Source organism: Klebsiella sp. JB_Kp004 (assembly GCF_040065795.1).
In the GTDB taxonomy this organism is placed as follows: Bacteria; Pseudomonadota; Gammaproteobacteria; order Enterobacterales; family Enterobacteriaceae; genus Klebsiella; species Klebsiella quasipneumoniae.
The window spans coordinates 57,672-170,366 of record NZ_JBEAKW010000003.1 but is presented as its reverse complement, the minus strand read 5'-3'; the positions used below and the strand labels follow the sequence as shown (position 1 = coordinate 170,366).

The following is a 112,695-nucleotide window of genomic DNA, read 5'->3' as shown; positions in this document are numbered from 1 at the left end:
GGCTCAATACCTTCGGCATCGGCCGCGATTATATCGACCCGTATATGTACGGCAGCGTGGATATCCAGTCCGGCGCCACCTCGACGGAAACGGCCAACAGCGCCATCGGAGGGAATGTCTCCTTCCGCCCGAAATCGGCGGATGATTACCTGCGCCCGGGCAAAACCAGCGCCTTCGGCTATCGCAGCGGCTACGACTCCGCGGATCGCAGCTGGCACAACGGGGTGACCGTCGCCGGCGGCGATGAGTTCCTGCGCGGCATTTTGGTCTACAGCCGCCGCGACGGCCAGGAAACCGAAAACAACAGCGGCACCGTCGACGCCTACCCGGCGAACTGGCACTCCGATGCCTTTCTGGCCTCCGGGATCTGGCAGCCCAACGACGAGCACAAGCTAACCAGCACCTTCGACTATTACCATAAAACCAACCACACCCACTACGATACCTGGGATTCCAGCGGTAACAGCACCATCGGCACCGCCAACCAGACCAGCCAGACCCGACGCTGGGGCCTGAGCCTGAAGGATGACTGGACGCCGATGAATGACTACCTCGACAGCGTCTCCACGAAAATCTACTACCAGCATACCGAAGCCCATGACTGGACGTATATGCCGGACAGCATCACCCGCAGAATGCAGACGGTGAACTCCAACTACGACACCGACACCTGGGGCCTGCAGACCGCGCTGGCGAAAACCCTGGGCCGCCACGATCTGAGCGCCGGCTTTAACGCCAGCACCAGCAAAACCCAGCGGCCCTTCAGCCAGTCGCCGATCCCCAGCGTTTACAGCGAGATCATGCAGCCGGAGGCGGACAGCCGCAGCTACACTCTCGGCGGCTTTGTCCAGGATAAGATCAACTTCGACCTTGATAGCCACAACTTCGCCATCATTCCCGGCGTGCGCGTGGTGCATCAATCGACGAAGCCGGAAAATCTGTCCGACCTTGCCGCCAACAGCAGTGCGCTGACCGAATCGTCGGTGGCGAATCTGTACGGTAAAAACAGCGATACCCAGGTTCTGCCGTCGTTGACCTTCCAGTACGACCTCACCCCGCGCCTGATGACCTACCTGCAGTACCAGCGCGGCGCGCAGTTCCCCAACGCCAGCCAGCTGTATGGATCCTGGAACCTTGGGTCCAGCTACGCCGGCAGCCAGCAGTATGCCCTGATCGGCAATACCGATCTGAAGACGGAAACCAGCGATAATCTCGAGTGGGGGCTGAAGGGGGAAGTTACCGAAGGCATCACCCTGCGCACAGCGCTGTTCTACAACAGCTATAAGAACTTTATCGCCTATACCCGCTATACCCGGGCGAATAATCCGGGCCAGTTCACTAACGTGCCGTCGAACATCTACACCATTTATCAGGCGGAAAACCGCGATAAAGCCTATATCTACGGCGGTGAGATCAGCACCAAATTTAACTTTGGCACCTGGTATGAGCAGGTGGACGGCCTGAGCGCCACCCTCGCCCTCGGCTATAGCGAAGGGAAATCGAAATCCAGCTACAGCGGCGATAAATACGTCGACCTCGACAGCGTAGCGCCGATGAAAGCTATCGTCGGCGTGGCGTGGGACGATCCGGCGAAACGCTACGGCACCGCCCTGACGGCGACCTTCGTCAAGGGGAAACAGGCGACCGCCACCAACCGCGAAAGCTACAGCAACAGCGGGTCCGCCATCGCCGATGCCAGCAGCGACTATATGCGCGTGCCGGGCTACGGCATGCTGGACTGGACCGCGTACTGGCAGGTAGCGAAAAACGTGCGCCTCAATGGCGGGGTCTACAACCTCACCGATCGTAAATACTGGGATTACCTGAGCAGCCGCAATATCGAGACCGGCACCAACCAGGACGCCAATGATAAAGCGCTGGCGGTCATGCCGGGCCGCACCTGGCAGCTTGGGGTCAACGTCGACTTCTGATTGCCCGAATAACAACTCACCTGCCCCGGCCCGCCGGCCGGGGATATTGAACATTGAGAAGGATATGATTATGCCCAATGCCCACCCCGATCTGTGGCAGCGCTACCAGGCCACCAAAGCGTCCAGCACCGCGAAATATGCCCGCGATATCGCCGCGGAAATGGGGATCAGCGAAGCCGAGCTGACCGCCGCCCGCCTCGGTCACGATGCCGTGCGCCTGATCGATGACGCCCGGGCGCTGATTGCCGCCCTGGAGCGCGTCGGTGAAACCAAATGCATCTGTCGCAACGAGTATGCCGTCCATGAGCAGGTGGGCCAGTTCACGCACCAGCACCTCAGCGGCCACGCCGGGCTGGTGCTCAACCCGCGCGCGCTCGATCTGCGTCTGTTCCTCAGCCAGTGGGCCAGCGCCTTCCATTTGAACGATAACGGTCGCCAGAGCATTCAGTTTTTCGACCACCACGGCGACGCCCTGCTGAAAGTCTATGCGACCACGCAGACCGACATGACGGCCTGGGACACCCTGATCGCGGAACATCGGGTGGCGGCCCCGGCGCCGCTGGCCCTGCGCCCGCTGGAGCCGGTGAAATATGCCGAGAGCGCCGACGGCGCCGCCCTGGAGAACGACTGGCGCGCGATGACCGACGTACACCAGTTCTTCGGTCTGCTGCGTAAATATCAGCTTTCCCGCCAGCAGGCCTTCCGCCTGGTGAGCGACGACCTCGCCTGCCGCGTTGATCGCCATGCGCTGCCAGCGTTACTGGAGACGGTGCGCCAGGAGGGCAATGAAATCATGATCTTCGTCGGCAATCGCGGCTGCGTGCAGATCTTCACCGGCGCCCTGGAAAAGCTGGCTCCCATGCGCGGCTGGCTGAATATCTTCAATCCCACCTTTACCCTGCATCTGCGCGAAGAGAGCCTCGATGAAGTGTGGGTGACCCGTAAGCCGACCTCAGACGGACACGTCACCAGCGTCGAGCTGTTCGCCAAAGACGGCACCCAGATCGCCCAGCTCTATGGCCAGCGCAGCGAGGGCCACCCCGAGCAGGCGCAATGGCGCCAGCAGGTGGATCGTCTGACCCGCGAAGGACTGCCCGCATGATGCGCTGGTTACTGCTTCTCATCGCCTTCCCGTTGCTGAGCCACGCCGCCGTGGAGCGGCTCGTCACCCTCGGCGGCGATGTCACTGAGATCGTCTATGCCCTTGGCGCGCAACAGAGCCTGGTCGCCCGGGACAGCACCAGCAGCTGGCCCCCGGCGGCGCAAAAGCTGCCGGATGTCGGCTACCTGCGGCAGCTGAACGCCGAGGGGATTCTCGCATTACGTCCGCAGCTGGTGCTAGCGAGCGCCCAGGCGCAGCCCTCGCTGGTTTTACACAAGGTGCAGGCGAGCGGCGTGAAGGTGGTAAACGTGCCGGGCGGCGAAAGCCTGGCCGCGATCGATAACAAAGTGGCCGTCATTGCCGAAGCGTTAGGCAAAACCCCGGCAGGCGACGCGCTGCGCCAGCAGCTTCTGCAACAGATCGCCGCCATTCCAACGCAGCCGGTTGCCAGGCGGGTGCTGTTTATTCTCAGCCACGGCGGAATGAATACCCTGGTGGCCGGGCAACGCACCGCGGCCGATGGCGCCATTCGCGCCGCCGGTCTGCAGAACGCGATGCAGGGCTTCGACCACTATCGGGCGATGTCGCAGGAGGGGGTGGCCGCCAGCCAGGCGGATCTGGTGGTGATCTCCGCCGATGGTCTCAAAGGGATGGGCGGCGAAGCCGGGCTGTGGAAACTGCCCGGCCTGGCGCAGACCCCGGCGGGGCGTCATAAGCAGCTGCTGACGATCGACGATATGGCCCTGCTCGGTTTTGGGCCGCGCACCCCGCAGGCGATTATCGCGCTGCGTGAAAAAGCGGAGCATCTGCCCTGATGCGCCCTGCCCTCGCCCGCCGTTTGCTGTTGATGACGCTGCTGCTGGTCCTGCTGACGCTGTTCGCCACCACCCTTGGCGCGATGCGTTTGCCGCTGGCCAGCCTGCTGCCCGCCGGGGATGAGATGCTGCGCCACATCTGGCTGACCATCCGTCTGCCGCGGGTGCTGCTGGCCCTGCTGGTAGGCGCGGCGCTGGCCCTCTCCGGCTGCGTGATGCAGGGGTTGTTTCGCAACCCGCTTGCCGACCCGGGCCTGCTGGGCATCAGCAGCGGCGCCGCCCTGGCGGTGGCCTGCTGGCTGGTGCTCCCGCTCTCCGCAACGGGGCTGATCGCCTTGTATATGCCGATGCTGGCGGCGTTTATCGGTAGCCTGGCGGTGATGGTGGTGATTTTTATCCTCAGCCGGGCGGAGGAGGGGTCGCTGTCGCGCCTGCTGCTGGTGGGGATCGCCATCAACGCGCTGTGCGGGGCGCTGGTCGGCGTGCTGGCCTGGCTGAGCAACGACGCCCAGCTGCGCCAGCTGTCGCTGTGGGGCATGGGCAGTCTGGGCCAGGCCGAGTGGCCGACACTGTTGGTGGCTGCGACCCTGATCATCCCGGCGGCGCTGGCGGTGTGGTGGATGGCCTCCCGCCTGAATTTGCTGCAGCTCGGCGATGAAGAGGCGCACTATCTCGGGGTCAACGTGCGGGCGCTGCAGCGCTGGCTGCTGCTGTGCAGCGCGGTGCTGGTGGCCGCGGCGGTGGCCATCAGCGGCGTCATCGGCTTTATTGGCCTGGTGGTGCCGCACCTGATGCGCCTGTGGCTGGGGCCGGACCATCGCGGGCTGATCCCCGGCTCGCTGCTGGCCGGCGCGATCCTGCTTCTGCTGGCCGACACCCTGGCCCGCACCGTGGCGGCGCCGGCGGAGATGCCTGTCGGTCTGCTCACCAGTCTGCTGGGCGCCCCCTGGTTTCTGTGGCTGGTCTTTCGTCGGGAGAACCCCAAACATGGCTAATGAATATTGCGCGCAGGGGCTGGCGCTTCGCCTCGGCCAGCGGCAGATTATCGACAACATCTCCGTCGCGCTGCGCGGCGGCGAGATGACGGCGCTTATCGGGCCGAACGGCGCTGGCAAATCCACCCTGCTGCGGCTGCTGACCGGGTACCTGACCCCGGATAGCGGTACCCGCCATCTGGCGGGCACGCCGCTGGAGGCGTGGTCACCCGAGGCGCTGGCGCGCCGGCGGGCGGTCATGCTACAGCGTACGGCCCTGCAGGCCGACTGGACGGTGGAAACGGTCATCGCCATGGGGCGCTCGCCGTGGGGCCCGACCGCGGACCCGGCGGAGCTGGCGGCGGTAATGGCCGTCACCGGCTGCGATGACCTTGCCGGCCGCCGCTATCCCGCCCTTTCCGGCGGCGAGCAGCAGCGGGTGCAGCTCGCCCGCTGTCTGGCGCAGCTGTGGCGCGACGGCGCGCCGCAGGGCTGGCTGTTTCTCGATGAGCCCACCTCGGCGCTGGACCTTTACTATCAACAGCATCTGCTGCGCTTGCTCAAACGGCTCACCGCCGGCGGGCAACTGCACGTGTGCGTGGTGCTGCATGACCTTAACCTCGCCGCCCTGTGGGCCGACCGCATCCTGCTGCTTCACCAGGGCCGCCTGGTCGCCCAGGGGACGCCGCAGGAGGTGATCCAGCAGTCGGTTATCCATCGCTGGTACGGGGCGGATGTCCGCCTCGGCCAGCATCCGGACAACGCGGCCCCCCAGGTCTATCTGGCGCCGTAACCCCCGCGCGGCGCAACTGGAATCCGGATCGCGCCGCGCGCGTTCGTCAGTTTCCCTCGCCTGCCCATCTCCGTTATCATGTCTCATCCATGTGATAACGACGAAAACAACAAAATCGCAGCCATTTCAAATCAGGGATCTGGATAACACCCCATGAGCACAATTGACAATCTCGACGCCCATACGCCGATGATGCAGCAGTATCTCAAGCTGAAGGCGCAACATCCTGACATTCTGCTGTTTTACCGGATGGGGGATTTTTACGAGCTGTTTTATGACGATGCGAAACGCGCGTCGCAGCTGCTCGATATCTCGCTGACCAAACGCGGCGCCTCCGCGGGCGAACCCATTCCCATGGCCGGCATCCCCCACCACGCGGTGGAAAACTATCTTGCGAAACTGGTTAATCAGGGCGAGTCGGTAGCTATTTGCGAGCAGATAGGCGACCCGGCCACCACCAAAGGGCCGGTCGAGCGTAAAGTGGTGCGTATCGTCACGCCGGGCACCATCAGCGATGAAGCGCTGCTGCAGGAGCGTCAGGACAACCTGCTGGCCGCCATCTGGCAGGACAGCAAAGGCTTTGGCTACGCAACGCTGGACATCAGCTCCGGCCGCTTCCGCCTGAGCGAACCGGCCGACCGCGAAACCATGGCGGCAGAACTGCAGCGCACTAATCCGGCGGAGCTGCTGTATGCGGAAGATTTTGCCGAATCGTCGCTGATCGAAGGCCGCCGCGGCCTGCGCCGTCGCCCGCTGTGGGAATTTGAAATCGACACCGCGCGCCAGCAGCTTAACCTGCAGTTCGGCACCCGCGATCTGGTCGGCTTCGGCGTGGAAAACGCCCCCCGCGGCCTGTGCGCCGCCGGCTGCCTGCTGCAGTATGTCAAAGACACCCAGCGCACCTCGCTGCCGCATATTCGCTCCATCACCATGGAGCGCCAGCAGGACAGCATCATTATGGATGCCGCCACCCGCCGTAACCTCGAGATCACCCAGAATCTCGCCGGCGGCACCGATAACACTCTGGCCTCGGTACTCGACTGTACGGTGACGCCGATGGGCAGCCGGATGCTCAAGCGCTGGCTGCATATGCCGGTCCGCGATACCGCCGTGCTGGTGGAGCGCCAGCAGACCATCGGCGCGCTGCAGGAGCGCTATACCGAGCTGCAGCCGGTGCTGCGCCAGGTTGGCGATCTGGAACGTATTCTGGCGCGTCTGGCGCTGCGTACCGCCCGTCCTCGCGATTTAGCCCGCATGCGTCATGCCCTGCAGCAGTTGCCCCTGCTGCGCGAGCAGCTGGCTGACGTTGACAGTCAGCCGGTGCAAAAATTGCGCGAAAAAATGGGCGAGTTTAGCGAACTGCGCGAACTGCTGGAGCGCGCGGTGATCGACGCCCCGCCGGTGCTGGTCCGCGACGGCGGGGTCATCGCTCCAGGCTACAGCGAAGAGCTGGACGAGTGGCGGGCGCTGGCCGATGGCGCCACCGATTATCTCGATAAGCTGGAGATCCGCGAGCGCGAGCGGCTGGGCCTCGACACCCTGAAGGTCGGCTACAACGCCGTCCACGGCTACTACATCCAGATCAGCCGCGGCCAGAGCCACCTCGCGCCGATCCACTACGTGCGTCGCCAGACGCTGAAAAACGCCGAACGCTATATTATTCCTGAGCTGAAGGAATACGAAGATAAGGTGCTGACCTCCAAGGGCAAAGCGCTGGCGCTGGAAAAGCAGCTTTATGACGAACTGTTTGACCTGCTGCTGCCGCACCTTGCCGACCTGCAGGCGAGCGCCAGCGCGCTGGCCGAGCTGGACGTGCTGGTCAACCTGGCGGAACGCGCGGAAACCCTCAACTACTGCTGCCCGACCTTTAGCGATAAGCCGGGCATTCGCATCAGCGAAGGCCGCCATCCGGTGGTCGAGCAGGTGCTGAAAGAGCCGTTTATCGCCAACCCGCTGCAGCTGGCGCCGCAGCGGCGGATGCTGATCATCACCGGGCCGAACATGGGCGGTAAAAGTACCTATATGCGCCAGACCGCGCTGATTGCGCTGCTGGCCTATATCGGCAGCTACGTCCCGGCGCAGAAGGTGGAGATAGGCCCCATCGATCGCATCTTTACCCGCGTCGGCGCGGCGGATGACCTGGCCAGCGGCCGCTCGACCTTTATGGTGGAGATGACTGAAACCGCCAATATCCTGCACAACGCCACCGAACACAGCCTGGTGCTGATGGATGAGATTGGCCGCGGCACGTCCACCTACGACGGTCTGTCGCTGGCATGGGCCTGTGCGGAAAATCTCGCCAACAAAATCAAGGCGCTGACGCTGTTCGCCACCCACTACTTCGAGCTCACTCAGCTGCCGGAGAAAATGGAAGGCGTCGCCAACGTCCATCTCGACGCGCTGGAGCATGGCGACACCATCGCCTTTATGCACAGCGTGCAGGATGGCGCGGCCAGCAAGAGCTACGGCCTGGCGGTCGCCGCGCTGGCCGGGGTGCCGAAAGAGGTGATCAAGCGCGCGCGGCAGAAACTGCGCGAGCTGGAGAGTATCTCGCCCAACGCGGCGGCGACCCAGGTCGACGGCACGCAGATGTCGCTGCTCGCCGCTCCGGAAGAGACCTCGCCTGCGGTTGAGGCGCTGGAGAATCTTGATCCGGACTCCCTGACCCCGCGTCAGGCACTGGAGTGGATCTATCGCCTGAAGAGCCTGGTGTAGGTCTCTTTTAACGTGAAAAAACGGCAGCGCCCTGCGGTGCTGCCGTTTTAACAAATGCAAAATGGGTGCGAGAGGATGCGTCCTGACAACCAATACGCGGGGTTTCCCCCGCGCTGATGCTATTTCTTCGATTCGTAAGCGAGAACAGCTTTAAACTCCATACTACGCTCTTTAATACTGAGTTCGCACAGCGAGCTGCGCACCAAAAGCGTAAATCCCAGTACCGTAATACACAGTACGACGATTGCCACAAGGGCATATTTTGTTAGCATGTCTTGCCTCCCTGCAAAGAAGAGACTAACATCTGAATTGTTCAGGTTCATCCGTCAGCCTCAGTTGATAGAAATATCTCCTGGGGCTTTCGTCTGTCTGGGGTCCTGGTCTTGCTCAAGGCCAGACAGCCTCAAGCACCCGCCGCTATTCTATACTCGTCATGGCGTGAAATTTATCTGCAAGGAATTAATCAGACGGATTTTATATTAATCTGGAAGCCGACTCGCAAAGTCGCCCCATTATATTACCCCTTTACATAATTTCTGGATTTAATGAGTAAATAACTTTTATCATTTTGCGAAATATAAAAAAGCCGACGGAGAGATTATCCCAGTCGGCGTGATGGTCGCAGGCAGTTTGAGCACGACCCAGTTTTAAAATAGCAGGTAAAATAGCCCTAACAGGATAAGCCTTTAGCGGGCTCTTTTCATTAACGCTTATCTTCCGGCAATAGCGGCGGGACGTGCGGCACCTGCGGCGCCTCATCAATATCTTTCTGCGTCATCCGGAACGCTTCGGGATAGTGCTCACGGCTGGTGCGGCGCAGCGGCTCGGTATCCCGCCAGGTATACAGACAGTGCTGGCACTGATACACCGTCCAGACTCCTTTCACCGGCGATTTCGCCATGGCGTCAATCTTTTCATCGGCGCAACGTGGACAAATCATCTTCTTCTCCTTATTTACGGTTGGCCAGCATAGCGGTCAGTTTTTCAGCCCAGGCTTTGGTTTCCGGCAGATCCTGCACCGGCTGGCTGTAGTGGCCGCGAAGGTCCGGCGCAACCGGGGTGGTGGCGTCGATAATTAGCTTGTCGGTGATGCCCGCCGGGCTGGAGCCTGGGTCAAGTTCAAGGACCGACATGTTCGGCAACTGCACCAGGTCTCCCGCCGGGTTAACCTTCGAGGAGAGCGCCCACATCACCTGCGGCAGGTTGAACGGGTCAACGTCTTCATCAACCATGATCACCATCTTCACATAGCCGAGGCCGTGGGGAGTGGTCATCGCCCGCAAACCCACCGCGCGGGCAAAACCGCCGTAGCGTTTTTTGGTGGAGATAATCGCCAGCAGACCGTGGGTGTACATAGCGTTGACCGCCTGCACTTCCGGGAACTCTGCCTTCAGCTGCTGATACAGCGGCACGCAGGTGGCCGGGCCCATCAGATAGTCGATTTCGGTCCACGGCATACCGAGATAGAGCGATTCAAAAATCGGTTTGCTGCGATACGAGACTTTGTCGATGCGCACTACCGTCATGTTACGACCGCCGGAGTAGTGGCCGGTAAACTCACCGAACGGCCCCTCTATCTCACGCTTACGGCCTTCAATCACCCCTTCGAGGATCACTTCCGAACCCCAGGGCACGTCAAAGCCGGTCAGCGGCGCGGTGGCGATGGGATACGGGCTCTCGCGCAGCGCGCCGGCCATTTCATATTCTGACTGATCGTATTTCAGCGGCGTGGCGCCCATCAGGGTGATAATCGGGTCGTTACCGAGGGTAATGGCGATCGGCAGGTCTTCCCCGCGCTCTTCCGCTTTATGCAGATGCAGGGCGATATCGTGCATCGGCACCGGCTGCAGGCCGAGCTTACGCTTGCCTTTCACTTCCATACGGTAGATACCGACGTTTTGCTTACCGAAGTTGTCAGGGTCAAGCGGATCGCGCGAAACGACACAGGCTTTGTCGAGGTAGAACCCGCCGTCGCCATCGTTGAGGCGGAACAGCGGCAGAATATCGAACAGGTTGATATCATCGCCATCCACGGTGTTTTCCGCCCATGCCGGGTTGGCGCGGCGCTCTGGCGTCACCGGGAAGTTATCCCAACGGCGGATGAATTCATCAATCTGCTTTTTCACCGGCGTGTTGGGCGGCAGGCCCAGCGAGATGGCATGGTTCTGCCACGAGCCGATGGTGTTCATCGTCACCCGGGCGTCGGTAAAGCCGCGAATATTATCGAACCACAGCGCCGGGGCGCCGTCGCCGATGCGTCCGGTGGCATTGGCTGCCGCCGCCAGGTCTGGCTCAGCGTTCACCTCCTCACTGATTTTCAGCAGTTGTCCCTGGTCATCCAGCGCCTGCAAAAAGCTGCGCAAATCATCAAAAGCCATTATTCGATCTCCTGTGCTAATTGTTCTGCCGTGCGCAAGCCGTTCCAGCGGCGCGCTTTGTGATAGTCGAGGCCAAACTGATCCAGCACCCGGGTCACAATGTGGTTGGTGATATCGTCAACCGTCTCCGGGTGGTTATAGTAAGCCGGCATCGGCGGCACCATCGCCACGCCCATACGGGACAGCGCCAGCATGTTCTCCAGATGGATCGTGCTGAGCGGCATTTCCCGCGGGACCAGCACCAGCTTGCGCCCCTCTTTAAGCACCACGTCCGCCGCGCGTCCCACCAGCCCCTCGGCATAGCCTGCGCGAATACCTGCCAGCGTTTTCATACTGCAGGGAATCACGATCATGCCGTCGGTACGAAATGAACCTGATGAGATGGTGGCGGCCTGGTCGGCCGGGCTGTGGGAAAAGTCCGCCAGCGCGGCCACTTCCCGTGCCGTCCAGGGCGTTTCCAGCTCGATGGTGGTTTTGGCCCACTTCGACATCACCAGATGGGTTTCCACCTCCGGCATATCGCGCAGCGCCTGCAGTAATGCCACCCCAAGCGGAGCCCCGGTGGCCCCCGTCATCCCAACAATCAGTTTCATTCCAGACCTCACTCAATTTGTTCGTACACGAACTTTATGCTTAAATTACCCTCTCCTGAGTCGAATGACAAGATCGTTCGTATACGTGCGCATTTTTAATCAAACAGGGAAAAGGTATAAAAAGGCGTACGAACGGCTATCATAGAGGTGACAGTTTTGTTACGGAGTATCCATGGAGTTACGAAACGAAGCATTCCACCTGCTGCGCCAGCTTTTTCAACAACATACCGCCCGCTGGCAGCAGGCGTTACCGGACCTGACTAAGCCTCAGTATGCGGTGATGCGCTCGGTTGCGGAGCAGCCGGGGATCGAACAGGTGGTGCTGATTGAAGCGGCGGTCAGTACGAAGGCCACGCTGGCGGAGATGCTCAGCCGGATGGAAGCGCGCGGCCTGGTGCGCCGGGAGCACGATCCGGCCGATAAACGCCGCCGTTTTGTCTATCTGACCGACGAAGGCGAGGCGCTGCTTAACCGTTCCATTCCGCAAGGCAATGAGGTCGATGACGAGTTTCTTGGCCGCCTGAGCGATGATGAACGCGAACAGTTCTCCCGGCTGGTGCGTAAAATGATGGTTCCCTGAGCAAGCGCCTAGCCGAGCTGCTCGCGCAGGAAGTCGATAAACGTCCGCACCCGGGTCGGCATATGCTGCGCATCGGGATAAAGGGCATACACTCCCTGCGGCGGGAAATGGTATTCCGGCAGGACAGCCACCAGCTCCCGCTGCGCCAGTTTACCGGCCACCAGCCAGGCTGGCAGCAAAGCGATGCCGCATCCGGCCAGAGCAAAGCTCATCAGCGCCGTGGCGCTGTCGGCTGAAAACCGTGGCGCGTTGACTATCGTAAAATCCACCTCTGCCTGTTCATCCGTTCGCAGCTGCCAGCGCAGCGGGGCCGGCAGACGCTCGTGAATAATCCAGTCAGCTTGCGCCAGATCGGACAGCGTCAGCACCGGATGGCTCGCCAGCCAGGCCGGGGAGGCGACGGGCAGGATCGCGAAACTGGCTATCCGCGTCGCCCGATAGCGGGAATCGGCCAGCGTACCGAGGCGTATCGCCACGTCAAATCGTTCGGAGATAAGATCCGCATGATGGGAGGACGAGACGTGCCGCACCCGTAGCGCCGGATGATGACGGGAAAACGCCGCCAGCGCCGGGATGATGACCTGCGCGCCATACTCCGGCGTGGTGGTGATCCGCAGCTCTCCGCTTAAACCGCTATGGCTGGCCCGGACCTCATCCTGCAGATTTTCCGCCGCTTTGAGCAGCGCCACCCCACGCTGATAGAACAGCGCCCCGGCGTCAGTGAGCCGCAGACGGCGCGTCGAGCGCAGCAGCAGCGTCACCCCCAGCTCATTTTCCAGTTGCCGTACGTTAAAGCTGACCACCGCCTTGGTCTGCCCCAGCGCCGCGGCGGCCTGGGTAAAGCTGCCGGCGTCCACCACGGCGATAAACATGGTCACGCGCTGAAGGTTTAGCATCGTCGTCCGGATGATTGTCAAAAATATTCAGACAGTATATCCCGATTCGCCCCGTTTATCCCCCGCGGCGCCGGGTTTACAGTAGCCGCCTGTCTGAGGGAGTGAATCATGACCTATCGCCACCGCGTTGCCACCGTTTTTCTGTTCGGTTTTTTTCTCGACCTAATCAATATGTTTATCGCCAGCATTGCCTTCCCGGCTATCAGCCACGAGCTGGCGGTGTCCGTCTCGCAGCTGGCGTGGGTCAGCAATGCCTATATTCTTGGCCTGACGGCCGTCGTACCGTTCAGCGCCTGGCTCAGCCAGCGCTGTGGGCCAAAACGGCTGTTTTTACTCTCGCTGGGGCTATTCAGCCTCGGCGCGCTGGCATCGGGGCTGGCCCATAGCCTGGGTGAGCTGATTTTCTGGCGTACGCTGCAGGGGATGGGCGGCGGGCTGTTAATCCCCCTCGGCCAGGCGCTGACGTGGCCGCTGTTTCAGCCGCAGGAGCGGGCGAAGCTGTCGGCGGCGGTGATGCTGGTCGGGCTGCTGGCGCCCGCCTGCTCGCCAGCGATCGGTGGTCTGCTCGTCCAGGCGTTCAGCTGGCGCTGGGTCTTTTTCGCCAGCCTGCCTGTCGCCCTGCTTACCTTTATGCTGGCGGCGCGATGGTTAAACAACAGCCCCGCTCCCGTCCGGCCGACCCGCTTTCTCCCGCTGTCATTGCTGGCCGATCCTCTCCTGCGCTTCGCCATGCTGATCTATCTCTGCGTACCGGGGATGTTTATTGCCGTCAACGTGGTGGGAATGTTCTACCTGCAACGCGTCACCGGGATGGCGCCGGGGGCCACTGGCGCCCTGATGGTGCCGTGGTCGCTGGCCTCGTTCGCCGCCATCACCTTTACCGGCAGGTATTTCAACCGCTTCGGGCCGCGGCCGCTGGTGATGGTCGGCTGCCTGCTACAGGCGGCGGGGATCCTGCTGCTGCTGCTGGTCGATGCGCACAGCCCGCTGGCGCTGTTGATTCTGGCCTTTACGCTGATGGGCGGCGGAGGCAGCGTATGCAGCAGCACCGCGCAAAGCAGCGCTTTCCTGCATACGCCTGGCGAAGAGATGCCTGACGCCAGCGCGCTGTGGAACCTTAACCGCCAGCTCAGCTTCTTTGCCGGCAGCGCGCTGCTCGCCCTGCTGTTGAGGGTATTGCCGCCGGCCTACGCCTGGCAGGGCGCGTTTAGCTGCGCCGCCGCCATAACCCTGTTGCCGCTGCTGTTTTGCCTGCGGCTGAATAATCGGGCGATTATCCATCGCCTGCACACTACTCTGGAGAAGTCATGAACCCTTATCTGCAGGAAGTCGTCGACGCCCATATCCTTATCGAACGCTGGTTAAGCCACGGGGAAGGAAGCGCTGAGGCGCTGATGAGCCGTTTTGCCGCCGAATTCACCATGATCCCTCTGAGCGGCGAGAAGATGGACTACCCGACGGTGAGCCGTTTTTTCCACCAGGCGGGCGCAAGCCGTCCGGAATTACACATTGTGGTGGATCAGGCGAAAATCATCAGCGAGTGGCACGACGGCGCCGCCGTGCTGTACCGTGAACGCCAAACGCTGGCGGATGGCAGTGAGAACGTACGCTGGTCGACGGCGATTTTTCAGCAAGCGGAAGGGAAAATTGTCTGGCGCCATCTGCAGGAAACCCGCCTCGGCTAGCGCAAAGAAAAAGGCCCCGTCTTTCGAGGGGGCCTTTTTGAGAGAAAAGATCTTATTCGCGGAAGAGCGCTTCGATATTCAGTCCTTGCCCCTGCAGAATTTCCCGCAGGCGACGCAGACCTTCCACCTGGATCTGACGCACACGCTCGCGAGTGAGGCCAATTTCACGGCCCACATCTTCCAGGGTGGCGGCTTCATAACCCAGCAGACCGAAACGACGCGCCAGAACCTCACGCTGCTTGGCGTTCAGTTCGAACAGCCATTTAACGATGCTTTGTTTCATATCATCGTCCTGCGTGGTGTCTTCCGGGCCGTTCTCTTTCTCATCGGCCAGAATATCCAGCAGCGCTTTTTCTGAATCGCCACCCAGCGGGGTATCCACCGAGGTGATGCGCTCGTTCAGACGCAGCATACGGCTGACGTCATCGACCGGTTTGTCCAGCTGTTCGGCAATCTCTTCCGCGCTCGGCTCGTGGTCCAGCTTGTGGGACAACTCGCGCGCGGTACGCAGATAGACGTTCAGCTCTTTGACAATATGGATCGGCAAACGGATCGTACGGGTTTGGTTCATGATCGCCCGTTCAATGGTCTGGCGGATCCACCAGGTCGCATAGGTCGAAAAACGGAACCCACGTTCCGGGTCAAACTTCTCAACGGCGCGGATCAGGCCGAGGTTACCTTCTTCAATCAGATCCAGCAGCGCCAGACCACGATTGCTGTAACGACGGGCAATCTTCACCACCAGACGCAGGTTGCTTTCAATCATGCGACGGCGTGAAGCGACATCACCACGCAGTGCGCGACGCGCGAAATAGACTTCCTCTTCCGCGGTCAGCAGTGGGGAATAACCAATCTCTCCAAGATAAAGCTGAGTGGCGTCAAGCACGCGTTGCGTTGCGCCTTGCGACAGCAGCTCTTCCTCAGCCAGATCGCTATCACTGGGTTCCTCTTCTACTAAGGCCTTCTCGTCGAAAACCTCAATTCCGTTCTCATCAAATTCCGCGTCTTCATTTAAATCATGAACTTTCAGCGTATTCTGACTCATAAAGGTGGCTCCTACCCGTGATCCCTGAGCAAAGCACCTTCCACGGCGCATCAACAAAAGACGCCAGGACGATTTCCCCTACTCCTCTCAGCGAGAGGCGCATAGACACCGCCCTGGCGCCTGTTAGCTAATGCTTCGCTTATCCGTACTTTGCCAAATTATCGCTGCGGTAAGTACTGCAGCGGGTTGACGGATTTCCCCTTGTAACGAATTTCAAAATGTAATCTTGTTGAGCTGGTTCCGGTGCTACCCATGGTAGCGATTTTCTGCCCCGCTTTGACTTCCTGTTGCTCCCGAACCAGCATGGTATCGTTATGAGCGTAGGCACTCAGGTAATCATCGTTGTGTTTGATGATAATAAGATTACCGTAGCCGCGCAGTGCGTTACCGGCATAGACGACGCGCCCATCGGCGGTCGCGACAATAGCCTGTCCCTTACTGCCTGCAATGTCGATACCTTTATTGCCGCCTTCCGCGCCACTAAAGTTCTCGATAACTTTGCCATCAGTCGGCCAGCGCCATGATGAGATCGGCGAACTGGTTGACGTACTGCTTGCAGTCGGCTGGGTTGTGCTCACCGTTGTAGGTGCCGTCACCGGCGCGACAACCGTCGAGGTCGTGGTCGCTGGTTTATTATTAGGCAACATCTTGGTAGCACTTTGTTCACCTGAGGATTCAGAATACGTAATAGTCGGTTGTGAAGCAACCACCGCGGTCGATTTTTGTGCAGAAGTTGTGGTGGCCGTCGCACCGCCGCTCGCCCTTGCGCTGGCCTGAGAAACGGCGTTTTCACCGGTGATCGGCTGGCCTGAAGCGTTGCCGACCTGCAGCACCTGACCGACGTTCAGGGCGTACGGGGCCGGGACATTGTTGCGTTGCGCCAGGTCACGGAAATCGTTGCCGGTGACCCAGGCGATATAGAACAGGGTGTCGCCGCGTTTGACCGTATAGGTACTGCCGCCGGTATAGCTACCTTTCGGAATATCGCCATATTTGCGGTTGTAAACGATCTTGCCATTCACCGTCTGCACCGGCTCCTGCGCCATTGGCTGCGGCTGAATGGTCTGGGTCTGCACCGGCTGGATCGGCTGCGTCTGAGGAGCTGACTGGACGCCGGAGGATGGCGGCGTAATCAACATGCCGGAATTGGTGCTGGAAGAGGCGGCACCGCCGGCAGAGCTAACCGGCGCAGGCGGATTATTGGTGTTGGTACATCCGGCCAGCCAGAGTGAAACCAGTGAAAGAGCCGCAATACGGCTGACGGTAAATTTGGTGCTTCCCGCGCTCATTTATCCCCCAGGAATATGTTAACTGCCAATATCTTGCTTACCGGGCGACGCCCGGCCAGGACACTGAAAAATGTGTCCACCCTACGCCTAAAGTCAGGCAAAAAAAACCTGGAATAATCCGGGTCTCAGGCCAGCTCCCCTTTCACCAGGGGAACAAAGCGAACGGCCTCGACGGTATCAATGATAAATTCGTTGCCCCGGCGACGGATCCGTTTGAGAAACTGATGCTCCTCGCCAACCGGCAGTACCAGCACGCCGTCGTCATCCAGCTGCGCCAGCAGCGCGGTCGGTATTTCCGGCGGCGCCGCCGTCACAATAATGGCATCAAACGGCGCCCGCGCCTGCCAACCTTGCCACCCATCGCCATGACGGGTTGAAACATTATGTAAATCAAGTTGTTTCAGGCGACGACGCGCCTGCCACTGTAAACTCTTAATTCGCTCTACCGAGCAAACGTGATGCACCAGGTGCGCCAGGATGGCCGTCTGGTAACCGGAACCGGTGCCGATCTCCAGCACCCGCGACTCCGGCGTCAGCGCCAGCAGCTCGGTCATCCGCGCCACCATGTACGGCTGGGAGATGGTTTGCCCCTGGCCAATCGGCAGCGCGGTGTTTTCCCACGCTTTATGTTCAAAGGCTTCATCAACAAATTTTTCGCGCGGGACGCGCGCGATCGCCTCGAGGACACGTTCATCGACGATGCCCTGCGTGCGCAGTTGATTCAACAAACTTTCAACACGTTTACTTACCATTGCCTGTCAACCCCGACACGTTCCAGCCAATCGGTGACCACCTCATGCGCCTGGTGGGCGGTTAAATCGACGTGCAATGGCGTAACGGAAACATAGCCTTCATCCACTGCCGCAAAATCGGTGCCCGGCCCGGCGTCGCGCTTATCGCCCGGCGGGCCAATCCAGTAAAGGGTATTGCCGCGCGGATCCTTTTGCGGGATCACCTGGTCGGCAGGATGGCGATTGCCGCAGCGGGTCACGCGGATACCTTTGATCTGGTCAAGGGGCAGGTCCGGGACATTGACGTTGAGGATCCGCCCGGTGCGCAGCGGTTCACGGCTGAGGCCGCGCAGGAGAGTGCAGGTCACCGCTGCGGCGGTGTCGTAGTGTTGATAGCCATTGAGCGACACGGCCAGCGCGGGGAACCCCAGATGGCGGCCTTCCATCGCCGCCGCCACGGTGCCGGAGTAAATGACGTCATCGCCCAGGTTGGGCCCGGCGTTGATTCCGGAAACGACGATGTCCGGACGCGGGCGCATCAGCGCGTTCACGCCAAGGTAGACGCAGTCCGTCGGCGTCCCCATCTGGACGGCGATATCGCCATTTTCATAGGTAAAGGTGCGCAGTGACGATTCCAGCGTCAGCGAATTCGAAGCCCCGCTGCGGTTACGATCGGGTGCAACCACCTGGACCTCGGCAAACTCCCTTAAGGCCTTCGCCAGGGTCTGTATCCCCGGCGCATGGATCCCGTCATCGTTACTCAGCAATATTCGCATAGTCACCCGTTGTATTGATAAGCTCCCTGACCACGCTGGTGGCGAAGCTGCCCGCCGGCAGCCAGAAACGCAGTTCAACGGTTACATCATCCCACCAGTTCCAGCTCAGCTGCTGCGGATAGAGGAGCATCGCCCGGCGCGCCGCCTCGACTTTCTCCCGCACCAGCAGTGTCTGCAGCAAGGTTTCCTCGGCGATGGCGGCCTGCTCGGCGGCCAGAGCGTCGCGCTGGCTTCCCCAGTCGCCGCTGCCCGGCAGCGCAGCCGTGATCATCAGTTCGCGGTTATGCACCCGCGCCTGCGAAACCTTGAGTTCTTCCGGTGTGACGACAAACCAGCTCCCACGCCCCGCTAATTGTAGCGCATCGCCATCAACAACCTGATTAAATTCCGTTTTTTTTAATCTAATACTGACTTGCTGATTAAACAACGCGCTGCGGGCCGCCGACAACCAAAAACTGCGCTTATTGCGATCGCGCACCGGCGCGCCGCTCTCCGCCCAGCGCAGCGCGCCCTGCAGATTGCTGCCGCCGATGCCAAAGCGCTGAGCGCCGAAATAGTTCGGCACGCCCCGTTCAGCGATGGCCTGCAGACGCGTCTCCACCTCCTGGCGATCGCTTACCTCGCGCAGGATCAGGGTAAACTGGTTGCCCTTCAGCGCGCCTAATCGCAGCTTACGCTTATGGCGGGCATATTCCAGTACCTGGCAGCCCTCGAGCTGAAATTTGCTCAGATCCGGCATCTCTTTGCCGGGCACCCGGGCGCACAGCCACTGCTCGGTGACGGCGTGCTTATCTTTTTGCCCGGCGAAGCTCACTTCACGGGCATGGATTTTGAGGAATTTCGCCAGCGCATCGGCGACAAAGCGCGTATTACAGCCGTTTTTGAGGATCCGCACCAGCACGTGCTCGCCTTCGCCGTCCGGGGCGAAGCCCAGGTCTTCCACCACCAGGAAATCTTCCGGATTGGCTTTCAGCAGCCCGCTGCTCTGCGGCTTGCCGTGCAGCCAGGTCAGTTGGTCAAAGGCGATCATTTGTCGGCCTTACGCAGCAGCGCGACCGCTTCGCAGGCGATCCCTTCCCCGCGGCCGGTGAAGCCCAGCTTCTCGGTGGTGGTCGCTTTCACGTTGACGTCGTCCATATGGCAGCCGAGATCTTCAGCGATAAAAACGCGCATCTGCGGGATATGCGGCAGCATTTTCGGCGCCTGGGCGATAATGGTGACGTCGACGTTGCCGAGCGTATAGCCTTTGGCCTGGATGCGGCGCCACGCTTCGCGCAGCAGTTCGCGGCTGTCGGCGCCTTTAAACGCCGGATCGGTATCCGGGAACAGCTTGCCAATATCGCCGAGCGCCGCGGCGCCCAGCAGCGCATCGGTCAGCGCATGCAGCGCGACGTCGCCGTCGGAGTGGGCCAGCAGCCCTTTTTCATAAGGAATGCGTACCCCGCCAATGATTATTGGGCCTTCACCGCCAAAAGCGTGTACGTCAAAACCATGTCCAATTCGCATTAAGCTTTCTCCTGGTGTCGGGAACGGGTGAGGTAAAATTCCGCCAGCGCCAGATCTTCCGGGCGCGTCACTTTAATATTATCAGCGCGTCCGGCGACCAGCTGCGGGTGGAAGCCGCAGTACTCAAGCGCCGAGGCTTCATCGGTGATGGTGGCCCCCTCGTTCAGCGCCCGGGTGAGGCAATCCACCAGCAGCTCGCGAGGGAAAAATTGCGGGGTGAGCGCGTGCCACAGGTCATTACGATCGACGGTATGGGCGACGGCGGTTTTGCCCGGCTCGGCGCGCTTCATGGTGTCGCGCACCGGCGCTGCGAGGATCCCGCCGACGCGGCTGGTTTCACAGAGTGCCAGCAGGCGGCTGAGGTCATCCTGATGCAGGCAGGGGCGCGCGGCGTCATGCACCAGCACCCACTGCGCCTCCGGCAACGCCTGCAGGCCGGCGAGCACCGAATCGGCGCGCTCGGCGCCGCCATCCACGACGGTAATTTGCGGGTGCTGGGCCAGCGGCAGCTGGCTGAAGCGCCGATCGCCGGGGCTGACGGCAATCACCACGCGCTGGACGCGCGGATCCGCCAGCAGCGCGGCGACCGCATGTTCGAGAATCGTTTTGTTACCGATTGAGAGATATTGTTTCGGGCATTCCGTTTGCATGCGGCGGCCGAAACCGGCTGCCGGCACCACGGCGCAAATGCCCGGAAAAGTGGCTGCCATGTTGTAATCCTGGGCCTGGTTATCGATTGTTCTGCTGTTGCCCCGATGCCTGGTTGCGTTTAGACGCATCCGGTACCAGACGATAGAAGGTTTCGCCCGGGCGGGTCATGCTGAGTTCATTGCGCGCACGCTCCTCGATCGCTTCCTGACCGCCGTTGAGGTCGTCAATTTCGGCAAACAGCTGATCGTTGCGTGCTTTTAATTTGGCGTTAGTCGCCTGCTGGGCGGTGACGTCGTCGTTAACCCGCGTGTAGTCATGCAGGCCGTTTTTACCGAACCACAGCGAATACTGTAGCCAGACCAGCAAAGCTAATAATAGCAGCGTTAGTTTACCCATCCTGCCCCCTGAAAAACGGCATCATCATCCCAAAACTCGCCCGGGTACGCTACCGGGGCGCGCGGACGATGCCGCGTAACGCGGGGACTGTACCATATTTTTGCTGCTGATACCCATGCTTGATTCATACCAGAAACGGGTTATCCCAACAGCCAGAGGAAGAGGAGCGCAAACATCAGCCCGACGGTCAGGATGGTCGCGCTGGCGCTATAGAGCAGTTTGCCATTGAGCAGAGAGTGCAGCGCAATACCGACCACCACCGCCACCGGCATCAACGCAAGGAAGAATGGCCAGGTGTAGAGGAGGAAGAAAAGTGTATTACTGCCATAGAGAAGGAAGGGAATACCCAGCGCCAGCAGCCATGAAATAAAGCCCACGGCAGCGCCCGACAAAGACCAGGTGGTCTCGTCGCCGGTCGCCGGAGGCGGTTCTGAACGAATAATACTGAGGTTCTGGGTATTGCGCATATCGAATCCTGTAGACCGGGCAACCGGCACCCCTCGATGCCGCTGCCGTTTCAGGATCTGATAATATCGCTCTGTTGCAGCAGGTCTAATAGTTGGTGCACCAAATTTGTTACCAATTGTTCACCATCCAGATGAATTTCCGCCTTTTCCGGTGCCTCATAGACCGAGTCTATACCGGTGAAATTGCGTAATTCCCCTGCCCGCGCCTTCTTATACAATCCTTTCGGATCCCGCGCCTCGCAGATGGCCAGCGGGGTATCGACGAACACTTCGATAAAGCGTCCCTCCCCCAGGCGCTCGCGCACCATCTGTCGCTCCGCGCGGTGCGGAGATATAAATGCCGTCAATACAACCAGCCCGGCATCGACCATCAGCCTGGCCACTTCACCGACGCGGCGAATGTTCTCTTTGCGATCCTCATCACTGAATCCCAGGTCGCTGCACAAGCCATGACGTACGTTATCGCCGTCCAGCAGATAGGTGCTGACGCCGCGCTCATGCAAGGCTTCCTCCAGCGCCCCGGCGACAGTGGATTTACCCGACCCCGAAAGGCCGGTAAACCACAGCACCACGCCGCGATGGCCGTGATGCTGTTCCCGCTGCTGCTGGGTCACAGGATGGGCATGCCAGACGACGTTTTCGTCATGCTGGGCCATTATTTGCCTCCCAGCAGGTCGCGGGCGTCCCAGTGCGGGAAGTGTTTGCGGATCAGCTGGTTCAGTTCCAGCTCGAAAGCGCTGTACTGCGATGCCGACGTCGGCGCCTGCAGGTGCGGCTCGTTGACCATCCCGGCGCCGACGGTGACGTTGGTCAGACGATCGATAAAGATAAGCCCGCCGGTCACTGGGTTTTGCTGATAGGGATCCAGCACTAAAGGTTCGTCAAAGGTCAGCTCCACCAGCCCGATGCCGTTCAGCGGCAGAGACTCGACTTCACGCTGGGTCAGGTTGTTAATATCTACCTGGTAACGGATAGCATCCACGCGGGCGCGGGTCTTCTTACCGGCGATTTTGATGTCGTAGCTCTGCCCCGGGGTCAACGCCTGCTCGGCCATCCACACCACGTCGATGCTGGCGCTTTGCACCGCCGGCAGCGTGGCTTGCGCGTCAACCAGCAGGTCGCCGCGGCTGATGTCGATTTCATCTTTCAGCACAATGGTAATGGCTTCCCCGGCGGCGGCTTCCTGCAGATCGCCGTCGAAGGTGACGATACGCGCCACGCTCGACTCGACGCCCGACGGCAGCACCTTCAGACGCTGGCCGACCTGCACGGTACCGGAGGCGACCGTACCGGAGAAGCCGCGGAAATCGAGGTTCGGACGGTTAACATACTGCACCGGGAAGCGCAGCGGTTGGCTCTCCACTACCCGTTGGATCTCCACCGTTTCGAGGACTTCCAGCAGAGTCGGGCCGCTGTACCACGGCATGTTCGCGCTCTGGCTGGCGACATTATCGCCCTCCAGCGCCGACAGCGGCACAAAGCGAATATCGAGGTTGCCCGGCAGCTGCTCGGCAAAAGTCAGGTAAGCTTCACGGATCTCGTTGAAGCGCGCTTCGCTAAACTCGACGAGATCCATTTTGTTGACCGCCACCACCAGGTGTTTAATGCCCAGCAGGGTGGAGATAAAGCTGTGACGGCGGGTCTGGTCGAGCACGCCTTTACGCGCGTCGATCAGCAGGATCGCCAGATCGCAGGTGGACGCGCCGGTGGCCATATTGCGGGTGTACTGCTCGTGCCCCGGGGTGTCGGCGATGATAAATTTGCGTTTTTCCGTCGAGAAGTAGCGATAGGCCACGTCGATGGTGATGCCCTGCTCGCGCTCGGCCTGCAGGCCATCCACCAGCAGCGCCAGGTCCAGTTTTTCGCCCTGGGTGCCGTGACGCTTGCTGTCGTTGTGCAACGAAGAGAGCTGATCTTCATAGATCTGGCGGGTATCGTGCAGCAGACGGCCAATCAGGGTGCTTTTACCGTCATCGACGCTGCCGCAGGTCAGAAAACGCAGCAGGCTTTTGTGCTGTTGCGCGTGCAGATAAGCTTCTACGCCGCCTTCATTGGCAATTTGTTGGGCAATGGTCGTGTTCATGGCGGCTCCTTAGAAATAACCCTGACGTTTCTTCAGCTCCATCGAGCCGGCCTGGTCGCGATCGATGACGCGCCCCTGACGTTCGCTGGTGGTGGATACCAGCATCTCTTCAATAATTTCCGGCAGCGTCTGCGCTTCAGACTCCACCGCGCCGGTCAGCGGCCAGCAGCCGAGGGTACGGAAACGCACCATCCGTTTTTCAATCACTTCGCCCGGCTGCAGATCGATACGGTCGTCGTCGATCATCATCAGCATGCCGTCGCGCTCCAGCACCGGGCGCTCAGCGGCCAGATACAGCGGCACGATTTCGATGTTTTCCAGATAGATGTACTGCCAGATATCCAGCTCGGTCCAGTTGGAGAGCGGGAAGACGCGGATGCTTTCGCCTTTGTTAATCTGGCCGTTGTAGTTGTGCCACAGCTCCGGACGCTGGTTTTTCGGGTCCCAGCGGTGGAAGCGGTCGCGGAAGGAGTAGATGCGCTCTTTGGCGCGGGATTTTTCCTCATCACGCCGCGCGCCGCCGAATGCGGCGTCAAAGCCGTATTTGTTCAGCGCCTGCTTCAGCCCTTCGGTTTTCATGATATCGGTATGCTTGGCGCTGCCGTGGACGAACGGGTTGATGCCCATCGCCACCCCTTCCGGGTTTTTATGCACCAGCAGCTCGCAGCCATAGGCTTTGGCGGTACGGTCGCGGAACTCATACATCTCACGGAATTTCCAGCCGGTATCGACGTGCAGCAGCGGGAACGGCAGGGTTCCCGGATAAAACGCTTTGCGCGCCAGATGCAGCATTACGCTGGAATCTTTCCCGATGGAGTACATCATCACCGGGTTAGCAAATTCGGCGGCCACCTCACGAATAATATGGATGCTTTCCGCCTCCAGTTGCCGCAGGTGAGTGAGTCGTTTTTGGTCCATAACCGTTCCTTAAGCCAGATTGACCACCGAAGAGTTAAACCCCTCGGCGGATGATGTATGTTGAAACCAGGCGAGCTGCTGATGCAGCTGCACCACTTCGCCGACCACCAGCAGGGCGGGCATCGGGGCGTCTTTCGCCAGGTGTTCGAGTTGTTGCAATGTGCCGGTTATCGTCTGCTGATCGTCGCGGGTACCGCGGGAAATCACCGCTACCGGCGTATTGCTGTCGCGACCGTGGGCGATCAGCTGGGCGCTGATTTCCGCCGCCTTCATGGTGCCCATGTAAATGGCCAACGTCTGTTGGCTCTTCGCCAGCAGCGCCCAGTCGAAGGGAGCGCTGTCCGGCTTATAGTGCCCGGTGACAAAGACGGCGCTTTGCGCATAATCGCGATGGGTCAGTGGAATACCGGCGTAGGCCGTCGCGCCGGCGGCGGCAGTGACGCCAGGCACCACCTGGAACGGGATGCCCGCGGCGGCGGCAGCCTGCAGCTCTTCTGCGCCGCGGCCAAAAATAAACGGATCCCCGCCCTTCAGACGCACGACGGTTTTTCCCGCCTTCGCCGCCTCCACCAGCAGCTGATTGGTTTCATGCTGCGGCACCGAGTGCTCGCCGGCGCGCTTACCGACGCAAACCAGCTCGGCATCGCGGCGCACCAGTTCGAGAACCGGCTGGGTCACCAGATGGTCGTGGAAAACCACGTCCGCCTGCTGGATCGCCTGCAGGCCACGCAGGGTCAGCAGCCCGGCATCGCCCGGTCCGGCCCCCACCAGAATAATTTCACCTGTTTCGCGTTCAGGCTTATCCAGCTCATCCTGCAGCGCTTTTTCCGCCTCCGCAGCGTTGCCCGCCACCATCAGGCTGGCGAAGCGGCCGGTAAAGACCCGCTCCCAAAAGCGGCGACGCGCTTCGGTGGTCGTCAGACGGGTTTTCAGATGATTGCGCCAGTAGCTCGCCGATTCCGCCAGACGCCCGAGGTTCGTCGGCAGCAGCGCTTCGATTTTTTCGCGCAGAATACGCGACAGCACCGGCGCTTTCCCGCTGGAGGAAATCGCCACCAGCAGCGGCGAACGGTCGACGATAGAAGGGAAGACAAACGAGCAGAGCGCCTGGTTATCCACTACGTTGACCAGCCGGTAACGCGCGTTAGCCGCCGCAAACACCCGCTGGTTAAGCGCCTCGTCCTCCGTGGCGGCAATCACCAGAAAGACATCATCCACCAGAGCGTCGCTAAATTCCGTCGCCCGCCAGCTAAGCGCCTGGCGCGCCGCCAGATCGGCCAGCGCCGGAGACAGCGTCCCGGCGACCACCTGCACCTGCGCCTGGGCGCGCAGCAGAAACTTGATCTTGCGTTCGGCAATCTCTCCGCCGCCGATCACCAGCACGGGCCTTTGTTTCAGTTCGGCAAAAAGGGGCAAGTAATCCACGGGGTAACAACTCTCTTACAATCAGCGATACTGCGACTATAGGGTGCGCCTTAGAGCAAATGAAATTACGAAATGGAATGAGTTGTGACACAAAGGAATAACGCGGTGGAAATCTAAATATCAAAAAGTGCTTAACACGCTATTTTTCCGCTATTTAAGAGCAATTGAAATTGTTTAACCGCGGTCACAGTTTCATACTGTACGCGTCAAATTGTCTCGTTCGTGTAAGGACCCCTTATGTTTTCCGCGTTGTGCCGCCGTCTGCTTCCGCTGGCGCTCGGCACCGGTTTTGTTTTCGCCGCCGCCCCCGCATTCAGCGCGCTGGGCGACACCGCCAGTAGTCAGGCTCGCCATATCGCCACCGTCTTCCCGGGACGAATGACCGGAACGCCCCCGGAAATGCTCTCAGCTGACTATCTGCGCCAGCAGTTCGCCCGGATGGGCTATCAAAGCGACGTGCGGAGCTTCAATACCCGCTACATCTATACCGACAGCAACCAGCGTAAAAACTGGCATAACGCCACCGGCAGTACGGTGATCGCCGCCCATGAAGGCCAGTCTCGCCAGCAAATCATCATCATGGCGCACCTCGATACCTACGCGCCGCAGAGCGATAAAGACGTCGAAAACAACCTCGGCGGCCTGACGCTGCAGGGAATTGACGACAACGCGATGGGGCTCGGGGTGATGCTGGAGCTGGCGGAGCATTTAAAGAACGTCCCCACCCGCTATGGCATTCGCTTTATCGCCACCAGCGGCGAAGAGGAAGGTCGTCTCGGCGCGCAAAACCTGCTGCAGCGGATGAGCGAGGCGGAAAAGAAAAATACCCTGCTGGTGATCAATCTCGATAACCTGGTGGTGGGCGATAAGCTTTACTTCAACAGCGGCCGCCGCACGCCGGCCTCGGTGCGCAAGCTGACCCGCGATCGCGCGCTGGCTATCGCCCGCAGCAAAGGCATCGCCGCCTACACCAATCCGGGACTCAATCCGGCTTACCCGAAAGGCACCGGCTGCTGTAATGACGCCAGCGTCTTCGACAACGCGGGGATCCCGGTGCTGTCGGTCGAAGCGACCAACTGGTCATTAGGCAAGAAAGATGGCTATCAGCAGCGGAGCAAATCGCGCAGCTTCCCGCAGGGAATCAGCTGGCATGACGTTCAGCTGGATAATCAGCAATATATCGACAACGCGCTGCCGGGACGGATCGAGCATCGCGGGCGCGATGTCGTGAAAGTGATGCTGCCGCTGGTGAAAGAGCTGGCGAAGGTGGAGATGAAAAGCTGACGGGTGCAAATGAACACGCGGCATCACCCGCGTGTTCTCTTTCACACTATTCCCTGAGGAAGCGCTAATCAACCCTCGTGCAATCCGCACTCGCGTTTAAGCCCGAAGAACCGGGTCTCTTCTTCTGCCATGCCCGGCTCCCATTTGCGGGTGGTGTGGGTATCGCCTACCGACAGATACCCCTGATCCCACAGCGGATGGTATTTCAGCCCATGCTTTTGCAGATACTGATACACCGTCCGGTTATCCCAGTCGATAATCGGCAACACCTTGAACACCCCGCGCTGGACCGCCAGCACCGGAAGCGTCGCCCGACTGCCCGACTGCTCGCGGCGCAGACCGGCAAACCACGTCTGCGCGTTTAGCTCTTTCAGCGCCCGGTTCATCGGTTCAACCTTGTTGATCTCATTGTATTTCTCAATGCCCTCAACGCCCTGCTCCCACAGCTTGCCGTAGCGCGCCTCCTGCCAGGCCGCGCTTTCAGCCGCGCGGTAGACCTTCAGGTTCAGCTTGAGCTTGTCCGTCAGTTCGTCAATAAACTGGTAGGTTTCCGGGAACAGGTAACCGGTATCGGTGAGGATCACCGGAATGTCCGGGCGGATTTGATTTACCAGGTGCAAACTCACCGCCGCCTGAATACCAAAGCTTGACGACAGCACATAGTCTCCCGGCAGGTTTTCCAGCGCCCAGGCCACACGCCCTTCGGCGTCGAGCTTTTCCAGTTGGGCGTTGGTTTCCGCGAGAGCCAGAATACGTTCCACTTTCGGCAATGCATTAAGCGCGTTTAGATCGAGTACGGACATAAGAACCTCGTTTGCCTGTTTTGCCGGGCGGCACTGCGATTGCCCGGCCTACGGGTTTTACAGGCCCGGATCGCTACGCGCCACCGGGCACCAGGATGTTACTCCCAGAAATCGCGGGCTGGATCGAGCACCGGGCGAATGATGCCCGCACGCACCGTAAAGTCGCCGAAGCCTTCACCCGCTTCGCGCTCTTTCGCCCAGCGCCCTACCAGTTGGTCTAGCGAGTCGAGAATTTCCGACTCGGTAATGTTCTCACGGTACATCCGCGGGATGCGGGTGCCGCTGCGGTTACCGCCGATGTGCAGGTTATAGCGGCCTGGCGCTTTCCCCACCAGCCCCACTTCCGCCAGCATCGCGCGGCCGCAGCCGTTCGGACAGCCGGTGACGCGGGTGACGATATGCTCATCGCTCACGCCATGCTTGCTCATCACCCCTTCCACCTTGTCGATAAACGACGGCAGGAAACGCTCGGCTTCCGCCATCGCCAGCGGGCAGGTCGGGAAGGAGACGCAGGCCATTGAGTTTTCGCGCTGCGGGGTGACGGCATTCATCAGACCATGATCCCGCGCCAGCTTCTCGATCCGCGCCTTCTGATCTTCCGGTACGCTGGCGACGATCAGGTTCTGATTGGCGGTGATGCGGAATTCGCCCTGATGGATCTTAGCAATCTCCAGCAGACCGGTTTTCAGCGGGCGCCCCGGATAATCCAGAATGCGGCCGTTTTCAATAAACAGCGTCAGGTGCCATTTATCATCAATCCCCTTCACCCAGCCGATGCGGTCGCCGCGGCCGGTGAATTCGTACGGGCGGATCGGCTCAAACTTAATGCCTGCCCGGCGCTCCACTTCCGCCTTAAAGGTTTCGACGCCAACGCGCTCAAGGGTGTACTTGGTTTTCGCATTCTTACGGTCGGTACGGTTACCCCAGTCGCGCTGGGTAGTCACGACCGCTTCCGCCACCGCCAGAGTATGCTCCAGCGGCAGATAACCGAATTCGCTCGCCGTGCGGGCGTAGGTTTTTTTGTTACCGTGTTCGATAGAAAGACCGCCGCCCACCAGCAGGTTAAAGCCCACCAGCTTGCCGTTTTCGGCGATCGCCACAAAGTTCATGTCGTTGGCGTGCAGATCGATATCGTTCTGCGGCGGGATCACCACCGTGGTTTTAAACTTACGCGGCAGATAGGTCTGACCGAGGATCGGCTCTTCGTCAGTGGTGGCGACCTTTTTCTGATCCAGCCAGATCTCGGCATAGGCGCGGGTGCGCGGCAGCAAATGCTCGGAGATCTTTTTCGCCCACTCGTAGGCCTCAGCGTGCAGCTGCGATTCGTACGGGTTGGAGGTGCACAGCACGTTACGGTTCATATCGTTGGCGGTGGCCAGCGCGTCCAGCCCCACCGAGTGCAGCATCTGATGCACCGGCTTGACGTTCTTTTTCAGAATGCCGTGAAACTGGAAAGTCTGCCGGTTGGTCAGGCGAATACTGCCGTAAATGGTGTTCTCGGCGGCAAACTTATCGATCGCCTTCCACTGGGTGGTGGTGATCACCCCGCCCGGCAAACGGCAGCGCAGGAGCATCGCATGACGCGGCTCCAGCTTCTGAGCGGCGCGCTCCGCGCGGATATCGCGATCGTCCTGCTGGTACATACCGTGGAAACGGATCAGCAGGAAGTTATCGCCTTTAAAACCGCCGGTCAGACCGTCGTTTAAATCTTCCGCAATGGTGCCGCGCAGGTAGTTGCTCTCGAGCTTCATACGCTCGGCATCGGTCAGTTTACCTTCGACCACTAAAGGCCCCGGATGTTTTTCGCTCATTAGTAGACATCTCGCTGATAACGGCGCTCAACGCGCAGCTCACTTAAAAATTCGTCCGCCGCTTCGGCGTCCATCGCGCCGTATTCGGCAATCACTTCCAGTAAAGTCTGTTCCACGTCTTTCGCCATACGATTGGCGTCGCCGCAGACATAAATGTGGGCGCCATCATTGATCCAGCGCCACAGCTCGGCCCCCTGCTCACGCAGTTTGTCCTGCACATAGATTTTTTGTTGTTGATCGCGGGACCAGGCCAGATCGATACGGGTCAGCAGACCCTCTTTCACATAGCTCTGCCACTCCACCTGATAGAGGAAATCTTCGGTGAAGTGCGGGTTGCCGAAGAACAACCAGTTCTTACCTGGCGCCCCGTCCGCTGCGCGCTGCTGCATGAAGGCGCGGAACGGCGCAATACCGGTGCCCGGGCCAATCATGATCACCGGCGTCTCCGGGTTAGCCGGCAGACGGAAGTTGTCGTTGTGCTCGATAAAGACGCGGACTTCGCCATCCTCTTCCACGCGGTCGGCGAGGAAGCTGGAGGCGCCGCCAGCCCGAGCGCGGCCTTCGATGTCATAGCGCACCACGCCCACGGTGACATGCACTTCGCTCTCCACTTCCGCCTGCGAGGAGGCAATAGAGTACAGACGCGGCGTCAGCGGGCGCAGCAGACCGATTAACGCCTCGGCGTCCAGCTGCGCGGGGGAGAAACGGACCATATCGACGATTGGCGTCGCGGCGGCATACTGCTGCAGTTGAGCTTTATCGCCCACCAGCGGCAGCAGCGATTCGCTGCGGGTCAGGGTGGCGTAGTTTTCGACGATAGTCGCGGTGTTAACCGTCAGCTCAAAATGCCACTGCAGGGCTTCCGCCAGCGGCAGGGTTTTGCCCTCGACGGTCACCGGCTCGTCGCCTTTCAGCCACAGCAGCTCCACCAGCTCTTTCACCAGCTGAGGATCGTTTTGATACCAGACGCCCAGGGCGTCGCCCGGCTGATAGCGCAGACCGGAATCACCGAGGTCAATTTCGATATGGCGTACATCTTTTTCTGAATCGCGGCCGGTGATTTTCTGGTTGACCGACAGGGTCGCCGTCAGCGGAGCCTCTTTGGTGTAGGGACTGGTGTGAATGTCGTTCACTGCGCCGCTGGCGGACAGCTGAGCGGGCGCGGCGACCGGCGCACGGGCCTTCAGCACCTCAACGACGCGCGCGCGCCATTCAGCGGCCGCGGCCTGATATTCAACGTCGGCGTCGACGCGATCGAGCAGGCGTTCCGCGCCAAGTTCAGCCAGCTTGCTGTCGAAATCTTTGCCGGACTGGCAGAAGAATTCATAAGAGGTATCGCCGAGGCCAAAGACGGCGAATGCGGTTCCGTCCAGCTTCGGCGCTTTCTTCGAGAACAGGAACTTATGCAATGCGACCGCTTCTTCCGGCGGCTCACCTTCCCCCTGGGTGGAGGTCACGACCACCAGCAGTTTTTCAGCAGCAATTTGTTTGAATTTATAATCGCCTGCATTCACCAGCTTCACGTTCAGCTTCGCCGCCAGCAGATCGTCGCGCAGCGCTTCGGCGACGCGGCGAGCGTTGCCGGTTTGCGAGGCGGAAATCAGCGTGATCGTCGGGACCTCGGCGGCCGGGGCGGGAGCGGCGGCTGCCGCGCCGGACTGCTGATTCAGCACGCCCCAGAAATAGCCAGACACCCAGGCGAGCTGAGTGGGCGTGAAGTCAGTGGTGGCCGCCTGAAGGCGCGCCAGTTGCTCCGGGTTGAGCGGCAGCAAGTTGGAAGGTGGGGCCTGTGTCGTCATGCGTCGTTTGTTCCAGTAAGCAAAGCTGTTATTCGCACCCTGTCAGCGCGACAAAAACAGAAGAGAATAGAAGGTTAACGGCGGGCATAGTAACAATTAAAGAAGGGATGGAAATAATAAATAACCAAATGGACTAACCTGTTTTAGTTGTAGTTATTAACAACAAAATCGATTAAATAACTATTTGAAATATCACAACTTAATTCACTTAACCCAGATAAATGTGTCGATTTTCTGTTCAGGGCCGTTTTAGTTAATGCGAAAAAATGTACTTTCCGGTACCCTACGGCGGTTTTTTTCGTCCTGTTGAGAGTCAATGATGTCCACCACGCTGTTTAAAGATTTCACCTTCGAAGCCGCCCACCACCTGCCGCACGTCCCGGAAGGACACAAATGCGGTCGCCTGCATGGCCACTCCTTTATGGTGCGTCTGGAGATAACCGGTGAAGTCGATCCCCATACCGGGTGGATCATGGATTTTGCCGAACTGAAGGCCGCCTTCAAGCCGACCTACGATCGCCTGGACCACTATTATCTGAACGATATCCCCGGTCTGGAAAACCCTACCAGCGAAGTGCTGGCCAAATGGATCTGGGATGAGATGAAACCGCGGGTACCGCTGCTGAGCGCGGTGATGGTGAAAGAGACCTGCACCGCCGGCTGCGTCTATCGCGGCGAGTAAGCGAAAAAAAGCCCGGTCAGTACGCTGCCGGGCTTTTTTATCAGGCGATATTCAGATATTTATGCGTCTGCATGGACAGGCGCCAGTTACGGGCGATGCAGGTGTCGATACACAGGCGCGTCGCGTCTTCTTTCTGGCTGATCGGCTGCAGGGCGATGATCCGCGGTTTGTCATCGCTCAGCGTTTCCAGCAGCTCGTCCAGCGCTTCAATGTCGCGGACGCGCCCTACCGGATGTTTGATCTCATCCGCCCGCTGCAGGGCCTGAGACAGCACGTCATACCCGCCGCGCATATTCACCTTCGGCGATACCGTCACCCAGGTATGAGGCGTACAGCGAACTTCGTGAGTGCCGCTGGTTTCAATCTGGCAGCTAAAGCCGTTTTGTTCCAGCAGCGAGGTTAACGGCGTTAAATCATGAATACAGGGCTCACCGCCGGTAATGACCACGTGGCGGGCAGTCCACCCCTGACGACCGATAATCGCCAGCAGATCTTCACTGCTTGCCGGCCCCCACTTATCGCTCTCTTTGGTTTTCGCCAGGATGCTGAACAACGACACTTCCCGATCGGCCAGTTTGTCCCAGGTATGCTTGGTGTCACACCACGCGCATCCTACCGGGCATCCCTGCAGACGAATAAAAATGGCAGGCACGCCGGTGAAGTAACCCTCGCCTTGCAGGGTCTGGAACATCTCGTTAATCGGGTACTGCATAGTCATCTCTGTTTAGGGTGATAAACGTTTATTATCGCAGATTTCACTGTCCAGGTCTTGTCCTGCGCTGCGATCGTTTTTCCTTCACGGCGTCGCTTTCTCTCCCCGGAGGTTATTCATTGTTAATTAAAAGCATGCCTCTGTTTTCGTTTATTTCATTAGTGTGGTAAGGATTAAAATAAACGTCGCGCCATGCCAGCGTAAAGAAAGATGTAACAGAAGATGTTTTTCGCGCTATAAACCAGAACATATTAAACGTCAGCATAAAAATAAAAACAGTTTTAAATACAGCAGTGTACAAATTGATACATGAAAGAGTGAATTATTTATCTGGTCTGATAGTCGAATCCAATCCACCGCCAAAAATAAGCTTAAGCTCCTCTTAATAAAGCCCTGTTGCCCGCCATTTTTTATTTAATCGTCGTTTACTTTGTCCCTCCTAGAATCCCGCAGACCAACCATAATGAGATAGCATTTATGACCACATTATTCATTACCGGCGTCACCGGTTTTCTGGGCGGCGCGGCGTTAGAGAAAATACTCCATCAGGATAGCCAGTTAGAGCTGCTGCTGCTGGTGCGTGCCGACAGTCCCGACGCAGGCCTGGAGCGGGTCAAGGAGAACATGCGTAAGTTCAACATCGCCGAGGAGAAACTGGCGATGCTGCGCCCGCAGCAGATCCTGCTGGGCGATCTCGCCTCTCCGGAGCATTTTCTTAACGACCCGCGGCTTGAGCAAGTTACCCATGTCCTTAACTGCGCTGCTGTCGCCTCGTTTGGCAGCAACCCGCTCATCTGGAAGGTTAACGTTGCGGGTACGCTGCGTCTGGCGCAACGGATGGCGCTGGTGGCGGGTCTGCAGCGTTTTCTGCACGTCGGCACCGCAATGTCCTGCTCACCGGAGCCGGATTCGCTGGTCGCCGAGAGCGCGGAGTTTCGGCAGCGCGCCGAGCATCTGGTGGAATATACCCACTCGAAATCGGCCATCGAGCAACTGATGCAGCAGCACTGCCCTACGCTACCGCTGGTCATTGCCCGCCCTTCTATTGTGGTGGGCCATACCCATCATGGCTGCCGGCCTTCCAGCAGTATTTTCTGGGTGTTCAGCATGGGGCTGATGCTGCAGAAATTTATGTGCGCGATGGAGGATCGGATCGATGTTATTCCGGTGGACTACTGCGCCGATGCCCTGCTGATGCTGCTTAACCAGCCGCTGGCCCGCGGCGAGGTGGTGCATATCTCTGCCGGCGAGGAGAACAGCGTGAAGTTTGCCGAAATCGACCGGGCGATGGCCCTGGCGCTGGAGCAGGCGCCGGTGGGAGACAAGTACGCCCAGGTGAGCTATGAAACGCTGGTCAAAATGCGTCGCGAACTGAAAGGAATTTTTGGGCCGTGCAATGAGCGACTGATGCTGAAAGCGATGCGCTTATATGGCGCGTTCGCCACGCTGAACGTGCGCTTTAGCAACGACAAGCTGCTGAGCATGGGGATGCCAAAACCGCCGCGCTTTACCGATTACATCGACCGCTGCGTGGAAACCACTCGCGGGCTGTCGATCCCTCAGCAAATGGCCGTCGACTTTAAATAATGGCCGCAGGCATAAAAAAAATGCCAGCCCGAAGGCTGGCATGGTTATTTCACAAAGACAGGATTAAGCCTGGCCTTTGATCTCTTTACGACCGTTGAACGGCGCTTGCTCACCCAGCGCTTCTTCGATACGAATCAGCTGGTTGTATTTAGCAACGCGGTCAGAACGGCTCATAGAACCAGTTTTGATCTGGCCTGCAGCGGTACCCACAGCCAGATCGGCAATGGTCGCGTCTTCAGTTTCGCCAGAACGGTGAGAGATGACAGCGGTGTAGCCAGCGTCTTTCGCCATCTTGATAGCCGCCAGAGTTTCGGTCAGAGAACCGATCTGGTTGAATTTGATCAGGATGGAGTTAGCGATGCCTTTTTCGATGCCTTCTTTCAGGATCTTGGTGTTGGTTACGAACAGGTCGTCACCAACCAGCTGGATTTTGTCGCCCAGTACTTTGGTCTGGTAAGCGAAACCTTCCCAGTCAGATTCGTCCAGGCCATCTTCGATGGAGACGATCGGGTACTGTTTGGTCAGCTCTTCCAGGAAGTGAGTGAACTCTTCAGAGGTGAACGCTTTGTTGCCTTCGCCGGCCAGAACGTATTTACCGTCTTTGTAGAATTCAGACGCTGCGCAGTCCATCGCCAGGGTGATGTCTTTGCCCAGCTCGTAGCCTGCAGCTTTAACCGCTTCAGCGATAACAGCCAGCGCTTCGGCGTTGGAACCCAGGTTCGGCGCGTAGCCGCCTTCGTCACCAACGGCAGTGTTCATGCCTTTGGACTTCAGCACTTTCGCCAGGTGATGGAACACTTCAGAACCCATGCGTACTGCTTCTTTCAGGGTCGGCGCGCCAACCGGCTGAATCATGAATTCCTGGATGTCGACGTTGTTGTCAGCGTGCTCACCGCCGTTGATGATGTTCATCATCGGAACCGGCATGGAGTATTTGCCCGGAGTGCCGTTCAGTTCAGCGATGTGCGCGTACAGCGGCAGGCCTTTGGAGGCAGCTGCTGCTTTGGCGTTCGCCAGAGAAACGGCCAGGATTGCGTTCGCACCGAAGTTAGATTTGTTTTCAGTACCGTCCAGGTCGATCATGATCTTGTCGATGCCAGCCTGATCTTTGGCATCTTTGCCCAGGATTGCCTGAGCGATCGGGCCGTTTACCGCAGCAACAGCTTTGGTTACGCCTTTACCCAGGAAACGGGATTTGTCGCCATCGCGCAGTTCCAGCGCTTCGCGGGAACCAGTAGAAGCACCTGACGGAGCAGCTGCCATACCGACGAAACCACCTTCCAGGTGTACTTCGGCTTCAACAGTCGGGTTACCACGGGAGTCGATGATTTCACGACCGATGACTTTAACGATTTTGGACATTAGGTTTTCCTCAGTACAAGTTAAACTAAAACTCCAGACAAACAATGCACCCGAATGGGTGCATTGCCGTTCTAACTCTTTTTACTTCGCCTGGCGTTTCTGGTACTCGCTGGCGGCTTTCACAAAGCCGGCAAACAGCGGGTGTCCATCACGCGGCGTCGAAGTAAACTCCGGGTGGAACTGGCAGGCCACAAACCACGGATGGTTCGGCACTTCGATGATCTCGACCAACTGATCATCCCCGGAACGGCCCGCAACGCGCAGACCGGCAGCTTCAATCGGTTTCAACAACATGTTGTTGACTTCGTAGCGGTGACGATGGCGCTCGGTGATGGTCGGCTCGCCGTACAGCTGGCGTACCAGAGAATCATCATCCAGCTGGCACTGCTGCGCGCCCAGGCGCATGGTGCCGCCCAGATCGCTCTTCTCGGAGCGGACTTCGACGTTGCCATCTTCGTCACGCCATTCGGTAATCAGGGCCACAACCGGGTATTTACAGTCTGGCACAAATTCCGTCGAGTTGGCGTTTTCCATACCCGCTACGTTGCGCGCGAACTCAATCAGCGCAACCTGCATACCCAGGCAAATGCCCAGATAAGGAATATTGTTCTCACGCGCATAGCGCGCGGTGGCGATCTTACCTTCCACACCGCGGTAGCCGAAGCCGCCCGGGATAAGGATAGCATCTAAATCCTTGAGGATTTCGACGCCGCGCGTTTCCACATCCTGCGAATCGATCAGCTTGATGTTGACGGTAACGCGGTTTTTCAGACCACCGTGTTTCAGCGCTTCAATCACCGACTTGTAGGCGTCCGGCAGCTCAATGTACTTACCGACCATACCGATGGTGACTTCGCCTGCCGGATTGGCTTCTTCATAGATTACCTGTTCCCATTCGGCCAGGTTTGCTTCCGGACAAGTTAAGCTGAATCGTTTACAAATATAATCGTCCAGCCCCTGAGATTTCAACAGGCCTGGAATTTTATAAATGGAATCGACGTCTTTCAGAGAAATAACAGCCTTTTCCGGAACGTTACAGAACAAAGCAATTTTCGCCCGTTCGTTGGCCGGAACAGCGCGATCGGAGCGGCAGATCAGGATGTCAGGCTGAATACCGATAGAGAGCAGCTCTTTCACGGAGTGCTGAGTCGGTTTGGTTTTGACTTCGCCCGCGGCGGCCATGTACGGCACCAGAGTCAGGTGCATAAACAGGGTATGCTCGCGGCCAATCTCTACCGCCATCTGACGAATGGCTTCGAGGAACGGCAGGGATTCGATATCGCCGACGGTACCGCCGATCTCCACCAGCACCACGTCATGGCCTTCGCCGCCCGCCAGCACACGCTCTTTGATAGCGTTGGTGATGTGCGGGATAACCTGAACGGTCGCGCCCAGGTAGTCGCCACGGCGCTCTTTGCGCAGCACGTCAGAGTAGATACGGCCGGTGGTGAAGTTGTTGCGGCGAGTCATCTTGGTACGGATGAAACGCTCGTAGTGGCCCAGGTCCAGATCGGTTTCTGCGCCGTCTTCAGTAACGAACACTTCCCCATGCTGGATTGGGCTCATGGTGCCCGGATCGACGTTGATATACGGATCCAGTTTCATGATGGTCACGTTGAGACCACGGGCTTCAAGAATGGCTGCCAGGGAGGCTGCGGCAATGCCTTTACCCAGAGAGGATACGACCCCGCCGGTCACAAAAATATAGTTCGTTGTCATGCTGAACCTGAGAAGTTAGGGTAAAACGATGGAATAACCAGGACGGGAAAGTAGTATACCCGAACATGCGTGACGCCACAAACTTTCATTCTTCCCCTCCCCTTCGTTCTTCAAGTTGCACCTGTGTTGCGACCCGAACAACTCGAAGAGGCAGGCTACATGGTGTTTCAACGACATAACGGAAAGAGAAAATAGACGCTTTTGGCGAAATGTTTTTGACGTAAATCAAGCGCTTGTTATTTATAAAATCACACAAATCGCGCTTGATCACGAAAACTCGTTAGAGATCAGTTTCCTGGCGTTTTACCTGTTGCCATACTTCTTCCATGGTATCGAGGTCGACGCCGGTCATTTCCAGGCCGCGGGCCGCGACAATGCGCTCGACTTCGCGGAAGCGGCGCTCGAATTTGAGGTTCGCCTTCTGCAGCGCCACCTCGGCTTTGACCCCTAAATGGCGGGATAAATTCACCGTGGCGAACAGCAGATCGCCCACTTCCTCTTCCAGTTTCGCTTCATCCACAACCGCCTGCTGCGCTTCATGCATCACTTCATCAATTTCTTCATGCACCTTGTCGAGCACCGGGCCCAGCGAGGTCCAGTCAAAACCGACCGCCGAGCAGCGACGCTGGATTTTATGCGCGCGCATCAGCGCCGGCAGGCTATGCGGAATGTCGTCCAGCGCTGAGTGCTGGGCTTTTTCCGCCCGCTCCGCGCTTTTGATCTGCTCCCAGCGGGCCAGGACTTCGCTGCTGTTTCCCGCGGTGGCATCAGCGAAGATATGGGGATGGCGGCGCTCCAGCTTGTCGCTGATGGCGGCGCAGATATCGTCAAAGTTAAAACGTCCCTCTTCCTGCGCCATCTGCGCATAGAACACCACCTGGAACAGCAGATCGCCCAGCTCACCGCGCAGGTCGTCAAAATCCTCTCGCGAAATGGCGTCCAGCACTTCATAGGTTTCTTCGAGGGTATAGGGGGCGATGGTGGCAAAGGTCTGCTCTTTATCCCACGGGCAGCCGTTTTCCGGGTCGCGCAGGCGGCGCATGATGCCGAGCAAGCGGTCGATTTGGGTCATGTGACAATCCTGGAAATGTAAAAAATAGTCGGCCGGATAAGGCGTTTCGACCTTATCCGACGTGGCGAAATTGCCGGATGGCGGCTTCGCCTTATCCGGCCTGGAGACGAATTAACCGCCGTGCAGACGGCGCGCGTCAATGACATCGGGCACCTGGTTCAGCTTACCGAGCACCCGGCCCAGCACCTGCAGGTTGTAAATCTCGATGGTCATATCGATGGTGGCCAGCTGCTGACGGGTATCGCTGCGGCTGGCAACCCCCAGCACGTTCACCTTCTCATTGGCGAGGATGGTGGTGATATCGCGCAGTAACCCGCTGCGATCGTTCGCCTCCACCCTGACCACCAGCGAATATCCGGCCGAGTAGCTTTCGCCCCATACCGCATCGACGATGCGCTCCGGGGCATGCGACTGCAGTTCAGCGAGCTGATCGCAGTCGGCGCGATGCACGGAAATCCCGCGTCCCTGGGTGATAAAGCCGACGATCTCATCGCCCGGGATCGGCTGGCAGCAGCGGGCAATATGGTGCATCAGATTGCCAACCCCTTCCACCACCACCCGGCCATTGTCCTTGGTGCGGTTCTGCGGAGCATAGGTTTTCTGCTGCAACTGCTTCAGCGCTGCCGCATCCTGCTCGGCGGCGCTCGGTTTATTGAACTGCGCCTGCAGGAAGTTGACCATCTGGTTGAGACGGATATCGCCGCCGCCGATGGCCGCCAGCAGTTCATCGAGCTCGTTGAAGTTGTAGCGCGGCAGCAGGTGCTTTTCCGCATCCTTCAGGCTGATGCCCAGATGCTCCAGCTCGTCGTCAAGGATCTGTCGGCCGGCAAGAATGTTCTTGTCGCGGTCCTGCTTACGGAACCAGGCGTGAATTTTGGAGCGTCCGCGGCTGGTGGTGACATAGCCGAGGTTAGGGTTGAGCCAGTCGCGGCTCGGGTTCGGCTGCTTCTGGGTAATGATTTCGATCTGATCGCCCATCTGCAGCTGATAGGTGAACGGCACGATGCGGCCGCCAATTTTGGCGCCGATGCAGCGATGACCGACGTCGCTGTGGATATGGTAGGCAAAATCGAGCGGCGTCGACCCCGCCGGCAGGTCCACCACGTCGCCTTTCGGCGTAAAGACATACACCCGGTCGTCAAAGACCTGGCTGCGCACTTCGTCGAGCATTTCGCCGGAGTCGGCCATCTCTTCCTGCCAGGCAATCAGCTTGCGCAGCCAGGCGATACGGTCCTCATAGCCGCGGCCGCCGCTGGTCCCCGCTCCCGCGCCCTCTTTGTACTTCCAGTGCGCGGCCACGCCCAGCTCGGCGTCTTCATGCATCTGCCGGGTGCGGATTTGAATCTCCACGGTCTTGCCGCTCGGCCCCAGCACCACGGTATGGATAGACTGGTAGCCGTTGGGTTTCGGGTTGGCCACATAGTCATCGAACTCATCCGGCAGGTGACGGTAGTGGGTATGAACGATCCCCAGCGCGGCATAACAATCCTGCAACCGCTCGGCCACGATGCGCACCGCGCGTACGTCAAACAGCTCGTCAAAGGCGAGGTGTTTTTTCTGCATTTTGCGCCAGATGCTGTAGATATGCTTCGGCCGACCATAGACCTCGGCCTTGACCCCTTCGGCTTTCATTTCTGCCCGCAGGTGGCCGACGAACTCGTCGATATAATGCTCGCGGTCGATACGGCGTTCGTGGAGCAGTTTGGCAATGCGCTTGTACTCTGCCGGGTGCAGGTAGCGGAAGCAGTAATCTTCCAGCTCCCACTTCAGCTGGCCGATACCTAAGCGGTTAGCCAGGGGAGCATAGATATTGGTGCACTCTTTCGCCGCCAGCACCCGCTCATCTTCCGGCGCGTCCTTGACCTCGCGCAGATGCGCGATACGTTCGGCAAGCTTGATAACCACGCAGCGGAAATCGTCAACCATCGCCAGCAGCATGCGGCGAATGTTATCCACCTGCTCGGAAGATACCGAGTCGGTATGAGTGGCTTTCAGCTGACGGATGGCGGCCATGTCCCGTACCCCGTGAATCAGGGTCACGACCGATTTACCCACGCTTTCCTGCATGACCTCTTCGCTGACGACTTCGCCATCGGCCAGCGGGAACAGCAGCGCCGCGCGCAGAGTATCGATATCCATACTCAGGGTGGAGAGGATCTCCACCATTTCGACGCCCCGCCACAGCAGCAGGTCCGCCAGCGGGTGTCCTTGCGTTTTTTCGCGACAATAATCCCAGGTTTCGGCTAAGCGCTCACACGACTGCTGGCTGGAAATCCCCAGACTCGCGATCCATTTCTTCGGGTCAAATTCACCAGCTTTATTAAGATGTGCACTTCTTACCGCAACCATTGTCCTCTCCTTAAGGGACCGGCCTGCCGAAGTCGGCAAGCCTCAACTTTCTACATGTCATCCTGCAGGTCGCGTCAGCATTGATGGCCGGGGCGGCTCTTCTGCGACGTTGTGAATGACCTTATGTAAGCCTGCGCTCAAACAACACCATTGATTCCAGATGACCGGTATGCGGGAACATATCCAGCATCGCCAGGCGTTGAATCTGATATCCAGCCTGCAACAGGGTTTCGCTGTCTCGCGCCAGCGTCGCCGGGTTGCAGGAAACATACACCACCCGCCGCGGCGCCAGTTTTATAATATGCGGCATCACGCCCGGCGCGCCGGCGCGAGCCGGGTCCAGCAGCACTTTATCAAAGCCATGCTTCGCCCAGGCCTGGCGGGTGACGTCCTCTTCCAGATTTTCATGGAAGAAGGTGACATTTGATAAACCATTGAGGGCGGCGTTTTCCCGCCCCTTCTCCACCAGCGCCGGCACCCCTTCCACCCCAACCACGTGGGCGGCGCGAGTCGCCAGCGGCAGGGTAAAATTGCCCATCCCGCAGAACAGATCCAGCACCCGGTCCTCCGGCTGCAGATCCAGCCACGCCAGCGCGGTACGCACCATCTGCTGATTCACGCCGTCGTTGACCTGGATAAAATCCCGCGGACTGAACACTAAGCGTAGTCCGTCTGAGGTATACCATGGCGCTTCGCCGTGAATATGTTCCAGTATCTCGCTTTGCGGCGCGAGGTACAGGGAAAGACCGTGAGTTTGCGAAAAACGTTCCAGTTTTTCCCGGTCAGCCGCCGGCAGCGCAGCGGTATGACGCAGCACCATCAGTGGGCCGTTGTCCGCCAGCACCAGCTCGACGTGGCCAAGATGGCGTAATGCGCTCAGCGCGCTTAAGCACTCGCGCACGGCGGGCAGCAGCGCCTCAAGTTGGGGCACCAAAACAGGGCACTGCACCACATCGACGATCGCTTTATCGCTGGCCTGACGAAAACCCATCTGCAATTGTTGGGTCTTTGGCTGATAATTCAAGCTTAAGCGCGCGCGCCGGCGATAGCCCCACGGCTCGCCGGCGATGATCTCATCCACCTCGCGCTTCATCAGGCGCGCCAGCGCGGCGCGTTTACTTTGCTGCTGAAGCGTGATGCTGGCATGCTGCTGTTGGCAGCCGCCGCAAACGCCAAAATGGGGGCAGCGCGGCGCCTGGCGCTGCGGGCTGTCGGTCAGACGGCGTTTCACCTGGGCGCGGGCGTACTGCTTTTTGTCTTCCACCAGCACCACCTCTGCCTGCTCCTGCGGCAGCACGCCGCCGACGAACAGCGCTTTCCCCTGGTGGCGGGCCACGCCCTGGCCAAAGGGATCGAGGTCGTTGACTGTAACGGTTATGATCTGGCGCGTCGTCACACGCCGTTTTGCAGAGTAGAATTGCGCCATCGTAGAGAGTTGTCTCAATCAAATAAAACGAGCTCGTTCAGAGCGGCAGCGCCGCGAGGCGCACCGACGCGCACCGAACGATGATGTCTATATTCTCCCATAATGGAACCGCATGACCAACTACAGCCTGCGTGCTCGCATGATGATTCTGATTCTGGCGCCAACCGTCCTGATAGGGCTGTTGCTCAGTGTTTTCTTTGTCGCTCACCGTTATAACGACCTGCAACGTCAGCTGGAGGACGCCGGCACCAGCATTATTGAGCCGCTGGCGGTCTCCAGCGAATATGGCATGAATCTGCAAAACCGCGAATCTATCGGCCAGTTGATCAGCGTTCTGCATCGTCGCCACTCGGAGATCGTGCGGGCCATCTCGGTGTACGATTCGCATAACCGCTTGTTTGTCACCTCCAATTACCAGCTCAACCCCAGCGACCTGCAGATCCCGAAAGGCGAAGCGTTTCCCCGTCGTCTCAGCGTCATCCGCGACGGCGACATGATGATCCTGCGCACGCCGATCGTCTCGGAAAGTTATTCGCCGGATGAATCCCCGGAATCCGATGCCAAAATGCCGGGCAATATGCTGGGCTACGTCGCGCTGGAGCTGGATCTGAAATCGGTGCGCCTCCAGCAGTACAAAGAGATTTTTATCTCCAGCGTGATGATGCTGTTCTGCATCGGCATCGCGCTGATCTTCGGCTGGCGCCTGATGCGCGACGTCACCGGCCCTATCCGCAATATGGTCAACACCGTCGACCGCATCCGCCGCGGACAGCTGGACAGCCGCGTCGAGGGCTTTATGCTCGGCGAACTGGATATGCTGAAAAACGGCATTAACTCTATGGCCATGTCGCTGGCGGCGTACCATGAGGAGATGCAGCACAACGTCGACCAGGCGACCTCCGATCTGCGGGAAACCCTTGAGCAGATGGAGATTCAGAACGTCGAACTGGACCTGGCGAAAAAGCGCGCCCAGGAGGCGGCGCGCATTAAGTCTGAATTCCTGGCCAATATGTCCCACGAACTGCGCACCCCGCTCAATGGGGTGATCGGCTTTACTCGTCTGACGTTGAAAACCGATCTCAACGCCACGCAGCGCGACCACCTGACCACCATCGAACGCTCGGCCAATAATCTGTTGGCGATCATCAACGACGTGCTCGACTTTTCCAAGCTGGAAGCCGGGAAGCTGATCCTGGAGAGCATTCCGTTCCTGCTGCGCACCTCGCTTGATGAGGTGGTCACCCTGCTGGCGCATTCCGCGCACGATAAAGGGCTGGAGCTGACGCTGAACATTAAGAACAACGTGCCGGATAACGTCATCGGCGACCCGCTGCGTCTGCAGCAGATTGTGACCAACCTCGTAGGCAACGCCATCAAATTTACCGAGCACGGTAATATCGATGTGCTGGTGGAGCAGCGGGCCATCAGTAATTCGCGGGTGCAGATCGAAATTCAGATCCACGATACCGGCATCGGCATCCCCGAGCGCGACCAGTCCCGGCTGTTCCAGGCCTTCCGTCAGGCCGATGCCAGTATTTCACGCCGCCACGGCGGCACCGGGCTCGGGCTGGTGATCACCCAGCGTCTGGTTAAGGAGATGGGCGGCGATATCTCGTTCCACAGTCAGCCAAACCGCGGCTCCACCTTCTGGTTCCATATCAGCCTCGATCTCAACCCGAACGCCATTCCGGATACGCTGAATACCGACGGGCTGGCGGGCAAGCGTCTGGCCTATGTGGAAGCCAACGCGACGGCGGCGCAGTGCACGCTGGAGATGCTGGCCGCCACGCCGCTGGAGGTGATTTACAGCCCCACCTTCTCTTCGCTGGCGGAAGCCCAGTACGACATTCTGCTGGTCGGTATTCCGGTCTCAATGCGCGATTTGTCGCCGCATCGGGAAAAATTAGCCAAAGCCTGCGCGATGTCAGATAACGTACTGCTGGCTCTGCCATGTCATGCCCAGGTCAGCGCCGAAGCCCTGAAGCGCGATGGCATCGCCGCCTGTCTGTTGAAACCGCTCACCACCACCCGTCTGCTGCCGGCGCTGGTGGCCACCCATCATGCGACGGCCTCCGCGCCGTTGACCCAGGCCGACAGCCATAAGCTGCCGATGACCGTGATGGCCGTCGACGACAACCCGGCAAACCTGAAGCTCATTGGCGCCCTGCTGGATGATCTTGTGCAGCAGGTGATCCTCTGCGACAGCGGCCAGCAGGCAGTGGACAAGGCCAAGCAACTGCAGATGGATCTGATCCTGATGGATATTCAGATGCCGGATATGGACGGCATCCGCGCCTGTGAGCTTATCCATCATTTGCCGCATCACCAGCAAACGCCGGTTATCGCCGTCACCGCGCACGCCCTGGAGGGCCAGCGCGAGAAGCTACTGAGCGCCGGCATGAACGACTATCTGGCGAAGCCGATCGAAGAAGAGAAACTGCACGCCCTGCTGCTGCGCTATCAGCCTGGCGTACACAGCATCGCCCCGGCGGCGATACCGCCCGCAGAGCCGGTCATCGACCATAACCAGACGCTCGACTGGCAGCTGGCGCTGCGTCAGGCGGCGATGAAGCCAGATCTGGCGAGGGAGATGCTGCAGATGCTGATCGCTTTTATGCCGGAGGTGCGTAACAAAGTGGAAGAGCAACTGGTCGGCGAGCAGCCGGAAGGGCTGGTGGATCTGATCCACAAACTGCACGGCAGCTGCAGCTACAGCGGCGTGCCGCGGCTGAAAAAGCTCTGCCACACTCTGGAGAGCCAGCTGCGCGCAGGCACAGCCGCCGAGGATCTGGAGCCGGAGCTGCTTGAGCTGTTGGATGAGATGGATAACGTGGCGCGCGAAGCCTGCCGGATGGGGGGCTAAAACCACAGGGCTTCCCGGCCTGCACCCGGCTCGCCAGGCATCGCGCCGCCGGGCAAGGAGAGCGGGCACGGAGCCGCTTTTGTGCCGGGCGGCGGCGACGCCTTGCCCGGCCTACGGTTCCTTCACCCGGCTCGCCAGGCATCGCGCCGCCGGGTAAGGAGAGCGGGCACGGAGCCGCTTTTATGCCGGGCGGCGGCGACGCTTGCCCGGCCTACGGTCCGTGCGGCCTGCCGTTAATTTACCCGCTTGCGCTGCGGAAACTGCCGGTGCTGGCGACTTCAACATCGCTTAGACATTCCCGGGAGGCCGCGCCAGCCGGGATACCTCCATTACAGCTTACCGCCCATCTGCAAAACCGCGGCGACGTTTCGCGCCGTCATCCGCAGATTGGCGGCGGCACTGGCCAGCGCTTCATCCAGCGTGCAGATGGTGTACAACACGCTGAATACCGCATCCAGCCCGTGCTGATGCACGACGCCGACATCGGCGGTAAGGCTGCCGGCAATCCCGATCACCGGTATGTTAAATCGCTTCGCCACCCGGGCCACTCCCACCGGCACCTTGCCGTGGATAGTCTGACTGTCGATACGTCCTTCGCCGGTGATCACTAAATCAGCATCCGCCACCCGCTCCGCCAGCTGCAGCGCATCGGTGACAATCTCAATGCCCGGGCGCAGTTGAGCGCCACAAAACGCATACAGCGCCGCGCCCATCCCGCCTGCCGCGCCGCCGCCTTCCAGGCTCAGCACGTCGCAATCTAAATCACGGGCGATGATCCGGGCATAGTGCCGCAGGCCGCTGTCAAGCCGGTCGATCATCTGCGCCGTCGCCCCTTTTTGTGGGCCGAATACCGCGCTGGCGCCCTGCGGGCCGGTCAACGGGTTGGTGACATCGCAGGCCACGTCAATCCGACAATCTGCCAGCCGTGGATCAAGCTCGCCAAGATCGATGCGCGCCAGCGTCTCCAGCGCGCCGCCCCCTGGCGCGATTTGCTGACCGTCGGCGGTCAGCAGTTTCGCCCCCAGCGCCTGCGCCATGCCGGCGCCGCCGTCATTGGTCGCGCTGCCGCCAATGCCAATAATGATCTGCCGCACGCCAGCGTCCAGCGCATGGCGAATCAGCTCCCCGGTGCCCCAGGAGGTGGTCAGCAGCGGGTTACGCTGCGCCGGGGGAACGCTTTCCAGCCCGCTGGCAGCCGCCATTTCGATAAAGGCGCACTGGCGATCGCCGGACAGCCCATAAAATGCCTCTACCGGCTCCCCCAGCGGCCCGGTCACCGTCAGCGGCACCTGATGCCCGCCGGTCGCCGCCACCATGGCTTCCACCGTCCCTTCCCCACCGTCGGCAACCGGCAGCCTGACATATTCCGCGTCAGGATAAATCTCGCGAAAGCCTTGCTCTATCGCACTGGCTACTTCCAGCGCGGTCAGGCTCTCCTTCCAGGAATCCGGTGCGATCACTATTTTCATCTGCAGTCCTTACTTTGAGCTAACCCCTGTCGCTATCGCGCAATGCCGGCCCCCGCAGAGGCCAGCGGCCTTTTAGCGCACCATGCATGGACGCTTGTTATCAAAGGTCCAGCCCGGGATCAGGTACTGCATCGCCATCGCATCGTCGCGGGCGCCAAGGCCATGTTTCTTATATAGCTCATTTGCCTGCATGACGCGGTCCATATCCAGCTCAACCCCCAGACCCGGCGTGCTCGGCACCTGCACCATTCCGCCTTTAATTTCAAACGGTTGTTTGGTCAGACGCTGGTTGCCCTCCTGCCAGATCCAGTGGGTATCGATAGCGGTGATCTTGCCCGGCGCCGCAGCCGCGACGTGAGTGAACATCGCCAGCGACACGTCGAAGTGGTTATTGGAGTGCGAACCCCAGGTCAGGCCGAACTCATGACACATCTGCGCCACGCGAACCGACCCCTGCATGGTCCAGAAGTGCGGGTCCGCCAGCGGGATATCCACCGACTGCAGGGAGAGCGTATGGCCCATCTGCCGCCAGTCGGTGGCGATCATATTGGTGGCGGTCGGCAGGCCCGTCGCGCGACGGAACTCCGCCATCACTTCACGGCCGGAGAAGCCCTGCTCAGCGCCGCACGGATCCTCAGCATAGGCCAACACGCCCTTCAGCTGCTTGCCAATCTGAATGGCTTCTTCAAGCAGCCAGGCGCCGTTTGGATCGAGGGTCACGCGGGCATTCGGGAAGCGCTTCGCCAGGGCGCTGATCGCTTCAGCTTCTTCAAAACCGGCCAGTACGCCGCCCTTCAGCTTAAAGTCATTGAAACCATATTTTTCATAGGCCGCTTCCGCAAGGCGGACCACCGCATCTGGCGTCATTGCCTCTTCATGGCGCAGGCGATACCACTCGCACTGTTCATCCGGCTGGCTCTGATAGGCCAGCGGCGTGGCGTGGCGGTTACCGATAAAGAACAGGTAGCCCAGCATTTCAACTTCGCTGCGCTGTTGCCCATCGCCGAGCAGCGAGGCGACGTTGACCCCAAGGTGCTGGCCCAGCAGGTCCAGCAGCGCCGCTTCGATCCCGGTCACCACGTGGATGGTGGTGCGCAGGTCAAAGGTCTGCAGGCCGCGGCCGCCGGCGTCACGGTCGGCGAACTGATTGCGCACCGCGCCGAGCACGTTTTTATACTCGCCCAGCGTTTTGCCCACCACCAGCGGAATGGCATCCTCCAGAGTCTGGCGAATTTTTTCGCCCCCCGGAATTTCACCGACGCCGGTATGGCCGGCGTTATCTTTAATAATCACGATATTGCGGGTGAAGTACGGGGCGTGGGCCCCGCTCAGATTCATCAGCATACTGTCATGGCCGGCAACCGGGATCACCTGCATGGTGGTGACAACGGGCGTGGAAGAGAAAGTCGTCATAGCATCATCCTTTTGTAATTAGTGGCGGCCGAAAACAGGACGTTTGCGGTCGAATGTCCAGCCGGGGATCAGGTACTGCATCGGGCCCGCGTCGTTGCGCGCGCCGCCCGGCAGCGCTTTATAAGCCTCATGGGCTCTGCGCACCTGCTCCCAGTCAAGTTCCACGCCGAGTCCCGGCGCGTCTGGCACGGCAATCTTGCCGTTAATAATCTGCAGCGGATTTTTGGTCAGGCGCGCGTCGCCTTCCTGCCAGATCCAGTGGGTGTCGATGGCGGTGGGATGACCCGGCGCGGCGGCGCCGACGTGGGTAAACATCGCCAGGGAAATATCAAAATGGTTGTTGGAATGGCAGCCCCAGGTAAGCCCCCAGTCGTCGCACAGCTGCGCCACTCGTACCGCGCCGGAGAGCGTCCAGAAGTGCGGGTCCGCCAGCGGAATATCGACGGCGTTGAGCATCACCGCATGACCCATCTCGCGCCAGTTGGTGGCGATCATATTGGTGGCGACCGGCAGACCGGTGGCGCGGCGGAACTCGGCCATCACCTCCCGGCCGGAGAAGCCCTGCTCGGCGCCGCACGGATCTTCGGCGTAGGTCAGAACATCCTGCAGCCCTTTGCACAGGGCGATCGCCTCATCCAGCAGCCAGGCGCCGTTAGGATCGACGGTGATGCGCGCGTCCGGAAAGCGCTTTTTCAGCGCCCGGGCGGTGTCAATTTCCTGCTCGCCGGGCAGCACGCCGCCCTTCAGCTTAAAGTCTTTGAAACCGTAGCGATCCTGAGCGGCTTCCGCCAGGCGCACCACCGCTTCGCTGCTCAGCGCCTGCTGGTGGCGCAGGCGATACCATTCGTGATCGCCCGGCGTATGGTCCAGATAACCCAGGTCGGTTTTCTGCCGATCGCCGATATAGAACAGGTAGCCCAGCACGGTGACGGCATCACGCTGCTTACCCGGGCCCAGCAGCTCGCAGACCGGCACATTGAGCACCTTGCCGAGCAGGTCGAGCAGCGCGGCCTCCAGCGCCGCTACCGCGTTGACTTTCAGTTCGAAGGTCCACGCCCCTTTGCCAAAGGTGTCGAAATCCGCTGCCTGATTGCCTTTATGCACCTGCTGCACCACGCGATTGAGACGGGCGACCTCCTGACCTACCACCTGCGGGATCGCCGCCAGCAGCGTCTGGTAGATGACCTCTCCGCCAGGGGCTTCTCCCACGCCGGTGTTGCCGGCGTTATCGGTCAATACCACGATATTGCGGGTAAACCAGGCGTTATGCGCCCCACCGATGTTCAGCAGCATGCTGTCGTGTCCGGCCACCGGAATGACCTTCATCTCTGTAATAATCGGGCTGGATTGAGTAGTCATGATTAACGCCCCACCACAGGTTTCAGTTCGATGCGTTTGATGTCGCCCACCAGCACCAGATAGCTCAGCACCGCCACCAGGGCATGGATACCTACGTAAACCAGCGCCCCGTTGAACGAGCCGGTGGTGCCGACGATATAGCCGATAGCGATCGGGGTGACGATACCGGAGATATTGCCAAACATGTTGAACAGGCCGCCGGAAAGACCGCTAATCTCTTTCGGCGCGGTATCCGCCATCACCGCCCATCCAAGCGCGCCGATCCCTTTGCCGAAGAAGGCCATCGCCATAAAGCCAATCACCATCCACTCCACGTTGACATAGTTACACATCAGCATGGTCATGGAGAGCAGCATCCCCAGCACAATCGGCGTTTTGCGGGCAATGTTCAGCGAGCCGGTGCGGCGCATTAACCAGTCAGAGATCACCCCGCCCAGCACCCCGCCGACGAAGCCGCACACCGCCGGAATGGAGGCGACAAACCCTGCTTTAAGGATCGACATGCCGCGCGCCTGCACCAGGTAAACCGGGAACCAGGTGATAAAGAAGTAGGTCAGGGCGTTAATGCAGTACTGACCGATATAGATGCCGATCATCATCCGCGATCCGATCAGCTGCTTGATCTGGCCCATTTTGACGCTGAACGGCACCTTCTGCGCGCTGCTCTTTTGATCCATGTTGATCAGGGCGCCGCCTTCGGCGATATATTCCAGTTCCTTCTTGTTTACCCCCGGATGGTTGTTCGGATCGTGGATCACTTTCAGCCAGACAAAGCTAATCACAATCCCCAGGCCGCCCATAAAGAAGAAGACGTGCGACCAGCCCACCTCATGCGTCAGCCAGCCCATGATCGGCGCGAAGATAACGGTGGCAAAGTACTGGGCGGAGTTAAAGATCGCCACCGCCGTGCCGCGCTCCTGCGCCGGGAACCAGGCGGCCACGATACGGCTGTTACCCGGGAATGACGGCGATTCGGCCAGGCCAACGAGGAAGCGCAGGGTAAACAGCGCGACGATAATGCCAAAGCCGCTGAAGATGTCGACGAAGCCCTGCAGCAGGGTAAACATCGACCAGATGAAAATCGACCAGAAATAGACGCGCTTCGAACCGAAGCGGTCGAGCAGCCAGCCGCCCGGGATCTGGCCGATGACATAAGCCCATGAGAACGCGGAGAAGACATACCCCATTCCCACCGGATCAAGGCCGATATCTTTGGCCATTTCCGAACCGGCGATCGACAGCGTCGCCCGGTCGCCATAGTTAAAAGAGGTGACGATAAACAGCATCACCACTATCCAGTAGCGGGCGTTGGTGCGCTTTTCAGCCGCCGTCGCCGCCTGACTTAATGAACTCATTGTTGTACTCCTGAATCATAGCGTTTAGCTACGTTCATTCTGAACAGCACAACCTGTAGGGTAATCAGAATGACGTGGTCGTGTTTTGATAGTTGTCGTTATATCTGGCACTGCATTTATCACTGGCTGGAGCAGTATATGAAGAGGCACACCGCGGCTCACCGTGCATCTACACAGCTTTTACGCCGCTATTGCAGGTGGTTTATGGCGTATGCCTGAAAGAATGGGGGGAAGTTCACGGAAATGAAAAACCAGCGCCGCGGGTGGTCAAAAGCGCAGCAATAAGAGCCGGAGTGTGAAATACCTCTCTTGACCCGGTGAAACCGGCTGGCTTAACCCATGATATTGCTAAGGATATTGTGCATTTGCCTGAAGGCGTGCCGCCCGGAAAGGGATACACTTTTGCTGTCCGCGTATCTGGCCGCGACATCTTGAAAGGGCGCCCTCTGCGTAGGGAGAGGGCAGCGCTTTTATTCCAGCAGGGTAGCCCACTGCTCAACCCATGGATTAGAGACGCTCTCCGGCTCCGGATCTTCGCTGGCGTCAATCTTCAGCATCTCGCCGATGCGCTTCGCGCCCTGCTCCTGCAGCAGTTGATCGAACTTCAGGCCTCCGCCGCAAAAGTTGGCGTAGGTGCTGTCGCCCAGCGCGATAATGCCGTAGCGCAGGTGAGGCTGATACATATCTTTGATGCCCTCATACAGCGGGACGATGCTGTCCGGCAGATCGCCCTGCCCGGTGGTGGAGGTGACCACCAGCACATACTTACCCGTGTAGGATTCCCAGTCGTTGACCTGCGGATCCTCATACACGGTAGCCTTGTGTCCCAGTCCGCTGAGGATCGCTTCCGCTTCTTCCGCGACCAGCAGCGAGTTGCCGTACATGGTGCCGACAAAAATTCCGACTTCCGCCATGCTATTATCTCCCTGGATTGACCTTATTCTCTTCATCCTGACCGCAGTCGTCGGCAAACTCAACCCTTTCATTTAGCGGGAGAAGCCCGCGCCAGCCAAACTGCGACAGCGCACGCATCCAGACGTCGTCAAAACCGGCGCGCAGGGTCAGCGGCTCACCGGAAAAGGGATGGATTAACGACAGTTCGCTGGCGTGCAACATCAGGCGGTGACAGCCGAAATGCTCCGCGGCGCTGCGGTTTTGCCGCAGATCGCCGTGCTTGCTGTCGCCGAGGATCGGATGACGCAGGTGGGCCAGATGGCGGCGCAGCTGGTGCTTGCGGCCGGTTTTCGGCTCCAGTTCCACCAGCCCGTAGCGGGTGGTGGGATAACGCCCGGTCGCCACCGGCATCTCCACCGTCGCCAGACCACGGTAATGGGTCACCGCCGGCTGCGGCCCTTTGTCTTCGCGGGCGAACTTATCGGCGATTTTATCCAGCTCTTCCACCAGCGGATAATCGAGCAGCGCCTCTTCCATCAGCCAGCCGCGGACGATCGCATGGTAGCGCTTCTGGATCTGATGCTGCTCGAACTGCTGCGCCAGCAGGCGACCCGCTTCGCTTGACAGCCCCATGAGCAGGACGCCGGAGGTGGGCCGGTCGAGGCGATGGGCGGTAAAAACGTGCTGGCCGATCTGGTCGCGCACGGTCTGCATCACCACCACTTTCTCATCGCGATCGAGCCAGCTGCGATGCACCAGCCAGCCCGACGGTTTGTTGACCGCCACCAGCCATTCGTCCTGGTAGATTATCTCCAGCATCAGGCCTGCTCACCGGCAAACAGCGCGTCCAGCAGCAGCAGCTCCGCCAGCATGGATTCGCGAACCGGGTGGGCTTGATCCAGCGCCATTTCGTAATACGGCGCAACGGCGAAATTTTGCGGCAGCGGCTGGCCGCTCTCCAGCAGCTGATGCATACGCGGGATCAGGACCCACTGCAGCCACTCCAGCGGCTCCAGAGTATCCAGGCAAAACGGCTTATCGCTGGCGAAGGCGCTGCTGTCCGGCGCCGTCTCCTGCCAGTGCTCTGTTTCGCGCAGCAGGGCTTCAATGGCGCGCAGGCGATCGCGCACGCTATCGTCAAGAGTCATGGGGGAAACCTCGATGAGTTAAAAACCGGGCGCAGGATAGCAAATCCGCAGGAGAAATAAAAAAAGGGAGCACTGTATAAACAGTGCTCCCGGTTCGTTTTGCAGCATTCCCGCTACATTGGTGCTCCCTGCTCGTCCTTGAAAACTTTTCCTGAGGTCTCCTGACCATGTTCATCCATAAACTCGTGCATCCTGCTTTCACACCACCCCGATGCGAAATGACTTATCCTTAAGTTTGTCCCGATCTTCCAGATCCACCGTTCATCCTGAGCGGCTCTCATTCTCCATCCTGGAGGTGTCCATTACGCGATCCTGCGTTATCCTTGCTTCATCCTGAAGCCTGTCCTTGCAACGCCATCCTGGCGGGTCCTGCAGAAGCGCCATCATCCTGATGTTCGCTTCATTTCGCGACTTCCTGTCGACAGACATAGGATCACTGATTCTGCCTCTTCTTACAACCCTTCTTGAGACAATCTCTTAAGATTAGTCCCCACTCAAAAGGACGAAAAAATAAAAATCCAATTTAATACCAATAAGTTAACAAAAAAAGATTGGATTAAATTTGCCTTAAATGATGATGATCTCTTACAGGTTTTGTAAGAGATCTCTCACAAATGACCAGGCAGACTGGATTACAGAACCGGCTCAAGCTGGTTGAGGAAACCCGCAAGCGAGGGGGAAAGGGTGATGCGTTTGGCGGTGCCGAGGGTCTCTTTGACGACTTCACCGCTGAGATTACAGACGGAAATGACATCCAGTTCACTCTCGAGGGTGGCGATAAACAGCGTCGGCGCCAGCTTCAGCCGCTTCTGCACCACCAGATGCCCGATGAGGTTTTCCTGCACCCGCTGGAAATCCTCTTCACTCCAGGTCTGCAGCAGCGTTAGCGTTTCGCCGGCAAACCGGCCGGTCATATCGCCGGCAAACTGAGTGGTATAATAAGAATGAAGCGGCTGTTGTACCACAATATCCAGGGCGCGTTCAACCGCGCTGATATTTTGCGCCAGCGAAAACGGCTGCGGCTGCCAGAACACGGCCTCACCCTGGGTGTCGACGACGCAAGGCGACGGGACGCCATAAAGCTCTTCACTGCGCGGCAGGCTGTGGCGCTGCTGCTGCCAGGCGGCGCAATAACGTTGGGTAAAAGCATGCAGCGCTTCTGCGGTCTGATGGTCCACCGGTTTCTCTCTTCACGTTAGACAGGATACACTGGGGTCATAGTGTACCCGCTTTACTATGGTGAAACATGTCTTCTTACGATAATCATCAGGCGCTGGCCGGCCTGACGCTCGGTAAATCAACCGATTACCGCGATACCTATGACGCCTCGCTGCTGCAGGGCGTTCCGCGCAGCCTTAACCGCGACCCGCTTGGCCTGCATGCCGACAACCTGCCGTTTCACGGCGCCGATATCTGGACGCTTTACGAACTCTCCTGGCTGAACGGCAAAGGCCTGCCGCAGGTGGCCGTCGGCCACGTCGAACTGCCCGACACCAGCGTCAATCTGGTGGAGTCAAAAAGCTTTAAGCTTTATCTCAACAGCTTTAACCAGACGCGTTTCGCCAGCTGGCAGGAGGTTGAAGAGACGCTGACCCGCGATCTGAGCGCCTGCGCCCAGGGCGAGGTCAAGGTCTCGCTGTATCGGCTGGATGAACTGGAAGGCCAGCCGATTGCTCACCTCCACGGCGCCTGCATCGACGATCAGGATATCGAGATCGATAACTATCAGTTCAGCGCCGACTACCTGCAGGGCGCCGCCAGCGGCAAAATCGTGGAAGAGACGCTGGTCAGCCATCTACTGAAGTCCAACTGCCTGATCACCCACCAGCCGGACTGGGGCTCGGTGCAGATCCAGTATCGTGGGGCGAAAATCGACCGCGAGCAGCTCCTGCGCTATCTGGTCTCGTTCCGCCACCATAACGAATTCCATGAGCAGTGCGTCGAGCGCATCTTTAACGATATTCTCCGTTTCTGCCAGCCGGAATCGCTTTCCGTTTACGCCCGCTATACGCGACGCGGCGGTCTGGATATCAACCCCTGGCGCAGCAACGGCGACTTTTCCCCTGCCACCGGCCGCCTCGCCCGACAATAATAAACATTTTCACAATTTGCGTGCGTTTAGACGCGCGCAAGGTTGTGGAAACGCCGCTCGCAGGGCTATTGTAATCACAGGAAGACCATAAGCGTCCTGTAAGGAGTTCACTTGATTACACATGTTAGCCCGCTTGGTTCAATGGATATGCTGTCGCAGCTGGAAGTGGATATGCTTAAGCGCACCGCCAGCAGCGATCTGTATCAACTCTTTCGCAACTGCTCGCTTGCTGTGCTCAACTCGGGGAGCCTGACCGATAACAGCAAGGAGCTTCTGTCGCGTTTTGAAAATTTCGATATTAACGTGCTGCGTCGCGAACGCGGCGTGAAGCTGGAACTGATCAACCCGCCGGAAGAGGCCTTCGTTGACGGGCGCATTATTCGTTCCCTGCAGGCCAACCTGTTCGCCGTACTGCGCGATATCCTGTTCGTGTACGGCCAGATCCACAATACCGTTCGCTTCCCGAACCTCGATCTCGAAAGTTCGGTCCATATCACCAACCTGGTGTTCTCGATCCTGCGCAACGCCCGCGCGCTGCACGTCGGCGAAGCGCCGAACATGATCGTCTGTTGGGGCGGCCACTCGATCAACGAAAACGAATATCTCTACGCCCGCCGCGTCGGTACGCAGCTGGGACTGCGGGAACTGAATATCTGCACCGGCTGCGGGCCTGGCGCGATGGAAGCGCCGATGAAAGGCGCCGCCGTCGGCCACGCGCAGCAGCGCTACAAAGACAGCCGCTTTATCGGCATGACCGAACCGTCCATTATCGCCGCAGAACCGCCAAACCCGCTGGTCAATGAACTGATCATCATGCCGGACATCGAAAAGCGTCTGGAGGCCTTCGTGCGCATCGCCCACGGGATCATCATCTTCCCGGGCGGCGTCGGCACCGCCGAAGAACTGCTCTACCTGCTGGGTATTCTGATGCATCCGGATAACAAAGCGCAGGTGCTGCCGCTGATCCTCACCGGACCGAAAGAGAGCGCTGACTACTTCCGCGTGCTGGACGAATTTATCACCCATACCCTGGGCGAATCCGCCCGTCGCCACTACCGGATCATCATCGACGATCCGGCGGAAGTGGCGCGGCAGATGAAAAAAGCGATGCCGCTGGTGAAAGAGAGCCGTCGCGAGACCGACGACGCCTACAGCTTCAACTGGTCGATTCGTATCTCGCCGGACCTGCAGATGCCGTTTGATCCAACCCATGAAAATATGGCCAACCTCAAACTCTCCCCGGACCAGCCGGTGGAAGTGCTGGCCGCCGACCTGCGCCGCGCCTTCTCCGGCATTGTCGCGGGTAACGTCAAAGAGGTGGGCATCCAGGCCATCGAGCAGTACGGTCCTTATAAGCTGCACGGCGACCCGGAGATGATGCGCCGCATGGACGATCTGCTGCAGGGCTTCGTCGCCCAGCACCGCATGAAGCTCCCGGGCGGCACCGCCTATATTCCCTGCTACGAAATCATCGCCTGATTTCCGTCCCGCCGGGGCAGCGCCTGTTGCCCCGGCGGGCACGCTTTCTCTGAATTCCAAAACGCGCTAAAAAACTTTCTGTTACTCATCAAACAGCTAAATTATTTTTACATAGCCAATCGTTTGCGTTGGTAAAAACTGCGACAATTATCACTGCAAAAAATGGTTTTAAGCGCAAAAACGTCGACCACTTCTCTTTTTTACAGTAAATCCCTCGTTATTACGCCGCCCCGCTTTTATCTCATATGCTGCAAATGGTAGCCTGCGCGCCACAAATCGCTGGCTGATCACCAGAAACAGGCTGTTGGACTAAAAATACGCACATTGAAAGTGGATTATTGCATTTGAGATCGCGATCACTGATGCATAAACCATATAAATGTATCTTTCCGGCCCAATTATTACGGAGAAAATTTCTAAAAAAACCGTAATTAAACGAATTTCGTGTTACGCAATTGTATTTGTTCATTAGATTTTGTTGATTCCTCCAGGAGATACAGATGGAAACCACTCAAACCAGCACCATCGTTTCGGGCGAAACCCGCAGCGGATGGCGTAAAACCGACACCATGTGGATGCTGGGCCTGTACGGTACAGCGATCGGCGCGGGCGTCTTGTTCCTGCCGATCAACGCCGGCGTCGGCGGCATGATCCCCCTGATTATCATGGCGATTCTGGCCTTCCCGATGACCTTCTTCGCCCACCGCGGTATGACCCGCTTCGTGCTCTCCGGCAAAAACCCGGGCGAAGACATTACTGAAGTGGTTGAAGAACACTTCGGCGTAGGCGCAGGTAAGCTGATTACCCTGCTCTACTTCTTCGCTATCTACCCAATCCTGTTGGTCTACAGCGTGGCGATCACCAATACCGTCGAAAGCTTCATGGCGCACCAGCTGCACATGACGCCGCCGCCGCGCGCGATTCTGTCGCTGATCCTGATCGTCGGCATGATGACCATCGTGCGTTTCGGTGAGCAGATGATTGTAAAAGCGATGAGCGTGCTGGTGTTCCCGTTCGTTATCGCCCTGATGGTGTTGGCGCTGTACCTGATCCCGCAGTGGAACGGCGCGGCGCTGGAGACCCTCTCCCTGAGCGGCGCCTCCGTCACCGGCAACGGCCTGCTGATGACCCTGTGGCTGGCGATCCCGGTCATGGTCTTCTCTTTCAACCACTCGCCGATCATCTCCTCCTTCGCGGTTGCCAAGCGTGAAGAGTACGGCGAAGGCGCCGAGAAAAAATGCTCCAGCATCCTGGCTCGCGCCCACATCATGATGGTGCTGACCGTGATGTTCTTCGTCTTCAGCTGCGTCCTGAGCCTCTCTCCGGCAGACCTGGCGGCGGCGAAAGAGCAGAACATCTCGATTCTGTCTTACCTGGCGAACCACTTTAACGCGCCAATCATTGCCTGGATGGCGCCGATCATCGCGATGATCGCCATCACCAAATCCTTCCTCGGCCACTACCTGGGCGCCCGCGAAGGCTTTAATGGCATGGTGATTAAGTCCCTGCGCGGTAAAGGCAAATCGATCGAAATCAACAAACTGAACAAGCTGACCGCGCTGTTCATGCTGGTGACCACCTGGATTGTCGCGACGCTGAACCCGAGCATCCTCGGCATGATCGAGACCCTGGGCGGCCCGATTATCGCGATGATCCTGTTCCTGATGCCGATGTACGCGATTCAGAAAGTGCCGGCGATGCGTAAATACAGCGGCCACGTCAGCAACGTCTTCGTGGTGATTATGGGTCTGATTGCCATCTCCGCGATCTTCTACTCGCTGTTCAGCTAATTCAGTCAACACCTCCCCCCGCGCCGCTGAACGGTGGCGCGCTTTCCGACAGCACGGGAATACATATGATCAGCGTATTCGATATCTTTAAAATCGGCATTGGCCCTTCCAGCTCCCATACCGTTGGACCGATGAAAGCGGGCAAACAATTCACTGACGACCTGATCGCGCGCGGCCTGCTGGCCGAGGTGAGCAAAGTGGTCGTCGACGTCTACGGCTCCCTCTCCCTGACCGGTAAAGGCCACCATACCGATATCGCGATTATCATGGGGCTTGCCGGCAACCTGCCGGACACCGTCGACATCGACGCTATCCCTGGCTTTATTCAGGACGTTAACACCCATGGTCGCCTGATGCTGGCCAACGGCCAGCACGAAGTGGACTTCCCGGTCGATCAGTGCATGAATTTCCATGCCGACAACCTGTCGCTGCATGAGAACGGCATGCGCATCACCGCCCTGGCCGGCGACCAGGCGCTCTACAGCCAGACGTACTACTCCATCGGCGGCGGCTTTATCGTCGATGAAGCGCACTTCGGTCAGACTACCGACGCGCCGGTGGCCGTCCCTTATCCTTATAAAAACGCCGCCGACTTGCAGCGTCACTGCCGCGAAACCGGGCTGTCGCTCTCCGGCCTGATGATGCAGAACGAACTGGCGCTGCACAGTAAAGAGGCGCTGGAGCAACACTTCGCCGCGGTGTGGGAAGTGATGAGCGCCGGTATTGAGCGCGGCATCACCACCGAAGGCGTCCTGCCGGGCAAACTGCGCGTTCCGCGCCGGGCTGCCGCGCTGCGCCGCATGCTGGTGAGCCAGGACACCACCAACAGCGACCCGATGGCGGTGGTCGACTGGATCAATATGTTCGCCCTCGCGGTGAACGAAGAGAACGCCGCCGGCGGCCGGGTGGTGACGGCGCCGACCAACGGCGCCTGCGGTATCGTGCCGGCAGTGCTGGCCTATTACGACAAGTTTATCCGCAAGGTGAACAGCAACTCCCTGGCGCGCTATATGCTGGTGGCCAGCGCGATTGGTTCGCTCTATAAGATGAACGCCTCGATCTCCGGCGCCGAAGTGGGCTGCCAGGGTGAAGTGGGCGTCGCCTGCTCGATGGCGGCGGCCGGTCTGGCTGAACTGCTGGGCGGCAGCCCGGGCCAGGTGTGCATCGCGGCAGAGATCGCCATGGAGCATAACCTCGGTCTGACCTGCGACCCTGTCGCCGGCCAGGTGCAGGTGCCGTGCATCGAACGCAACGCTATCGCCGCCGTGAAAGCGGTCAACGCCGCGCGAATGGCGCTGCGCCGGACCAGCGAGCCGCGCGTCTGCCTCGATAAAGTCATTGAGACCATGTACGAAACCGGCAAAGACATGAACGCCAAGTACCGGGAAACCTCTCGCGGGGGGCTGGCGATGAAGATTGTCGCCTGCGATTAACCTGCTGGCCCGCCGCGCGTCGCCGCGGCGGGCCTGCTTTTGACCGGAATCCTGCCTGATTTGCGAGTGTGATTCCCGATCCTCGCTCTACCAATGGCCTCGAATCACCACCGATGTTACCCTAAAGGCGCTGAGAATAAGGGGGTATCTGTGGCTGTTCATCTGTTAATCGTCGACGCGTTAAATCTGATCCGCCGCATCCACGCGGTACAGGGCTCGCCCTGCGTCGATACCTGCCTGCATGCGCTGGAGCAGCTGATCGTCCATAGTCAGCCCACCCACGCGGTGGCGGTGTTTGATGATGAGGATCGCGCCCACGGCTGGCGCCACCAGCGCCTGCCGGAGTACAAAGCCGGCCGCGCGCCGATGCCGGAGACCCTGGTCGCCGAGATGCCGGCGCTGCGGGCCGCCTTCGAGCAGCGGGGGATCCGCTGCTGGGCCTCGCCGGGCAGCGAAGCGGACGACCTCGCCGCCACCCTGGCGGTGAAGGTGGCCCAGGCGGGCCATCAGGCCACCATTGTCTCCACTGACAAAGGCTACTGCCAGCTGCTGTCGCCCACCATCCGCATCCGCGACTACTTTCAGAAGCGCTGGCTGGACGCCCCCTTCATCGCCAGCGAGTTCGGCGTCACCCCGGAGCAGCTGGCGGATTACTGGGGGCTGGCGGGGATCAGCAGCTCGAAGGTGCCGGGCGTTGCGGGCATTGGCCCCAAAAGCGCCTCCCAGCTGCTGAACGAGTTCCAGGACCTGGAGGGGCTGTATGCCCGCCTGGCCGAGGTCCCGGAAAAGTGGCGCAAAAAGCTGGCAACGCATCAGGAAATGGCCTTCACCTGCCGGGAAGTCGCCCGCCTGCAGACCGACCTACAGCTGGACGGCAATCTGCAGCAGCTGCGGCTGACGCGCTGACCCTACCCGAGCGCGGCGGCACTGCCTGCTTCGGCCGGGCCGGCCCCTCACCAGGCCGCCTGATATAACCCGACGATATCGGCCAGGCTCGCCTCGCGCGGGTTGCCGCCGGTACACACATCCGCCAGCGCCGCCTGGGCCAGCGCCGGAATATCCTCTTTCCTGACGCCCACCTCGCGCAGATGGCCGGGAATACCGACATCGCGGTTGAGCTGGCAGACCGCCTCCACCGCCGCCAGGCGCGCGGCGGTCAGGCTTAACGCTTCCACTTTGACGCCCATCGCCCTGGCGATATCGCGATATTTGTCCCCGGTCGCCTCAGCATTAAAGCGCATCACGTGCGGCAGCAGGATGGCATTCGCCACACCGTGCGGCGTGTTGTAAAAAGCGCCGAGCGGATGCGCCATGCCGTGCACCAGGCCAAGCCCGACGTTGGAAAATCCCATCCCCGCCACATACTGGCCGAGCGCCATGGCTTCCCCCGCTCCGGCGTCTCCGGCAACCGAGCCGCGCAGCGCGCCGGCGATGATCTCGATGGCTTTGAGGTGCAGCGCATCGGTCAAAGCCCAGGCGCCGCGGGTGAGGAACCCTTCGATAGCGTGCGTCAGGGCGTCGACGCCGGTGGCCGCCTTCAGCGCCGGCGGCATGGCGTCCATCATATCGGCATCGATAAAGGCCACCTGCGGAATATCGTGCGGGTCGACGCAGACAAACTTACGCCGCTGTTCTTCATCGGTGATGACATAGTTAATCGTCACCTCCGCCGCGGTACCCGCGGTGGTCGGCACCGCGAAGATCGGCACGCTGGGCTGACGGGTGGGCGACAGCCCCTCCAGGCTGCGGACATCGGCGAACGCCGGGTTACGCTGAATAATACCGATCGCCTTACAGGTATCCTGAGGCGAACCGCCGCCGATGGCGATCAGGTAATCCGCCCCGCTGCGCTGAAAGGCCTGCAGCCCCTGCTGGACCACGGCGATGGTGGGATTGGGGATCACATCGCTGAACATGTCCCATGCCAGCCCGGCGGCGTCCAGTTTGTCAGTGACTTTTGCCGCCACGCCGCACTGCGCGAGGGTACTGTCGGTCACGATCAATGCCTTGCGATAACCGCGCCGCATCACTTCATCGGTTAATGCGTTTATCGCCCCCCGGCCAAACCACGCCGTTTCGTTGAGGATCATTCGGTTTGCCATCGCGTCTCTCCTGTTAGCGTTGCGGCATCACTCTTCAATGCGTAATCCGTAGGTTTTGAACTTCTCCAGCACGATGGCGATCGCCTCGTCATCCAGCACCGGTACCGGGTCGGTAATCGCCAGCGTGCTGAGATAAAGCTGGGCCAGGACTTCCACTTCATGCGCCAGCCAGAGCGCTTTCTCCAGGCTGGCCTCGCAGGCGATCAGGCCATGATGCTGCAGCAGCGTGGCTTTGCGGTGCTTCAGCGCCACCGCGACATGCTCAGACAGTTCGCGGGTGCCAAAGGTGGCATAGGGCGCGCAGGGGATCGAATTCCCGCCCGCCGCGGCGATCATATAGTGGATGGCCGGAATGGGCCGGTTGAGGATCGACACCGCCGTACAATGCACAGCGTGATTGTGGACCACCGCCTGGGCATCGGGCCGCGTCTGGTAGGCCGCCTGATGGAAACGCCATTCGCTGGAGGGCAGTTTTCCCTGCTCATGCTGGCCGTCGGCATCAATAAAGACGATCTTCTCTTCCGTCAGTTTTTCATACGGGATGCCGGTGGGCGTGATCAGCATCCCCCCCTGATAGCGCACGCTGACATTGCCGGCGGTCCCCTGATTTAACCCCAGGCGGGTCATTTCCAGGCAGGTATCGATAATCTGCCGGGCCAGTCTGTTTCTTTCCATTGCTTTCCTCTTTTGGCGACTCATCATCCGTCAACGGCAGGGCAACGCAATTATTGTTGGCTACCGTGGGATAGGTTGAATAATGATCTCCATCTTCAGCCTGAATAATCACAGGGGAATTTTCATCGCCATATTTTGTGAACCACGTCAATTATTCCGCCCTAAAAAAAGGGATCAGACTGGTTAATCGACCATTTAAAATGCCCGTTCTTAAAAATATTCCATCAAGCGGGCATTTTATTTTCCTGTAACATTTGCCCGTTTTCCACGATATATATTCAATCGGTCATTAGCGTTGTGGTTTTGTGAATTTATTTCCTCAAACGGTCAGCGATTTTGAAAAATTAAAGTGACAATTATCACATAAAATGGTCCGCAGAGCGCTAAGTGTGACCCTCATCATATTAACAGGCGGTTTTTATTTGAAAATGAAGCCATGAGTTCCGCCGTGACTTTCATTTCACTCACCGGCGCGTCACCTGAGCTCACTTAATTTTGCGGTCTGCTGCAGCACCAGACTGCGCCCTGAATGCTGTTGTAACTGCTTCTGAACTGATGAGGACGCTATGGGAAACACAACGATACCAACGCAAAGTTACCGCGCCATGGAGAGCGGGCAGAGTAAGAGCTATATTATTCCTTTTGCTCTGCTGTGCTCCCTCTTTTTTCTGTGGGCCGTGGCCAATAATCTTAATGATATTTTATTACCGCAATTTCAACAGGCCTTTACGCTGACTAACTTTCAGGCCGGATTAATCCAGTCAGCTTTTTATTTTGGCTATTTTGTTATTCCCATCCCCGCCGGGATGCTGATGAAAAAATTCAGCTATAAAGCAGGCATTCTTACTGGTCTGTTTTTATATGCCTGCGGCGCCGCGCTGTTCTGGCCTGCCGCCGAAGTGATGAATTACACCCTATTTCTGATTGGATTATTTATTATCGCCGCCGGGCTTGGCTGTCTGGAAACTGCGGCCAACCCGTTTGTCACCGTTCTCGGTCCGGAAAGCGGCGGTCACTTCCGTCTTAATCTGGCCCAGACCTTTAACTCATTTGGCGCCATTATCGCCGTGGTATTTGGTCAGAGCCTTATTTTGTCCAACGTGCCGCATCAGCCGCAGGAGGTGCTGGATAGCATGACCCCAGAACAGCTCGGCGCCTGGAAGCACAGCCTGGTCCTGTCGGTACAAACCCCCTATATGATTATCGTGGCCATCGTGCTGCTGGTCGCCCTGCTGATCGTCTGCACCCGCTTCCCGTCGCTGCAAAGCGATGACCACAGCGACAGCGCGCAGAGCACTTTTCTCGCCTCGCTGTCGCGCCTGATGCGCATCCGCCACTGGCGCTGGGCGGTACTGGCCCAGTTCTGCTATGTCGGCGCGCAGACCGCCTGCTGGAGCTATCTGATTCGCTACGCTGTCGAAGAGATCCCGGGCATGACGGCCGGTTTCGCCGCCAACTACCTCACCGGCACCATGGTCTGTTTCTTCATTGGCCGTTTCACCGGCACCTGGCTTATCCGCCGCTTCGCGCCGCATAACGTACTGGCTGTCTATGCGCTTATCGCCATGCTGCTCTGTTTGCTCTCCGCCTTCAGCGGCGGCCACGTCGGCCTGCTGGCCCTGACCCTGTGCAGCGCCTTTATGTCCATTCAGTACCCGACCATCTTCTCGTTGGGGATTAAGCAGCTGGGCCAGGACACCAAATATGGCTCGTCCTTTATCGTCATGACCATCATCGGCGGCGGGATCGTCACCCCGGTGATGGGCTTTGTCAGCGATGCCGCCGGCAATATCCCGACCGCTGAGCTGGTCCCGGCGCTGTGCTTCGCCATCATCTTTATTTTTGCCCGTTTCCGCTCGCAAGCGGCGACGAACTAAACCTGTTATCCGCATAACCTGAGGGATCTGTAATGAAAAAAATCAGCTTACCGAAGATCGGTATCCGCCCGGTAATCGATGGTCGTCGCATGGGGGTCCGCGAATCGCTGGAAGCGCAAACCATGAACATGGCGAAAGCCACCGCCGCGCTTATCAGCGAGAAGCTGCGCCATGCCTGCGGCGCCCGGGTGGAGTGCGTGATCGCCGATACCTGCATCGCCGGCATGGCCGAGTCGGCCGCCTGTGAAGAGAAATTCAGCAGCCAGAACGTTGGCGTCACCATCACCGTCACCCCCTGCTGGTGCTACGGCAGTGAAACCATCGACATGGATCCGCTGCGCCCGAAGGCCATCTGGGGCTTTAACGGCACCGAACGTCCGGGGGCGGTCTATCTGGCCGCCGCGCTGGCGGCCCACAGCCAGAAAGGGATCCCGGCGTTCTCCATCTACGGGCATGACGTGCAGGATGCCGATGACACCTCCATCCCGGCGGACGTCGAAGAAAAACTGTTGCGCTTCGCTCGCGCCGGCCTGGCCGTCGCCAGTATGAAAGGGAAAAGCTATCTGTCGCTGGGCGGCGTCTCAATGGGCATCGCCGGCTCCATCGTCGACCACAACTTCTTTGAATCCTGGCTCGGGATGAAGGTTCAGGCAGTCGACATGACGGAGCTGCGCCGGCGAATCGATCAGAAAATCTATGATGAAACCGAGCTGGAGATGGCGCTGGCGTGGGCGGATAAACATTTCCGCTACGGCGAAGATCAGAACGCCGAGCAGTATAAGCGCAATGAAACGCAGAGCCGCGCGGTGCTGAAAGAGAGCCTGCTGATGGCGATGTGCATCCGCGATATGATGCAGGGCAACGCGAAGCTCGCGGAAAAAGGGCTGGTGGAGGAGTCGCTGGGCTACAACGCCATCGCCGCCGGTTTCCAGGGCCAGCGCCACTGGACCGATCAATATCCCAATGGCGATACCGCCGAAGCGCTGCTCAACAGCTCTTTTGACTGGAACGGCGTGCGCGAGCCGTTCGTCGTCGCCACCGAAAACGACAGCCTCAACGGCGTGGCCATGCTGATGGGCCACCAGCTCACCGGCACCGCCCAGGTGTTTGCCGACGTGCGCACCTACTGGTCGCCGGACGCCGTTGAGCGCGTCACCGGGCAGCCGCTCACCGGCCGGGCGGAGCACGGCATTATTCACCTGATTAACTCCGGCTCCGCGGCGCTGGACGGCTCCTGCCAGCAGCGCGACGCGCAGGGCAACCCGACGATGAAACCTCACTGGGAGATTGAACAGAACGAGGCGGATGCCTGCCTCGCGGCCACCGAATGGTGCCCGGCTATCCATGAATACTTCCGCGGCGGCGGCTTCTCTTCCCGCTTCCTGACCGAAGGCGGCGTGCCGTTCACCATGACCCGGGTGAACATCATCAAAGGTCTGGGACCGGTGCTGCAAATTGCCGAAGGCTGGAGCGTGGCGCTGCCCAAAGCGATGCACGACCAGCTCGACGCCCGCACCAACTCCACCTGGCCCACCACCTGGTTTGCCCCGCGCCTCACCGGCAAGGGCCCGTTCAGCGATGTGTACTCGGTCATGGCCAACTGGGGCGCCAACCACGGCGTGCTGACCATCGGCCATGTCGGCGCGGATTTCATTACCCTCGCCGCCATGCTGCGCATTCCGGTCTGCATGCACAACGTGGAAGCGGCGAAAATCTACCGCCCCTCCGCCTGGGCCGCGCACGGCATGGACATCGAAGGCCAGGACTATCGCGCCTGCCAGAACTACGGGCCGCTGTATAAGCGTTAACTGGTGGGTTTAGCCGGTGGCGCAGGCTTACCGGGCCTACAGACGCGCGCTGTTTGTAGGCCGGATAAGCGCCGCGCCATTCGGCAATGTTGTTTCGGGAGTCACTATGAAGCAAGACGTTATCCTGGTCCTCGACTGCGGCGCCACGAACGTGCGGGCGATGGCCGTTGACCGACAGGGGAACATTGTCGCCCGCGCCGCCACGGCAAACGCCAGCGACATCGCCGCCGAGCGCAGCGACTGGCACCAGTGGTCGCTGGAGGCCATTATGCAGCGCTTTGCCGATTGCTGTCGGCAGATCCACGACCCGCTGGCCTCCTGCACGGTGCGCGGCATCGCCGTTACAACCTTTGGCGTCGATGGCGCGCTGGTGGATGAGCAGGGTGCGCTGCTGTATCCGATCATCAGCTGGAAATGCCCGCGCACCGCGGCGGTGATGGACACCATCAGCCGGTATATGCCCGCACGCCAGCTGCAGCAAATCGCCGGCGTCGGCGCCTTTGCGTTCAATACCCTGTATAAGCTGATCTGGCTGAAAGAGAACCACCCGCAGCTGCTGGCGCAGGCCCATGCCTGGCTGTTCATTTCGTCGCTGATCAACCATCGGCTGACCGGGGAGTTCACCACCGACCTCACCATGGCGGGCACCAGCCAGATGCTCGATCTCCGGCAGCGCGATTTCAGCGCGCCGATCCTGCAGGCAACCGGCCTGCCGCGCCGCCTGTTCCCACGGCTGGTTGAAGCGGGCCAGCCGATCGGCGCCCTGCTGCCGGAGGCCGCTGCGCTGTTGGGCCTTCCCGTCGGGATCCCGGTTATCTCGGCCGGGCACGACACCCAGTTCGCCCTGTTTGGCGCCGGCGCCGGGCAGGATGAGCCGGTGCTCTCCTCCGGGACCTGGGAGATCCTGATGGTGCGCAGCGCGCAGGTCGACACCTCGCTGCTCGGCGACTACAGCGGCTCCACCTGCGAACTGGACAGCCAGCCGGGACGCTATAACCCGGGGATGCAGTGGCTGGCCTCCGGCGTGCTCGAATGGGTGCGTAAGCTGCTGTGGAGCGCCGACACGCCGTGGCAAACTCTGATTGACGAAGCCCAGGCGATCCCGCCCGGCGCTCAGGGCGTCAGGATGCAGTGCGACCTGCTCGCCAGCCAGCACGCCGGCTGGCAGGGCGTCACGCTCAACACCACCCGCGGCCATTTTTACCGTGCCGCGCTGGAGGGGTTAAGCGACCAGTTAGCGCAGCATCTGCAAACCCTGGAAAACATCGGCCGCTTCCGGGCGAAAGAGCTGCTGCTGGTCGGCGGCGGCAGCCGCAACGCGCTGTGGAACCAGATCAAGGCCGACCGGCTGGGAATACCGATCAAAGTGCTCGACGATGCCGAAACCACGGTGGCCGGCGCGGCGATGTTTGGCTGGTATGGCGTGGGCGAGTTCTCTTCGCCGGAGCAGGCCAGAGCGCAGGTCGCGTACCGCTACCGCTATTTTTGGCCGCAAACTGAACCTGAATTCACAGAGGAAGCCTGAGATGCTCAAAACCATTTCCCCGCTGATATCGCCGGAACTGCTGAAAGTGCTGGCCGAAATGGGCCATGGGGATGAAATTATTTTTTCCGATGCCCACTTCCCGGCGCACAGCATGGGTCCGCAGGTGATCCGGGCCGACGGCCTGCGGGTCAGCGACCTGCTGCAGGCGATTATCCCGCTGTTCGAGTTAGACAGCTACGCGCCGCCGCTGGTGATGATGGCCGCCGTCGAAGGCGATGCCCTCGACCCGACGGTGGAACAGCGCTATCGGCAGGCGCTCTCGGCGCAGGCCCCCTGCCCGGACATCGTGCGGATTGACCGCTTCGCCTTCTACGACCGGGCGCAAAAAGCCTTTGCGATCGTTATCACAGGAGAGTGCGCTAAGTACGGAAATATCCTTTTAAAAAAAGGAGTCACGCCGTAATCTCATGCCGGAGCGTCTGCCTGATGCAGACGCTCAATCAATGATGGGGTGAGAATAAATGAAAGCGGCCCGCCAGCAGGCGATCGTCGATCTCCTGATCAACCACAGCAGCCTGACCACCGAAACGTTGTCAAAACAGCTCAACGTCAGCAGGGAAACCATTCGCCGCGATCTCAGCGAGCTGCAGGCGCAGGGCAAAGTGCTGCGCAACCACGGCCGGGCCAAAGTGATCCACCAGCGCAGCCAGGACAGCGGCGACCCTTTCCACATGCGCCTGAAAAGCCATTACGCGCATAAAGCCGACATCGCCCGCGAAGCGCTGGCCTGGATTGACGAAGGCATGGTCATCGCCCTCGATGCCAGCTCCACCTGCTGGTACCTCGCCCGCCAGCTGCCGGACCGCCCGCTGCACGTTTTTACCAACAGCCAGCCCATCTGCCAGGAGCTGGCCAAACGCGACCAGATCGCCCTCACCTGCTCCGGCGGCACCCTGCAGCGGAAATATGGCTGCTACGTTAACCCGGCGCTGATTTCCCAGCTGAAATCGCTGGAGATCGATCTGTTTATTTTTTCCTGCGAAGGCATCGACCCGCAGGGCGCGCTGTGGGACTCCAATGCGTTCAATGCCGACTTCAAATCGATCCTGCTTAAGCGGGCGGCGCAGTCGCTGCTGCTGATCGATAAAAGTAAGTTCAACCGTTCCGGCGAGGCAAGAATTGGTCATCTGGATGACGTGACGCATATTGTGTCGGATGCGCCGCAGCCTTAAGCATGCGGCGAAGGCCGGAGGACAAGCACGCGTCTCCGGCCTGAGGGTGAGAGATTAACGCTCGTCGCGACGTCCGCCGACGGCGGCCCACAGGCGACGCACGTGAACGGTCACCTCTTCACGATCGTGATACAGCTGACGCGCCTGGATCTGGGCATTAATGCCGTGCTCGTCCAGTTGGGCCTGAATATAGGCCAGGTTCTGCGACACCTCTTCGTAGCGCTTTTTCATCGGCAGTTTGAGGTTGAAGATGGTCTCCCGGCACCAGCCGTTGACCAGCCACTGCGCCATCAGCGCCGCCACTTTCGCCGGCTTCTCCACCATATCGCAGACCATCCACGAGATGTTGTTGCGGTTCGGACGATAGCGGAAACCGTCTTCGCGCAGCCAGGTCACCTGGCCGGTATCCATCAGGCTCTGGGCCATCGGACCGTTATCGACCGAAGAGACCCACATGTTGCGCTTCACCAGCTGATAGGTCCAGCCGCCCGGGCAGGCGCCAAGGTCGACGGCATACATGCCGTTCGCCAGGCGCTCGTCCCACTCGTCCGCCGGAATAAAGACGTGGAACGCCTCTTCCAGCTTAAGGGTGGAGCGGCTCGGGGCGTCGGACGGAAACTTCAGCCGCGGAATGCCCATATAGAACGGCGAGTTGTTGTTGCTGTACGAGTAGCCGGTATAGCAGCAGCCCGGGGCGATAAAGAACACATGCACCACCGGACGCTTCGGCGTTTCATAGCGGGTCAGGACGCCCGCTTCGCGCAGCGCCGCGCGCAGCGGCACGGTAAACTTGCGGCAGAACTTCATCAGCTCTTTGCTTTCGTTAGTGTCCGCCACCTCGACGCGCAGATCGCCGCCCTTCTCCACCACGCCCTGCAGCATGCCGACGATCGGCGTGATGCGATCCTCCGGCGGCAGGTCGCGCAGCAGTTCGCCGACCACAAACATCTGGCGGGCGAAGATCAGCGAGCTGAACGGCAGATCGCGCACCAGCTTCTCGCCATCATCCTGCTGATAGCCTTCAAAAATCACATAGCCAGAGTCTTCTTTGACCCGGGCAAAACCAAACACCTCAAGGCGGGCGGCCTTATCGGTAATTTCTGCTGCGCACTCTTTCTCAAACCCAGGGCGACAATAGAGGACAACCTTATTCATGAACAACGCCCTTACGTTTCAGACGAATTGCACCAATTAACATTAAAACCCAGCCGGCGAGGAAGCTCACGCCGCCCACCGGGGTCACGAACGCCCACAGGCGTAAATGAGAGAGCGCCAGGCAGTAGAGGCTGCCGCTGAACAGCACGGTCCCTAACGCCAGAAACACGCTGCTCCAGTAGAACCAGATACTGATCCGACGCTGCATCGCCACCGCCAGACCAAAAATCGCCAGGGTATGGAAGGCCTGATACTCCAGGCCGGTATGGATCCAGGCCATCTCCGCCGCGCCGAGCGATTGACTTAAGACATGCGCGCCGAAGGCACCCAGAGCCACAAAGATAAAGCCGCTAATCGCGGCGAATATCAGCATAAAACGGCTGGTCATGTTGTTACCCTACAAGTAATTATTGTTCATAACGAAAGCGGAATTTTTCTTGTTCACTTGCCGCTTTCGCCAGAATCCACTGCCGGAAAGCGGCTATTTTACCCAGTTCTGCCTGACTGTCATGGCAAACAAGGTAAAACGCATTCTTACTGACCAGAACATCATTAAACGGACACACCAGGCGACCGGCCTCAATTTCGGACTGCGCCATGACGTTATTGGCCAGCGCCACGCCCTGCCCATGAATGGCCGCCTGCAGCACCATCGCGCTGTGGCTGAAAATCGGCCCCTGCTGCACATTAATATGGCTTAGACCCAGCTGGCGGGTATAAGTTTGCCAGTCGCGGCGGGACGCATCGTGAAGCAGCGTATGTTGCGCCAGATCGGCAGGCGTTTTCAATGCCTTGTCGCCGGTGAGCAGCAGCGGGGAACAGACCGGCAGCAGATACTCGGCGTACAGTTTTTCCACACGCAGGCCCGGCCAGTTGCCGCGACCGTAAAAAATTGCCACGTCGACATCGTCCGCCAGCTTATCCTCCTGACGGTCCACCGCCTGGATCCTGACGTCGATTCCCGGATAAGCTGAGTTAAAGCTTGTGAGTCTCGGCACCAGCCACTGGATGGCGAAACTTGGCAATAAACTGACCGTTAAGGCCCCTTTGGCGCTGCGCGCCTGCAGTTTACGCGTCGCTTCCGTCAGTTGCGAAAAAATCTCTTTAATATCCTGAAAATAGCTTTGCCCTTCTTCCGTTAACAGCAGCGAACGATTGCGCCGACGGAACAGCTTAAGGCCCAGAAAATCCTCGAGAGACTTGATTTGGTGGCTGACTGCGGCCTGCGTCACAAAAAGCTCATCGGCTGCCCGAGTGAAGCTGAGATGGCGTGCGGCTGCATCAAAAACACGTAATGCATTCAGAGGAGGTAATCGCTTCGACATGGTTATTCTGGCTTAGATGTTAACTCAATTTAACAAATAGGAAACAACGGTTAACCTATTAGTTTTTTTTATCTGAGCCATTATAAATTGTCCGTTGAGGTTCTACCAGCAAATACCTATAGTGGCGGCACTTCCTGAGCCGGAACGAGAAGCTTTTTTTGGAATGCGTGTTCCATCAAGCTTTTGGCTTACGGTTGTGATGTTGTGTTGTTGTGTTTGCAATTGGTCTGTCTTTGCAGACCCTGGTAGCAAGGCTACCCCTTTTCACTTCCTGTACATTTACCCTGTCTGTCCATAGTGATTTAATGTAGCACCGCAACGCGCGGTGCTTTTTTTTGCCTTTTTACTGCCTTACTCGTCCAGCTCACCCAGCTGTTTCACGTCAGAGCGATTGATCTGCTGTTTGTTGCCCCACGCGTCCTTATACGAGATCATGCCAGTATCATTATCGGTTTGCGGTTTCCCGTCGGTGACGATGGTCCGCCCATCATTGGTATGCATCACATAGTTAGAGGAACAGGCGCTCAGGCCCAGAGTCAGCATACAGGCAGAGATAATCGCAGCGGCCTTAGTCATTTTCATTTTTCTCTCCTTACGGCTATTTATACTATTCGTGACTCGTTAAGTAATAGGTTAAAACACAAACCCAACACTTTTCAGCATAACCCTCTTTGCCCCATATGGAGTCACATTCGGACAATTCCACAGGACGCAGAGGCCTTGTCACGCCCGGCAAATTGCGCGACGATCGCGGTATTGATACGAGGAATTCCATGAACGCATTCAACCCTGCGCACTTTCGCGCGCAGTTTCCGGCTCTGGCCGACGCCGGCGTCTATCTCGACAGCGCGGCGACGGCGCTCAAACCGCTGGCGGTGATCGACGCCAGCGACCAGTTTTATCGCCTGAGCGCCGGCAACGTCCACCGCAGTCAATTCGCCGCCGCCCAGCGGCTGACCGAGCGCTATGAGGCGGCCCGCGAGCGCGTGGCGGCGTGGCTGAACGCCCCCTCCGGCAAAGATATCGTCTGGACGCGGGGGACCACGGAGGCCATCAATATGGTGGCGCAGAGCTACGTCCGGCCGCGCCTGCAGCCTGGCGATGAAATTATCGTCAGCGAAGCCGAGCATCATGCCAACCTCGTGCCCTGGCTGATGGTGGCCGGGCAGACCGGCGCCAGAGTGGTCAAGCTGCCGCTTGGCGCCGACCGGCTGCCGGATATCGCCAGCCTCGGCGCGCTCATCACCCCGCGCAGCCGGGTGCTGGCCATCGGGCAGATGTCCAACGTCACCGGCGGCTGCCCGGACCTGGCGCAGGCCATCCGCCTTGCTCACGCCGCCGGAATGGTGGTGATGGTCGATGGCGCACAGGGGGCGGTGCATTTCCCCGCGGACGTGCAGGCGCTGGATATCGATTTTTACGCCTTTTCCGGTCATAAGCTGTATGGCCCGACCGGGATCGGCGCCCTGTACGGTAAAAGCGAACTGCTGGCGGCAATGTCGCCCTGGCTCGGCGGCGGGAAGATGATCGCCGAGGTCAGCTTTGACGGCTTTACGCCGCAGCCGGCGCCCTATGGCCTTGAGGCCGGTACGCCCAATGTCGCCGGGGTGATTGGCCTGAGCGCCGCGCTGGAGTGGCTGGCGCAGAGCGATATCGGCCAGGCGGAAAACTGGAGCCGCAGTCTGGCGAGCCTGGCGGAAGAGGCGCTGGCGAAACGGCCGGGCTTCCGCTCTTTCCGCTGCCAGCAATCAAGCCTGCTCGCCTTTGAGTTCGACGGTATTCATCACAGCGATCTGGTGACGCTGCTGGCGGAGTCCGGCATTGCCCTGCGCGCCGGGCAACACTGCGCCCAGCCGCTGCTGGCGGCCTTAGGGGTCAGCGGCACGCTGCGGGCCTCTTTCGCCCCCTACAATACCCAAGACGATGTTGCGGCGCTGGTCCACGCGGTGGATCGCGCTCTGGAAATTCTGGTGGATTAATGACAACTCTGCATCCCTTCGGCACGACCATTACCGACGCCACGCTGCGCCAGACCTTTGCCCCGCTGAACCAGTGGGAGGATAAATATCGGCAGCTGATTTTATTGGGCAAAAAGCTGCCGACGCTGACCGATGAGCGCAAAGCGCAGGCCCGGGAGATTGCCGGGTGTGAAAACCGCGTCTGGCTGGGCTATGAGGAGGATGCCGAAGGCAGGCTGCACTTCTTTGGCGACAGCGAAGGACGGATTGTGCGCGGCATGCTGGCGGTGCTGTTGACCGCCATTGAAGGCAAAAGCGCCGCTGATCTGCTGGCGCATGATCCGCTGGCGCTATTTGATGCGCTGGGGCTGCGCGGCCAGCTGAGCGCCTCGCGCAGCCAGGGGCTCAGCGCCCTGAGCGAAGCGGTGCTCGCCGCCGCCCGCGAGGTTGAGGTTTAAGCTCATCCCGGGGGCGGCGCTTGACGCGCCTTGCCCGGGCTACGGGTTCGTGCGGTTTTGTCGCCCGGACAGGTGCCTCCGGGGAATTGTCTTGTAGCCCGGGTAAGGCGCCTGCGCCGCGACCCGGGAATTTACGCCGTCTGCCGCTCCGCCTTCGCCAGCATTTTCTTCAGCGCATGGGATACCGCGACAAAGCCAAAGGTCGCGGTCACCATCGTCGCCGCGCCAAACCCGGATGCGCAGTCCATCCGCTTCGGCCCTTCCGCCGTGCTCTTCATCGCGCAGACGCTGCCGTCCGCCTGCGGGTAGACCAGCGCTTCGGTAGAGAAGACACAGTCCACGCCGAGCTTGCCTTTGCTGTTTTTCACCACCCCAAACTGGCTTTTCAGCCGCTCGCGCAGTTTGGCCGCCAGCGGATCCTGAATGGTTTTCGCCAGATCGGCGACCTGGATTTGCGTCGGATCGATTTGTCCGCCCGCGCCGCCGGTGGTGACCAGCGGCACCTTATGGCGACGACAGTAAGCGATTAACGCCGCTTTCGGCCGGACGCTGTCGATGGCGTCGATGACGTAGCTGAAGCCGGCGCCCAGGTATTCCGCCACGTTTTCCGGGGTCACGAAATCATCCACTACCGTCACCCGACACTCCGGGTTGATCAGGCGAATACGCTCCGCCATCACTTCGGCTTTCGCCAGCCCGACATTGCCGCTGAGGGCGTGGATCTGGCGGTTGGTATTGGTGACGCAGACATCGTCCATATCGATAAGGGTGATCGCCCCGATGCCGGTTCGCGCCAGCGCTTCCGCCGCCCACGAGCCGACCCCGCCGATGCCGACCACGCAGACGTGGGCGTCGGCAAAACATTGCAGCGCTTTTTCACCATATAAACGTGCCGTACCGCCAAAACGCTGGCGCCAGGCATCGCTGATTACAACAGACATATAACCTCAGAATTAGTGGACATTCCCGGGTCGCGGCGCAAGCGCCTTACCCGGGCTACCGTAGCCCCGGTAAGCGCAGCGCGACCGGGGAAAAGAACGTGAGTACTAGCCGCTAAAGACGTTGCCCGCGCCCGGGGCGTTTTTCAGCACCCATACGCGGCCGTAGTGGTTATACCAGCCGGCACGATGCCCGGCATCCGGGCCAATGCCCTGGTAAATATCGAAATGCTGGCCTTTGATGGCCCCGCCGACATCGAGGGCGACCATCAGTCGCAGTTCGTATTGGCCGTTAAACTTGCCGTTATTATCCAGCAGAGGCACCTCGGCCAGCAAGGTGGTTCCCGGCGGAATAATCGACCGGTCGGAGGCCACCGAGGCGCGGCCAATCAGCGGCACGGCGCTGGCCCCTTTCACCGGAGCGAAAGACTGCGGTTTAAAGAACACGAACGACGGGTTCTGCTCCAGCAGCTCACGCACTTCCGCTTCGCTGTGCTTTTCACCCCACTCGCGGATCGCCTGCATCGACATATCTTCTTTCTTCACTTCCCCGCGGTCGATCAGCACTTTGCCGATGCTGCGATAGGGCCAGCCGTTTTTCCCGGCATAGCTAAAGAAGTTGAGCGGCGAACCATCGCCAAAGTCGATATAACCGCTGCCCTGCACGTCCATGATGAAGTTATCCATCAGCGAGTTGCTGTACGCCAGCACATAGTTATCGCTCAGCGCGCCGGCATAAATGCTGGCGCGGGACGGCAGCTTGCCGCGCTTCGGCGGCATCCGGTAAATGGGGTACTGGAATTCGCCCTGGCGGGTGTGGCGCGCCTGCACCACCGGCGTGTAGTAGCCGGTAAACTGGACGTTGCCATAGTTGTCGGTGCCCTGCATCTGCCAGGCGTCGATGCCAAACTGGCGCAGCGTACGGGTGTCGCCGCCGGCACGCAGCCACTCCTGCAGCGCGTTATAGACGTTGCTTTGGCTGTTATAGAGGCGCGGCGAAGCGTTACGAATTTGATTAACCTGCTCGGAGAAGTCGCCGGCATTGATCGGCGCCCCGACGGCATCCGGCTGGTTTACCAGTGAAAACGGCTGGGTGAACTTGCCATCGCTATATTGCTGACCGCGGTCGGTCGGTTTTGAGGAACAGGCGGCGAGCATGGCCAGCATTGCCCCCGTCGCTACATATTTTGCCCAACGTCCTTTCATGGTGTCTCATCTTTTGCTGCGAAGCCTTAGTGCGTGTTGAAGATAACAAAGCGCCGGGGCTATTGAAATGCGCGATCTCATCGATGGCACAGATTTGTGTAAAAAAACACCACAACATGGCGTTTTATAAGCCAATTCTTACAAAAATGTCGATTTGGTCGAAAAAAGGTTGCATCATCTCGCTAGCGGAGTATAGTGCGCTTCCACGGACGCGGGGTGGAGCAGCCTGGTAGCTCGTCGGGCTCATAACCCGAAGGTCGTCAGTTCAAATCTGGCCCCCGCAACCAATTAAAATTTGATGAAGTAAAGCAGTACGGTGACGCGGGGTGGAGCAGCCTGGTAGCTCGTCGGGCTCATAACCCGAAGGTCGTCGGTTCAAATCCGGCCCCCGCAACCAACATTACAAACACCCTCCAGGGTGTTTTTTTGTTTCTGCGCTCCGCGAATCTGCTACAGAATTCCGGGAACGGCGCAGCGCCGCTCCCCCACCTTCTCAGCCCTTCGGCAACACAATATTGCTCGCCGCCAGCATCCCCATTTCGTGATACATCGCGCAGGCCGCTTCCACGATCGGCATCGCCAGCGCCGCGCCGCTGCCTTCGCCCAGGCGCATCCCCATGTTGAGATACGGTTCCAGCTCCAGGTGCGCCAGCGCGATACGCGCCCCCTTCTCCGCCGAATAGTGCGACGGGATAAGATAGGGTTTCACCTGCGGCGCCATTCGGCACGCCGCCAGCGCCGCGGCGTAGGAGAGGAAGCCATCGAGCACCACCGGCAGGCCGCAGGAGGCCGCGCCCAGCATCACCCCCGTCATCCCCAATAAATCAAAACCGCCCACTTTCGCCAGCACGTCCAGACCATCATGCGGATCGGGGCGGTTAACGGCGATGGCCCGGCGTACCACCTCAACTTTATTGCCAACCTTCGCCAACGGCAGATTAGCGCCAATGCCCACCACCTCCTGGGCATCGCTGCCGGTCAGGACGCTGACAATCGCCGCCGCCGGGGTGGTATTGGCCATTCCGAGCTCCCCGACGCCAAACAGCGTGACGCCATCCTCCGCCAGCCCCCGGGTATAGCGCATCACCTCCAGCAGCAGCTCTTCCGCCTGGCTGCGGCGCATTGCCGGACCAACGGCGATATTGCCGCAGCCGCGCGCCACGCGCATGTTGATGACGCCCGGTATCAGCTCGGCATCGATTCCAACATCAATCACGTGCATCTTCGCGCCCGCCTGCGCCGCCAGTACGCAAACGCCGGTTTTGCCCAGCGTCATATTCGCCGCCTGAATCGCGGTCACCGCTTTTGGCGAAATGGCGACCCCTTCGTCCCACACGCCGTGGTCGGCGCACATCACCAGCAGCGCCTTTTTTTTCACCTGCGGCACGCCGTCAAGACCGGGCATGCCCGCCAGCTGCACGGCAAGATCTTCAAGGCGTCCAAGGCTTCCGGGCGGTTTCAGCAGGCCGTCGATATGAAGCCGGGCGCGCGCCATCGCGCTTTCATCAGGCGCCGGGATCGCGCCCAGTAGAGAGGTTAAGCTTTGCATAGAGGTTCTCGTCTTGTTGGCTGGCTCATGGCAGAGCCAGCAGGAAGAATAACGCCCGGTACGGCGCGCCTGGCCTATTTGATTTTTACGCCGATGCCCGACACCACCAGCCACACCTCGTCTGCCGCCGCCGCCAGGCGCTGGTTGACGCGCCCGGCGATATCGCGGAAATGACGGGCCAGACGGTTTTCCGGCACAATCCCCATCCCTACCTCGTTGGTCACCAGCACCACGCGGGCCGGGCAGCGCTGGCAGGCGGCAATCAGTACCGCGATTTCGGCGTCGATCGCCCGCTCCATCGCCGCATAATCCCAGCCGTCCGGCGAGCTGTCGCCCCCCAGCGCAAACAGCAGGTTGGTCACCAGGGTGGTGATGCATTCCAGCAAAATCGCCTCCTCCGGGGCGATATCCGGGGTGATCAGCTCATCAAGCTGCCGCCAGCGCTCGGCGGTGCGCCAGTGCGCGGGCCTGCCGTCGCGGTGGTGCTGGATCCTCGCCGCCATCTCGTCATCAAAAACCTGCGAGGTGGCGATATACAGTACCTGCGGCGCATGGGCGATCAGCGCTTCGGCATGGCGGCTTTTACCGCTGCGCGCCCCGCCGGTCACTAAAGTCAGCATACGGGCTCCTGATGTTGGCGCATGATGGTGTAGATTTTTTCGATATCAATATGCTGACGCATCGCTTCCGCCAGCAGATCGAACTGGCGCGATTTATACTGCGCATACTCGAAATCGCTATCCAGCGCCGCCAGCCCTTTACGCTGGCGCAGGCCGTTAACCAGCGCGCGGGTAAAGGCATCGCTATCGAACAGGCCGTGCAGATAGGTGCCAAACGCCAGGCCGTCATCGCTGACCGCGCCGTCCGCCACGCTCAGGCCGCCTTTATGTAATTGCATCAGCGAACGGCAGCCGTCGCGCAGCTCGGTTTCGCCCATATGAATTTCGTAGCCGCTTACCGCCAGCCCCGCCGTTGCCGCCAGCCACGCCGGGAGCACCGGAGCCAGAGTCGCCGTGACCTGGGTCGTCGTTTTGCTCTGCGCAAAGTGGGTGACGGTATTGAGCAACCCCAGCCCCGGCTGGGTGCCAAGCCCCGACTCCACCTCATCGATAATGGTTTCGCCGAGCATCTGATAGCCGCCGCAGATCCCCAGCACCGGTACGCCCTGACGCCGGGCCTGCAGTACCGCATGCGCCATGCCGCTCTCGCGCAGCCAGCCGAGGTCGCCGAGCGTATTTTTACTGCCCGGCAGGATCACCATATCCACGGCCGCCAGCTCCTGCGGCTGGCGAACATAGCGGACGCGGACGTCCGGCTGCGCCGCCAGCGCGTTGAAATCGGTAAAATTGGAGATATGCGGCACCTGAATCACGGCAATCTCAATATCGCGCCTGTCGGTGCGCAGATATTTCCCTTTTTGCAGCGCGACGCCGTCCTCATCTTCAAGATCGACGTCCAGCCACGGCATGACGCCGAGCACCGGGACGCCAGTGAGCGTTTCTATCTGCTCGATCCCGGAATACAGCAGCGCCACGTCGCCGCGAAATTTATTAATAATCACGCCCTTGACCCGCGCGCGCTCGCGATCGTGCAGCAGCGCGAGCGTGCCGTAGATAGAGGCGAATACGCCGCCGCGATCGATATCCGCCACGAGGATCACCGGGCACTGGGCCATCTCGGCCATGCCCATATTGACGATGTCGCGATCGCGCAGGTTGATCTCCGCCGGACTGCCCGCCCCTTCCAGCACCAGCACATCATGTTCGGCGGCCAGGCTGTTATAAACCGCGAGGATCTGTTCCCGCAGGCGCGGCTTGTATTCGTGATAGCTCACCGCGTCCATATCGGTCGCCACCTTGCCCATCAGCACCACCTGCGCTTTGCGGTCGCTGGTTGGCTTAAGCAGCACCGGGTTCATGCGCACATCCGGGATAATACCCGCCGCTTCGGCCTGGAAAATCTGCGCGCGGCCCATCTCTTTGCCATCCGGCGTGATACCGGAATTGAGCGCCATATTCTGCGATTTAAACGGCGCGGTGCGCTGCCCGTCCTGATAAAAGATCCGGCACAGCCCCGCGACCAGCACGCTTTTGCCGACGTCAGAAGCGGTGCCCTGTAACATAATTGCCAGCGTCATGACGCCTCCTTCATCGCGTTGCTTCGCATCCGCGTAAAAAATTCTTCTTCGGTTTTACACAGCGGCAGCCCGAGCTGCGCGTGCAGTTTCACCAGCCACGGCTGGGTGAGCCCGGCCTGGGCCATCAGTTCGCTGCGGGCAAATACCTCCCCGGGTTCGCCGTGCGCCAGCACTTCGCCGCGGCGTAACACGTAAACCGCATCGCTGATTTCATAGATCAGATCGATATCGTGGCTGGAGATCGCCACGTGGTTGCCCCGATCGGCAATACGCTTAATGATGTCGATCATCTGCGCGCGTCCCGAAGGATCGAGACCCGCCGTCGGCTCGTCGAGCAGTAAATAGCGCGCCTGCAGCACCAGCGCGCCGGCTATCGCCACGCGCTTTTTCTGCCCGTGGCTCAGGCACTGAATCGGCTGGTGACGAAACCCCTGGGCATCGACGAGAGTCAGGGCATCGTCCACCCGGCGGGCAATTTCCTCTTCCGCAACCCCCAGGTTCCGCAGGCTAAAGGCGATATCGCTGTCGATATCGGTATAGAAAATCTGCTGGTCCGGGTCCTGGAAAACGGTCGCTACCTGCTGACGCAGCGCCAGCAGGCCGCGCTTGCTGTAGTCCAGCGGTTTTCCTTGCCATAGCACCGCCCCGCTCTGCGGGCGCAGCAGACCGCTCAGGTTCATAAACAGCGTGGATTTTCCGCAGCCGTTCGCCCCTACCAGTCCGGTCACGGCGTGATGGGAAAAATCCAGCGTCAGCCCCTTCAGCACCGGCTCGTCCTGATAGCGAAACCAGAGATCGGTCGTGGCAAGCATACTTATCCTTAAAGGTGAAAATCACCCTGATACAGTTTGATATCCAGCGTGGTGCTCATCTGCTGGTAGCGAATCATCACCCGGGTAAACAGCAGTCCTACCAGCATCGCCAGCGAACGATAGCCCTTCGGCACGCTACGGTAGCCAAAACGTAATGTTTGCGCACGGTGAATCGCCAGCGCTTCGTCTAACAGAATAAAAATAAAACGCCAGGTCAGCAGGATTTGCTCGGTCAGCAGCCGTGGCACCCGCCCACGCTTGAGCAGCACAATAAGCTGCGGGAACGGCAGATTCAGCACCAGCCAGAAGGTGGACGCCAGCGCCGCCAGGCTGCGCCAGAAGGTCTGATTGGCGGTCGTCAACCCCTCCGACGTCATGCCCAGCCAGACGCTGCCCAGCGGTAGGCTCACCAGCAGATCCTGCGGATTGCGGCTAACGCTGAACAGAATGGTCAGCACGCCGATCAGCAGGAAGCCAAACGGCAGCGCCATCCAACGGCACCAGCGCCACGGCGAGACCCGCAGCTGCCAGCAGGTTAAGGCGGCAATCAGTGCCATTTCGATACCCTGCCCCAGCGGAGGCAGGGTAAAAGCCAGCACCATCAGCAGCAGCCAGAACAGGAACTTGCGCTCCGGTGCGACGTGAAACCAGCGGCTCTGATAGCTGAGTCGGTCAAACCCGGTCATCACGGCGCTGTCTGCCTTTGCTGTAGCCCAGAATATAGAAAATGACCGCCGCGCCGAGAGAGCCCTGAAGCGTAAACAGCAGGCTCTCAATTTCTCCGCTAGCCGGTTCGTACAGCGGCTGGAACCACGGCTCATAATGCGGCGCAACCACCTGAATCTGGCTCTCCGCCTCGCCGTCTGAACCGCCGAATTCGCCGCCGTGATCGACAAAGAACGGCAGGATCACCAGCGCCACCACCATGGCGAACAATATCAGCGTCTTTTTCATGTTAATGCCCCTGTGCGGTAATCAGCTGACGTTTGGTCAACTGGTCGTAGATCATGACGGTTAACAGCCCTTCAGCAATGGCGATCGGGATCTGCGTCAGGCAGAAGATCCCCATAAACTTGACGATCGATCCGCTCGCGCCGGCGGCGGGATCCGGGAAGGCCACGCCGAGCTGTACGGAGGTGACAAAGTAGGTCACCAGATCCGCCAGCATCGCGCAGAGAAACACCCCGACGTCGCGGCGAATGCCCGCGCGGCAGGCCATTTTCCACACCATATAGCCGACCACCGGCCCGATGACCGCCATCGACATGCCGTTCGCGCCGAGCGTCGTCAGCCCACCGTGCGCCAGCAGCAGCGCCTGGAACAGCAGCACGATGGCGCCAAGGATCGCCACCACGCCAGGCCCGAAGAGAATCACCGCCAGGCCGACGCCGGTCGGGTGGGAACAGCTGCCGGTGACGGAAGGAATTTTCAGCGCCGAGAGGACAAAAATAAACGCCCCGCACAGCGCCAGCAGCACCTTCTGATTGTTATCTTCCTGCACAATGCAGCGCAGGCGCACCAGCCCGTACCACAGGCAGGGTAAAAACAGCAGCCACCATGCCAGGGCCCACATCGGCGGTAAAAAACCCTCCATGATGTGCATCGCGAAAGCCTTTTCGGGAACCACTATCAGCAATAGCGCCGCAGCTAACCCGCTGAAAGACAGCTGTTTTAGCTGTTGTTCACGTTTCATTCTGCATACTCCCACTGTTTATTGACCAGAATGGTCGAGAAATAGGGCAGCGGCTGGTCGTCGCTGACGTCATTGAGATGGCGCCAGCACTGCTCGCCCGGCAGCGTGGCTTCAGACATCATCAGCGCGGCATCCAGCAGACCGTTTTTCGCCAGCAGCGCTTTGATGCGGGGAAACCGCCCGTACACTTTCATCAGCACCAGGCTTTCATGCTGGCGCAGCGCCTGCTCGATTTCCGTTTCCGGCGCGGTGCAGGAGATCACCGCCAGCGATTGCTGCTCCATGGCCAGCGGCGTTTTTGAACGCGCGGCAATGGCGGCAAAAGAGGTGACGCCGGGAACAATCTCCAGCCACTCCGGGCAGCCGATACGCTGGAGTAAGAACACCCAGGTGCTGAACAGCATGGCGTCGCCGAGGGTAATAAAGCCGACCTGCTTGCCCGCTTCCACTTCCTGAACCAGCGCCGCGGCAACCTCATCCCACACCGCCTCTTTTTCCGCGCTGTCGGCGCTCATCGGGAAATGGCAGCAGCGTACTTCGGTCCGTTCGCCGATATACTCGCGCACGATGGAGAGCGCGAGGCTGTCGCCGCCTTTACGTCCGGCGGGCGCGTAGAGAATGTCCAGCGTGCCCAGCACCCGCGCCGCGCGCACGGTGATCAGGTCGGCGGCGCCAGGGCCGGTACTTAAGGCATATAGTTTACCGCTCATGCCGCCTCCTCCATTGCCAGGCTCAGCGCCTGCTGCAGGTGAGCGACGAACATTGCGCGCACCGCCGGATTCTCTCCCAGCCCGTTCAGCCAGGGCGTCGCCGTGATACCGGCGGCGTTGAACAGCGTTTTCCAGGAGTCCTCTTCGTCCGAGGCCATATCGTTAATGGCGTGATCGCCGGCCACCAGCATCAGCGGCATCAGGTGCACGCCCTTCACCCCCTGCTGGCGCAGGCTATCGATAAGAATATCGACTTCCGGATAGCTCTCGACCGCGCCGACCCGCGCCGGAAACCCCTTCGCCGTCATCATATGATCCAGACAGGCGTAGGCGGCGAAAGCGTGATGGCTGGCGCCGTGGCCCATAAAGACCACCGTTTCATCGGCGGCAAGCGGCGGCATCTGCTGGCGCAGCGCCTGCATCAGCTGGACATAATCGTGATGGCTGCTCAGCAGCGGCGCCCCCAGCGTCAGGCGGAGGAACAGCGGGCGCAGGCTTTGCACTTCGCGGACGATCTTTTCATACTCATCGCCGTTGATAATGTGCAGCGACTGAATCGCCACATCCTGGTAGCCCTGCTCGGCCAGCTTCTGCAATGCCTGCAGCGGCGTATCAATTTCGATACCGTCGCGCTGCTTGAGCTTGCGGATAATCATCCCGGAGGTGAAGGCGCGAAAGGTGTCGCGGTCCGGGCAGCTGGCCGCCAGCTCGCGCTCGCAGGCGACGATATTCTTTTCACAGGTGTCGGGATAGCTGGTGCCAAAACTGACCACCAGAAGCGCTTTTTTCATTTCGGACTCCTTAAGCAGCGGCCAGCCAGCGCGCTAAGCGCCGGGCAAAGGCAGCCTGACTTTCCAGTAACTCTTCACCCGTCACCAGCGGCGCCGGGCGCGTAATCACGATGCAGGGGATACCGGCATCCAGACAGGGTTGTACTTTTTCCTGATAGCCGCCTTCGGCGCCGGAGGCTTTGGTGATCACCACATCGGCCCGGCACTGGCGGTAGAAAGCGGCGTTGAATTCGGCGCTGAACGGCCCGCACAGGGCGAAAATCTCGCCAACGCCAAACCCCAGCGCGGCGCATTGGGCGATGACATCGGCGACCGGCAACACCCGGGCCAGCAGCGTTTTGTCACCTAATCCCGCCCGCCAGCGCGCCAGATCTTTACTTCCGGTGGTGAGCAGCACGCGCTGGCCGAAGCGCCGGGCGACCTCGCAGGCCTGTTCAATGCTCTCCACGGTATAGAGCAGCGGATGCGTCAGGCCGCTCAGCTGCTCTGGGCGCTGATAGCGGCTCAGCAGCACGCCGGCGGTTTCACAGGCCCGGACGATATTGCGGCTTACCGCTTCGGCGTAGGGGTGCGAAGCATCGATCACCCAGCGGGTCCGGTTAGCCTTCAGCCAGGCGATCATCTCCTCCAGCTCGAGGCGACCGCAGCGCACCTGGCCGCGAATATCCCCCGCCAGCTGCTGACCGGTGGGCGTCGCCACCGACAGGGTGTAGGGGACCTGCGCCGCGTCAAGCTGCTGACACAGCGCCCTCGCGTCGCTGGTTCCGCCCATCACCAGCACCTCGCCGTGGCTCACAGCACGTAGCCTCGCGGCGTGATCATCAGGCCATCCTGGATATACGTCGCTTTGTTGCCGACGATCACCAGGCTGGTCATATCGACCGGTGCAAAATCCATCTCCCCCAGGGTGGTCAGCCATTTCTCCTGTTTTTTACGTCCGGCGGATTTCACGACCCCCACCGGGGTCTGCGCGCTTTTACTGGCCGACAGCAGCTCAAAGGCGCGCGCCAGATGGCCCTCGCGGCCGCGGCTGCGCGGATTGTAAAAACAGATCACGAAGTCGGCTTCCCCGGCGGCGACAATGCGTTTTTCAATCACCGGCCACGGGGTCAGCAGGTCGCTGAGGCTGATATGGCAGAAGTCGTGCATCAGCGGCGCGCCCAGCAGCGAGGCGGCGGCAATGCTGGCGGTCATCCCCGGGATCAGGCGGACTTCCACATCCAGCTTCTGCTTGCTGACCAGTTCAAGCACCAGTCCGGCCATGCCGTAAATACCGGCATCGCCGCTGCTGATCAGCGCCACGTTATGCCCGGCCTGCGCCAGCTCAATCGCCGCCTGGCAGCGCTCAATCTCTTTGCACATTCCGGTTTTGATCACCTGCTTATCGCCGGTAAAGGCTTTCACCAGGTGCGTGTAGGTCTTATAACCAACGACGATTTCCGCCGCCTGCAGCGCTTCAATGGCCTCCATGGTCATCATGGACTGCGAGCCAGGGCCGATTCCGATTACGCTTAACATCAGTGTGAAACTCCCAAAGTAATAGTGACGCCCTGTTCGCGCAGGGTTTCGCCTAACAGTTGCCCATGGCTCAGCAGCCAGGCCGCCGGACCGGATACGCTCCCCACGCCGACGGTTTTTCTGACGAACGATGAAGCGGGAAAGTGATGCTCATGCTCGCGCAGGGCATCAGCGGGAAAGGTTTCGAACGGTACGCGACAGCAGGAAGCCAGCTGAATCAGCCCCTGCTCGTGCTTCTTCAACGTGACGCTGCCGATAGCTTTCAGCGCCAGCGGATCCAGGCGCTGCGCCTCAAGCTGGCGCGCCAGCAGCGCCGCTAATAGCGGGAATGGCGTATCGCGGCGGCAGCCAATTCCGGCGACCACCCGCTGCGGCACCAGCTTCCAGTGCGGCACGACGATCGGCGGCAGTTCGTTGCGCAGCGTGACGCAGACCAGCGCATCCAGCTCGGGAAGCTGGTGCAGATCGGCCACGGTGATAAACCCCCGCCGGTCGCAGTGGCGGACGTCTTCATCCAGCTCTTCGTCCCACCACAGACCGACGCGCTGATGGCTGACCAGCATCTGGTTGACGGTTTTCACCGCCGCGCGGAAGTCGCTCATCCGGGCATTAAGCTGGAATGCCAGGGTATCCAGGGCCGCCAACTCGTTGACGTCGGTGGCGGTGGTGATCACCGGGTCGGCGCCGAGCATCCCGGCCAGATAGCGGCTGAGGGCATTCGCGCCCCCCGCATGGCCGGAAAGCAGGCTAATGACGTGCTGGCCGCGTTCGTCGATCACCACCACCGCCGGATCGCTGAACTTATCATTGACCAGCGGGGCCAGCACGCGTACCGCGATCCCGGTGGCGCCGATGAAAATCAGCGCCGAATAGCTGCTGAAGGCCTCCCGCGCGGCGCTGGCAAAACCGTTTTCAAAGGGGAGAAAACCCTCTTCCAGCAGCTTCTCGCTGGTAAAGCAGGTTAACGGCAGCATCGTCGCCAGCCGTTTCGCCAGCCGAACGCCCCCTGGCGTCAGGCAGAAAAGTGCGATTGATTCAGGCTTTACGGTATTCATGGCTAAAGTCCGCCGCGTAGAGTTTTGAGTAGTGATACTCAGAGCCCAGGAAATTCCCGACCAGAATGAGCGCCGTTTTGCGGATCCCCGCCTCGCGTACCTTGTCGCCGATATCCGCCAGCGTACCGCGTACGGTCTGGCTTTCCGGCCAGGTCGCTTTATAGATCACCGCCACCGGCGTGGTTGCCGGATAGCCGCCTTCAATCAGGCGCTCCGCTACCCGGTGAATGCGCTGCACGGAAAGGTAAATCGCCATTGAAGTCTGGTGGCTGGCAAATGATTCAAGCTGCTCGCGCGCCGGCACCGGCGTGCGCCCTTCAAGGCGGGTGATGATCAGGCTCTGGGAGACTTCCGGCACGGTGTACTCGACGCCCAGCTCCGCCGCCGCGCCCAGAAACGCGCTGACGCCCGGCACCACCTGCCAGTCGATACCGCGTTTGGTCAGCTCTTCACCCTGCTCGCGGACCGAGCCATACAGCGACACGTCCCCGGTCTGTAAACGCACTACCGTTTTCCCGGCCTTAACGCCGGCTTCCATCAGGTCGAGAATTTGCTCCAGATGCAGTTCGGCGCTGTCGTGACACTCGGCGCCGGGCGGACAATACTCCAGCAGCTCGGTGTTTATCAGCGACCCGGCGTAGATCACCACCTGGGCCTGCTGCAGCAAGCGGTAGCCCTTGAGAGTAATTAGCTCACGGTCGCCCGGCCCTGCGCCAACGAACCACACACTACGGGGGTCAAATGTCTCAGCCATGGTTTTCTTCCTTCTGACAGGCGATAACAAAAACGGGATTATTCGGTTTGAAATAGTGGCCGCTGCCCAGCGCGGTCAGCGATGAGACGTTCAGCTGCAGGCAATCAATCTGTGTAATCCCCCGCTGCTGCAGATAGTCGAGAGCCGCGTTCAGGTTCTCCTGCAGGATAAAAGTCATCACCAGACGGCCGCCGGGATAGAGCTGCTGCCACGACCAGTCAATCAGTTCGTCGAGACGGCCGCCGCTGCCGCCCATAAAAATGGCGTCGGCCCGCTCGGTCATCACCATCGGCGCTTCGCCGGGCTGGATCTCAATATTGCCGCAGGTGAAATGCTGGCGGTTTTCGTCCAGCAGCTGCAGGGCTGCAGGATTGCGTTCGATGGCGGTTACCTGCAAAGAGGGATACTGCAGAGCCGCCTCAATCGACACGCTGCCGGTACCGGCGCCGATATCAATCAGGTGGCTTGCCCGGTGCAGTTCAAGTTTGGCCAGCGCCAGTGCGCGAACCGCTTCTTTGGTCATCGGCACCTTCTCGCCGCGCAGAAAAAGCTCATCTTTCATCGAGGATCACCACCGCGTTCATCTCATATTCGGCATCGACCTCACTGACCGGTAGCCAGTGGATCCGCTCGTTATCCATCGCCAGATTTTCGCCAATCACCATCCAGCGATACCCTTTACCCCGCGCCGCCAGCTGGGCGGCGATTTCCCGCGGCCCGCAGCGCCCGTCGGTCACCATCGCCACCTTGCGCTGACGCGCCAGCTCATCAAAACAGACGTCTCGCCCGTGGCTGCTGGTCAGCCAGATATCGTTCATATCGATACCGGCCTTCGCGCAGAGATACTGCACCGCGCTGATGCCGGGAATAATGCGCACGCGATCGATGCCAAAGTGGGCTATCAGCCGCGTGCCGATCCCGTAAAAGAGCGGGTCGCCTGAGGCCAGCACCACCACCTTCTGCGCTGCGCGTTCGCCGAGCCAGACCAGCAGTTCGGCAATATTGGCGCCCAGCGCAAACCGTTCGCCGCGAAATCCGGGGAACTGCTGCAAATGCCGCTTACCGCCTACCAGCGCATCCGCACTGGCGACCGCATCTTGCGCCGCCGGCGTCATCAAATGCAGTCCTGACGGCCCCATGCCAACCACCGTTAACATGACATCTCCCGCGCAATCTCGGCCACCGGGCGATTGCTGCCGAGGACCTTGTTATCAAAGGAGAACATGATGGCGTCGCAGACGGGCGGCGTTTTGGTAAAACGCAGCATCTGCATCACCCGCAGGCAGATGCGTTCAGCAAGATGGTTATAGATAGGCTGAAAACCGTACGCGTCAATGTGCTCCATCGCCGCTTCGGTGGTATCGCATTCGCTCACCAGTTGCAGCAGCGCCAGCGGCGCCCCCAACAGCGCCAGATGCGCGACCAGCGTTTCCATGCGCGCATCGGCGATATGGCTGTGGGTATGGAAGATCCCGGCGGCGACTTTAATCAGCTTGCCGGGATGGCCAATCAGCACAATCTGACGGAACCCGAGGCGGACGGCCTCTTCAATCATGTAGCCGACGAAGTTGCTCATGGTGACCACCACCTGCGAGTCGATGCCCATCTGCTCGCGGACGAAGCGTTCACCGTGGTTGCCCGGCACCAGCACCACCCGCTCCAGCCCCGCCGCGCGCTTAATTTCCAGCTCCAGCGACAGCGAACGCTTCCAGCTCTCTTCCGACATCGGCGTCACGATACCGGTGGTGCCGATAATCGAGATACCACCCAGGATCCCCAGCCGCGAGTTATAGGTTTTCTGCGCCCGCTCCTCGCCCTCCGGGGCGAAAATCTCTACCGTCGCCCCGCGCGACGGGCCTATCGCTTCGCGCACCGCCGACTCAATGGTGTGGCGCGGGGTGCGGTTTATCGCCGGGCTGCCGATAGGCAGGCCGATTCCTTTACGGGTGATGGTGCCGATACCTTCGCCGCCGCGCAGGGTTATCTCGCCGGAGTCGTCGAGCGTCACGCGGGCGAAAATCAGCATCCCGTGTGTAGCGTCAACGTCATCGCCGCCGTCTTTACGAATCGCGGCGATCGCCTGCTGCCCTTCGACGTGCGGCGATTCGACGTTAAGACACAGGGTGACGCCGGAAGGAGTCACGATGGAGATCTGATGAATGAGGTGCTGGCGCATCACCATCAGCGCCGCGACCTTTGCCGCCGCCGTTGCGCAGGATCCGGTGGTATACCCTTTGCGCAGCGCCTTGCCGTTGTGCCACACCGGGGCGTCGAAGGATTGCTCGCTCATCTCGCCCCCTGTAAGTGGTACAGAATTGCGTTGACGATAGCGGCGGCGACGTTGCTGCCGCCTTTACGACCCAGCGCGGCAATGCCCGGCAGGCCGCTCTGCGTCAGGGCGTCTTTCGACTCCGCCGCGCCGACGAAGCCGACCGGCACGCCAATCACGCCGTTGACCGCGACATCATGCTCCAGCAGACGAAACAGCGCGGTGGGCGCATTGCCGAAAACAAACACCTTCTCGCCCTCTTCGGCAACCGCAATATCGACCGCCGCCATCGAGCGGGTCATCCCCTGCGCTTTGGCCTCCGCCACCACGCGCGGATCGCTGATATAGCAGCGGCACTCGCCGCCGAATTTCGCCAACAGAGTTTTATTGATCCCGGAAAGGGCCATGGTGGTATCGGTATAAAGCGTGCAGGGCTGGCTCAGGGCGGCGCTTAAGCGAGGAAGCACGTCGGGAGAAAACCACAGGATATCCAGCCAGTCAAAATCGGCGGTGGTGTGGATCACCCGCTTTATAATGGCTTCGTGTAGCGGGCTGGCAAAGCGGTAGTCCGGGCGGGTCTGCGCAATAATGTCGCCAATAATGTCGAAGCTTTTCGCCTCAATCGCCTGCGGTTGCTGGATATAGTGCATTCATTTGTCCTCAGGCTGCGCCGACCAGCCAGAACCGGATCGCCATAAACAGCGCCAGCGCCAGGGTCGAAGACACCCACATCAGTCGAATCGTTCGGGAAATATCGTCTACGGAAACGTCGCGCGTCGCCTCGCCAATCCACGGCTTCTCCACGCGCTGACCAAAGTAATCGTTAGGGCCGCCAAGCCGGATGCCGAGCGCCCCGGCGACGGCGGCCTCCGACCATCCGCAGTTCGGGCTGCTGTGGTTGTAGCGGTCGCGCCAGCCGATGCGCAGCGCGCGGCCGCCCACTTCACCGCAGAGGAAAGCGGCGAGGCTGATAAGCAGCCAGCTCAGGCGAGCGGGGATAAAGTTGGCGACATCATCAAGGCGGGCGCTAACCATGCCGATGGCGCGGTATTTTTCGTGCTTATAGCCGACCATCGAATCCAGGGTGTTGACCGCTTTATAGGCCATCGCCAGCGGCGCGCCGCCGAGCAGCAGGAAGAAGAGCGGCGCGATAATCCCGTCAACGGTGTTTTCCGCCACCGTCTCAACAACCGCGCGATTAATCTGCTGCGGCGCAAGCTGCGTCGTGTCGCGGCCGACAATCCATGAGAGTTTGACGCGGCTTTCCGCCAGATCCCCCGCGCGCAGCGGGCGCTCGACGTCCCGCGCCGACTGCGCCAGGCAGCGTCCGGCCAGCACGGTGAAAATCATCCAGACCTCAACCAGCCAGCCAAGCCACGGATGAATCCTCTGCGCCAGCGTCAGCACGCCCCAGCAGACGCTCCACGTTAGTCCGACCACAACTATCCACATCACCCCGCCGCCGACGCGCAGGGCGACATCGCTACGGCAATAGCGGCGCACGCCGCGCTGAACGGCGGCGATCAGGCTGCCAATCCAGCGCACCGGATGCGGCCAGCTCTGCGGATCGCCGATGATAAAATCGAGGAGCCAGGCAACGCCCCATGCCAGCAGCGTCATAGCGAGCTCCTTGCCGCAGCCAGCCAGTGGTTGAGCATGGTGGGGCGCTGCGCAAAGTGCAGGTGCAGATAGCTGGCGAACGTGTTGCCCACCTGCCAGCCGCCGGACCACTGCTGAAGGGTCATACCGTCGCGGACCTTGCGGCAGGCCAGAACCGCCGGGGACTCGGGAGTAAAATCCGAGTAGTGAAATTCATGTCCGCGCAGGGTTTCGCCGGGCGCCGCCAGCAGCGTTTGCCGCATCGCCCGCGCCTCGCAGTAGCCAAAGCGGGTAAGCCGTTTACCCATCTTGCTGTGGCCGGGGATCAGGTTGGCCATCGGGTAGATGTCGCCGCTGGCGTCTTCCAGGGAGCTGCCGAGATACATCAGACCGCCGCACTCGGCGTAAATCGCCACCCCGCGCCGGTGCGCCTCCCGCAGCTGCGCCAGCATCGGCGTATTGGCCGCCAGCGCGGCAGCATGAATTTCCGGATAGCCGCCGCCGAGCCAAATCATCTGGCACGGTGGCAGCTCGCTATCGCGCAGTGGGCTGAAGCGCACGATATTCACTCCGCAGCGTTCAAGCAGCGAGAGGTTATCCGGGTAGTAAAAGTTGAAGGCCTCGTCGTCGGCCAGCGCCAGCGTCAGGCCCGCGCCAGCATCAGGGGACGGCAGCGCCGGCCACTCCCCGGTGGGCAGAATGGAGAGCTGGCTGAGGGTAAGAAGCCGTTCAATATCCAGGGTTCGCGCCAGCGTGTGGGCAAAATCGCGCCACGGCTGCTGGTTAACCAGCGACTCGCGAGCGGTAACCAGCCCCAGATGGCGTTCGGGTAACGCCACCCCTTCCACTCGCGGTACGTAGCCGAGCACCGGCAGCCCGCAATAGCGTTCAATGGCGCCTTTGAGAAGCTGATAATGGGATTCGCTGTTGACGCGATTGACGATAACGCCGGCAATGTTAAGACTGGGGTCGAAGTGTTGAAATCCCATCACCGTGGCGGCGATGGAGGTGGAAACCGCTTTGCCATCTACCAGCAAAATGACCGGACAGCCGAGCTGTTTAGCCATCGCGGCGGTGCTGCAGTAGCCAGGGTCGGTACCGAAGCCGTCATACAGCCCCATCACGCCCTCAATGACCGCGATATCCGCCCGCTGCATCTGTTCGCAAAATAGCGCGTTAAGCACCGGTTCCGGGAGCATAAAGCTGTCGAGGTTGCGGGAAGCGACGCCGCTGACGGCGGTGTGCCAGCCGGTGTCGAGGTAGTCCGGGCCGACTTTGCAGGGCTGAACCCGCATGCCGCGCTGCTTCAACAGGCTGAGCAGGCCAAGCGTGACCGTAGTTTTACCACAACCGCTGCCGGTTCCTGCAAGAATGAATGCGTGCTGCCTGGCTGCCATACCCCGATCCTGTGCCGGGTGGTAGGGCTGCGTGCATTCCCAGTCTTTCGACTGTACGCATCTGAGCAACCCACTTCCCACCGAAGTTGTTGATTATTACCGACAGGCAGGTCTTCTGGCTTAGCGTCGTCCTTCCCCATCCTTCCCAATCCGCTAAGCAGATCAGTGGCTAAATATGGGTTCGTCAGCATCACAGCAGCGGGGGCTGCGGGGGATTCACACCCCCTTCCCTGGCGCCTGTCGGTTTAGTCCGTCATGATTCGAGCGGGATGAAACCCACTCGAATGATTCCCGGAACATCTTACGGAAGCAGGATGGCTCCCGTCGTGCTTAATTTTTAAATACCAAAGCTATTTCATTACGCCGATGGCGCGCTGAAAGCCATTTCGGATATCACTCTATCCCATCAAATAAATAAAAACTGGTGCAGTTTATCGTTCTCTCATTATTATTTTGTTGCGCTATGACAATTTATTGCTGTGAATGAGATATTTTCATTTTAGAATGAGCAGGATACGCGGGTATAACAAAAACTGGCGATAACAAATTATTGTCATTTAAACTGACTCAGTTTGTGATCTGGCGTTAATTTGCTGGCGATAGGCCTGCGGAGTCACCTGATAGGCCTGGCGAAAAACTTTGCAAAAATAGCTGGTTTGCGAAAATCCTAAATTCCGCGCAATGCTGGCGATGCTCCAGTCGCTGTGGCATAGCAGCTCTTTGGCGCTCACCATCCGCTGATGGTTCACCCAGGCATTAAAGCCGATACCCTGATATTTTTTGAACAGCTTACTGAAGTAATAGGGGCTGAGATAAACGTGAGCGGCGACGTCTTCCAGGCGAAGCTCGTCGGATAAATGGGCGTCAATGTAGCGCAGCGCCTTCTTCATTTTGCTGTCATGAGGGCTGGCAACGCGGCTGGCGCGCGCAGGTTCCGGCTGCTGGGGATTATCTTTAATCACCACAAAGTTGAGCTGTTTTTTCAGGCAGTTTTCGACGATGAGCTTCAGTAAATCAGCAGAAGCAATCACTCTGGCGTAGTCCATTTCCGGCACGTCGCGAAACGCTTTAAGCAGCTCAGGGTCGGCCTGCCAGCGGTCATCGACGTTGAGGATATCGACCAGTTCAACATCGTTGCTTAAGCGCACCTGGCCGCAAAGCACAAAGCCCACAAGGTGCCCGGCAATGACCAGAGGAATGGAGAAATCGGTTAACCCGGCGTGGCAGCGGTAGATACAGAGCTGATCGGTTTTAGACGCCTCAAGCCCGCCGCAGCGGTCGCTCATTCGACAGCGGGTGCTGTGCTGGGGATGCTGGCGCATCAGCTGGCAAAAAGGGGTGAAGTTAAACAGTTCAGATATTTCATCACCATGAATATTGACGACCACCACCGCCAGACTGGTGGCCTGCGCAAAATCCTGTGCGATTTTATTAATGAGTTCTGAGTTCAGTGTGCTCGCAGAAATCATGATAAAACCTCTCAGTTAATTTTTTGTTATAAATAAAACATTTCTTTAATATTTACTTCCTTTCATCATCCATTGCCGCCAACGATAAAAGAATAATACGATAGCAAAAGTCTCCCATCCGTGGGAGACGTTTTTGGCGAGTTCGTGATACCGGTTCATGAAAATTTTTGGCTATTTCAGCCGTGACCTTAATCCTCTAATTTACAGGTATTACACGGTAGATTATTACCAATCAGATAACGATAGATGGCCGCGCCGAGACAGGCGCCGATCAGTGGCGCAATAATCGGCACAATAAAGTACGGAATATCCCTTCCGCCGGTCATCGCGATATCGCCCCAACCCACCATCCACGTAAACAGCTTCGGCCCAAAATCACGCGCCGGATTCATCGCAAAGCCGGTCAGCGGCCCGGTTGAAGCGCCAATGACCGCCACCAGCAGGCCGATCAGCAGCGGAGCCAGCGGCCCTTTCGGTACGCCGTTGCCGTCGTCGGTCAGCGCCATAATCATCCCCATCAGCATGGAGGTGATCACCACTTCAACCAGCGCCGCATGCCAGATGCTCAGCGATGCCGCCGGGTAGGTGCTGAAAATACTCGCCAGCTGCAGGCTCTCTACGCTGCCGCGAGCGATATGGTGGGCGGATTCAAACTCGGTGAACATCGTGCTGTACAGCACATAGGCCAGCACCGCGCCGCCAAAGGCGCCGGCAACCTGTGAAACGATATAGGGGAAAACTTTTCGGCCGGGAAAGCAGGCAAACAGCCATAACGCGACGGTCACCGCCGGGTTGAGATGCCCGCCGGAGATCCCCGACGTCAGATACACGGCAAGCGAGATCCCCAACCCCCAGATAATGCATATCTCCCACAGTCCGAGGCTGGCGCCCGCCACCTTTAACGCGCTCAGGCAGCCGATGCCGAAAAACAAAAACAGCCCGGTGCCCAAAAACTCGGCGGTACATTGCGCTTTTAACGAATCATTCATTATGACACCTTCTTAGCAGAGTTCGTGTCCTGACCAGCCAACATCCTGCTGGCAGTAGAGTACAACGCGCACCACTATATGAACTCCCGTCCGCAAATTGTTGGCAACCTGCTGACGGCAGCCTCCGGAAAATTCGGGTATCAATAACAAATTATTGTCATTAAATAACGCAGAATGGCATTGCTCACGCGCGGCTTTCCCCATTATGCCACCGCCATGGCATGCAAAAATATTGCTAAAACCAACTCATCGTTTTCCAACAAACATCACAAATCAGTTTCTCGCGCATAGCAGATAAAATTAAAATCGTCATGAACAAATTTGTAAATATGGAATATACAAAACAAGATAATCACATCAGCGAAAATAAAAACAACAAATAACATCAAATACTTAAATAAATAAACGACAATTTTATCTTATCCAATACCCACTATTTTTTCACCATCACATTGAAGTCAGCCATTCTTTTTCCTCGCATCTTCTTATAGTCCCCACTATCGGAACACTCCATGCGAGGTCTTTATGCAACAAGAAGCACTAGGAATGGTAGAAACCAAAGGCTTAACCGCAGCCATAGAGGCCGCTGATGCAATGGTTAAGTCAGCCAATGTGATGTTAGTGGGCTATGAAAAAATTGGCTCCGGGCTGGTAACCGTCATCGTGCGCGGCGATGTTGGCGCGGTAAAAGCGGCCACCGATGCGGGTGCCGCCGCCGCACGTAACGTGGGTGAAGTGAAAGCCGTACACGTCATCCCACGCCCTCACACCGATGTAGAAAAAATCTTACCGAAGGGAATTAGCCAATGAGCAGCAATGAGCTGGTTGAACAGATCATGGCTCAGGTGATTGCCCGCGTGGCAACGCCGGAACAGCAGGCCATCCCTACTGAAAACCATCCAATACGAGAGACGGCTATGGCAGAAAAAAGCTGCAGTTTAACGGAATTTGTCGGGACCGCCATTGGCGACACCCTGGGCCTGGTTATCGCCAACGTCGATACCGCCCTGCTGGACGCGATGAAGCTTGAAAAGCGCTATCGCTCCATCGGCATTCTCGGCGCCCGTACCGGCGCAGGCCCGCACATTATGGCGGCGGACGAAGCGGTGAAAGCCACCAACACCGAAGTGGTCAGCATTGAGCTTCCGCGCGATACCAAAGGCGGCGCAGGCCACGGTTCGCTGATTATTTTAGGCGGCAACGACGTTTCCGACGTAAAGCGCGGGATTGAAGTTGCGCTGAAAGAGCTCGACCGCACCTTCGGCGATGTTTACGGCAATGAAGCCGGACATATCGAGCTGCAGTACACCGCCCGCGCCAGCTACGCCCTGGAAAAAGCCTTCGGCGCGCCGATTGGCCGCGCCTGCGGCATTATCGTCGGCGCACCGGCCTCCGTTGGCGTGCTGATGGCCGATACCGCCCTGAAGTCAGCCAACGTAGAAGTCGTGGCGTATAGCTCTCCGGCGCACGGCACCAGCTTCAGTAACGAAGCCATCCTGGTGATTTCCGGCGACTCCGGCGCGGTCCGCCAGGCAGTCACCTCCGCGCGCGAAATCGGTAAAACCGTCCTTGCGACCCTCGGTTCTGAACCGAAAAACGATCGCCCGTCCTACATCTGATACCCACGAGGCTGATTCATGAGATCGAAAAGATTTGAAGCACTGGCGAAACGCCCTGTGAATCAGGACGGCTTCGTTAAGGAGTGGATCGAAGAAGGCTTTATCGCGATGGAAAGCCCGAACGATCCGAAACCGTCGATAAAAATCGTTAACGGCGCGGTGACCGAGCTGGACGGGAAACCGGTGAGCGATTTTGACCTGATCGACCACTTTATCGCCCGCTACGGCATTAACCTGAATCGCGCCGAAGAAGTGATGGCGATGGATTCGGTTAAGCTGGCCAACATGCTGTGCGATCCGAACGTTAAACGCAGCGAAATCGTCCCGCTGACCACCGCGATGACGCCGGCAAAAATTGTCGAAGTGGTTTCGCATATGAACGTCGTTGAGATGATGATGGCGATGCAGAAAATGCGCGCCCGCCGCACCCCATCCCAGCAGGCGCACGTCACCAACGTCAAAGATAACCCGGTACAGATTGCCGCCGACGCCGCCGAAGGCGCATGGCGTGGATTTGACGAACAGGAAACCACCGTTGCGGTAGCGCGCTACGCGCCGTTCAACGCCATCGCGCTGCTGGTCGGCTCGCAGGTAGGCCGTCCGGGCGTACTGACTCAGTGCTCGCTGGAAGAAGCCACCGAGCTGAAGCTCGGCATGCTGGGCCACACCTGCTACGCCGAAACCATCTCCGTCTACGGTACCGAACCGGTCTTTACCGACGGCGACGACACGCCGTGGTCGAAGGGTTTCTTAGCCTCCTCCTACGCCTCTCGCGGTCTGAAAATGCGCTTCACCTCCGGCTCCGGCTCCGAAGTGCAGATGGGCTACGCCGAAGGCAAATCCATGCTTTACCTGGAAGCGCGCTGCATCTACATCACCAAAGCCGCGGGCGTACAGGGCCTGCAAAACGGTTCCGTTAGCTGCATCGGCGTGCCGTCTGCGGTGCCTTCCGGCATTCGCGCGGTGCTGGCGGAAAACCTGATCTGTTCGTCGCTGGATCTGGAGTGCGCCTCCAGTAACGACCAGACCTTCACCCACTCCGATATGCGTCGTACCGCGCGCCTGCTGATGCAGTTTCTGCCGGGGACCGACTTTATCTCTTCCGGTTATTCCGCGGTGCCGAACTACGACAACATGTTCGCCGGTTCCAACGAAGATGCCGAAGACTTTGACGACTACAACGTCATCCAGCGCGACCTGAAGGTGGACGGCGGTCTGCGTCCGGTTCGCGAAGAGGACGTCATCGCCATCCGTAACAAAGCCGCCCGCGCGCTGCAGGCCGTGTTTGCCGGAATGGGGCTGCCGCCGATTACCGATGAAGAAGTGGAAGCCGCGACCTACGCCCACGGTTCGAAAGATATGCCGGAGCGCAACATCGTCGAAGACATCAAGTTCGCCCAGGAAATCATCAATAAAAACCGCAACGGCCTGGAAGTAGTGAAAGCGCTGGCGCAGGGCGGCTTCACCGACGTGGCCCAGGACATGCTCAACATCCAGAAAGCCAAGCTGACCGGGGACTACCTACATACCTCCGCGATTATCGTCGGCGACGGGCAGGTGCTGTCAGCCGTCAACGACGTTAACGATTATGCCGGTCCGGCAACGGGCTATCGCCTGCAGGGCGAACGCTGGGAAGAGATTAAAAACATCCCTGGCGCTCTTGATCCCAACGAGATTGATTAAGGGGTGAGAAATGGAAATTAATGAAAAATTGCTGCGCCAGATAATTGAAGAAGTGCTCAGCGAGATGAAGGGCAGCGATAAACCCGTCTCGTTTAATGCGCCAGCGGCCTCCGCGGCGCCCCGGGCCACGCCGCCCGCCGGCGACGGCTTCCTGACGGAAGTGGGCGAAGCGCGTCAGGGAACCCAGCAGGACGAAGTGATTATCGCCGTCGGCCCGGCTTTCGGCCTGGCGCAGACCGTCAATATCGTCGGCATACCGCATAAGAGCATTTTGCGCGAAGTCATTGCCGGTATTGAAGAAGAAGGCATTAAGGCGCGCGTGATTCGCTGCTTTAAATCCTCCGACGTGGCCTTCGTCGCCGTTGAAGGCAATCGCCTGAGCGGTTCCGGCATCTCTATCGGCATCCAGTCAAAAGGCACCACGGTGATTCACCAGCAGGGGCTGCCGCCGCTCTCTAACCTGGAGCTGTTCCCCCAGGCGCCGCTGCTGACCCTGGAAACCTATCGCCAGATTGGTAAAAACGCCGCCCGCTATGCGAAACGCGAATCGCCGCAGCCGGTCCCGACGCTGAACGACCAGATGGCGCGGCCAAAATACCAGGCGAAATCGGCCATTTTGCACATTAAAGAGACCAAGTACGTGGTAACGGGCAAAAACCCGCAGGAACTGCGCGTGGCGCTTTGATAAAGGATAACTCCATGAATACCGACGCAATTGAATCGATGGTGCGCGACGTATTAAGCCGCATGAACAGCCTGCAGGGCGAGGCGCCGACGGCGGCTCCGGCGGCAGACGGCGCGTCCCGTAGCGCAAAGGTCAGCGACTACCCGCTGGCGAACAAACACCCGGAATGGGTGAAAACCGCCACCAATAAAACGCTGGACGACTTTACGCTGGAAAACGTGCTGAGCAACAACGTTACCGCCCAGGATATGCGTATTACCCCGGAAACGCTGCGCTTACAGGCTTCTATCGCCAGGGACGCGGGCCGCGACCGGCTGGCGATGAACTTCGAACGCGCCGCCGAACTGACCGCGGTACCGGACGATCGCATTCTTGAAATCTACAACGCCCTTCGTCCGTATCGTTCCACCAAAGAAGAGCTGATGGCGATTGCCGACGATCTCGAAAGCCGCTATCAGGCGAAGATTTGCGCCGCTTTCGTTCGCGAAGCGGCCACGCTGTACGTCGAGCGTAAAAAACTCAAAGGCGACGATTAAGGATTTCGTATGCGATATATAGCTGGCATTGATATCGGCAACTCATCGACGGAAGTCGCCCTGGCGACTCTGAATGAGGCTGGCACGCTGACAATCACCCACAGCGCGCTGGCGGAAACCACCGGGATCAAAGGCACGTTGCGTAACGTGTTCGGTATTCAGGAGGCGCTCGCCCTCGTCGCCAGAGGCGCCGGGATCGCTGTCAGCGATATTTCGCTCATCCGCATTAATGAAGCGACGCCGGTGATTGGCGATGTGGCGATGGAAACCATTACCGAGACCATCATCACCGAATCGACCATGATCGGCCATAACCCGAAAACGCCCGGCGGCGCGGGGCTTGGCGTGGGCATCACCATTACGCCGCAGGAGCTGTTAACCCGCCCGGCGGACGCGCCCTATATCCTGGTGGTGTCGTCGGCGTTCGATTTTGCCGATATCGCCAGCGTAATTAACGCTTCCCTGCGCGCCGGATATCAGATTACCGGCGTCATTTTGCAACGTGACGATGGCGTGCTGGTCAGCAACCGGCTGGAAAAACCGCTGCCAATTGTTGACGAAGTGCTGTACATCGACCGCATTCCGCTGGGAATGCTGGCGGCAATTGAGGTCGCCGTCCCGGGGAAGGTCATCGAAACGCTCTCTAACCCCTACGGCATCGCCACCGTATTCCACCTCAACGCCGAGGAGACGAAAAACATCGTCCCGATGGCTCGCGCGCTGATTGGCAACCGTTCCGCCGTGGTGGTCAAAACGCCATCCGGTGACGTCAAAGCGCGCGCGATACCCGCCGGTAACCTTGAGCTGCTGGCCCAGGGCCGGAGCGTACGCGTAGACGTTGCCGCTGGCGCCGAAGCCATCATGAAAGCGGTCGACGGCTGCGGCAAGCTCGATAACGTCACCGGCGAGTCGGGGACCAATATCGGCGGCATGCTGGAACACGTGCGCCAGACCATGGCCGAGCTGACCAACAAGCCCAGCAGCGAAATATTCATTCAGGACCTGTTGGCCGTTGATACCTCGGTGCCGGTGAGCGTCACCGGCGGTCTTGCCGGGGAGTTCTCGCTGGAGCAGGCCGTGGGCATCGCCTCAATGGTGAAATCGGATCGTCTGCAGATGGCGATGATTGCCCGCGAAATCGAGCAGAAGCTCAATATCGACGTGCAGATCGGCGGCGCCGAGGCCGAAGCCGCCATTCTGGGCGCGCTGACCACGCCGGGTACCACCCGACCGCTGGCGATCCTCGACCTCGGCGCAGGCTCCACCGATGCCTCCATCATCAACCCCAAAGGCGAAATCATCGCCACTCATCTCGCCGGAGCTGGCGATATGGTGACGATGATTATTGCCCGCGAGCTGGGGCTGGAAGACCGCTATCTGGCGGAAGAGATCAAGAAGTATCCGCTGGCCAAGGTGGAAAGTCTGTTCCATTTACGCCACGAGGACGGCAGCGTGCAGTTCTTCTCCACGCCGCTGCCCCCCGCCGTATTCGCCCGCGTCTGCGTGGTGAAACCGGACGAACTGGTGCCACTACCCGGCGACTTAGCGCTGGAAAAAGTACGCGCCATTCGCCGCAGCGCCAAAGAGCGGGTCTTTGTCACCAACGCCCTGCGCGCACTGCGTCAGGTCAGCCCCACCGGCAACATTCGCGATATTCCGTTCGTGGTGTTGGTCGGCGGTTCGTCGCTGGATTTCGAGGTCCCGCAGCTGGTCACCGATGCGCTGGCGCACTACCGCCTGGTTGCCGGGCGGGGAAATATTCGCGGCAGCGAGGGTCCCAGAAACGCGGTGGCCACCGGCCTGATTCTCTCCTGGCATAAGGAGTTCGCGCATGGACAGTAATCGCAGCGCTCCGGCTATTGTGATCGCCGCCATCGACGGCTGCGACGACCTGTGGCGCGAAGTGCTGCTGGGTATCGAAGAGGAAGGCATTCCTTTCCTGCTCCAGCATCACCCGGCCGGGGATGTCGTGGACAGCGCCTGGCAGGCGGCGCGCAGCTCGCCGCTACTGGTGGGCATCGCCTGCGACCGCCATACGCTGGTCGTGCACTACAAGAATTTACCCGCATCGGCGCCGCTTTTTACGCTGATGCATCATCAGGACAGTCAGGCCCAACGTAACACCGGTAATAACGCGGCACGGCTGGTCAAAGGGATCCCGTTCCGGGATCTGAATAGCTAAGCAACAGGAGAACAGCAGTATGAATAACGCACTGGGACTGGTTGAAACAAAAGGGTTAGTAGGCGCCATTGAGGCCGCCGATGCGATGGTGAAATCGGCCAACGTGCAGCTGGTCGGCTACGAAAAAATTGGCTCGGGTCTGGTGACCGTCATGGTTCGCGGCGACGTCGGCGCAGTCAAAGCGGCGGTGGATGCGGGCAGCGCGGCGGCAAGCGTCGTAGGCGAAGTGAAATCCTGCCACGTGATCCCGCGTCCGCACAGCGACGTTGAGGCCATTTTACCGAAATCAGCCTGATTGATGGCGAATAAGGAGCACCGCGTGAAGCAATCACTGGGATTACTGGAAGTTTGTGGTCTGGCACTGGCTATTAGCTGCGCCGATATCATGGCGAAATCCGCTTCTATCACGCTGGTCGCCCTCGAAAAGACCAATGGTTCAGGCTGGACGGTCATTAAAATTACCGGTGATGTGGCCTCCGTGCAGGCGGCCATCACCACCGGTGCACTGTTTGCCGAACAGCGAAACGGTCTGGTGGCTCATAAAGTCATCGCCAGACCCGGAGAAGGGATCCTGCCCGTAGAGGCTGCCCCACCCTCCGTCATGGAACCTGAGCCTGAAGAGTCAGAGACGGCTAATGTCGTTTCTGAAGCGCCAGCAGAAGAGCCCCTCCAGCAACAAGGCGTGGTCAGCTGCAACCTGTGCCTGGATCCAAAATGTCCGCGCCAGAAGGGCGAGCCGCGCACCCTTTGCATTCATCCCGGCAAGCGAGGTGAAGCGTAATGGATAAACAGCTTCTCGCATCAACGGTCAGTAAAGTCCTCGACGAGATGCGTCTGCGGCCCATTCCGCTGGGGGTTTCAAATCGTCATATCCACCTGTCGGCGTCGGATTATGAACGCCTGTTTCCTGGCCATCCCATTAGCGAGAAAAAAGCGCTGCTGCAGCCGGGACAGTACGCTGCGGAGCAAACCGTCACCCTGGTAGGGCCGAAGGGGCAGCTTAAAAATGTGCGCCTGCTCGGCCCACTGCGTTCGGTAAGCCAGGTGGAAATATCGCGTACCGATGCCAGAACCCTGGGGGTTGCGGCGCCGCTGAGAATGTCTGGCGATCTGAAAGGGACGCCGGGCATCCGTCTGGTCAGCCCCTATGCCGAACTGACGCTGTCGTCAGGAGTTATCGTCGCGCAACGGCATATTCATATGTCGCCGCTCGATGCGCTGATCCTGCGGGTTTCCCACGGCGATAGGGTCTCCGTGGCCATTGAAGGCGACGAGCGCGGGCTGATTTTCAACAACGTGGCGATTCGCGTTTCACCGGATATGCGTCTCGAAATGCACATTGATACCGATGAAGCCAACGCCGCCGGCGCCGATAATCCGCAGGCCTTTGCCCGGCTGGTAGGCCCGCGATGAACGGCGAAGTTCTGCAGCGCATCGTGGAGGAAATCGTCTCCAGGCTGCAGCGTCGCGCCCACAGCACGGCGACGCTGAGCGTTGCGCAGCTGCGCGATGCCGACTGCCCCGGGCTGTTCAGCCAGCACGCCTCGCTGCGCATCCTGCTTGTCGACCTGCCGCTGCTGGGCCAGTTGACGGAGGCGGAAACCGACGATCCTGCGGCCCGGAAAATTCACGACGCGCTGGCTTTCGGCATCCGCGTGCAGCTCACCCTGCACAGTCAGCTGCTGCCGGTTATCCCGGTCAAAAAACTGGCGCGCCTGCCGGCGATCTTCACCGACGAGCGCGGGCTGCCGCTGATCCTGCACGCAGGATCGGTGCTGAGCTATCGCGACGTCGCGCAGCTGGGCCAGGGTCGCCTGGTTATCCACCGCAAATGCATCGTGACCGCGCTGGCGCGCGAAGCGGCACAGGCGCGGCATATTCAATTAATTAAGCAGGAGTAAATCATGCATCTGGCACGAGTCACGGGCGCGGTTGTCTCCACGCAAAAATCGCCTTCCCTGATCGGCAAAAAGCTGCTGCTGGTGCGGCGGGTCAGCGCCGATGGCGAGCTTCCCGCCTCGCCGACCTCCGGTGATGAAGTCGCCGTGGATTCCGTCGGCGCGGGGATCGGCGAGCTGGTTCTGCTCAGCGGCGGCTCCAGCGCCAGGCACGTTTTTTCCGGGCCAAACGAGGCCATCGACCTCGCCGTTGTCGGCATTGTCGATACGCTTTCACGTTAAGGAGCGAATATGGCGATTTATACCCGAACGGGCGACGCTGGCACCACCTCACTCTTTACCGGCCAGCGGGTGAGTAAAACCCACCCGCGGGTTGAAGCCTACGGCACGCTGGATGAGCTGAACGCCGCGCTGAGCCTGTGCGCCTGCGCCGCCGCGGATGAAAATCACCGCGCCTTACTCGAGGCCATCCAGCAGCAGCTTTTTTGGTTTAGCGCAGAACTGGCCAGCGACAGCGAACGGCCGTCACCGAAACAGCGCTACATCAGCAGCGAAGAGATTTCCGCTCTGGAAGCCGCCATCGATCGGGCCATGGCCCGCGTCGAACCGCTGCACAGTTTTATTTTACCCGGCCGCTGCGAAGCCGCGAGCCGCCTGCATTTTGCCCGCACGCTGGTCCGCCGGGCCGAACGGCGACTGGTTGAGCTGGCGGCGGAAGTCAACGTGCGCCAGGTGCTGATGCGCTACATCAATCGCTTGTCAGACTGCCTGTACGCCTTGGCGCGCGCGGAAGATAGCGATGCGCACCAGAACAACATCATTCGTGAAGTGAGCCGGCGCTATCTGGCCGTCACTCAGCCGAGCCGCAGCAAGGAGACGACGCCCCTGGCCCTTTCATTCCACGATCTGCACCAGCTCACCCGCGCCGCCGTTGAGCGCGCGCAGCAGCTTCAGGTTCCGGTGGTGATCAGCATCGTTGACGCACACGGCACCGAAACCGTGACCTGGCGGATGCCGGACGCCCTGCTGGTCAGCAGCGAACTGGCGCCGAAAAAAGCCTGGACCGCGGTGGCGATGAAAACGGCGACCCATGAGCTGAGCGAGGCCGTTCAGCCGGGCGCCGCGCTTTATGGCCTCGAAACGCATTTGCAGGGAAAAGTGGTTACCTTTGGCGGCGGTTACGCCCTGTGGCGCGACGGCTCATTAATTGGGGGTCTTGGCATCAGCGGCGGCAGCGTTGAACAGGACATGGATATAGCACAGACCGCCATCGCGGCCATTAACGTGGGAACTCATCAATGAATACTTCTGAACTCGAAACGCTTATTCGCACCATTCTTAGCGAACAGTTAACCCCAGCCCAAACGCCAAACCCGGCGCAGGGCAAAGGGATTTTTCAGTCCGTGAGCGAGGCCATTGATGCCGCGCATCAGGCGTTCTTACGTTATCAGCAGTGCCCGCTAAAAACCCGCAGCGCCATCATTAGCGCAATGCGTCAGGAGCTGACGCCGCATCTGGCCGCCCTGGCGGAAGAGAGCGCCAATGAAACGGGGATGGGCAACAAAGAAGATAAATTTTTGAAAAACAAAGCTGCGCTGGACAACACGCCGGGCGTGGAAGATCTCACCACCACGGCACTAACCGGCGACGGCGGCATGGTGCTGTTTGAGTATTCGCCATTTGGCGTTATCGGGTCGGTCGCACCGAGCACCAACCCGACGGAAACCATCATTAATAACAGCATCAGCATGCTGGCGGCGGGCAATAGCGTCTACTTCAGCCCGCATCCGGGAGCAAAAAAGGTCTCACTGGAGCTGATTAGCATGATTGAAGAGATTGTTTTCCGCTGCTGCGGCATCCGCAATCTGGTGGTTACCGTAGCAGAACCCACTTTCGAAGCCACCCAGCAGATGATGGCCCATCCGCGCATTGCGGTTCTGGCCATTACCGGCGGCCCGGGTATTGTGGCGATGGGCATGAAGAGCGGTAAGAAAGTCATTGGCGCTGGCGCGGGTAACCCGCCCTGCATCGTTGATGAAACGGCGGATCTGGTTAAAGCGGCGGAAGATATCATCAACGGCGCCTCGTTCGATTACAACCTGCCCTGCATTGCCGAGAAGAGCCTGATTGTGGTGGAGAGCGTCGCCGAACGTCTGGTGCAGCAAATGCAAACCTTCGGCGCGCTGCTGCTGAGCCCTGCCGACACTGACAAACTCCGGGCCGCCTGCCTGCCTGAAGGCCAGGCGAATAAAAAACTGGTCGGCAAAAGCCCATCAGCCATGCTCGAAGCGGCCGGGATCGCCGTTCCGTCGAAAGCGCCGCGTCTACTGATAGCGCTGGTTAACGCCGACGATCCGTGGGTTACCAGCGAGCAACTGATGCCGATGCTGCCGGTGGTGAAAGTCAGCGATTTCGATAGCGCGCTGGCCCTGGCGCTGAAGGTTGAAGAGGGACTGCATCATACCGCCATTATGCACTCGCAGAACGTGTCGCGCCTGAACCTCGCGGCCCGCACCCTGCAAACCTCGATATTCGTCAAGAACGGCCCCTCTTATGCCGGGATCGGCGTCGGCGGCGAAGGCTTTACCACCTTTACTATCGCCACGCCGACCGGTGAAGGGACAACCTCGGCGCGCACGTTTGCCCGCTCCCGTCGCTGCGTGCTGACCAACGGCTTTTCCATTCGCTAACCGAGGTCGCGATGAAAACTTTCTCACTACAAACGCGGTTGTACAGCGGTCAGGGTAGCCTGGCGGTGCTCAAACGCTTTACCAACAAGCACATCTGGATTATCTGCGATGGCTTTCTGGCGCGCTCGCCGCTGCTGGAAACCCTGCGTCAGGCGTTGCCCGCAGATAACCGCATTAGCGTCTTTAGCGAGATAACCCCGGACCCCACTATTCATACCGTGGTGCAGGGCATTGCGCAAATGCAGGCCCTGAAGCCGCAGGTGGTCATCGGCTTCGGCGGCGGATCGGCAATGGATGCGGCGAAAGCTATCGTCTGGTTCAGTCAGCAGAGCGGCATCAGCATCGAAACCTGCGTGGCCATACCGACCACCAGCGGTACCGGTTCAGAAGTGACCAGCGCCTGCGTGATTAGCGATCCGGATAAAGGCATCAAGTACCCGCTGTTCAACAATGCGCTCTATCCCGATATGGCGATCCTGGACCCGGAGCTGGTGGTCAGCGTGCCGCCGCAGATTACGGCCAACACCGGCATGGACGTGCTGACCCACGCGCTGGAGGCGTGGGTCTCTCCGCACGCCAGCGACTTTACCGATGCGCTGGCGGAAAAAGCCGCCAGGCTGGTGTTCCAGTATCTGCCCACGGCGGTGGAAAAAGGCGACTGCGTGGCGACGCGCGGGAAAATGCACAATGCCTCAACGCTTGCCGGGATGGCGTTCAGCCAGGCGGGGCTGGGGCTTAACCATGCTATCGCCCACCAGCTTGGCGGGCAGTTTCATCTCCCGCACGGAATGGCCAACGCGCTGCTGTTAACCGCGGTTATCCGCTTTAACGCCGGTCATCCGCGCGCCGGAAAACGCTACGCGCGGCTGGCCAAAGCCTGCGGCTTTTGTCCGGCAGACGCCAGCGATAGTACGGCGATCAATGCGCTGATCCAGCAAATCGAACAGCTCAAGCAGCGCTGTGCGCTGCCGTCACTGGCGGTCGCGCTGAAAGAGGGACATGCCGAGTACTCAGCGCGCATTCCGGCCATGGTGCAGGCCGCACTGGCTGACGTGACGCTACGCACCAATCCTCGCCCGGCCAGCGCCGGGGAAATTCAGGAACTGCTGGAGGAACTGCTATGAGTACCGCCGTCAACGCTGTTGAAATGGCCAGAAGCGCCGAGGAGATCCGCGAGCGCGTGCGCGCTGCGGGCGTCGTCGGCGCGGGTGGAGCGGGTTTTCCCGCCCACGTGAAGCTGCAGGCGCAGGTGGAGATCTTTCTGGTTAACGCCGCCGAGTGCGAACCGATGCTCAAGGTCGACCAGCAGCTAATGTGGCAGCAGGCTGCACGTCTGGTCCGCGGCGTGCAGTACGCGATGACGGCAACCGGCGCGCGCGAAGGGGTGATTGCCCTGAAAGAGAAGTACCGCCGGGCTATCGACGCCCTCACCCCGCTGCTGCCTGCCGGTATTCGCCTGCATATTCTGCCGGATGTCTATCCCGCAGGCGATGAGGTGCTGACTATCTGGTTGGCGACTGGTCGCCGGGCCGCGCCCGCCGCGCTGCCAGCCAGCGTTGGAGTCGTGGTGAATAACGTACAAACGGTGCTCAACATGGCCCGTGCGGTTGAGCAGCAGTTTCCGGTGACCCGCCGCACGCTGACCGTTAACGGCGCGGTCGCCCGACCGCTGACCGTCACCGTCCCCATCGGCATGTCGCTGCGCGAAGTGCTGGCGCTGGCGGGCGGCGCGACGGTCGACGACCCCGGTTTTATTAACGGCGGCCCGATGATGGGCGGCCTGATGACTGCTCTCGATAGCCCGGTGACCAAAACCACCGGCGGCCTGCTGGTGCTGCCGAAAAGCCATCCGCTTATCCAGCGGCGGATGCAGGACGAGCGCACGGTGCTTTCCGTGGCCCGTACCGTCTGCGAGCAGTGCCGACTGTGTACCGATCTCTGCCCACGGCATCTGATCGGCCACGAACTCTCCCCGCACCTGCTGGTGCGGGCGGTGAACTTTCATCAGGCCGCCACGCCCCAGCTGCTGCTGAGCGCCCTCACCTGTTCGGAATGCAACGTCTGCGAAAGCGTGGCCTGCCCGGTAGGGATCTCGCCGATGCGCATCAACCGCATGCTGAAACGCGAGCTGCGCGCGCAAAACCAGCGCTATGAAGGGCCGCTCTATCCGGCCGACGAAATGGCGAAATATCGCCTCGTGCCGGTGAAGCGACTGATCGCCAAACTGGGGCTGAGCCCCTGGTATCAGGAGGCGCCGCTGGTGGAAGACGAACCAGCAGTAGAAACCGTGACGTTGCAGTTGCGCCAGCATATCGGCGCCAGCGCGGTAGCGAACGTTGCAGTGGGAGAACGCGTTACCCGGGGGCAATGCGTTGCCGATATCCCGGCAGGCACATTAGGCGCGCCGGTTCACGCCAGCATCGACGGCGTGGTTGCGGCCATCAGCGAACAGGCCATCACGGTGGTAAGAGGTTAACCATGTCTCAGGCTATAGGAATTTTAGAACTCACCAGCATTGCCAAAGGAATGGAACTCGGCGATGCGATGCTGAAAAGCGCCAACGTCAATCTGCTGGTCAGCAAAACTATCTGCCCGGGTAAGTTTTTACTGATGCTCGGTGGGGATATCGGCGCCATCCAGCAGGCCATTGAAACCGGCACTTCGCAGGCCGGCGAAATGCTCGTCGACAGCCTGGTGCTGGCGAATATCCATCCCAGCGTACTCCCGGCCATCAGCGGCCTGAACAGCGTAGACCAACGCCAGGCGGTCGGCATCGTTGAAACCTGGAGCGTTGCGGCCTGCATCAGCGCCGCGGACCGGGCGGTGAAAGGCTCCAACGTCACCCTGGTACGGGTGCATATGGCCTTCGGCATCGGCGGTAAATGCTACATGGTGGTGGCGGGCGACGTTTCCGACGTCAACAACGCGGTTACGGTAGCCAGCGAAAGCGCGGGTGAAAAAGGGCTGCTGGTTTATCGTTCGGTGATCCCGCGACCGCATGAAGCCATGTGGCGACAGATGGTGGAGGGATAATGGAAAGACAGCCAACAACGGATCGCATGATTCAGGAATACGTTCCCGGGAAACAGGTGACCCTCGCGCACCTGATTGCCAATCCCGGGAAAGATCTCTTTAAGAAACTCGGCCTGCAGGATGCGGTGTCCGCCATCGGCATCCTCACCATTACGCCCAGCGAAGCGTCGATTATCGCCTGCGATATCGCCACCAAATCCGGCGCGGTGGAGATCGGTTTTCTTGACCGCTTTACCGGCGCCGTGGTGCTGACCGGCGACGTTTCCGCCGTCGAGTACGCCCTCAGGCAGGTGACGCGCACCCTGGGCGAGATGATGCAGTTTACTACCTGCTCAATAACCCGGACGTAGCGCGATGAAACGTCTGATGTTGATCGGCCCCAGCCAGTGCGGCAAAACCTCGCTGACCCAGGGCCTGCACGGCGAAACGCTCCATTATAAGAAAACCCAAGCGATTGAATGGTCGCCGATGGCCATCGACACGCCGGGCGAATATCTGGAGAACCGCTGCCTTTATAGCGCTCTGTTGACCAGCGCCTGCGAGGCCGACGTTATCGCTCTGGTGCTGAACGCCGACGCCCAGTGGTCGCCGTTTTCTCCGGGTTTTACCGCTCCGATGAACCGCCCGACGATTGGTCTGGTCACTAAAGCCGACCTTGCCGATGCGCAGCGGATATCGCTAATCGGCGAGTGGCTCAGGCAGGCTGGCGCCCAGCAGATTTTTATCACCAGCGCGCTGAATAATCTGGGTCTTGATGCCGTGCTGGATTTTCTGAATTCGAAGGAACCTTTATGTCTTACAAAATAATGGCCATTAATGCCGGCAGTTCATCGTTAAAATTCCAGCTGCTGGAGATGCCTCAGGGCGATATGCTCTGCCAGGGATTGATCGAGCGTATCGGCATGGCAAACGCCCAGGTGACCCTCAAAACGCCGGCGCAAAAATGGCAGGAAACGGCGCCCGTAGCCGATCACCGTGAAGCCGTCACCCTGCTGCTGGAAAAGCTCCTCGACCATCGGATTATCCAGAGTTTGCAGGATATCGATGGCGTCGGCCACCGCGTGGCGCACGGCGGGGAGCGCTTTAAAGATTCGACGCCGGTGACCGATGAGACCTTAGCGGAAATCGAGCGCCTGGCGGAGCTGGCCCCGCTGCATAATCCGGTCAACGCGCTGGGCATTAACGTTTTCCGCCAGCTGCTGCCCGACGCGCCGTCAGTGGCGGTGTTTGATACTGCTTTTCACCAGACGCTGGACGAGCGCGCGTTTATCTATCCGCTGCCCTGGCGCTACTACAGCGAGTTGGGCATTCGCCGTTACGGCTTCCACGGCACCAGCCACAAGTACGTTAGCGCGACGCTGGCGGAAAAGCTGGGCGTACCGTTGAGCGCTCTGCGCGTAGTGAGCTGCCATCTCGGCAACGGCAGCAGCGTTTGCGCAATCAAAGGCGGGCGCTCGGTTAACACGTCAATGGGCTTTACGCCGCAGTCCGGCGTGATGATGGGCACCCGCAGCGGCGATATCGATCCGTCGATTCTACCGTGGCTGGCGCTGCATGAGGGAAAAACGCCGGAGCAGCTTAATCAGCTGCTGAATAACGAGTCCGGCCTGCTGGGGGTTTCCGGCATATCGCACGATTATCGCGATGTCGAGCAGGCGGCGGACAGCGGTAATCGTCAGGCAGCCCTGGCGCTCTCGCTGTTTGCCGAGCGCATTCGCGCCACCATCGGCAGTTATATTATGCAGATGGGCGGCCTGGACGCGCTGATCTTTACCGGCGGCATCGGCGAAAACTCCGCCCGCGCCAGGAGCGCCATCTGCCATAACCTGAATTTCCTCGGGCTCTCGGTCGATGAAGAGAAAAACCAGCACAACGCTACCTTTATTCAGGCCGAAAATGCGATGGTCAAAGTAGCGGTCATCAATACCAATGAAGAGCTGATGATTGCCCGCGATGTGATGCGCCTGGCGCTGCCGCAGGCGCGCGAGCTGGCGGTGTCGGTATAAACGGCGCCTCTCCCCTTGCGGAGAATCATGGTAACCGGCGAATCGCCGTGCCACTATGCGCCCTGGCGAAGGTAAGCGGAAAGGTGAAAACGTGGCCGTTGCACAATGTCCCGCCTCGTGCGGAGAACTTATCCAGGGCTGGATCCTCGGCAGCGAGAAGCTGGTCTCCTGCCCGGTGGACTGGTACAGCACCGTCGAGGTCGAGACCGGCACGCCGCGAAACGATGAGCGGCCACTGTCGCGGGCGATGGTCGACCAGCTGCTGGCCCACTGGGGCTACCCGGCGGCGCTGAGTCAGCAGATCCGCATCACCCTGCACTCGACGATCCCGGTCGCCAAAGGGATGGCCAGCAGCACCGCCGATATCGCCGCCACCGCGGCGGCTACCGCCCATCATCTGGGCCACGCGCTGGATGAGCCGACGCTGGCGCGCCTGTGCGTCGCGCTGGAGCCCACCGACAGCACCCTGTTCCGCCAGCTGACGTTGTTCGACCATAATACCGCCGCCACGCATATCGCCTGCCCTGCGCCGCCGGCGCTCGACCTGTTAGTGCTGGAGAGCCCGCTGACGCTGCGCACCACTGACTACCACCAGCTGCCGCGCGAGCCGGGTCTGCTGGCTAACGCCTCCCGGCTGCAGCTTGCGTGGGAGAAAGTGCAGCAGGCCTGCCAGCGCGGTAGCCCGCAGCTGCTGGGCGAAGCGGCGACCATCAGCGCCATCGCCAGCCAGCGGCTGTTGCCCAAGCCGGGGTTTGACGCGCTGCTGGACCTGGTGGAAAGCGCAGGGCTCTATGGCCTTAACGTGGCGCACAGCGGCAGCGTCGTCGGCCTGCTGCTGGACCGCCGTCGTCATGACGTCGACTTTATAAAATGGCGGCTGGCAGACAGCGACATCGCCGCCCACTGGCCGCTGCAGCACTTGCTGGCGATGGTCCCGGGGGGCGTCACCCTGCAATAGGGCTCAGGCCAGCGCCCGGCGCAGCGCCGCCAGCAGCTGGTCGTTTTCGCCGGCGCTGCGGATCGCCACCCGGAAATAGCGGCTATCAAGCCCCGGGTAATTCGCGCAGCTGCGGATCAGCACATGCTGGCGCAACAGGGCATATTGCAGGTCAAGCTCTGGTCTGTCGCAGCGCAAGAACAGGTAGTTGGCGCGCCCGGGCCACACGGTCAGCCCGGCTATCTCCTGCAGCTGCGCGTAGAAACGCGCCCCCTCCTCCTGCAGCCACTGCCAGGTGGCCCGCTGATACGCCCGGTCCTGGAGGATGATCTCGCCGGCCAGCGCGGCATACGCATTGATGGACCACGGCATTTGTCGCTCGCGCAGTCGGGCTACCGCCTGCGCGTCAGCATTGAGCAGGTAGCCAAGACGCAGTCCCGGAATGGCATAAAACTTAGTGAGCGAGCGCAAAACCCAGACGTGCGGATACTGCGCCAGCAGGGGAATAAACCCCGGCTGGTCGGGGATAAAGTCAAGGAAGGCCTCATCGAGGATCAGGCTGATGTTCAGCGCCTGGCAACGCCGGGCAATGGCTTCCAGCAGGCCCCGCTCTGGCAGCAGGCCGGTGGGGTTGTTCGGCGTGCAGAGAAACAGGCAGTCCAGCGCCGGGGTGAGGGCATCGAGGATCGCGTCGGTCAGCTGCCAGCCATCGCACTCCCGAAGGGCATACTCCACGACCGCGCAATCCACGGTTTGCAGCGCCCGCCGGTACTCCGCGAAGCCAGGAATGACGATCATTGCCCGCCTCGGCTTA

Annotated in this window: 111 protein-coding genes, 2 tRNA genes and 1 riboswitch (2 of these 114 running past the window's edge); of the genes, 48 read left to right on the top strand and 65 right to left on the bottom strand. The window is 59.8% G+C overall.

Going from position 1 to position 112,695, the window contains the following annotated elements:
- From ABLX76_RS03975 to mutS, 6 genes are all read left to right on the top strand, one after another.
- Positions 1 to 1,931, top strand: partial view of a TonB-dependent receptor gene (locus tag ABLX76_RS03975; RefSeq protein WP_348874026.1) — the 3' portion only. 433 nt of this gene lie to the left of the window's left edge; the window shows 1,931 of its 2,364 coding nt (coding positions 434-2,364); its start codon lies beyond the left edge, outside the window; its stop codon occupies positions 1,929 to 1,931.
- 70 nt (positions 1,932 to 2,001) lie between these two features.
- Complete coding sequence (locus tag ABLX76_RS03970) at positions 2,002 to 3,033, top strand: ChuX/HutX family heme-like substrate-binding protein (RefSeq protein ID WP_348874024.1); 1,032 nt, start codon at positions 2,002 to 2,004, stop codon at positions 3,031 to 3,033.
- Positions 3,030 to 3,848 (top strand): hemin ABC transporter substrate-binding protein, encoded by an 819-nt coding sequence (locus ABLX76_RS03965; RefSeq protein ID WP_348874022.1) that lies wholly within the window; start codon positions 3,030 to 3,032, stop codon positions 3,846 to 3,848. The genes ABLX76_RS03970 and ABLX76_RS03965 overlap by 4 nt, the downstream gene beginning before the upstream one ends.
- Positions 3,848 to 4,843 (top strand): iron ABC transporter permease, encoded by a 996-nt coding sequence (locus ABLX76_RS03960; protein WP_101992545.1) that lies wholly within the window; start codon positions 3,848 to 3,850, stop codon positions 4,841 to 4,843. Before ABLX76_RS03965 ends, ABLX76_RS03960 begins: the two co-directional genes overlap by 1 nt.
- Complete coding sequence (locus tag ABLX76_RS03955) at positions 4,836 to 5,615, top strand: heme ABC transporter ATP-binding protein (protein WP_048298121.1); 780 nt, start codon at positions 4,836 to 4,838, stop codon at positions 5,613 to 5,615. Before ABLX76_RS03960 ends, ABLX76_RS03955 begins: the two co-directional genes overlap by 8 nt.
- A 153-nt stretch (positions 5,616 to 5,768) precedes the next feature.
- A complete protein-coding gene (gene mutS / locus ABLX76_RS03950; protein WP_023290813.1) occupies positions 5,769 to 8,330 on the top strand; it encodes a DNA mismatch repair protein MutS in 2,562 nt (853 codons plus the stop codon).
- A 119-nt stretch (positions 8,331 to 8,449) separates the two neighbouring features.
- Here mutS and ABLX76_RS03945 read toward each other — a convergent pair whose 3' ends face one another.
- The 4 genes from ABLX76_RS03945 to ABLX76_RS03930 all read right to left on the bottom strand — a co-directional run bounded on the left by ABLX76_RS03945 (position 8,450) and on the right by ABLX76_RS03930 (position 11,301).
- Positions 8,450 to 8,602, bottom strand: a complete 153-nt coding sequence (locus tag ABLX76_RS03945; protein WP_009651623.1) for a Hok/Gef family protein — start codon at positions 8,600 to 8,602, stop codon at positions 8,450 to 8,452.
- 431 nt (positions 8,603 to 9,033) lie between these two features.
- Positions 9,034 to 9,270: a non-oxidative hydroxyarylic acid decarboxylases subunit D gene (locus ABLX76_RS03940; protein ID WP_348874020.1), complete on the bottom strand. Its 237-nt coding sequence runs from the start codon at positions 9,268 to 9,270 to the stop codon at positions 9,034 to 9,036.
- A 10-nt stretch (positions 9,271 to 9,280) separates the two neighbouring features.
- On the bottom strand, positions 9,281 to 10,708 hold the full coding sequence (locus ABLX76_RS03935) for a non-oxidative hydroxyarylic acid decarboxylases subunit C (RefSeq protein ID WP_004205612.1): 1,428 nt from the start codon (positions 10,706 to 10,708) through the stop codon (positions 9,281 to 9,283).
- The gene (locus ABLX76_RS03930; protein ID WP_023290814.1) at positions 10,708 to 11,301 is read right to left on the bottom strand and encodes a non-oxidative hydroxyarylic acid decarboxylases subunit B; all 594 of its coding nucleotides are present in this window, start codon (positions 11,299 to 11,301) and stop codon (positions 10,708 to 10,710) included. Before ABLX76_RS03930 ends, ABLX76_RS03935 begins: the two co-directional genes overlap by 1 nt.
- 172 nt (positions 11,302 to 11,473) lie before the next feature.
- Here ABLX76_RS03930 and ABLX76_RS03925 point away from each other — a divergent pair, with 172 nt between their 5' ends.
- Complete coding sequence (locus ABLX76_RS03925) at positions 11,474 to 11,881, top strand: MarR family transcriptional regulator (protein WP_023290815.1); 408 nt, start codon at positions 11,474 to 11,476, stop codon at positions 11,879 to 11,881.
- 8 nt (positions 11,882 to 11,889) lie between these two features.
- On the opposite strand, the gene ABLX76_RS03920 is transcribed toward ABLX76_RS03925, so the two are convergent.
- Positions 11,890 to 12,777: a LysR family transcriptional regulator gene (locus tag ABLX76_RS03920; protein WP_032453901.1), complete on the bottom strand. Its 888-nt coding sequence runs from the start codon at positions 12,775 to 12,777 to the stop codon at positions 11,890 to 11,892.
- A gap of 108 nt (positions 12,778 to 12,885) precedes the next feature.
- Here ABLX76_RS03920 and ABLX76_RS03915 point away from each other — a divergent pair, with 108 nt between their 5' ends.
- Both ABLX76_RS03915 and ABLX76_RS03910 read left to right on the top strand, forming a co-directional pair.
- On the top strand, positions 12,886 to 14,088 hold the full coding sequence (locus ABLX76_RS03915; protein ID WP_261902087.1) for an MFS transporter: 1,203 nt from the start codon (positions 12,886 to 12,888) through the stop codon (positions 14,086 to 14,088).
- Complete coding sequence (locus ABLX76_RS03910; protein ID WP_277475392.1) at positions 14,085 to 14,462, top strand: DUF4440 domain-containing protein; 378 nt, start codon at positions 14,085 to 14,087, stop codon at positions 14,460 to 14,462. The genes ABLX76_RS03915 and ABLX76_RS03910 overlap by 4 nt, the downstream gene beginning before the upstream one ends.
- 52 nt (positions 14,463 to 14,514) lie before the next feature.
- Here the strand turns inward: ABLX76_RS03910 and rpoS are convergent, their stop codons facing one another.
- The 13 genes from rpoS to cysG all read right to left on the bottom strand — a co-directional run bounded on the left by rpoS (position 14,515) and on the right by cysG (position 25,740).
- Positions 14,515 to 15,507, bottom strand: a complete 993-nt coding sequence (rpoS, locus tag ABLX76_RS03905) for an RNA polymerase sigma factor RpoS (RefSeq protein ID WP_002915106.1) — start codon at positions 15,505 to 15,507, stop codon at positions 14,515 to 14,517.
- Between the two features lie 158 nt (positions 15,508 to 15,665).
- Complete coding sequence (gene nlpD, locus ABLX76_RS03900; RefSeq protein ID WP_087775297.1) at positions 15,666 to 16,796, bottom strand: murein hydrolase activator NlpD; 1,131 nt, start codon at positions 16,794 to 16,796, stop codon at positions 15,666 to 15,668.
- A 125-nt stretch (positions 16,797 to 16,921) separates the two neighbouring features.
- A complete protein-coding gene (locus ABLX76_RS03895; RefSeq protein WP_023290820.1) occupies positions 16,922 to 17,548 on the bottom strand; it encodes a protein-L-isoaspartate(D-aspartate) O-methyltransferase in 627 nt (208 codons plus the stop codon).
- Entirely contained in the window at positions 17,542 to 18,303 is a 762-nt protein-coding gene (gene surE, locus ABLX76_RS03890; RefSeq protein WP_004205600.1) for a 5'/3'-nucleotidase SurE, read from the bottom strand. Before surE ends, ABLX76_RS03895 begins: the two co-directional genes overlap by 7 nt.
- Positions 18,284 to 19,333, bottom strand: a complete 1,050-nt coding sequence (gene truD / locus ABLX76_RS03885; protein WP_289551764.1) for a tRNA pseudouridine(13) synthase TruD — start codon at positions 19,331 to 19,333, stop codon at positions 18,284 to 18,286. The genes surE and truD overlap by 20 nt, the downstream gene beginning before the upstream one ends.
- Entirely contained in the window at positions 19,330 to 19,809 is a 480-nt protein-coding gene (gene ispF / locus ABLX76_RS03880; RefSeq protein WP_004181093.1) for a 2-C-methyl-D-erythritol 2,4-cyclodiphosphate synthase, read from the bottom strand. Before ispF ends, truD begins: the two co-directional genes overlap by 4 nt.
- Positions 19,809 to 20,519, bottom strand: a complete 711-nt coding sequence (gene ispD, locus ABLX76_RS03875; RefSeq protein WP_017899180.1) for a 2-C-methyl-D-erythritol 4-phosphate cytidylyltransferase — start codon at positions 20,517 to 20,519, stop codon at positions 19,809 to 19,811. The genes ispF and ispD overlap by 1 nt, the downstream gene beginning before the upstream one ends.
- Before the next feature lie 19 nt (positions 20,520 to 20,538).
- The gene (ftsB, locus tag ABLX76_RS03870; protein WP_002915156.1) at positions 20,539 to 20,856 is read right to left on the bottom strand and encodes a cell division protein FtsB; all 318 of its coding nucleotides are present in this window, start codon (positions 20,854 to 20,856) and stop codon (positions 20,539 to 20,541) included.
- A gap of 140 nt (positions 20,857 to 20,996) precedes the next feature.
- Complete coding sequence (locus tag ABLX76_RS03865) at positions 20,997 to 21,323, bottom strand: DUF3561 family protein (protein WP_004205590.1); 327 nt, start codon at positions 21,321 to 21,323, stop codon at positions 20,997 to 20,999.
- A 50-nt stretch (positions 21,324 to 21,373) separates the two neighbouring features.
- On the bottom strand, positions 21,374 to 21,979 hold the full coding sequence (cysC, locus tag ABLX76_RS03860; RefSeq protein WP_002915158.1) for an adenylyl-sulfate kinase: 606 nt from the start codon (positions 21,977 to 21,979) through the stop codon (positions 21,374 to 21,376).
- Positions 21,979 to 23,406, bottom strand: coding sequence for a sulfate adenylyltransferase subunit CysN (cysN, locus tag ABLX76_RS03855; protein ID WP_023290822.1), 1,428 nt, complete (start codon positions 23,404 to 23,406; stop codon positions 21,979 to 21,981). The genes cysC and cysN overlap by 1 nt, the downstream gene beginning before the upstream one ends.
- 9 nt (positions 23,407 to 23,415) lie before the next feature.
- Complete coding sequence (gene cysD, locus ABLX76_RS03850) at positions 23,416 to 24,324, bottom strand: sulfate adenylyltransferase subunit CysD (protein ID WP_048335130.1); 909 nt, start codon at positions 24,322 to 24,324, stop codon at positions 23,416 to 23,418.
- Between the two features lie 9 nt (positions 24,325 to 24,333).
- Positions 24,334 to 25,740, bottom strand: a complete 1,407-nt coding sequence (gene cysG / locus ABLX76_RS03845) for a siroheme synthase CysG (protein ID WP_072096587.1) — start codon at positions 25,738 to 25,740, stop codon at positions 24,334 to 24,336.
- Positions 25,741 to 25,986: 246 nt separating this feature from the next.
- Between cysG and ABLX76_RS03840 the strand changes: the two genes are divergently transcribed.
- Entirely contained in the window at positions 25,987 to 27,033 is a 1,047-nt protein-coding gene (locus tag ABLX76_RS03840) for an aminopeptidase (protein WP_348874015.1), read from the top strand.
- 68 nt (positions 27,034 to 27,101) lie between these two features.
- Here the strand turns inward: ABLX76_RS03840 and cysH are convergent, their stop codons facing one another.
- From cysH to cysJ, 3 genes are all read right to left on the bottom strand, one after another.
- Entirely contained in the window at positions 27,102 to 27,836 is a 735-nt protein-coding gene (cysH, locus tag ABLX76_RS03835) for a phosphoadenosine phosphosulfate reductase (protein ID WP_004205586.1), read from the bottom strand.
- Positions 27,837 to 27,934: 98 nt separating this feature from the next.
- Complete coding sequence (gene cysI / locus ABLX76_RS03830; protein ID WP_004205585.1) at positions 27,935 to 29,647, bottom strand: assimilatory sulfite reductase (NADPH) hemoprotein subunit; 1,713 nt, start codon at positions 29,645 to 29,647, stop codon at positions 27,935 to 27,937.
- Positions 29,647 to 31,446, bottom strand: a complete 1,800-nt coding sequence (cysJ, locus tag ABLX76_RS03825; RefSeq protein ID WP_048335134.1) for an NADPH-dependent assimilatory sulfite reductase flavoprotein subunit — start codon at positions 31,444 to 31,446, stop codon at positions 29,647 to 29,649. The genes cysI and cysJ overlap by 1 nt, the downstream gene beginning before the upstream one ends.
- 316 nt (positions 31,447 to 31,762) lie before the next feature.
- On the opposite strand from cysJ, the gene queD reads away from it, so the two are divergent.
- Positions 31,763 to 32,128: a 6-carboxytetrahydropterin synthase QueD gene (gene queD / locus ABLX76_RS03820; RefSeq protein ID WP_004174641.1), complete on the top strand. Its 366-nt coding sequence runs from the start codon at positions 31,763 to 31,765 to the stop codon at positions 32,126 to 32,128.
- A 40-nt stretch (positions 32,129 to 32,168) separates the two neighbouring features.
- Here the strand turns inward: queD and queE are convergent, their stop codons facing one another.
- Entirely contained in the window at positions 32,169 to 32,840 is a 672-nt protein-coding gene (gene queE / locus ABLX76_RS03815) for a 7-carboxy-7-deazaguanine synthase QueE (RefSeq protein ID WP_023290825.1), read from the bottom strand.
- 477 nt (positions 32,841 to 33,317) lie between these two features.
- Here queE and ABLX76_RS03810 point away from each other — a divergent pair, with 477 nt between their 5' ends.
- The gene (locus ABLX76_RS03810; protein ID WP_348874013.1) at positions 33,318 to 34,427 is read left to right on the top strand and encodes an SDR family oxidoreductase; all 1,110 of its coding nucleotides are present in this window, start codon (positions 33,318 to 33,320) and stop codon (positions 34,425 to 34,427) included.
- 63 nt (positions 34,428 to 34,490) lie between these two features.
- Here ABLX76_RS03810 and eno read toward each other — a convergent pair whose 3' ends face one another.
- The 5 genes from eno to rlmD form a co-directional block, all read right to left on the bottom strand.
- Entirely contained in the window at positions 34,491 to 35,789 is a 1,299-nt protein-coding gene (gene eno, locus ABLX76_RS03805) for a phosphopyruvate hydratase (protein ID WP_002915213.1), read from the bottom strand.
- A gap of 81 nt (positions 35,790 to 35,870) precedes the next feature.
- Entirely contained in the window at positions 35,871 to 37,508 is a 1,638-nt protein-coding gene (gene pyrG, locus ABLX76_RS03800; protein ID WP_023290827.1) for a glutamine hydrolyzing CTP synthase, read from the bottom strand.
- A 280-nt stretch (positions 37,509 to 37,788) separates the two neighbouring features.
- Positions 37,789 to 38,580 (bottom strand): nucleoside triphosphate pyrophosphohydrolase, encoded by a 792-nt coding sequence (gene mazG / locus ABLX76_RS03795; protein WP_032453910.1) that lies wholly within the window; start codon positions 38,578 to 38,580, stop codon positions 37,789 to 37,791.
- Positions 38,581 to 38,691: 111 nt separating this feature from the next.
- On the bottom strand, positions 38,692 to 40,929 hold the full coding sequence (gene relA / locus ABLX76_RS03790) for a GTP diphosphokinase (RefSeq protein ID WP_023290829.1): 2,238 nt from the start codon (positions 40,927 to 40,929) through the stop codon (positions 38,692 to 38,694).
- A 121-nt stretch (positions 40,930 to 41,050) separates the two neighbouring features.
- Positions 41,051 to 42,355: a 23S rRNA (uracil(1939)-C(5))-methyltransferase RlmD gene (gene rlmD / locus ABLX76_RS03785; RefSeq protein ID WP_023290830.1), complete on the bottom strand. Its 1,305-nt coding sequence runs from the start codon at positions 42,353 to 42,355 to the stop codon at positions 41,051 to 41,053.
- 112 nt (positions 42,356 to 42,467) lie between these two features.
- Here rlmD and barA point away from each other — a divergent pair, with 112 nt between their 5' ends.
- On the top strand, positions 42,468 to 45,218 hold the full coding sequence (gene barA / locus ABLX76_RS03780; RefSeq protein ID WP_065882018.1) for a two-component sensor histidine kinase BarA: 2,751 nt from the start codon (positions 42,468 to 42,470) through the stop codon (positions 45,216 to 45,218).
- A 329-nt stretch (positions 45,219 to 45,547) separates the two neighbouring features.
- On the opposite strand, the gene ABLX76_RS03775 is transcribed toward barA, so the two are convergent.
- The 8 genes from ABLX76_RS03775 to syd form a co-directional block, all read right to left on the bottom strand.
- Positions 45,548 to 46,687, bottom strand: a complete 1,140-nt coding sequence (locus ABLX76_RS03775) for a glycerate kinase (RefSeq protein WP_348874010.1) — start codon at positions 46,685 to 46,687, stop codon at positions 45,548 to 45,550.
- Between the two features lie 72 nt (positions 46,688 to 46,759).
- On the bottom strand, positions 46,760 to 48,100 hold the full coding sequence (gene gudD / locus ABLX76_RS03770; RefSeq protein WP_004205567.1) for a glucarate dehydratase: 1,341 nt from the start codon (positions 48,098 to 48,100) through the stop codon (positions 46,760 to 46,762).
- An 18-nt stretch (positions 48,101 to 48,118) separates the two neighbouring features.
- Positions 48,119 to 49,459 (bottom strand): enolase C-terminal domain-like protein, encoded by a 1,341-nt coding sequence (locus ABLX76_RS03765; RefSeq protein ID WP_023290834.1) that lies wholly within the window; start codon positions 49,457 to 49,459, stop codon positions 48,119 to 48,121.
- Between the two features lie 2 nt (positions 49,460 to 49,461).
- A complete protein-coding gene (locus ABLX76_RS03760) occupies positions 49,462 to 50,814 on the bottom strand; it encodes an MFS transporter (protein WP_044524535.1) in 1,353 nt (450 codons plus the stop codon).
- 470 nt (positions 50,815 to 51,284) lie between these two features.
- Positions 51,285 to 51,728 (bottom strand): flavodoxin, encoded by a 444-nt coding sequence (locus tag ABLX76_RS03755; protein ID WP_004205560.1) that lies wholly within the window; start codon positions 51,726 to 51,728, stop codon positions 51,285 to 51,287.
- Positions 51,729 to 51,732: 4 nt separating this feature from the next.
- A complete protein-coding gene (gene truC, locus ABLX76_RS03750) occupies positions 51,733 to 52,527 on the bottom strand; it encodes a tRNA pseudouridine(65) synthase TruC (protein WP_101992535.1) in 795 nt (264 codons plus the stop codon).
- Complete coding sequence (locus ABLX76_RS03745) at positions 52,527 to 52,856, bottom strand: YqcC family protein (protein ID WP_044524539.1); 330 nt, start codon at positions 52,854 to 52,856, stop codon at positions 52,527 to 52,529. Before ABLX76_RS03745 ends, truC begins: the two co-directional genes overlap by 1 nt.
- A gap of 632 nt (positions 52,857 to 53,488) precedes the next feature.
- A complete protein-coding gene (gene syd / locus ABLX76_RS03740; protein WP_023290838.1) occupies positions 53,489 to 54,034 on the bottom strand; it encodes a SecY-interacting protein in 546 nt (181 codons plus the stop codon).
- 68 nt (positions 54,035 to 54,102) lie between these two features.
- Between syd and queF the strand changes: the two genes are divergently transcribed.
- From queF to xni, 5 genes are all read left to right on the top strand, one after another.
- Entirely contained in the window at positions 54,103 to 54,948 is an 846-nt protein-coding gene (gene queF / locus ABLX76_RS03735; protein ID WP_023290839.1) for an NADPH-dependent 7-cyano-7-deazaguanine reductase QueF, read from the top strand.
- 111 nt (positions 54,949 to 55,059) lie between these two features.
- On the top strand, positions 55,060 to 56,427 hold the full coding sequence (gene ppnN / locus ABLX76_RS03730; protein WP_023290840.1) for a nucleotide 5'-monophosphate nucleosidase PpnN: 1,368 nt from the start codon (positions 55,060 to 55,062) through the stop codon (positions 56,425 to 56,427).
- A 500-nt stretch (positions 56,428 to 56,927) separates the two neighbouring features.
- Positions 56,928 to 58,217 carry an HAAAP family serine/threonine permease gene (locus tag ABLX76_RS03725; protein WP_004205549.1) on the top strand — a complete coding sequence of 430 codons (1,290 nt, stop codon included), beginning with the start codon at positions 56,928 to 56,930 and terminating at the stop codon, positions 58,215 to 58,217.
- Positions 58,218 to 58,282: 65 nt separating this feature from the next.
- Entirely contained in the window at positions 58,283 to 59,650 is a 1,368-nt protein-coding gene (locus ABLX76_RS03720) for an L-serine ammonia-lyase (RefSeq protein ID WP_023290842.1), read from the top strand.
- A 150-nt stretch (positions 59,651 to 59,800) separates the two neighbouring features.
- On the top strand, positions 59,801 to 60,556 hold the full coding sequence (gene xni / locus ABLX76_RS03715) for a flap endonuclease Xni (RefSeq protein ID WP_348874007.1): 756 nt from the start codon (positions 59,801 to 59,803) through the stop codon (positions 60,554 to 60,556).
- 47 nt (positions 60,557 to 60,603) lie between these two features.
- Here xni and fucO read toward each other — a convergent pair whose 3' ends face one another.
- Complete coding sequence (fucO, locus tag ABLX76_RS03710) at positions 60,604 to 61,752, bottom strand: lactaldehyde reductase (protein ID WP_261902075.1); 1,149 nt, start codon at positions 61,750 to 61,752, stop codon at positions 60,604 to 60,606.
- A gap of 27 nt (positions 61,753 to 61,779) precedes the next feature.
- Positions 61,780 to 62,427: an L-fuculose-phosphate aldolase gene (fucA, locus tag ABLX76_RS03705; protein ID WP_023290855.1), complete on the bottom strand. Its 648-nt coding sequence runs from the start codon at positions 62,425 to 62,427 to the stop codon at positions 61,780 to 61,782.
- Positions 62,428 to 62,993: 566 nt separating this feature from the next.
- Here fucA and fucP point away from each other — a divergent pair.
- The 5 genes from fucP (at position 62,994) to fucR (ending at position 68,830) form a co-directional block, all read left to right on the top strand.
- Complete coding sequence (fucP, locus tag ABLX76_RS03700; RefSeq protein ID WP_023290856.1) at positions 62,994 to 64,304, top strand: L-fucose:H+ symporter permease; 1,311 nt, start codon at positions 62,994 to 62,996, stop codon at positions 64,302 to 64,304.
- Between the two features lie 32 nt (positions 64,305 to 64,336).
- A complete protein-coding gene (gene fucI / locus ABLX76_RS03695) occupies positions 64,337 to 66,112 on the top strand; it encodes an L-fucose isomerase (protein ID WP_023290857.1) in 1,776 nt (591 codons plus the stop codon).
- Between the two features lie 106 nt (positions 66,113 to 66,218).
- The gene (gene fucK / locus ABLX76_RS03690) at positions 66,219 to 67,637 is read left to right on the top strand and encodes an L-fuculokinase (RefSeq protein WP_180265191.1); all 1,419 of its coding nucleotides are present in this window, start codon (positions 66,219 to 66,221) and stop codon (positions 67,635 to 67,637) included.
- A gap of 1 nt (position 67,638) precedes the next feature.
- Positions 67,639 to 68,061, top strand: a complete 423-nt coding sequence (gene fucU, locus ABLX76_RS03685) for an L-fucose mutarotase (RefSeq protein WP_017899197.1) — start codon at positions 67,639 to 67,641, stop codon at positions 68,059 to 68,061.
- 58 nt (positions 68,062 to 68,119) lie between these two features.
- Positions 68,120 to 68,830, top strand: a complete 711-nt coding sequence (gene fucR / locus ABLX76_RS03680) for an L-fucose operon activator (RefSeq protein ID WP_023290860.1) — start codon at positions 68,120 to 68,122, stop codon at positions 68,828 to 68,830.
- Between the two features lie 54 nt (positions 68,831 to 68,884).
- On the opposite strand, the gene rlmM is transcribed toward fucR, so the two are convergent.
- The 4 genes from rlmM to ABLX76_RS03660 form a co-directional block, all read right to left on the bottom strand.
- Complete coding sequence (rlmM, locus tag ABLX76_RS03675) at positions 68,885 to 69,985, bottom strand: 23S rRNA (cytidine(2498)-2'-O)-methyltransferase RlmM (protein ID WP_023290861.1); 1,101 nt, start codon at positions 69,983 to 69,985, stop codon at positions 68,885 to 68,887.
- Positions 69,978 to 70,373, bottom strand: a complete 396-nt coding sequence (locus tag ABLX76_RS03670; protein WP_002915543.1) for a DUF423 domain-containing protein — start codon at positions 70,371 to 70,373, stop codon at positions 69,978 to 69,980. The genes rlmM and ABLX76_RS03670 overlap by 8 nt, the downstream gene beginning before the upstream one ends.
- 19 nt (positions 70,374 to 70,392) lie before the next feature.
- Complete coding sequence (gcvA, locus tag ABLX76_RS03665; protein WP_002915545.1) at positions 70,393 to 71,310, bottom strand: glycine cleavage system transcriptional regulator GcvA; 918 nt, start codon at positions 71,308 to 71,310, stop codon at positions 70,393 to 70,395.
- A 351-nt stretch (positions 71,311 to 71,661) separates the two neighbouring features.
- Positions 71,662 to 71,886 carry a YgdI/YgdR family lipoprotein gene (locus tag ABLX76_RS03660; protein WP_002915549.1) on the bottom strand — a complete coding sequence of 75 codons (225 nt, stop codon included), beginning with the start codon at positions 71,884 to 71,886 and terminating at the stop codon, positions 71,662 to 71,664.
- 197 nt (positions 71,887 to 72,083) lie between these two features.
- Here ABLX76_RS03660 and csdA point away from each other — a divergent pair, with 197 nt between their 5' ends.
- Together csdA and csdE are read left to right on the top strand one after the other, a co-directional pair.
- Complete coding sequence (gene csdA, locus ABLX76_RS03655; RefSeq protein WP_023290862.1) at positions 72,084 to 73,289, top strand: cysteine desulfurase CsdA; 1,206 nt, start codon at positions 72,084 to 72,086, stop codon at positions 73,287 to 73,289.
- The gene (gene csdE / locus ABLX76_RS03650; RefSeq protein WP_065882031.1) at positions 73,289 to 73,726 is read left to right on the top strand and encodes a cysteine desulfurase sulfur acceptor subunit CsdE; all 438 of its coding nucleotides are present in this window, start codon (positions 73,289 to 73,291) and stop codon (positions 73,724 to 73,726) included. Before csdA ends, csdE begins: the two co-directional genes overlap by 1 nt.
- 131 nt (positions 73,727 to 73,857) lie before the next feature.
- Here the strand turns inward: csdE and tcdA are convergent, their stop codons facing one another.
- Positions 73,858 to 74,667: a tRNA cyclic N6-threonylcarbamoyladenosine(37) synthase TcdA gene (gene tcdA / locus ABLX76_RS03645; RefSeq protein ID WP_049013567.1), complete on the bottom strand. Its 810-nt coding sequence runs from the start codon at positions 74,665 to 74,667 to the stop codon at positions 73,858 to 73,860.
- Between the two features lie 105 nt (positions 74,668 to 74,772).
- Positions 74,773 to 75,870, bottom strand: a complete 1,098-nt coding sequence (gene mltA / locus ABLX76_RS03640) for a murein transglycosylase A (protein ID WP_008806279.1) — start codon at positions 75,868 to 75,870, stop codon at positions 74,773 to 74,775.
- 210 nt (positions 75,871 to 76,080) lie between these two features.
- On the opposite strand from mltA, the gene ABLX76_RS03635 reads away from it, so the two are divergent.
- A tRNA-Met gene (locus tag ABLX76_RS03635) sits at positions 76,081 to 76,157 on the top strand.
- A gap of 33 nt (positions 76,158 to 76,190) precedes the next feature.
- Positions 76,191 to 76,267 (top strand) — tRNA-Met (locus ABLX76_RS03630).
- Between the two features lie 96 nt (positions 76,268 to 76,363).
- Here ABLX76_RS03630 and cobT read toward each other — a convergent pair.
- The 21 genes from cobT to pduF form a co-directional block, all read right to left on the bottom strand.
- A complete protein-coding gene (gene cobT, locus ABLX76_RS03625; protein WP_348874003.1) occupies positions 76,364 to 77,419 on the bottom strand; it encodes a nicotinate-nucleotide--dimethylbenzimidazole phosphoribosyltransferase in 1,056 nt (351 codons plus the stop codon).
- 74 nt (positions 77,420 to 77,493) lie between these two features.
- Positions 77,494 to 78,039, bottom strand: coding sequence for a bifunctional adenosylcobinamide kinase/adenosylcobinamide-phosphate guanylyltransferase (gene cobU, locus ABLX76_RS03620; RefSeq protein ID WP_064155017.1), 546 nt, complete (start codon positions 78,037 to 78,039; stop codon positions 77,494 to 77,496).
- Positions 78,033 to 79,556, bottom strand: a complete 1,524-nt coding sequence (locus ABLX76_RS03615) for a cobyric acid synthase (RefSeq protein WP_065882038.1) — start codon at positions 79,554 to 79,556, stop codon at positions 78,033 to 78,035. Before ABLX76_RS03615 ends, cobU begins: the two co-directional genes overlap by 7 nt.
- Positions 79,553 to 80,368 (bottom strand): energy-coupling factor ABC transporter ATP-binding protein, encoded by an 816-nt coding sequence (locus tag ABLX76_RS03610; protein ID WP_004105088.1) that lies wholly within the window; start codon positions 80,366 to 80,368, stop codon positions 79,553 to 79,555. The genes ABLX76_RS03615 and ABLX76_RS03610 overlap by 4 nt, the downstream gene beginning before the upstream one ends.
- 8 nt (positions 80,369 to 80,376) lie before the next feature.
- Entirely contained in the window at positions 80,377 to 81,054 is a 678-nt protein-coding gene (locus ABLX76_RS03605) for an energy-coupling factor ABC transporter transmembrane protein (protein ID WP_348874001.1), read from the bottom strand.
- The gene (locus ABLX76_RS03600) at positions 81,041 to 81,322 is read right to left on the bottom strand and encodes an energy-coupling factor ABC transporter substrate-binding protein (protein ID WP_004105092.1); all 282 of its coding nucleotides are present in this window, start codon (positions 81,320 to 81,322) and stop codon (positions 81,041 to 81,043) included. The genes ABLX76_RS03605 and ABLX76_RS03600 overlap by 14 nt, the downstream gene beginning before the upstream one ends.
- A gap of 1 nt (position 81,323) precedes the next feature.
- Complete coding sequence (gene cbiM / locus ABLX76_RS03595) at positions 81,324 to 82,061, bottom strand: cobalt ECF transporter S component CbiM (protein WP_348873999.1); 738 nt, start codon at positions 82,059 to 82,061, stop codon at positions 81,324 to 81,326.
- Positions 82,058 to 82,771 carry a cobalt-factor II C(20)-methyltransferase gene (locus ABLX76_RS03590; RefSeq protein ID WP_004105097.1) on the bottom strand — a complete coding sequence of 238 codons (714 nt, stop codon included), beginning with the start codon at positions 82,769 to 82,771 and terminating at the stop codon, positions 82,058 to 82,060. The genes cbiM and ABLX76_RS03590 overlap by 4 nt, the downstream gene beginning before the upstream one ends.
- A complete protein-coding gene (locus ABLX76_RS03585; protein ID WP_064157656.1) occupies positions 82,768 to 83,562 on the bottom strand; it encodes a sirohydrochlorin cobaltochelatase in 795 nt (264 codons plus the stop codon). Before ABLX76_RS03585 ends, ABLX76_RS03590 begins: the two co-directional genes overlap by 4 nt.
- A gap of 10 nt (positions 83,563 to 83,572) precedes the next feature.
- Positions 83,573 to 84,358, bottom strand: a complete 786-nt coding sequence (locus ABLX76_RS03580) for a cobalt-precorrin-6A reductase (protein WP_023290870.1) — start codon at positions 84,356 to 84,358, stop codon at positions 83,573 to 83,575.
- Positions 84,355 to 85,080, bottom strand: a complete 726-nt coding sequence (locus ABLX76_RS03575) for a precorrin-3B C(17)-methyltransferase (RefSeq protein WP_004105101.1) — start codon at positions 85,078 to 85,080, stop codon at positions 84,355 to 84,357. The genes ABLX76_RS03580 and ABLX76_RS03575 overlap by 4 nt, the downstream gene beginning before the upstream one ends.
- Entirely contained in the window at positions 85,080 to 86,135 is a 1,056-nt protein-coding gene (gene cbiG / locus ABLX76_RS03570; RefSeq protein ID WP_348873997.1) for a cobalt-precorrin 5A hydrolase, read from the bottom strand. The genes ABLX76_RS03575 and cbiG overlap by 1 nt, the downstream gene beginning before the upstream one ends.
- Complete coding sequence (locus ABLX76_RS03565) at positions 86,116 to 86,889, bottom strand: cobalt-precorrin-4 methyltransferase (protein ID WP_004114994.1); 774 nt, start codon at positions 86,887 to 86,889, stop codon at positions 86,116 to 86,118. Before ABLX76_RS03565 ends, cbiG begins: the two co-directional genes overlap by 20 nt.
- Positions 86,882 to 87,451 (bottom strand): decarboxylating cobalt-precorrin-6B (C(15))-methyltransferase, encoded by a 570-nt coding sequence (locus tag ABLX76_RS03560; RefSeq protein WP_086075068.1) that lies wholly within the window; start codon positions 87,449 to 87,451, stop codon positions 86,882 to 86,884. The genes ABLX76_RS03565 and ABLX76_RS03560 overlap by 8 nt, the downstream gene beginning before the upstream one ends.
- The gene (locus ABLX76_RS03555) at positions 87,441 to 88,046 is read right to left on the bottom strand and encodes a cobalt-precorrin-7 (C(5))-methyltransferase (protein ID WP_004114996.1); all 606 of its coding nucleotides are present in this window, start codon (positions 88,044 to 88,046) and stop codon (positions 87,441 to 87,443) included. The genes ABLX76_RS03560 and ABLX76_RS03555 overlap by 11 nt, the downstream gene beginning before the upstream one ends.
- A complete protein-coding gene (cbiD, locus tag ABLX76_RS03550) occupies positions 88,040 to 89,179 on the bottom strand; it encodes a cobalt-precorrin-5B (C(1))-methyltransferase CbiD (RefSeq protein WP_047720718.1) in 1,140 nt (379 codons plus the stop codon). The genes ABLX76_RS03555 and cbiD overlap by 7 nt, the downstream gene beginning before the upstream one ends.
- Positions 89,176 to 89,808: a cobalt-precorrin-8 methylmutase gene (locus ABLX76_RS03545; RefSeq protein WP_004105109.1), complete on the bottom strand. Its 633-nt coding sequence runs from the start codon at positions 89,806 to 89,808 to the stop codon at positions 89,176 to 89,178. The genes cbiD and ABLX76_RS03545 overlap by 4 nt, the downstream gene beginning before the upstream one ends.
- A gap of 10 nt (positions 89,809 to 89,818) precedes the next feature.
- The gene (cbiB, locus tag ABLX76_RS03540) at positions 89,819 to 90,778 is read right to left on the bottom strand and encodes an adenosylcobinamide-phosphate synthase CbiB (protein ID WP_262962488.1); all 960 of its coding nucleotides are present in this window, start codon (positions 90,776 to 90,778) and stop codon (positions 89,819 to 89,821) included.
- The gene (locus tag ABLX76_RS03535; RefSeq protein ID WP_101977745.1) at positions 90,775 to 92,154 is read right to left on the bottom strand and encodes a cobyrinate a,c-diamide synthase; all 1,380 of its coding nucleotides are present in this window, start codon (positions 92,152 to 92,154) and stop codon (positions 90,775 to 90,777) included. The genes cbiB and ABLX76_RS03535 overlap by 4 nt, the downstream gene beginning before the upstream one ends.
- A gap of 87 nt (positions 92,155 to 92,241) precedes the next feature.
- Positions 92,242 to 92,410, bottom strand: a riboswitch (cobalamin riboswitch).
- Between the two features lie 301 nt (positions 92,411 to 92,711).
- Positions 92,712 to 93,623, bottom strand: a complete 912-nt coding sequence (gene pocR, locus ABLX76_RS03530) for a regulatory protein PocR (RefSeq protein WP_023290877.1) — start codon at positions 93,621 to 93,623, stop codon at positions 92,712 to 92,714.
- A 188-nt stretch (positions 93,624 to 93,811) separates the two neighbouring features.
- Entirely contained in the window at positions 93,812 to 94,612 is an 801-nt protein-coding gene (pduF, locus tag ABLX76_RS03525) for a propanediol diffusion facilitator PduF (protein WP_101977744.1), read from the bottom strand.
- Between the two features lie 525 nt (positions 94,613 to 95,137).
- On the opposite strand from pduF, the gene pduA reads away from it, so the two are divergent.
- The 21 genes from pduA to ABLX76_RS03420 all read left to right on the top strand — a co-directional run bounded on the left by pduA (position 95,138) and on the right by ABLX76_RS03420 (position 111,902).
- The gene (pduA, locus tag ABLX76_RS03520) at positions 95,138 to 95,422 is read left to right on the top strand and encodes a propanediol utilization microcompartment protein PduA (protein ID WP_001183618.1); all 285 of its coding nucleotides are present in this window, start codon (positions 95,138 to 95,140) and stop codon (positions 95,420 to 95,422) included.
- Positions 95,419 to 96,231, top strand: a complete 813-nt coding sequence (pduB, locus tag ABLX76_RS03515) for a propanediol utilization microcompartment protein PduB (RefSeq protein ID WP_004105122.1) — start codon at positions 95,419 to 95,421, stop codon at positions 96,229 to 96,231. Before pduA ends, pduB begins: the two co-directional genes overlap by 4 nt.
- An 18-nt stretch (positions 96,232 to 96,249) precedes the next feature.
- Positions 96,250 to 97,914 (top strand): propanediol dehydratase large subunit PduC, encoded by a 1,665-nt coding sequence (gene pduC, locus ABLX76_RS03510; protein WP_004105132.1) that lies wholly within the window; start codon positions 96,250 to 96,252, stop codon positions 97,912 to 97,914.
- Positions 97,915 to 97,924: 10 nt separating this feature from the next.
- Positions 97,925 to 98,599, top strand: a complete 675-nt coding sequence (gene pduD / locus ABLX76_RS03505) for a propanediol dehydratase medium subunit PduD (protein WP_087775366.1) — start codon at positions 97,925 to 97,927, stop codon at positions 98,597 to 98,599.
- 14 nt (positions 98,600 to 98,613) lie between these two features.
- Positions 98,614 to 99,135: a propanediol dehydratase small subunit PduE gene (pduE, locus tag ABLX76_RS03500; protein ID WP_101977743.1), complete on the top strand. Its 522-nt coding sequence runs from the start codon at positions 98,614 to 98,616 to the stop codon at positions 99,133 to 99,135.
- 9 nt (positions 99,136 to 99,144) lie between these two features.
- A complete protein-coding gene (gene pduG / locus ABLX76_RS03495; protein ID WP_072420542.1) occupies positions 99,145 to 100,977 on the top strand; it encodes a propanediol dehydratase reactivase alpha subunit PduG in 1,833 nt (610 codons plus the stop codon).
- Positions 100,967 to 101,317: a propanediol dehydratase reactivase beta subunit PduH gene (pduH, locus tag ABLX76_RS03490; protein ID WP_348873991.1), complete on the top strand. Its 351-nt coding sequence runs from the start codon at positions 100,967 to 100,969 to the stop codon at positions 101,315 to 101,317. Before pduG ends, pduH begins: the two co-directional genes overlap by 11 nt.
- Before the next feature lie 19 nt (positions 101,318 to 101,336).
- The gene (gene pduJ, locus ABLX76_RS03485) at positions 101,337 to 101,612 is read left to right on the top strand and encodes a propanediol utilization microcompartment protein PduJ (RefSeq protein WP_001057755.1); all 276 of its coding nucleotides are present in this window, start codon (positions 101,337 to 101,339) and stop codon (positions 101,610 to 101,612) included.
- Positions 101,613 to 101,615: 3 nt separating this feature from the next.
- Positions 101,616 to 102,098 carry a BMC domain-containing protein gene (locus ABLX76_RS03480; protein ID WP_087849666.1) on the top strand — a complete coding sequence of 161 codons (483 nt, stop codon included), beginning with the start codon at positions 101,616 to 101,618 and terminating at the stop codon, positions 102,096 to 102,098.
- Positions 102,098 to 102,730 carry a phosphate propanoyltransferase gene (locus ABLX76_RS03475; RefSeq protein ID WP_348873989.1) on the top strand — a complete coding sequence of 211 codons (633 nt, stop codon included), beginning with the start codon at positions 102,098 to 102,100 and terminating at the stop codon, positions 102,728 to 102,730. The genes ABLX76_RS03480 and ABLX76_RS03475 overlap by 1 nt, the downstream gene beginning before the upstream one ends.
- Positions 102,727 to 103,218 carry a microcompartment protein PduM gene (gene pduM / locus ABLX76_RS03470; RefSeq protein WP_016809891.1) on the top strand — a complete coding sequence of 164 codons (492 nt, stop codon included), beginning with the start codon at positions 102,727 to 102,729 and terminating at the stop codon, positions 103,216 to 103,218. The genes ABLX76_RS03475 and pduM overlap by 4 nt, the downstream gene beginning before the upstream one ends.
- 3 nt (positions 103,219 to 103,221) lie before the next feature.
- A complete protein-coding gene (gene pduN, locus ABLX76_RS03465; protein ID WP_000549823.1) occupies positions 103,222 to 103,497 on the top strand; it encodes a propanediol utilization microcompartment protein PduN in 276 nt (91 codons plus the stop codon).
- Between the two features lie 9 nt (positions 103,498 to 103,506).
- Entirely contained in the window at positions 103,507 to 104,517 is a 1,011-nt protein-coding gene (gene pduO / locus ABLX76_RS03460) for a two-domain cob(I)yrinic acid a,c-diamide adenosyltransferase PduO (protein WP_348873987.1), read from the top strand.
- Positions 104,514 to 105,905, top strand: a complete 1,392-nt coding sequence (gene pduP / locus ABLX76_RS03455; RefSeq protein WP_348873985.1) for a CoA-acylating propionaldehyde dehydrogenase PduP — start codon at positions 104,514 to 104,516, stop codon at positions 105,903 to 105,905. Before pduO ends, pduP begins: the two co-directional genes overlap by 4 nt.
- Before the next feature lie 11 nt (positions 105,906 to 105,916).
- Complete coding sequence (pduQ, locus tag ABLX76_RS03450) at positions 105,917 to 107,029, top strand: 1-propanol dehydrogenase PduQ (protein WP_348873983.1); 1,113 nt, start codon at positions 105,917 to 105,919, stop codon at positions 107,027 to 107,029.
- Complete coding sequence (gene pduS, locus ABLX76_RS03445) at positions 107,026 to 108,381, top strand: cobalamin reductase PduS (protein ID WP_277475232.1); 1,356 nt, start codon at positions 107,026 to 107,028, stop codon at positions 108,379 to 108,381. The genes pduQ and pduS overlap by 4 nt, the downstream gene beginning before the upstream one ends.
- Positions 108,382 to 108,383: 2 nt before the next feature.
- On the top strand, positions 108,384 to 108,938 hold the full coding sequence (pduT, locus tag ABLX76_RS03440) for a propanediol utilization microcompartment protein PduT (RefSeq protein WP_072413523.1): 555 nt from the start codon (positions 108,384 to 108,386) through the stop codon (positions 108,936 to 108,938).
- Positions 108,938 to 109,288, top strand: a complete 351-nt coding sequence (gene pduU, locus ABLX76_RS03435; RefSeq protein WP_032453966.1) for a propanediol utilization microcompartment protein PduU — start codon at positions 108,938 to 108,940, stop codon at positions 109,286 to 109,288. Before pduT ends, pduU begins: the two co-directional genes overlap by 1 nt.
- Positions 109,289 to 109,292: 4 nt before the next feature.
- Complete coding sequence (gene pduV, locus ABLX76_RS03430; RefSeq protein ID WP_243805874.1) at positions 109,293 to 109,745, top strand: propanediol utilization protein PduV; 453 nt, start codon at positions 109,293 to 109,295, stop codon at positions 109,743 to 109,745.
- A complete protein-coding gene (locus tag ABLX76_RS03425; RefSeq protein ID WP_101977736.1) occupies positions 109,730 to 110,944 on the top strand; it encodes an acetate/propionate family kinase in 1,215 nt (404 codons plus the stop codon). The genes pduV and ABLX76_RS03425 overlap by 16 nt, the downstream gene beginning before the upstream one ends.
- A gap of 91 nt (positions 110,945 to 111,035) precedes the next feature.
- Complete coding sequence (locus ABLX76_RS03420) at positions 111,036 to 111,902, top strand: L-threonine kinase (RefSeq protein ID WP_348873979.1); 867 nt, start codon at positions 111,036 to 111,038, stop codon at positions 111,900 to 111,902.
- Between the two features lie 3 nt (positions 111,903 to 111,905).
- On the opposite strand, the gene cobD is transcribed toward ABLX76_RS03420, so the two are convergent.
- A protein-coding gene (gene cobD, locus ABLX76_RS03415; protein WP_023290889.1) for a threonine-phosphate decarboxylase CobD crosses the window boundary here: on the bottom strand, positions 111,906 to 112,695 show its 3' portion. The gene runs 287 nt beyond the window's last position; the window shows 790 of its 1,077 coding nt (coding positions 288-1,077); its start codon lies beyond the right edge, outside the window — the gene reads right to left on this strand; the stop codon is at positions 111,906 to 111,908.

Excerpts from the sequence above, each read along its gene's own strand:
- cbiB (WP_262962488.1), bottom strand. The coding sequence starts at position 90,778 with ATGACGCTGCTGGCATGGGGCGTTGCCTGGCTCCTCGATTTTATCATC.
- gudD (WP_004205567.1), bottom strand. The coding sequence starts at position 48,100 with ATGACGACTTTCTCTTCCACGCCCGTTGTCACCACCATGCAGGTGATC.
- ABLX76_RS03840 (WP_348874015.1), top strand. The coding sequence starts at position 25,987 with ATGTTTTCCGCGTTGTGCCGCCGTCTGCTTCCGCTGGCGCTCGGCACC.
- pduP (WP_348873985.1), top strand. The coding sequence starts at position 104,514 with ATGAATACTTCTGAACTCGAAACGCTTATTCGCACCATTCTTAGCGAA.
- ABLX76_RS03915 (WP_261902087.1), top strand. The coding sequence starts at position 12,886 with ATGACCTATCGCCACCGCGTTGCCACCGTTTTTCTGTTCGGTTTTTTT.
- surE (WP_004205600.1), bottom strand. The coding sequence starts at position 18,303 with ATGCGAATATTGCTGAGTAACGATGACGGGATCCATGCGCCGGGGATA.
- pduF (WP_101977744.1), bottom strand. The coding sequence starts at position 94,612 with ATGAATGATTCGTTAAAAGCGCAATGTACCGCCGAGTTTTTGGGCACC.
- ABLX76_RS03565 (WP_004114994.1), bottom strand. The coding sequence starts at position 86,889 with ATGGCTGAGACATTTGACCCCCGTAGTGTGTGGTTCGTTGGCGCAGGG.
- cysD (WP_048335130.1), bottom strand. The coding sequence starts at position 24,324 with ATGGACCAAAAACGACTCACTCACCTGCGGCAACTGGAGGCGGAAAGC.
- queE (WP_023290825.1), bottom strand. The coding sequence starts at position 32,840 with ATGCAGTACCCGATTAACGAGATGTTCCAGACCCTGCAAGGCGAGGGT.
- ABLX76_RS03930 (WP_023290814.1), bottom strand. The coding sequence starts at position 11,301 with ATGAAACTGATTGTTGGGATGACGGGGGCCACCGGGGCTCCGCTTGGG.
- cobU (WP_064155017.1), bottom strand. The coding sequence starts at position 78,039 with ATGCTGACTTTAGTGACCGGCGGGGCGCGCAGCGGTAAAAGCCGCCAT.
- pduS (WP_277475232.1), top strand. The coding sequence starts at position 107,026 with ATGAGTACCGCCGTCAACGCTGTTGAAATGGCCAGAAGCGCCGAGGAG.
- pduT (WP_072413523.1), top strand. The coding sequence starts at position 108,384 with ATGTCTCAGGCTATAGGAATTTTAGAACTCACCAGCATTGCCAAAGGA.
- cbiG (WP_348873997.1), bottom strand. The coding sequence starts at position 86,135 with ATGAATACCGTAAAGCCTGAATCAATCGCACTTTTCTGCCTGACGCCA.
- ABLX76_RS03475 (WP_348873989.1), top strand. The coding sequence starts at position 102,098 with ATGGATAAACAGCTTCTCGCATCAACGGTCAGTAAAGTCCTCGACGAG.
- ABLX76_RS03670 (WP_002915543.1), bottom strand. The coding sequence starts at position 70,373 with ATGACCAGCCGTTTTATGCTGATATTCGCCGCGATTAGCGGCTTTATC.
- barA (WP_065882018.1), top strand. The coding sequence starts at position 42,468 with ATGACCAACTACAGCCTGCGTGCTCGCATGATGATTCTGATTCTGGCG.
- ABLX76_RS03865 (WP_004205590.1), bottom strand. The coding sequence starts at position 21,323 with ATGCGCAATACCCAGAACCTCAGTATTATTCGTTCAGAACCGCCTCCG.
- queF (WP_023290839.1), top strand. The coding sequence starts at position 54,103 with ATGTCTTCTTACGATAATCATCAGGCGCTGGCCGGCCTGACGCTCGGT.
- ABLX76_RS03660 (WP_002915549.1), bottom strand. The coding sequence starts at position 71,886 with ATGACTAAGGCCGCTGCGATTATCTCTGCCTGTATGCTGACTCTGGGC.
- fucI (WP_023290857.1), top strand. The coding sequence starts at position 64,337 with ATGAAAAAAATCAGCTTACCGAAGATCGGTATCCGCCCGGTAATCGAT.
- cysC (WP_002915158.1), bottom strand. The coding sequence starts at position 21,979 with ATGGCCCAGCATGACGAAAACGTCGTCTGGCATGCCCATCCTGTGACC.
- eno (WP_002915213.1), bottom strand. The coding sequence starts at position 35,789 with ATGTCCAAAATCGTTAAAGTCATCGGTCGTGAAATCATCGACTCCCGT.
- ABLX76_RS03810 (WP_348874013.1), top strand. The coding sequence starts at position 33,318 with ATGACCACATTATTCATTACCGGCGTCACCGGTTTTCTGGGCGGCGCG.
- pduN (WP_000549823.1), top strand. The coding sequence starts at position 103,222 with ATGCATCTGGCACGAGTCACGGGCGCGGTTGTCTCCACGCAAAAATCG.
- ABLX76_RS03925 (WP_023290815.1), top strand. The coding sequence starts at position 11,474 with ATGGAGTTACGAAACGAAGCATTCCACCTGCTGCGCCAGCTTTTTCAA.
- ABLX76_RS03940 (WP_348874020.1), bottom strand. The coding sequence starts at position 9,270 with ATGATTTGTCCACGTTGCGCCGATGAAAAGATTGACGCCATGGCGAAA.
- pduA (WP_001183618.1), top strand. The coding sequence starts at position 95,138 with ATGCAACAAGAAGCACTAGGAATGGTAGAAACCAAAGGCTTAACCGCA.
- queD (WP_004174641.1), top strand. The coding sequence starts at position 31,763 with ATGATGTCCACCACGCTGTTTAAAGATTTCACCTTCGAAGCCGCCCAC.
- pduE (WP_101977743.1), top strand. The coding sequence starts at position 98,614 with ATGAATACCGACGCAATTGAATCGATGGTGCGCGACGTATTAAGCCGC.
- pduG (WP_072420542.1), top strand. The coding sequence starts at position 99,145 with ATGCGATATATAGCTGGCATTGATATCGGCAACTCATCGACGGAAGTC.
- ABLX76_RS03545 (WP_004105109.1), bottom strand. The coding sequence starts at position 89,808 with ATGCACTATATCCAGCAACCGCAGGCGATTGAGGCGAAAAGCTTCGAC.
- ABLX76_RS03745 (WP_044524539.1), bottom strand. The coding sequence starts at position 52,856 with ATGACTCTTGACGATAGCGTGCGCGATCGCCTGCGCGCCATTGAAGCC.
- ABLX76_RS03970 (WP_348874024.1), top strand. The coding sequence starts at position 2,002 with ATGCCCAATGCCCACCCCGATCTGTGGCAGCGCTACCAGGCCACCAAA.
- mazG (WP_032453910.1), bottom strand. The coding sequence starts at position 38,580 with ATGACCCAAATCGACCGCTTGCTCGGCATCATGCGCCGCCTGCGCGAC.
- rlmD (WP_023290830.1), bottom strand. The coding sequence starts at position 42,355 with ATGGCGCAATTCTACTCTGCAAAACGGCGTGTGACGACGCGCCAGATC.
- pduU (WP_032453966.1), top strand. The coding sequence starts at position 108,938 with ATGGAAAGACAGCCAACAACGGATCGCATGATTCAGGAATACGTTCCC.
- mltA (WP_008806279.1), bottom strand. The coding sequence starts at position 75,870 with ATGAAAGGACGTTGGGCAAAATATGTAGCGACGGGGGCAATGCTGGCC.
- ftsB (WP_002915156.1), bottom strand. The coding sequence starts at position 20,856 with ATGGGTAAACTAACGCTGCTATTATTAGCTTTGCTGGTCTGGCTACAG.
- ABLX76_RS03425 (WP_101977736.1), top strand. The coding sequence starts at position 109,730 with ATGTCTTACAAAATAATGGCCATTAATGCCGGCAGTTCATCGTTAAAA.
- ABLX76_RS03610 (WP_004105088.1), bottom strand. The coding sequence starts at position 80,368 with ATGCTTGCCACGACCGATCTCTGGTTTCGCTATCAGGACGAGCCGGTG.
- ABLX76_RS03585 (WP_064157656.1), bottom strand. The coding sequence starts at position 83,562 with ATGAAAAAAGCGCTTCTGGTGGTCAGTTTTGGCACCAGCTATCCCGAC.
- pduJ (WP_001057755.1), top strand. The coding sequence starts at position 101,337 with ATGAATAACGCACTGGGACTGGTTGAAACAAAAGGGTTAGTAGGCGCC.
- rlmM (WP_023290861.1), bottom strand. The coding sequence starts at position 69,985 with ATGAATAAGGTTGTCCTCTATTGTCGCCCTGGGTTTGAGAAAGAGTGC.
- pyrG (WP_023290827.1), bottom strand. The coding sequence starts at position 37,508 with ATGACAACGAACTATATTTTTGTGACCGGCGGGGTCGTATCCTCTCTG.
- pduD (WP_087775366.1), top strand. The coding sequence starts at position 97,925 with ATGGAAATTAATGAAAAATTGCTGCGCCAGATAATTGAAGAAGTGCTC.
- ABLX76_RS03555 (WP_004114996.1), bottom strand. The coding sequence starts at position 88,046 with ATGTTAACGGTGGTTGGCATGGGGCCGTCAGGACTGCATTTGATGACG.
- ABLX76_RS03945 (WP_009651623.1), bottom strand. The coding sequence starts at position 8,602 with ATGCTAACAAAATATGCCCTTGTGGCAATCGTCGTACTGTGTATTACG.
- ABLX76_RS03910 (WP_277475392.1), top strand. The coding sequence starts at position 14,085 with ATGAACCCTTATCTGCAGGAAGTCGTCGACGCCCATATCCTTATCGAA.
- pduB (WP_004105122.1), top strand. The coding sequence starts at position 95,419 with ATGAGCAGCAATGAGCTGGTTGAACAGATCATGGCTCAGGTGATTGCC.
- ABLX76_RS03965 (WP_348874022.1), top strand. The coding sequence starts at position 3,030 with ATGATGCGCTGGTTACTGCTTCTCATCGCCTTCCCGTTGCTGAGCCAC.
- cysN (WP_023290822.1), bottom strand. The coding sequence starts at position 23,406 with ATGAACACGACCATTGCCCAACAAATTGCCAATGAAGGCGGCGTAGAA.
- cbiD (WP_047720718.1), bottom strand. The coding sequence starts at position 89,179 with ATGAGCGAGCAATCCTTCGACGCCCCGGTGTGGCACAACGGCAAGGCG.
- ispD (WP_017899180.1), bottom strand. The coding sequence starts at position 20,519 with ATGGCAGCCACTTTTCCGGGCATTTGCGCCGTGGTGCCGGCAGCCGGT.
- gcvA (WP_002915545.1), bottom strand. The coding sequence starts at position 71,310 with ATGTCGAAGCGATTACCTCCTCTGAATGCATTACGTGTTTTTGATGCA.
- cysI (WP_004205585.1), bottom strand. The coding sequence starts at position 29,647 with ATGAGCGAAAAACATCCGGGGCCTTTAGTGGTCGAAGGTAAACTGACC.
- fucO (WP_261902075.1), bottom strand. The coding sequence starts at position 61,752 with ATGGCAAACCGAATGATCCTCAACGAAACGGCGTGGTTTGGCCGGGGG.
- ABLX76_RS03895 (WP_023290820.1), bottom strand. The coding sequence starts at position 17,548 with ATGGTAAGTAAACGTGTTGAAAGTTTGTTGAATCAACTGCGCACGCAG.
- ABLX76_RS03725 (WP_004205549.1), top strand. The coding sequence starts at position 56,928 with ATGGAAACCACTCAAACCAGCACCATCGTTTCGGGCGAAACCCGCAGC.
- ABLX76_RS03935 (WP_004205612.1), bottom strand. The coding sequence starts at position 10,708 with ATGGCTTTTGATGATTTGCGCAGCTTTTTGCAGGCGCTGGATGACCAG.
- ABLX76_RS03600 (WP_004105092.1), bottom strand. The coding sequence starts at position 81,322 with ATGAAAAAGACGCTGATATTGTTCGCCATGGTGGTGGCGCTGGTGATC.
- ABLX76_RS03920 (WP_032453901.1), bottom strand. The coding sequence starts at position 12,777 with ATGCTAAACCTTCAGCGCGTGACCATGTTTATCGCCGTGGTGGACGCC.
- fucU (WP_017899197.1), top strand. The coding sequence starts at position 67,639 with ATGCTCAAAACCATTTCCCCGCTGATATCGCCGGAACTGCTGAAAGTG.
- mutS (WP_023290813.1), top strand. The coding sequence starts at position 5,769 with ATGAGCACAATTGACAATCTCGACGCCCATACGCCGATGATGCAGCAG.
- pduC (WP_004105132.1), top strand. The coding sequence starts at position 96,250 with ATGAGATCGAAAAGATTTGAAGCACTGGCGAAACGCCCTGTGAATCAG.
- pduM (WP_016809891.1), top strand. The coding sequence starts at position 102,727 with ATGAACGGCGAAGTTCTGCAGCGCATCGTGGAGGAAATCGTCTCCAGG.
- ABLX76_RS03590 (WP_004105097.1), bottom strand. The coding sequence starts at position 82,771 with ATGAGCGGTAAACTATATGCCTTAAGTACCGGCCCTGGCGCCGCCGAC.
- pduO (WP_348873987.1), top strand. The coding sequence starts at position 103,507 with ATGGCGATTTATACCCGAACGGGCGACGCTGGCACCACCTCACTCTTT.
- cysJ (WP_048335134.1), bottom strand. The coding sequence starts at position 31,446 with ATGACGACACAGGCCCCACCTTCCAACTTGCTGCCGCTCAACCCGGAG.
- ABLX76_RS03955 (WP_048298121.1), top strand. The coding sequence starts at position 4,836 with ATGGCTAATGAATATTGCGCGCAGGGGCTGGCGCTTCGCCTCGGCCAG.
- ABLX76_RS03480 (WP_087849666.1), top strand. The coding sequence starts at position 101,616 with ATGGCGAATAAGGAGCACCGCGTGAAGCAATCACTGGGATTACTGGAA.
- fucA (WP_023290855.1), bottom strand. The coding sequence starts at position 62,427 with ATGGAAAGAAACAGACTGGCCCGGCAGATTATCGATACCTGCCTGGAA.
- pduH (WP_348873991.1), top strand. The coding sequence starts at position 100,967 with ATGGACAGTAATCGCAGCGCTCCGGCTATTGTGATCGCCGCCATCGAC.
- cysH (WP_004205586.1), bottom strand. The coding sequence starts at position 27,836 with ATGTCCGTACTCGATCTAAACGCGCTTAATGCATTGCCGAAAGTGGAA.
- ABLX76_RS03575 (WP_004105101.1), bottom strand. The coding sequence starts at position 85,080 with ATGTTAAGCGTAATCGGAATCGGCCCTGGCTCGCAGTCCATGATGACC.
- ABLX76_RS03720 (WP_023290842.1), top strand. The coding sequence starts at position 58,283 with ATGATCAGCGTATTCGATATCTTTAAAATCGGCATTGGCCCTTCCAGC.
- fucP (WP_023290856.1), top strand. The coding sequence starts at position 62,994 with ATGGGAAACACAACGATACCAACGCAAAGTTACCGCGCCATGGAGAGC.
- ABLX76_RS03755 (WP_004205560.1), bottom strand. The coding sequence starts at position 51,728 with ATGGCGGAAGTCGGAATTTTTGTCGGCACCATGTACGGCAACTCGCTG.
- cobT (WP_348874003.1), bottom strand. The coding sequence starts at position 77,419 with ATGCAAAGCTTAACCTCTCTACTGGGCGCGATCCCGGCGCCTGATGAA.
- pocR (WP_023290877.1), bottom strand. The coding sequence starts at position 93,623 with ATGATTTCTGCGAGCACACTGAACTCAGAACTCATTAATAAAATCGCA.
- ABLX76_RS03765 (WP_023290834.1), bottom strand. The coding sequence starts at position 49,459 with ATGACTACTCAATCCAGCCCGATTATTACAGAGATGAAGGTCATTCCG.
- ABLX76_RS03560 (WP_086075068.1), bottom strand. The coding sequence starts at position 87,451 with ATGAAAGATGAGCTTTTTCTGCGCGGCGAGAAGGTGCCGATGACCAAA.
- nlpD (WP_087775297.1), bottom strand. The coding sequence starts at position 16,796 with ATGAGCGCGGGAAGCACCAAATTTACCGTCAGCCGTATTGCGGCTCTT.
- fucR (WP_023290860.1), top strand. The coding sequence starts at position 68,120 with ATGAAAGCGGCCCGCCAGCAGGCGATCGTCGATCTCCTGATCAACCAC.
- ABLX76_RS03760 (WP_044524535.1), bottom strand. The coding sequence starts at position 50,814 with ATGAGTTCATTAAGTCAGGCGGCGACGGCGGCTGAAAAGCGCACCAAC.
- csdA (WP_023290862.1), top strand. The coding sequence starts at position 72,084 with ATGAACGCATTCAACCCTGCGCACTTTCGCGCGCAGTTTCCGGCTCTG.
- ABLX76_RS03960 (WP_101992545.1), top strand. The coding sequence starts at position 3,848 with ATGCGCCCTGCCCTCGCCCGCCGTTTGCTGTTGATGACGCTGCTGCTG.
- ABLX76_RS03605 (WP_348874001.1), bottom strand. The coding sequence starts at position 81,054 with ATGACCGGGTTTGACCGACTCAGCTATCAGAGCCGCTGGTTTCACGTC.
- csdE (WP_065882031.1), top strand. The coding sequence starts at position 73,289 with ATGACAACTCTGCATCCCTTCGGCACGACCATTACCGACGCCACGCTG.
- fucK (WP_180265191.1), top strand. The coding sequence starts at position 66,219 with ATGAAGCAAGACGTTATCCTGGTCCTCGACTGCGGCGCCACGAACGTG.
- ispF (WP_004181093.1), bottom strand. The coding sequence starts at position 19,809 with ATGCGAATTGGACATGGTTTTGACGTACACGCTTTTGGCGGTGAAGGC.
- relA (WP_023290829.1), bottom strand. The coding sequence starts at position 40,929 with ATGGTTGCGGTAAGAAGTGCACATCTTAATAAAGCTGGTGAATTTGAC.
- truD (WP_289551764.1), bottom strand. The coding sequence starts at position 19,333 with ATGATCGCCTTTGACCAACTGACCTGGCTGCACGGCAAGCCGCAGAGC.
- pduQ (WP_348873983.1), top strand. The coding sequence starts at position 105,917 with ATGAAAACTTTCTCACTACAAACGCGGTTGTACAGCGGTCAGGGTAGC.
- ABLX76_RS03615 (WP_065882038.1), bottom strand. The coding sequence starts at position 79,556 with ATGACGCTGGCAATTATGTTACAGGGCACCGCTTCTGACGTCGGCAAA.
- cbiM (WP_348873999.1), bottom strand. The coding sequence starts at position 82,061 with ATGAAACGTGAACAACAGCTAAAACAGCTGTCTTTCAGCGGGTTAGCT.
- rpoS (WP_002915106.1), bottom strand. The coding sequence starts at position 15,507 with ATGAGTCAGAATACGCTGAAAGTTCATGATTTAAATGAAGACGCGGAA.
- truC (WP_101992535.1), bottom strand. The coding sequence starts at position 52,527 with ATGCTGGAGATAATCTACCAGGACGAATGGCTGGTGGCGGTCAACAAA.
- ABLX76_RS03775 (WP_348874010.1), bottom strand. The coding sequence starts at position 46,687 with ATGAAAATAGTGATCGCACCGGATTCCTGGAAGGAGAGCCTGACCGCG.
- ABLX76_RS03535 (WP_101977745.1), bottom strand. The coding sequence starts at position 92,154 with ATGGCAGCCAGGCAGCACGCATTCATTCTTGCAGGAACCGGCAGCGGT.
- pduV (WP_243805874.1), top strand. The coding sequence starts at position 109,293 with ATGAAACGTCTGATGTTGATCGGCCCCAGCCAGTGCGGCAAAACCTCG.
- tcdA (WP_049013567.1), bottom strand. The coding sequence starts at position 74,667 with ATGTCTGTTGTAATCAGCGATGCCTGGCGCCAGCGTTTTGGCGGTACG.